This window comes from Burkholderia sp. AU33803 (assembly GCF_002223095.1).
GTDB lineage: Bacteria > Pseudomonadota > Gammaproteobacteria > Burkholderiales > Burkholderiaceae > Burkholderia.
In genome coordinates this window covers 1-113,752 of sequence record NZ_NKFJ01000008.1, presented here as the reverse complement: position 1 = coordinate 113,752, position 113,752 = coordinate 1, and the positions used below count along the sequence as shown (strand labels likewise).

Genomic DNA, 113,752 nt, shown 5'->3' with positions numbered 1-113,752 from the left:
AATCCGTTGCAGTCGTCGACGCTCGATGCGGTCGCCGCGCGGATCGGCGCGACGCCGATGCAGACCGCGCTCGCGTGGCTGCTGCGCCGCGCGCCGAACATCCTGCTGATTCCGGGCACGTCGTCGGTCGCGCATCTGCGCGAGAATCTGGCGGCCGGTGCGCTAACGTTGCCGGAGGACGCGGTGCGACAGCTCGATGGGGTCGCGGCGGCCGGCGGTTGAGGGTGCGTGTCGGCGGTCTTTCCGACGCGATGAGGTTCGCGCCGTTGCCACCGGGAATCGCGAGACCGACGCGCATGCGCGCCGGCTCTCGGAGAGCGCGTATTCGTGAGAAGGAGATCGGTGGCGGTGCCGCCCGGCTGTCCGAACGTGTGTGCAACGCGAGCCTGGAGGCGGCGCGCGGTCGGGCGACACCATCGACCGGCGGATGACCGCTTCAGCGAGCCTGCCCGAGCTGCTCGTCGATCGACCGCGTGAGCGGCGACTGCACGTCGCCGGTGTGCTTCGTCTGCACGGGTTCGATCAGCACGATCCAGCATTCTTCGTCAGCGACCGGATTGTGCAGCGTGCCGCGCGTCACCACGTGCATCGAGCCGGCCGGCAAGTCGACGACGCGGCCGCCTTCGTACTCAATCTTCAGATGCCCGCGCACGACGAAGAACAACTCGTCTTCATGCGCATGGTCGTGCCACACGAGCTGGCCGCGTACCTTTGCGACCTTCACGTACTGATCGTTGATCTGCGCGACGACCTTCGGCGACCAGTAGTCGGATACATCGGCGAACGCAGCTTCGAGGTCGAACGATTCGGCAAACGGAACGGCGGGGAGGGGCATCTCGTCTCCAGATCCAGGGGTACGCATGCGGTATCGAGACTGGCGCGAGGCCGGTCGTCGACAGGTAGGGAAAGCCGATTATAGGGACGCCGCCGCGACGCTGCACGACGGCGCCGCGCCGCCCTCAATGGGCCAGCGCGACCGCGAAGTCGCGGTACGTGCGCAGCGGGCGACCGAGGATCGCGGTCAGCCGCTCGACGTCGCCGGCCTGGGGCACCATGCCGTCGCTCACGTAGCGTTCGGCCATCAGCCGCATCTCGTATGCCATCCATTTCGGGATGAAGCCGGCCAGGTTGTTCTCGAACGCGGCCGGATCGTCGCCGCCGTACGCGACCGGCCGGCCCAGAATCTCCGACCAGATCGACGCCAGCTGCGGGCCCGTCAGCGTGTCGGGGCCGACCAGGTTGAGCGTCTCGACCGGCAACTTGCCCGGCGCGTCGTTGCGGCGGATCAGTTCGATCGCGGCAACTTCCGCGATGTCGCGCACGTCGACCATCGCGACGCCCTTGCTGCCGATCGGCATCGGATACACGCCGTGACCGACGATCACGTCCTTGACCATCCGTTCGTTTTCCATGAAATACGCAGGCCGCAGGATCGTCGCGCCGAAACCCATCTGCTCGATCATCCGCTCGGCGCCGGACTTCACCGCGAAGTGCGGCACGTTCACGAAGCGGTCGGCGTGCATGACCGACAGATAGACGAGGCGCTCGATTCCCGCCTCGCGCGCCAGATTCAGCGCGATCAGCGCCTGCGTGAACTCGTCGCCCGCGACGCCGTTGAGCAGGAACAGCGTGCGCACGCCGGCGAATGCGGTGCGCAGCGCGTCGAGATCGAGCATGTCGCCCTGGACGACGCTCACCGCGGCCGGGAAATCGGCCTTCGACGGATCGCGCACGAGCACGCGCACGTCGGCGCCGCGCTCGACAAGCTGATGGACGACGTGGCGGCCGACACGGCCGGTCGCACCGGTAACGAGAATGGTCATGATGTTCACTCCTGGGGTAACGGTTGAGTTGACTGCCCAGGTAAGTTAAGTGATCCACATATGATCCGGAAGATGTGATAAATAGACTCGGTGTCTCAATGGTGGAACACATGGACCTGCTCGCTCTCGCCGATTTCAATCTGGTCGCCCGTCACGGCAGCTTTGGCGAGGCCGCGCGCGCGGCCGGCCGCCCGAAGGCAACGCTGTCGCGCCGCGTGACCGAACTGGAGAACAGCCTCGCACTGCGTCTGTTCGAACGCGGCGCGCGCGGCGTGACGCTCACGCAGGAAGGGCGTGCGCTGTACGAGCGCACGGGCGCGCTGCTCGCGGAGCTGGCCGACAGCGCGTCGGCGATCGCGTCGGGCAGCGAACGCCCGCGCGGCCGGCTGCGCATCAGCGCGCCGATGCTGTTTTCCCAGCTCGCGATCGGCAAGCTCGTGGCGACGTTCGTGGCGAAGTATCCGGACGTGCGCCCGGACGTGACGACGGAAGATCGCCCCGTCGACATGATCGACGAAGGTTACGATCTCGTGATCCGCGTGAACCCGGACCCGGACGAACGGCTGATCGGGCGCGTGCTGCTGCGCGACCGGCTGGTCGTCGTGGCGGCGCCCGCTCTGGCGCGGCCGGCCGGCAACGCGGCCGTACCGGCCGTCGTCCGAGGCGTGGACGACGGGCGCGCGGCCTGGGACGTCACCGGCCCGGGCGGCAGCTCGCGCATAGCGTTCGAGCCCGTCGCACGGCTGTCGTCGCTGCCCATCGTGCGCGATACGGTCAGGCTCGGCCTCGGCGCCGCATGCCTGCCGGTGTCGCTCGTGAGCCGCGATCTAGTCGCCGGCACGCTCGTCAGCTGGGGCGACGTGCCGGGGCCGGAAATCGCGTTGTGGGCGCTCTATCCGTCGAGGCGACTGTTGAGCGCACGCGTCTCCGCGTTTCTCGATCATCTGAAGGACGCGTTTCCGGCCGGCACGCCGGAGGATCTCGCCGCGTACATCGAACCGGCGCGCTGAACCGGTGCCGCTCGCGATCCGATTGCCGCGACGATGCGGGCGCTACGTCCGGTCGCGATTGCGTGCGCGGGTCGCGCCGGTGATCACCGCGATGCCGAACAGAATGACGGCGACGATCTCGATGATGTGCTGCGATACGTGCAGCGTCATCAATCCCCACGCGACGCCGGCGATGAAAATGATCCAGCCGAGCAGGTAGATGAGCAGGGTCATCGCTGTTCTCCTTGTGGTTCGGGGTTCATCGGGCAAGCTGCCGCCGCGCGGCAGGCCGTTTCATCCGGCCGCTGCCGCACGCGCATGCAGACCGAGGCGTTCCATCAGACGCTGCGCGTCGAACGGCGCCTTCGTTTTCGCGTCGTTGTCGAAGTAGCAGTACACGTCGCGCGTTCGCGTGCGCGGCGGCGACAGGTCCGGCGCCGCGAGATGCGCATTGCGGGGCTGTTCGCCGCGGCTCCACGATTCGATTCTGCGCGCCCACTGTTCGAGCGCGGCGTCCGAATATTCGCCTGAGTACTTCGTTTTCGTGCCGTGCAGGCGCATATAGACGAAGTCGGCGCTGAGATCTTCCAGCTGCGGCCACGGTTCGGTCGAATCAGAAACGACGAGCGCGACCTTGTGGCGGCGCAGCAGCTTCACGAATGCGGGATCGACGAAGCTCGCGTGGCGCACTTCGATCGCATGACGCAACGCGCGCGTTTCATCGACATGCACATAGGGTGTCCTGACCCGGCGATCGTGCTGCTTCGCGAGTGCGCGCGCGGCTTCGGTATCGTGCGGCAGCAGGATCAGAAAGTGGGCGATGTGCTCGGGGTCGAAGCGCAGCGACGGCGGAAATTGCCACAGGATGGGCCCGAGTTTGTCCTTCAGCGCGAGCAGTCCCTGAGCGAAGAAATTTGCACAGGCGACGGTGGCCGAGTCATCGCGAAAGCGCAGCATGTGCGTCAGATAGCGCGCCCCTTTCACGCTGAATGTAAAACCGGGCGGCGTTTCGTCGTACCAGTGCTGCCAGCTGCCCAGCGATTGCAGGCTGTAATGCGTGCCGTTGATTTCAATCGTCTGCATACGATTGGACGCGTATTGAAGCTCGTCGGCCTGCTTCAATCCCTTCGGATAGAACGTGCCGCGCCAGCCCTCGTAGCGCCAGCCCGATATGCCGATGTGGATGTCGCCTGAAGTGCTCGTCACGTCGCTCCTCGCCGGGTCGATCGAACCGTGACGTGGGGAGCAATGCCCGTGCCTGCGCGCGGGACGCGTTTTGCTTGCGGCGGGCGGCCTCGGCGGCTACGACGGCCCGTGGATGGTCGGCGTGCTCAAGGACGCGACACATTCGTATGCACCGGGCATGCTCGCGACGTCGGTGTCGCTCGCGCTGGCCGCGCTGTTGACGTGGGGCCTGGCGGTTTATACGCGACATGGTTCGTCCGGAGGGGCGAGTGGCGCGTAACCCGTATGCGGACGAGGCAAGCATGCACCGGCCTTGAATCGAGGGTGTTGCCGTTCTTTCCTGATGCTGGCGTTGACCAATAACCCTGCAAACATCAATTGAGCGGTAAGCTTTTCGCGTCAGCGTTTCCGCAGGATTTACTGCGATACTGTCCGCATTGACGCTTGGCGCACGCCCGAAGCGGACATTTGAACTTAGCTACTACAACGCATGTCGTAGCCATTTCAAGATGTCGGGGCGCCAGCCAGATAGAAATGTCGTGTTTTAAGGTTGGTTGGCTGCGTCTCTTTCCTCGTTTTGAGCGTTACGCAGTGTCGAAGGTCGGCGCCTGAACGGGCAGGGCGCTCACGTTCGTTTCTCCAGCTTTTGCAGACCGACGGCCAGGTTTGTTTGGCGGCTTTGCGGTTTGCCGACGGTGCGCCAGATCCACGATCACATGCTCGACGTCGGCCTGCGTGATCTCGCGTTGCTTCTTCTTGCCCGGTTCAGCCTCGTTTCGATTGGTCCGCGTCGCGTCGCCACGATGCGTTCGAGACGGGGCTTTACCGATTCGACTGTTATCGCGTTGCGCCTGGATCGTCTGCGCAACCTGGAGCACGTGACTCAGGCGCTTGTGTTCGACAACAGCAGCTTGATCGATCTCGGCCAGCCGGTCGTACTGTCTGCAAGGCAACACTCGACCCTCTGTTCGGAGTTCGATGCGCCCGTCCGGGTACTCCCACACCTCGATCGTTCGACCGATCAGCTTCCGATTCTCCGGCGTATCGTCCAGCAAATACATCACTCGGTCGTACTGCACCGTGAGAGATTTCGTGACTTTCCGCGGCTCGCGCCACGTCATCACCAAGTCGAGATTCTCTTCGGCGCGCAGCGATCGGTGTGCATTGAAGTCGCTCTTCGGCGGCTTTGCGAAGCGTGTGTTGTAGGCGGCCATGAAGGAGGGCGCGTAAGCGTTGGCGTCGGCCACCGTGTTGATCCCACGCAGCCGCATCTCTTTGACCAAGCGATCCTGCAACGTCAGATGTGCTCGCTCGACTCGCCCCTTGGCCGGACTGCTGTTTGCGCAAAACGTATCGATGTTCAGCTCGTACATCGCGCGGCCAAAGTGCGTCACCCGATTGCCAGCCTTGCCCGGCGTTGTATTGCGGAACACGCTGTACTTGTCGCTATAGAACGCCCCCGGTTTGCCGTGGCACTCGATATACGCTCGCGTCGCCTCGAAGTAGCTGAAGGTCGATTCGGTCTGCGTGAAGTGCAGCATCATCAACCGGCTCGTCGCATCGTCGACGTATACCAGCAGCGTGCACGCCGGCGCCCGTTCCTCGAACCACCGATGGTCGCTACCATCGATCTGGATCAGTTCACCCAGGCACGCCCGGCGCGCGCGTGGCTGATAGACCTTCGGCGGTCGTTGCCGGCGTGGCACCCACAAACCAGCTTCCGTCATCAGCCGCCGTACCGTTTCCTTGGCGAGCTGGATGCCGTGGCATTCCCGAAGCTTCTCGCACGCTAGTGTCGGCCCGAAATCGGCGTAGCGATCCCGGATGATCGTCAGGGCCCGCTGGGCCAACTCCGCATCCAGCCGCCGGTTGCCAGGACCGCCACGCTTGCGCGAGGTCAGGCCCACCGCGCCAGACTCCCGGTATCGAATCACCAGCCGTTCGATCTGCCGGACCGTCAGGCCCAGGCGTTCGGCCGCGCGGCCAGGCTTCACGCCCAAATCCACTACGGCCTGGATTACCTTCAGACGGTCGAGTTCTCTCATGTTCAATGTCACCAGTGCTGTTCGGTGCATCGCCGGCTCCATGATCTGACGTGGAGCCGGCAAGCTTACCGAGGTCCAAACGCGACATTTCTAAATGGCTAGAACACGACATTTCTAAAAAGCTACTACAACGCAAAAAATTGATCATAAGCATTATGTCAAATGAAGGATGCGAGGTCGCCACTCCCATCCGAAACATTGCTGCTCTCCACGACCTTCGGCACAATCGAAATCACTCGATCAAAATCACGGGGACAACCGGTTCGACCGGACCATCGACTCGTTGCATGCCGGCATCGCGATCTCGCAATACGCCCAAGGCCGCACTCAAGAAGTCCGCGCGCGTAATCGGCGATCGCGCGACGCATCGGTGCGAGTCAATATAGTTTCAAATATCTATCCAACCCACATCACCGAGTACAGGCGAATCGTCAACAAGTTGCTTCGATTCGACACGTACTCGCCTCAGTCAGCGATCTACTGATTTTCCTGGAGAAACGCCATGAAGTTAATCAAAAAGACCGATCAGCAGCCTGTCATATGATTCGATTTGCGTCGAATTTGTCGACAAGAATTTGCCAATAAATTCACGCTGTCGGTTCTTATACTCAACCCATTTCTCATCGTGCGAATCTATTGCCTGCCCGAGTTGCAGAGCGCCCTCCTCGACGTCCTGTGCGCTATAAAAATAGCCAAGTTCACGACAGAGGTGTGCATTATGAATCAATGCATACCCATTCCAGCACACATCAAAATAGAAGTAATTCAGTGCGAGCCCTGATTGATGGGATATTACGATGTCGGTGAATTCAGAAAGAAACTGCGGAGTGTTGTAATATCCGACAAAGCTGATTTTTGAATCTCTCACCAGGTCGAGGTGGTGCGCGATGCCAATAAATTCGGGGCTGTTTTTTGCAAGATGCTCCGTGTTCGTCGCGTGCACATAAGCTATCTTTTCGCCAAATTTCCGATAACCCAGTTCTGCAATCAGCAGCGGATAGAGGCAGAACTTCGTCACGTCGATATTCGGCTCCATGATGGAGAGACGCTTCGATTGCCCGGTTGGACGATACTCCCCGCGATGCGGAAGCGCTGCCGACCGCTCTTCGACGCACATCGGGTCCCAAACGAACGGGACTTCACGAACCGGCTGGCGCCGCAATACGCTGAAGTAGCTCGCGCTGGTATCGACAACTTGCGGGATGATCCACACCTGGTCATAACGTTGGTTGATGAATACCGTTTCCGCATGGCGTCGGCCAAAAATCATCGCCTGCATCATGTGCACGTATTCCGGCCCGCAGCAGTAGCTCACGACTTTTGTACCGCGTGCCTGCAGATACGCGGTTTGCTGCTGGTCGATTTGCCCCCCGAGTTCGATCAGCACATCCAGCGAGTCTTTCGCATCGTCGAACGAACGGATCGGATACTGCGTGGTATCCCACGGAAGTTCCGGTGTGATCTTGACGTTCGTGGTGTTGACGAGGGTGACCTGATGGCCAAGAGGCGAGTGTTGAAAGAGCTTCATCAGATACAAAGCGTTCTGCTTGATGCCGTTGACCCAGAGACTCTCTGCCGCGTGGTGAAGGCCAATTGTGATACCGATTCTGAGTGAGCGTGCCAAACTCATGGGAGGTTCTCCAGGGTGCCCATCCGATAAAGAGTTAGATCATAGCGCTGCACTCGTCTCGAGCTGTCAAGAACTGTCAAAATCCGGCATGCGGCTCGGCACGGTTGACCCTGCCTCGTTTTCACGTACGGCATCCCATACAGCGGCGCGCAGGGTTTCGTATTCGAGGAAGTGCGGTTGTCGGTTGACGTGTATGTGCTGTCGATTGAAATCGCCTCGGATCCAGTCGACGATGTCCGGGGGGCCTGAACGCGAAAATGCGCGCCTACCCGGGACATTTGTTAAATAGCTTGAGCGACCGCCAACGTACGAATGATTTGCCGTACTATCCGCCCGTCATCCTGGCTGATGTCGAATGCGGTCGACCGACCTTGGGCAACGGCCACGGTTTTTCAACTTCGGGAGCTCGAGCCGGGCGCCGATTTCATTTGAACGCCAGGACCGATCATGTTCCAGTCCCCCGGAGATTCATTCGTCAACGGTTCGTTGCTGGGCTTGTGCGTCGAGGTTCCGCTTGCCGCGATCGTGTCGCTGGCGATGCACGGCGTGGACTGGAACGGGCCGCGCATCGCGATGCTCATCGCCACGCCGGTGCTGGTCGCGTGCATCACCCTGCTGACGCGCCCCGTCGCATTCAGCACGGTATGGAAGCACAAGCGCTCGCCGTTCGTGCTCGACGACAATTTACGCGCATCGATTTACGGCCGGCTGTGCGGGATTGCGATCGGCGTCGTGTTCGGCATCATGGTCGCGACGACGTTCGCCTGACCCGGTCGACCGGATCTCGAGACGAGCCTCACTGCAGGCGTGATGCCGGGTTCGCGCGCGGTAAACAGCGCCTTCGAAAGCACGTGTTCACCCGCATCCCCCACTCACACGGCCGCCTTCTCATTGCCCCCGATCACGTCGCCGCGACCAGCGCGTTGAACGACGTATCCCACAGCGGCGCGACATTGGCCGGCCCATCCAGCACACCGATCCGCGCGAATACATCTGCGACCTGCTGATGCTGCGCCACCACGTCGGGCGTCACCGGCAGCAGTGCGTAGTCTTCGCTGCGCTGGTCGAACATCGCGACGAGATCGGCAACCGGCACGCGCGTCTCGCGGTTCTGCACGAGCGCATAGTCGCCGAAATGCGCGTTCGCCCATGCATACGCGCGTCGAAACCGCAGCAGCAGATCGCCCGTCGCCGCGCGACGACGCGCATCGTCGAGCGTGCGCGGGTTCGCATAGACCGGAAAGTTGCCCGACAGATAGCCCTTCCCCGTCCTCAGCACGCGCGCACCGTAGCGATTGCGCGCGAGCTGGCCGTTGTAGCCGTAGATCGCCCATGCGTCGATGTCGCCGCGATCGTATGCGGACAAGCCATCGGTTGGCGACAGGTTGATCGGCTGGATATCGTCGAAGCTCAGGCCGGCCTCCGCGAGCTGGCGATACAGGAAGTAGTGCGACGTCGTCGCACGCACGTACCCGACACGCTTGCCCTTCAGGTCCGCGATGCTGCGGATCGGCGTGTCCTTGCGCGCGAGCGTGACCTGGTTGTTCAGGTCTTCGCGCACGCGGGTGATGAGCCGCACGTTGGCCTTCTGTCGCGCGGCGAACACGGCCGGAATTTCGCTACCCGAACCGATGTCGAGCGCATCCGCGTTGAGCGCCTCGATGTGCAGCACGCCGTTGTTCAGCTCGCGCCAGTCGATCCGGTACGGTGTGTCGGCCAGCCCGGCCGCCTGCAACAGCGCGCGCCAGCCGCCCTTGTAGGTTGCGACGCGCAGCGTGGTGCCGGCGAAATCGGTGTTGACCGCGGGCGTGGCGAACGCGGCCTTCGCGGCCCATGGCGCCGCCGCCAACGCGGCACCGCCAAGCAGCAAACGGCGACGTGCCGCCGAAATTGACGACATCGGATGCTCCTGTCGGTCGATCAAACGGGAAGTGAAAAGCGCTGCGTCAATGCAGCACCGGAAATCCGTGGCGCTCGGCCAGCAGTTCGAGGATGCGGCGCGCGTCGGTGACGAAGCGCACTTCGCCGAGCGTCTGTGCGTCGTCCGGCGCCGGCTGGTCACGGCCGAGCACGAGGACCGGCAGCCCCTGGTGCGCATCGTCGAGCGCGTCGATCACCGCGTGCCGCGGCCGCTCGAAGCCGACACGTTTCACGTCGATTCGACTCGCGCGATCGGGCGCGCTCGCGAGCAGCCCCTCGATCGACAGTCCATGCGGGCAGACGAAGCGCTGGCCCGGATGCTTCGGATCGGCAAAGCCCGGTTCCAGCAGAAACAGCACATCGCGACTCATGACAGACAGCTCCCGTGTTCGTTGTTGAGCCGGGACGAATGCGCGTGGGCGCCCTTCCGTTCCCGGAGCATGCCGGCCCGAGGCCGGATGCCCGACTCTACCGGCATGCGTCGCATGGCCCTACCAACGTTTTGCGGAATCGATATGCGGCCGCGCGTAGCGCATCGGGCGTCCGCCGCCCAGCGGGCGTTGCGTAAAAACATCGCGCGCCGGGCCGCAGGTAGTGCGCACATCGAACGATTTCAGCGATCGATATGACGGCGCCCGCGTGTATCCGGTGCCCGACGTTCGCCGTTCGCGCGATACGTTCGCCGCAGCATGGGTGCCGGACGCGATCGCGGCGCACATGCAGGGCTTGCGGCAACGCATATTGCAAATCGGCCGCGCAGCGATTTGCAAACCACGGATCGACCGTTCGCCGGCACCGCCGTCATCAATAGGATCGTGATCCTCGCAGATGTACCCATAAAAAAGAGGATAGTCATGATCAAAAAATCGGTAGTCCTGGGTTTGGTTTCGATCGGTTCGGTCAGCGCGCATGCGCAGAGTTCGGTCACGTTGTACGGCGTCGTCGATGCCGGGTTCGCTTATACGAACAATCAGGGTGGCGCGAGCAACATCCAGCAGACGAGCGGCAAGCTGAGCGGCAGCCGCTGGGGCCTGAAAGGCGTGGAAGATCTCGGTGGCGGCGTGCAGGCGGTCTTCACGCTCGAAAGCGGGTTCCGGCCGAGCGACGGCGGGCTCGGCCAGGGCGGCCGCCTGTTCGGCCGCTCCGCATACGTGGGCCTCGCCAGCAAGGGGCTCGGCACGCTGACCTTCGGCCGCCAGTACGAGCCGATCACCGACCTCGTTGCGCAGTACTCGGGGTCCGGCTTCTGGTCGCCGGCCACGCACGTGGGCGACAACGACAACATGAACCAGAGCTTCCGGCTGAACAACGCAGTGAAGTTCCGCAGCGACACGATCGCCGGCTTCACGGCCGACCTGCTCTATGCGTTCAGCAACCAGGCCAACGGTGGCGCGGGCACCGGGTTCTCGAACAACAACGCGTGGGGCGCGTCGGCGAACTACGTGAACGGCCCGTTGTCGGTGGGCGCCGGCTATGTCCGCATCAATCATCCGAATTCGACGTCGAATACGAGCGGCGCGGTGGGCGGTGCGACCTCCACCACCGGCAACGACTACAGCGGCGGATTCTTCTACGGGCTGAACGGCGGCGTGCTGAAGCAGCAGATCGGCGTGGTCGGCGCGAACTACGCGCTTGGCCCGGCGACGCTGGGCTTCGCGTGGAGCCACACGCAGCTCGACTATCTCGACGGCTCGTCGCGCAAGTTCAACAACTACGACGCGAACGCGCGTTACCAGATCACGCCGGCCGCCACGCTGATCGGTGTCTACACGTTCACCGACGGGCGCGCGAGCGGCCTGCCGGGCACCGGCGGCCAGACGCTGAAGCCGCGCTGGCACCAGTTCACGCTCGGGTTCGACTATGCGTTGTCGAAGCGCACGGATATCTACCTGTCCGGCATCTACCAGCTCGCGGCCGGCGATGCGAGCACGGCAACGTCGGGCGGCTATCGCAAGATCGCGGCGATCTCGAACATCGGGAGTGCTTCGTCGACGAACCGCCAGGTCGCGTTCGTCAGCGGGCTGCGCGTGAAGTTCTGACGGCGCGCTTCGGGCGCATCGGGCGCGGTGCAGCGTGGTGCGATAAGCAAAGCGGGAATCGTTGTTTGTCGCACCGGTTTCGGTTGCCGAGAATGGGCGTTTCCCCGCGCGCTGCCCCGGCGCATGATACGCGTTCGACCATGACCGACTCCCGTTTCCCGCCCCATCCACCGCGCAGCGGCCGGCGCGCGGCACTGCGCCGGCTGGCCGGCGGCTGGGCGGCAGCGATGCTGCCTGCCGGCGGCGCGCTGGCGAGCCAGCCGCCCGCACCACTCTCTCCGCTCTCTCCGCTCGACGTGCCGCCCTGGACCCGCGGCCCGGGTGCGCCGCTACTGTCACCGCCCTACGGCATGCCGGGGCCGCACGAACGCGACGTGATCCGCCGCAGCGCCCGCACGCCGGCATTGCCCGGCTCGGGCTCGTCGATGACGCCGCTCGCCGACCTGTTCGGCGACATCACGCCGAACGGCCTCGTCTACGAGCGTCATCATGCGGGCGTGCCGGAGATCGATGCGCAGCGTCATCGCATCGTCGTGCACGGCCTCGTGCGCGAGCCGCGCGTGTTCACGATCGACGACCTGCTGCGCTTTCCGTCGGAGTCGCGGATTCATTTCCTCGAATGCTCGGGCAACACCGGCAGCGAATGGAACGGCCCGAGCGGGCTGCCCGTTCAGTTCACGCACGGGCTGCTGTCGTGCTGCGAATGGACGGGCGTCCGGCTGTCGACGCTGCTCGACGAAACCGGCATCGATCCGGACGCACGCTGGCTGCTCGCCGAAGGCGCCGACGGCGCGGCGATGACACGCAGCCTGCCGCTGGACCGGATCCTCGAGCGCGCGCTCGTCGTCTATGCGCAGAACGGCGAACGGCTGCGCCCCGAGAACGGCTATCCGGTACGGCTGATCGTGCCGGGATTCGAAGGCAACACGAACATCAAGTGGCTGCGGCGGCTGAAGCTGGTGCGCGCGCCGGAGATGACGCGCGAGGAAACGTCGAAATACACGAACCTGCTGCCTGACGGCTGCGCGCGCCAGTTCGTGTTCGAGATGGATGCGAAGTCGGTCATCACGCGGCCGTCGGCCGGCCATCGGCTCGCCGCGCACGGCTATTACCCGATCGGCGGCTACGCGTGGTCGGGACGCGGCCGGATTCGCGCGGTCGACGTCTCGGCCGACGGCGGCCGCACCTGGCGGCCCGCGCGGCTCGCGGGCGACGTGCGCGATCGCGCACTGACGCGCTTCGAAGCCGACTGGATCTGGAACGGCGAGCCCGCCGACCTGCAAAGCCGCGCCACCGACGACACCGGGTACGTGCAGCCGACCCGCGAGGCGCTCGTCGCCGTGCGCGGCGTCAATTCGCAGTACCACTACAACGGCATCCAGAACTGGCGCGTCGGCGCGGACGGCGAGGTGCGTAATGCGTAAACCGCTTGCCTGCCTGCTCGCCGCATCCCTGCTGGTTCCGAGCGCATTCGGCGCGGGCTACGGTCTCGGCCAGCCGGTCGACCGCGCGGCGCTCGCGGCGTGGGACATCGACGTCGCGCCCGACGGCAGCGGCCTGCCGCCCGGCTCGGGCACGGTCGCGCGCGGCGCTCACGTGTTCGCGGACAAATGCGCGATGTGCCACGGCGCCGGCGGCGAAGGCGGCGTCGGCGATCCGCTCGTCGGCGGCATCGGCTCGCTCGCGAGCGCCAAGCCGAAAAAGACGGTCGGCAGCTACTGGCCGTATGCGACGACGCTGTTCGACTACATCCGCCGCGCGATGCCGTACAACGCGCCGCAATCGTTGAGCGCGGACGAAGTCTATGCGGTCACCGCGTATGTGCTCCATCTGAACGGCATCGTGCCCGGCGATGCACGGCTCGACGCGCGCACGCTGCCACGCGTGCGGATGCCGAACCGCGACGGGTTCGTGCCCGATCCGAGGCCCGGCACGCTATGACGCGACTCGAACCGCCCGCACGCACATCGTGCATGACACCGGGGCGATTCGCCGCCGCACGTGCCGCGCGTGGTCGTCCAGGCCCTGTCCAACCCGCAAGGAAGCTTTCATGAGCGACACGTCCCTCGCCGCTCCGGTCGCGCCGTCGCCGTTCGTCGACGTCTGCTCGCCGGCGGATTTCCCCGACAGCCCGGTGTCGCGCGTCCTCGCGCAGCCGCTGATGCTCGGGCTGTTCCTGCCGATCCAGGCCGGCGGCTGGAGCGCGTCGACGCTGCCGCGCACGACCGACTGGACCTTCGACTACAACGCCGACCTGGTCGCGCGCGCGGAGGCACTCGGCTTCGATCTCGTGTTCGCGCTGTCGCAGTGGCTGCCGAAAGGCGGTTACGGCGGCGTGTTCGACGGCCACGCGCTCGACTCGTTCATGACGCTGGCCGCGCTGACCGCGCGTACCGAACGGATCATCCTCGTCGCGACGAGCCACGTGCTCTACGGGCCATGGCATCCACTGCATTTCGCGAAATTCACCGCGACGCTCGATCACATCTCGCGCGGGCGCTGGGGCATCAACGTCGTGACCGGCCACCGCGCAATCGAGCACGAGATGTTCGGCTGGAATAGGATCGAACACGACCGGCGCTATGAAATGGCCGCCGAATTTCTCGACGCGGTCCAACAGTTGTGGGCGCAACCGGACAATTTCAGCTACACGCCGGCGCTGTCGAGCTGGCGGCTGGGCGGCGCATTCGTGACGCCGAAGCCGCGCTACGGCCGCCCGCTGCTGATCAACGCGACGGGGTCCGACGCGGGCATCGACTTCGCGGCACGCTATTCGGACATCGTATTCGTCACGAGCCCGGCCGGCCCCGACGCCGAACGCGCAATCGACGCACTGCCCGCCCATACCGCGCGTGTGAAGGCGGCCGCCGCGGCCCGCGGCCGGGCGATCCGCACGCTGCTCAACCCGCTCGTGATCTGCCGCGAAACGGCGGCCGAAGCGCGCGCGTACCGCGACGCAATCGTCGCGCATGCGGATGAAGGCAGCTTTCATCGCTTCGACAGCGATGCGCATGCGTGGCGCGGCGGCTTCGACCAGCGCTCGCAGGCAGCCGCGCGCGCGATCGGCGGCAATATCTCGATCACGGGCTCGCCCGAGGAAGTCGCCGATACGATCGTGCGGCTGCATCGCGCGGGCATCGACGGCATCCAGCTGAGCTTCTACGACTTCAAGCCCGATCTCGACTTCTTCGGCGAGCGCGTGCTTCCGCTGCTGCGCGACGCTGGCTTGCGGCGCTGACGTCAGGCAGCCGTTTCGGTACGGGCGGTGGTGTCGTGGCGTACGGGCCGCCGCAGCCCCAGATGCTCGCGCAGCGTATGGCCCGCATAGTCGCGGCGAAACAGCCCGCGGCGGCGCAACTCGGGCAGCACCAGCGCGATGAAATCGTCGAGGCCGCCGGGCAACGTCGGCGCCATCACGTTGTAGCCGTCCGCGCCGTAACGCACGAAGCGCTCTTCGAGCTGGTCGACGATCTGTTCCGGCGTGCCGACGAGCTGCCAGTGGCCGCGCGCGCCGGCGACACGCAAATAGAGTTCGCGGATCGTCAGGTTTTCGCGGCGCGCGAGCTCGATCGTCAGTGCCTGCCGGCTCTTGCTGGCGTTCGTCTCCGGCAACGGCGGAATCGGACCGTCGAGCGGATACGCGGACAGGTCGAACCCGCCGGTGAGGCCGGAGACGAGTGCGAGCCCGACCGTCGGGTCGATCAACGACTGCAACGCGTCGAATTTCTCCTTCGCTTCGCTTTCGGTACGCCCCACCACCGGGAACACGCCCGGCATGATCTTCAGCGAATCGGGATCGCGGCCGAACGCCGCGAGCTGGCCCTTCACGTCCGCATAAAACGCGACCGCGTCGTCGAGCGTCTGCTGCGCGGTGAAGATCACCTCGGCCGTGCGCGCGGCCAGCCGCGTACCGGCTGGCGACGAACCGGCCTGCACGACGACCGGGTGCCCCTGCGGCGGTCGCGCGACATTCAAGGGCCCGCGCACCTGGAAGAAGCGGCCGCGATGGTCGAGCACGTGGCGCTTGCTGGGATCGAAGAAGCGGCCCGCTGCGCGATCGCGCACGAACGCATCGTCGTCCCAGCTATCCCAGAGGCCACGCACGACATCCGCGAACTCCTCCGCACGCGCATAGCGTTCGGCGTGATCGAAATGCGCGTCGCGATTGAAATTGCGCGCCTCGTGCTCACTCGACGACGTGACGAGGTTCCAGCCCGCTCGACCGCCGCTGATGTGGTCGAGCGAGGCGAACTTGCGTGCGATGTGGAACGGCTCGTTGAAACTCGTCGACGCGGTGCCGACGAGGCCGATCCGCTCGGTGACGGCCGCGAGCGCCGACAGCAGCGTCAGCGGCTCGAATTGTGCGATGTAGCTGTGCGCGGTGCGGCTCAGGAACTCGACGTCGTCGCCGCGCGTGCCCACGCCGTCGGCAAGGAACACGAGATCGAACTTCGCGGCCTCGGCCGCCTGGGCAAGCCGCACGTAGTGGCGAAAATCGACGCCCGCGTCGGCCTGCGAACCGGGGTGGCGCCATGCGGCGATGTGATGGCCGGTCGGGTACAGGAATGCGCCGAGATGCAGGTGTCCGGGGCGGGTCGTCATCGGGAAGGGTTTCCGAAAAGGAGGGCCGCGCGCGGCCAGGTCAGAACACGCGGCCTTCGGTCAGGTGTGTCGTCACGCCGTTCAGCTCGTAGTCGCCGATCACGCGCGCCTTGTGCAACAGCGGGTTGTGGCTGAAGATCGTGCGCAGGTTGCGCCAGTGCCGGTCGAGGTTGTGTTCGCGCGCCGTCGCCGATGCGCCGCCGACTTCGAACAGCCGCTCCGCCGCATGCAGCGCCAGCTTGCTGACGATGAGCTGCGTGCGTGCCGTGGCGAGCGCGCTGTCGAGCACCAGCGCATGCGCATCGGCGTCACCGGCTTCGATCGCGTCGGCGGAACGGTCGAGCGCCCGCGCGTTTTCACGGACGAGCGCATCGATTGCATGACTGTGGGCGGACAGCTCGCCGACGACCTGCTGGATGAAATGATCGTCGCGCGCGGTCGGCGCCGGGCTGTGCAGCACCGGGCGGCCGTGCGCGAGCACGTAGCGGCGCGCATCGGCAACCACGTTGCGCACGATGCCCGCACCCGTCGCGACGAGATGCAGCTGCCGCAGCGCGCCGCAATGGCGGCCGACGAGCGTCGAGCCGTCGCGTGCGGCCACTTCATCCGCGAACACCTGCACGTCGTTCAGCAGCAGGCTGCCGCTCGCGGTCATGCGCTGGCCCATGCCGTCCCAGTCGTCGAGTACCTGCACGCCATCCCGCGCGACCGGAATGATCACGGCGACCGCGTCACCGTGCTCGTTCTCCACGTTGATGCGCGCGAAATCGGCAAACGCGGTGCCGGTCGAATAGTATTTGCGGCCCGTCACGCGATAGTGATCGCCGTCCCGGCGCAACACCGTGGTGTTTTCGCCGGGCCGCGACGTGCCGCGCTCGGTCGACGCGCCGCCGAAGATCGCGCCGGCCAGCGCCCGCTCGAGCTGCACGTCGTTGAACGGTGTGCGCGGCGACAGCCGCAGCGTCTCGATCTGGTCGTAGTGGATCCGCAGCGCGTGCGCGAGATTCGAATCGGCGGCGGCCAGCGTCGCGATCGTGTCGAACAGGTCGACCAGCGTGCCGCCGAGGCCGCCGCGCTCCACCGGAATCCGCAGCACGCCCAGCGCCGAGCGGCGGAAGACCGCAAACCCCTCGAACGGCAGTTCGCGACGCGCCTCGCGTTGCGCGGCATCCTGCCCGATCGCGTTCGCGAGATCGGGTAGCGCGGCAAGCGCGTCGCGCAACGCGTCGCGCGGATCGACGGCATCACGGGCAGTCATTCGGCAGGTCCTTGTTCGGGAAGATCGGGCGCTGCGCAGCGCGATCGCGGCATGTGCGAACCGCCGCGTGCGCAGCACCGCAAAGTATAGGGACGCACCCGGCGCGCGTGAAAAGCCGATTTCAGCTTACGTTATGCAGGCGCCTGGAATTGCCGCGTGCGGTGACATCAGTGCTGGATGCCCCAGCGCCGTACGGTCACGCGTTCGAGCGTGTCGAACACGAGATTCTCGACGAGCAGGCCGATCACGATGACGGCCGCGAGGCCGGCGAACACGCGATCCGTATACAACTCGTTGCGGTTCTGGAAGATGTACCAGCCGAGGCCGCCCTGGCCCGCGCTCGCGCCGAATACCAGCTCGGCCGCGATCAGCGTTCGCCACGCAAATGCCCAGCCGACGCGCAGGCCCGACAGGATCGACGGCAGCGCGGCCGGCACGAGGATCAGCGCGATCTGGCGCAGGCCCGTGAGGCCGTAGTTGCGCCCCGCCATCTTCAGCGTGGCCGGCACGCCCGCGAAGCCCGTATACATGCTGAGCGCGAGCGGCCACAGCACCGCGTGCACGAGCACGAACAGCAGGCTGCCGGTGCCGAGCCCGAACCACAGCAGCGCGATCGGCAGCAACGCGATCGACGGCAGCGGATTGAACATCGACGTCAGCATCGCCAGCAGGTCGCGGCCGATGCGCGTCGATACCGCGAGCGATGTCAGCGCAAATGCAAAGAACACGCCCAGTGCGTAGCCGCGCAGCAACACGGACAGCGAGATGCCCGTCTTCACCAGCAGTTCGCCCGACTCGATGCCCTGCACGAACGCGGCCAGCGTCGCGCCGAAGGTCGGCACGAGAAGATCGTTCGCGACGATGCGCGCGACGATCTCCCATGCGGCAATCAGCACGAGTGCGATGACGCTGCGCCGAAACCATCCCGCCCCGGCGACGCGACGCCACAGCGGCGCCGGCACGGCACGTTCGGCGTCGGGCAGCGTGTCGAGCGTGCGTTCGTATTCGGCGCGCACGGGCGGCAGCGGCGGCAGGGCCGGATCGATCGTGCTCATGATGCGGCTTCCTCCGTCGTCGGGGCGTGGGTCGTGTCGGTATCGAACAGCAGGCGATGGATCCGCGCGACGTTGTCGCGGAAGTCGCCGGTGTCGACGTTGTCGAGCGAATGCTCGTGGCTGTTGAGCTCCGCACGCACGCGGCCCGGATGCGGCGACAGCAGCAGGATCCGGTTGCCGACGACGAGCGCTTCCTCGATCGAATGCGTGACGAACAGCAGCGTGAAACGGAATTCGTCCCACAGGCGCAGCAGTTCCTCCTGCATCTTGCGGCGCGTCAACGCATCGAGCGCGGCGAACGGCTCGTCCATCAGCAGCACGCGCGGCTGCATCGCCAGTGCGCGCGCGATCGCGACGCGCTGCTTCATGCCGCCCGACAGCGTGTGCGGGTAGGCTTCGGCGAACCCGCTCAACCCGACCTTGTCGAGATAATGCAGCGCGCGCGCCCGCGCTTCGGCGCGCGACAACCTTGCGGCGGCGCGCAACGGAAACGCGACGTTTTCGACGACCGTCTTCCACGGCGGCAACTGGTCGAATTCCTGGAACACCACGACGCGGTCAGGGCCCGGCCCGCGCACCGGCCGGCCGTCGAGCGCGATCGAACCCGATACGGGCTCGATGAAGCCGGCAATCGCCTTCAGCAGCGTCGACTTTCCGCATCCCGACGGGCCGAGCAGCACGAAGCGGTCGCTGCCGTACACGTCGAAGCTGACCTGGTGGGTCGCGCGCACGATCCGCGCGCCGCTGCGGTATTCGAGGTTCACGCGGTCGATGGCGAGCAGGCGTTCACTGTGCGCGCCGGCCTGCGCGGCATCCGGCGCGGGCCGGCCGGCGACTTGCGCGTCGGGCTCGGGGTGGCCGGGCGCCGCGCCGCCGCGTGTCGCATACGGCGGCAGCCAGGTTCGGGGAGAAGTGGCGTTCACGATCGAATCTCTTGCGGGGAAAGCATCAGCATGCGGCCAGCCCTTTCGCGGGCCAACCATCGATTGCCCATATCGAAACCGCACCGACGCATAAGCGTCGATCGCGGCGTCGAAGCGGCTCCGCTCAACTGCCGCCGGCCGTCGCCGGATCGTCGAAGAAATAGTCGCGCCACGACTTCGGTTCGTTGCGGATCGCACCGGTGCGGTGCATGAACTGCGCGAGCGCGAGCGTGTTCTGCGGCGCGGTCTTGAACTGCACTTGCGGATTGCGCAGGATCTTCAGCAGCAGCGCGCGATCGATCTTCGATGCGTTCACGCGGATATAGGTATCGGCCGCGCGCTCGGGATCGGCCGCGATCTGGCGCGCGGCTTCGGCCAGCGCGGCAACGAATGCGCGATAGGTCTTCGGGTTGTCGTCGCGGAATTTCTCGGTGGCATACAGCACCGTCGCGGAGCTCGGGCCGCCGAGCACGTCATAGGAATTCAGCACGATGTGCGCATTCGGGTTACCGGCGAGTTCCTGCTCCTGAAACGGCGGATTGCCGAAGTGGCCGGTAATCACGCTGCTGTTCGCCAGAATGGCCGCCGTTGCGTCCGGATGCGGAATCGCCTGCGTGAGCGCGTCGAGCTTGTCGAACTGCTTGTCGCCCCACTGCTTCGCGGCCGCGTATTGCAGCACGCGCGACTGCACCGACACACCGACCGCCGGCACCGCGATGCGGTCCTTCGTGCTCAGGTCGGCGATCGTCTTCACGTTCGGGTTGCTGCTGACGAGGTAGTACGGGAAATTGCCGAGCGACGCGACGCCCTTCACGTTCTGCCGGCCGCGCGTGCGGTCCCACACGGTCAGCAGCGGCCCGACGCCCGCGCCCGCGATGTCGACCGCGCCGGACAGCAGCGCGTCGTTCACGGCCGCGCCGCCCGACAGCCGGACCCAGTCGACCTTGATGTCGAGGCCGGCCTTGCGCCCTTCCTTTTCGATCAACTGCTGGTCGCGCGCGACGTTCAGCATCAGGTAGACGACGCCGAACTGCTCGGCGATGCGGATGCGGCCTTCCGCGTGTGCGGCTTGCGGGGCGAGTGCGCCGGCGAACGCGAGCGCTGCGGTCAGTGCGGCCGCCAGCGCGCGGCGCGCCGGCAAAAACGAAAACGGCATCGGAACTCCAGTCAGGATGGGGCGGATGATTGACGCGGCGGAACGCGGCTCAGAAAGGCGCGTCGCCTTCGATCGTCGTGCGGTACAGCTTGCGGCGCAGATGGTCGGGCGTGCCGGCGGCGAGATGCATCAGCGAACGGTTGTCCCAGAACACGAGATCGTGCTCGCGCCACTGGTGCCGGTACACATGCTCGGCACGCACGCTGTGGGCGAACAACTCGTCGAGCAGCGCGCGGCTTTCGTCGTCGGGCAGCCCGACGATGCGCGTCGTGAAATGCTCGCTGACGAACAGCGCCTTGCGGCCCGTTTCCGGATGCGTGCGCACGACCGGATGCACGACCGCGGCAACCTGCGCGATCTGCTCGGGCGACAGGTTCGGCCGCCACGGGCTGCGCGCCTGCAGCTCCGCATAGCGCGCGAGATACGTATGCTCGGCGCGCCGCCCTTCCACCGCGCGGCGCAGATGGGCCGGCAGCGTGTCCCACGCGAGATGCATGTTCGCGAACAGCGTGTCGCCGCCTTCGGCCGGCAGTTCCTGCGCGTGCAGGAGCGAGCCGAGGCTCGGCTTCTCCTTGTACGACAGGTCGGAGTGCCAGAAATGGCCCGCATCGCCGAGCCCGATCGGCTTGCCGTTCTCGACGACGTTCGACACGATCAGCACCTCCGGGTGGCCGGCGAGCGCGAACTGGTGCAGCACGTGGATCTGCAGCGGGCCGAAGCGGCGGCTGAACGCGATGTGCTCGTCCGGCGTGATGCGCTGGTCGCGAAACACCAGCACGTGATGGTCGAGATGCGCGCGATGAATGCGCGCGAAGTCGCCGGCGTCGAGCGGTTGCGACAGGTCGAGGCCGACCACTTCGGCACCGAGCGGCGCATCGAACGGCACGATGTCGAAATGCTGCGCCGCAACGCGCGGCCGCGACGCGGGCGGATGCCCGTCGGAAAGCGATGCGTCGTCGCGGATGGCGGTAGTCGTCACGGCACGGCCCCCTGATTCGGTCAAAACGCGAATCTACGAGTGCGTGCCGGACCGCGTCAACGAAGCGATTCCGATACGTTTATCTGCTGCGCTGATAAAGATCGCTGCTCCCGCATACGGCGTTGCAGCGGGCGGCGGTCTCTCGTGCGGAAACGGCCGGTCGCAGCGGCCGTCACGATTCTGTCGACGGGGCCGGTACATGCACGGCGCCTTCCGGATACCGGATGTCGATCAGCCCGCTCTTGTCGCGGATGCGTAGCGGCGGAACGGCTTCCACGCTCGCGCGGTCGATGCCTTCGCACACGGCCAGGTTCGTGTTGGTCCGGTAGTACACGCGCTGGTCGTCAACCGCGAAGGCCCAGTTCAGGAAGCGCAGGCTTCTGGGGTCGATTCCCGGCAGATTTCGATTTCAGTTCGATTGCCGCATTTCGGCACGTATTAATGGCGGTGGGTGTCTGAGGGCGTCCATTTGAATACATGACGCGCCCGGCGGACGCAATGCGGCGAACGCTCTAAATCGATGCGCCGTGAAAACGAGCTTTAACGAGCCAATCGGAAATTTTCGGGATCGTTTGCCGCTTCAGCTTTTGTGAAGCGTGATGACAAAATCAGATCGAGAACCGATCGATATTGGAAGCGTGTGCAGACCGTTGGTCAACGGTCTGCACTGAACGGATGTGCCGTCTATTGGAATATTGGGCGGCCCTCGGAACAAGCTGCTATTGAAACAAAATCCCGCGCCGCTGATAACTGACAACATTGACAGGGATTGTTCCAATTCGAGTGGCTACCGAGCCGACGACAGCACCGCCCATCTGGAAATCAGCGAATGATCCTTTACGCGTGACGCCATTTTGCCAATGTAGGCAGTTCGCGCTCGGTGACCGGATCATCCAGCCGGAGCCAGCTATAAAACGTGCCGTGCCATCCCGGAACCGGAAGCGGGGCCGTGCAGCGAATGTCCGCGAGGCCCGGCCGATAGGCCTGAAACGGCCAGAATAGCGGCATGATGCGGCGCGCTTCCATGTCCTGGCGCAATTCGGCCGGTCCGCCCGCGTCGGACACGATATCGCAGTGGAACGCCCAGTCCTCTTCGCTCCAGGCGAGAAATACACTGGGCGCGCCGGCGGCATCGAACATCAGCACCGCGTCCTGATTGGGGCGCCAGTAGTATTCGACGATGCCTTCCCGCGCGGCCAACTCATCGATCAGTTGGACGATGCGTGGATCCCGGTAGGTCGCCCCCGCTTCATGCAGGCTGATGTGCCCGCGGGCCGCGCAGCACTTGCGTTTCGCGTCGTCCAGCGCGGTTGCCAGCTTGCGGGCCATCTCGACGTCGGTTTTCTTCAGATAGCAATCGATCAGTCCCGCGTTGAACGCGGCCACCGCCGCGCGCTCGTCGGCGATGCCGGTGAGCAGGATTTTCGTGCAGTTCGCGTTGCGGATGGAGGTCAGGAACTGGATGCCGTCGACCTCCGGCATCGAATAGTCGACGACCACCGCGCCCACCGTCTCGAATCGGGCAGGATCGGCAAGCGCATCCTCGCCGATCGCATTCCCGCCGGTTTTCTCCGCGCCGAAATAGTCCGCAGCCGTGGGGGGCATCTCCGCGTCACGCGACGACACGAAGTCGAGCGCCGCCCGCGGGTGCGTAAAAAAGTGGTTCAGGCGTTCGTCCGGAAATGCGCCCCGCAGCGCCTGCAGGAAATCCGGATTGTCGTCGACAAATACCACGGACACGGGGTAAAGCACCGGCTGCCTGACGAAGGGTTGCATAAGAGTCTCGATAAATCAGCAGAAAAAGAGGCGGTATCGGGGGCGATTTGCCGCGAATGATTATTGCGGCAATTATCCGGCGAAAGTAGGACGCACATCAACTGCTCGTCATCCGCTCATTCGTCATATTACGAGCGCGCCGCTCGGCAGAATTGCACGGGGAGAATCGGGCCATTCCTTCTCGTTGAAGGAATGCGCCGCTACCGCCAGTAGCGATTCAAGGAGTTATTCATGTTGACGCGAGACGCGATTCTTCACGTCCTTTCCAACGAAACGGCCCATCTTTCCGAGAAAACCTTCCACCATGTGATGGACATTTACCTCAAGGATTCCAATGCCTTCATGAATACCTATTTCGCACGCTATTTCGAATGGCAGGGCGTGTGCCGTGAGCGCTGGTTTCACGAATGCATCCACGACAACCTGATGGGGGCCGGCGGCGCATTCGTGACGAAGCGTGCGCATCAGGAATACGTCCACGAGACGTTTCCGTTCCAGCGCGTCGATTGCTTTCTCAATACGTTCGAGGTTCGGCAATGCTCGGCCTATCTGCTGTTCCGCTTCTACGTGGACGGGCGGCAGGTGTCGCTGGGGTATCAGCAGATCGTGTTTGCCGGTTCGGACAAGCGGATCCGCCGGTTTCCGCCGGGCATCATCGAGCGGGTCAAGGCGTATGAGCTGATCCTGCCGTCCAGCGCGAACTGAATGTGAGACCGCCCTACCCGACGCGATAGCGCGGGGGGAGCGCCGGCGGACCGTTCAATGTCGGGTCCGCCGGCGCGCCGGGCTCCGGCAGCCGAATCGTGAACGTGGTCCGCACGCCGGGGACGGATTCGCACGTGATCGTGCCACCGAGCGCTTCACACGCGCGGCGGCAAAAGCTCAGGCCCATGCCGGCGCCGCGGCCGTGCGACTTGGTCGAGAAAAAGGCGTCGAAGATTTGAGGGAGCACATCGGGGGCGATGCCCGGCCCCGTATCGCTGAAACGCACGACGCAATAACCGTTGCTGCGATGCGCGTCGATCTCGATCTGCCCACGGCCGTTTGCGTGGATCGCGTACAGCGCGTTTTTCAGCAGATTGAAGATGACGAAGATCACGAGCGAGTCGGAGCCGAAAAACCGGATGTCCGTATCGATCGCGTCGACCGATACGCGGTCCCGCTCACCCGGACGGAACGGAAAGCGATCCACGGCGGCGTCGACACAGGCCCGTATCGGATAGGCCGCGAAGCTGTGGCGATCGAGTCGGTCCAGCGTAAAGGACGCCAGCGACATCTCGACCACCGTGCTGGTGGTGTCGACCTGGCGCCGGATCGACGACGCGAGCGTCGGTAGCCGCTCCAGTTGCCCGGGATACAAACCGTCGGCGCACAACCGGTGCTCCACCGCCAGCCGATAGCCGCGCACCAGCACCGGCAGGACCGAGCGCAGCTCGTCCGCGTGCAGGCCGATCGCCGCGAGCGGCGTGGCCACTTCGTGCGCGACCGTCGCGGCCAGCAGATAGGGGCCCATCAGCCCGTAGCGGACGATCGACGTCGCGAGTATCCCGAGACTGATCGCGATAAACAGCACCCCGACCGGATAGAAGTCGACGCCGTAGTTCACCGCATAGTCGGTCGCCGCGAGCGAGTAGAGGCCCAGGCTGACGAGGCATTGCGTGAGCAACTGCCGGACGTCTCGCGCCCGCCCCTGACGTCTCGCCTCGATCAGGAGCCAACCGCTGCGGCAGACCAGGAGTACCGTCTGCGCGACGTGCAACGGATGCAGCGGGCCCGCCTTGGGATACGGGCCAAAGAAATGCGGGCGGAATCCATCGACGACCGCATTGCTGGTGACCAGCAGCACGGCCAGCAGGACGCAGAGTCCGTAGGACGCGAATATGAACGGCCGCTCGTCCCGACGCGATACGACTTCCGTCACGAAATGATAGAAGGTCGTCGGCAGAAACAGGATGAACAGATAGCCGGCCTTGACCAACACGTTGGCGACGTCCGCGTCGGTCGTCTGGAACAGGAAGGCCCACGTTCCCTGCCAGACGAAGGTCGTCGCGCACATCAGGACGAACGGGACGGAGACCCGCGTGAGCCCCTTGGTCGCCAGCACGTAGAGGCCAAACCCGAGAAACAACGCGGATACGAACGCAGGCAAGATCGAGTACATATGCGTGAATCCAGCATGTTGACGGGTCGCGCACCACTGAACTGTCCTGGCCGGTGCCGTTCGCGAGAGTAGCACGCCGAGCCAGGCGTGCGAGCGCGGCGGGTTTGTCCACCGGGCTGCCGCGCATCACGACTGTTGCGCGCGCGGTGCCGAGTGCCGGGTAGCGTTGACCAGAATGAAATTGTCGCGGTTTGCGAAGCAAGGTTGTCACTTCGGCGTTCAATGTTGGCCGGAAGGTGCGAAGGCCTCGTGAGTTCATGCGGCTGCGCGTCGCGAATGCACGTTGTCACTGGCCGTGGTCTCGCGAAGCCCCGTATCGACTCCCCTGCGCTGCCGTTGCCGCGTGGGCAGCTTCTGTCGCGCGTCGTGCGAACCCTGATTTTGGGTCACGCATCCCCGTGGTCACGATAAGTTTTCTTATCACAATAGCGCCATTGAAGATCGGAACTCGCATTTGCGCAAACGCCCCGCATGCAACGGGGCGTTCGCGTTTCAGCGCCCGATCGGCAACCCGGTCGGCTCGATCCAGCCCAGCTTGTAAGCGATCAGCAGCGACAGGAACAGCGTGACCGACAGCCCGACGCGCGCTGCCAGCGACCATGCCATCCGCTTGGACTTGCCGCGATCGTGATTCATGAAATACAGCGCGAAGATCAGGCTCGCGATGATCATCGCGAATGCCACGGAAACCAGCAGAGTTTTCATTGGTGATGCCCTTGAAGATCGGAATCGGCCTGAATCAGTTCGGCCAGTTTGTGCCGCTCGTCGGCGAGCGCGCCGACGCCCGACGCCGGCCAGTCCAGCGCGACGCCGTTGCCCAGCGAATCGCGCACGAGCGCCTGGTAGCGCCGGTCGTTGATCCGGCCGTGGTCCATCGTCTCCGAGATCTCGCGCCGGAACGGCAGCGGGAAACTCGCGTACGCGCGCGACAGCGCCGCATATTGTCTCGCATCGATCTCTTTCGACGATGGTATGACAGTCCAGATCACCACAGCCACGATGGCCGTGAACGGGATCGCCGTATAGCGAAGAATGAACTTGATCGGGGTCATGAAACGGTGGGCAGAAGTGATCGCGAATGCGCGCGGCGCGCCCATACGGTAGCGAAACCGCAATCGGGCCGCAGTCAGGCCGCGCCGGACGACATTGTACTGAAAGCCCTATTCGACTAACAGAGTATGATAATGGCATTATCATGTTCGTCACATGATTCGAGAGACCCGGCACCGGTGCGCAGGCGGCGTGCCCGCCCTGCCGTCCGGTGCCGGTCGTCATGTCCATGCCCGCGACCCGCGGCGATTGAGCGAAGCCCCTGAGCCCCTATGCCAGCGCAGTACTTTCGAAACCTGACGGGAAAACACCGCAGCGCGACCGCGAACCGTCAGCTCGGGTTCTCGCTGGCGTTCGTCGCCGGCGCGGCCAATGCCGGCGGCTTCCTCGCGGTCAAGCAATACACGTCGCACATGAGCGGCATCGTGTCGGCGATCGCCGACCAGGCGGCGCTCGGCGACGTGCGGCTCGCGCTGGCCGGCATCAGCTCGCTGGGGTCGTTCCTGATCGGCGCCAGTTGCTCGGCGATCCTCGTCAACTGGGGCCGCCGTCGCGGCCTGCACAGCCAGTACATGCTGCCGCTGCTGGTCGAGGCCGCGCTGCTGCTCCTGTTCGGGCTGCTCGGCAGCCACCTCGCGCTGTGGGAAACCTTCTTCGTACCGGTGACCGTGACGCTGCTGTGCTTCATCATGGGGCTGCAGAATGCGACGATCACGAAACTGTCGGGCGCGGAGATCCGCACGACGCACATGACCGGCATCGTGACCGACCTCGGCATCGAGCTCGGGAAGCTGTTCTACTGGAACCGGTCGGCGGTCGACGTCGACGCGCATGCGGTCATCGCCAACCGCTCGAAACTGCGGATTCACGCGACGATGCTCGCGTCGTTCTTCATCGGCGGCCTGGCCGGCGCGATCGGCTTCAAGCATGTCGGCTACGTGTCGACCGTGCCGCTTGCCGCGGTGCTCGTCACGCTCGCGATCGTGCCGGTGATCGACGACCTGCTCGTATTGCTCCGGAGCAGGCGCTGAGCGCACCGGGAGCGCGCTTTCGGCGGCGGCGCCGAAGGCGGATCGATTATAATTTGATTAACATACCGACCACCCTCGCCTCGCAATGGAAACGAAAACCGCCCGCCTGACCGTCCTGATCGACCCCGCGAAAAAGGAAGCCTTCGAGATGCTCTGCGCGGAGCAGGATCTCACGCCGTCGCAAGTCGTGCGGCAACTGATCCGCGAGTATCTCGACCGCCACGGCGTGACGTACAAGACCAAGAGCGCGCTCGGCAAGCGCGTGAAGTAACGGCCGGCCGGACAGGCCGCGCCTGCCTGCAGGCTACGCGCCGATCTCCCATCGCCCGTGCGGCTGCGCACGCATTACCAGCCGCTGCGGGTCGACGCTCTCCCCGGCCTTCATCCGCCTCGCCGTGGCCGCCAGCTTGAGTTCGCCGGCCCGCGCACACGCAAGGGCGCGTTCGAGCAGGATCCGCAGCGACGGCAGCCGGCTGCCCCCCTTCCATGCGAACGCGATGAAGTTGTTGTCGTCGCCGCACGGCGCCAGCGTGTACGACGCGCCGAATACGGCGCGCAACTGCTCGAGATGCTCGGGCAGCGCGGGATCGTCGTCCATGAAGTTGATTGCCAGCACGCCGTTTTCGCTCAGGCGCGCGTGACAGGCGGCGAGGAACGCGGCGCCCGTACAGCGGCCCCGCATGCCGTCGGCGACGAACGCGTCGTGCAGGATCACGTCCGTCCGGACATCCGCCCTTGCCAGATGATCCGCGCCGTCGGCGCACACCACCGTGAACCGGCCGTCATCAGCGGGAATCCTGAAAACGTCACGCAGCGCGATCACGTCCGGGTTGATCTCGACCGCGTCGATCGTCGCGCCGGGCAGGTGCCGGTAGCAGTACTTCGCCAGCGAACCGCCTCCGAGCCCGAGCATGCAGATGTGCGCGGGCTCGGGCTGTAGCAGCAGAAAGCCCATCATCACGCGCGTATAGCCGAGCTCGAGCCGGCCCGGATCCCGGAGCGACATGAAGCTCTGCGTGCCGAAATGGTCGAAGTGCAGTGAAAGCGCGTGCTGCGTCTCCAGCACGAACGGCCGGCCGTCGTTCAGCGGCGTCGCCAGGAACCTGACGAACGCGTCGTAGGAAATTCGATCCTCGGCCATGAACGGGCTGTCGATTGCTGACGGTCGATGGGAGCGCGCGCGCTCAGACTTTCTTCAGGTAGCAGGCCTTCAGCATGAAGCCACCCATGTCGGTCTTGCAGTCGACCTCGTGATCGCCGCCGACGAGCCGGATGCTCTTGACCTTGGTACCCATCTTAAGCGTGATCGACGAGCCCTTCACGCGCAAATCCTTGATCAGCACGACCGAGTCGCCATCCGACAGCACGTTGCCGTTGGCGTCCTTGACGACGTCGCCCGCCGGTTCGTCGCCCGTTTCGGCGCCGGCGCCGGCCGACCATTCATGGCCGCAGTCCGCGCATACGGTCAGCGTGCCGTCCGGGTAAGTGTTTTCCATCGCGCATTGCGGGCAGGCGGGGGCGGCGTTCATTGCAGCTTCCATTCAGGGGGAGTTGAGTCGTCGATAAAAAGGCCGGACACGCTGGCAGCGTCGCCCGGCCCGCCTGAAGGCACGCGCCGACGGGTCGGCGAGCCGCCTCCGGCGCACACGACATTATAATGCAATACACATATCTTGGTATCTGTATTATAATCAGCGTTTTCGCGCCGTTCGCCGGACTTGCCGCCAGTTTCACCGAGAATGCCGGCACATGAATGCAGGATGCACATGCCCCGGCGGCGCTGCCGGCTTACCGGCGTCATGCGGAAAAGCGCGTTTCTCCCGTGCCTGGCGCACCGCCGGCCCGGCGCCGCACACCGATCCCGACGTTCCGTCCAGAGGCTCTCCGACATCGTGGCAACCGTTGTGTACGTTGAAATCGGCCCCGCGTGGAACCGCAACCGCGGCTACGCCGCACGAGCAGCAGCCGTCGACGCGGCGCGCGGCTTCGAAAGCGACATCCTGCTGATCGCGAACGGGATCAGCAGCGACGCGAAGGACAGCGCCGCCGTCGCGGCGCTGCAGGTGCACGGCGGCACGTCCGCCCAGGTGCTGGCCACCGGCCCCGACGAGGAGGCGGCGCTGCAGGCGCTGCTGCCCGTGCTGCAGGCGAGCTGAGCGGCGCGTCACCCGATGTCACGGCACCCCGCCCACCCCGAATCCCCTTTTCACGAGGAAGCGATGAGCGACAACTTCACGCCCAACACCCCGAACCTGTCGGCCTCCGCCATCTGGGCGCTCGAGCGTCTCGCCGACGTCCGCTACGGGCGCGATGCGCCGGCGCTCGGCTGGTCGATCGCGAGCGAACTCGTCAGCGCGGGCTTCGTCAGCCATCCCGCACACGGCCGCTCGGGCGCGTCGATCACGGCCGAAGGTCGGACCTTCCTGAAGAACCGGAAGTAGACCGCCGGCGGCCGCGAATCAGCTTGATCCCTCCGGGCATCATGTCGAGTGCCGGATGCACATCGGACGGGAGGCGCACCGCATGAAAGCGCGGTTATCGCGCGGAAAGACGATGGAATGGCGCCCGCTTCCCGTACGGCGTCGTCGATGCGGCGGCATCACCTCCGGCCGCCCGCACCGCAGCCCGTCCGTGCCAGGGTTTTGCTATCATTCCGGCTCCCTGTCTTGCCGAATTGGCCATGCCCGCTCGCAGCGGGCCGCCGTCGCCTGCCGTCAATCGCACGTCGTCGCTCGCCGAGGAACATCGCCGGCCGATCTGCCTGCCGGTGCGTGAACGGGACCCAACCAGCGCGGCATCGACATGCCGACGGCCTGACCGTCCCATGCTCCTCCTGTCCGGAAGCCACGATGCTGCCCGTCTCCTCCCCGCCCGTTCTCGACACGCCGCGTCTCATCCTCGAAGGCCATCCGCTCGGCGACTTCGAAGCGCTCGCCACGATGTGGGCCGAGCCGCAGGTCGTCGAACACATCTTCAACGGCAAGCCGTCCGCGCCGCGCGATTCGTGGATGCGCATGCTCGCGTATCGCGGGCTGTGGCCGCTGCTCGGCTATGGGTACTGGGCGATTCGCGAGAAGGCGTCGGGCCGCTATGTCGGCGATCTCGGCTTCGCCGATTTCCACCGGGTCATCGAGCCGTCGATTCGCGGCGTGCCGGAAGCCGGCTGGGCCCTTGCGACGTGGGCGCACGGCAAGGGTTACGCGACCGAGGCGCTCTCGGCCGCACTGGCATGGCTCGACGGGCAGAACCGGTTCGAGCGCAGCGTGTGCCTGATCGCGCCGACCAACGTCGCGTCGATCCGCGTGGCGGAAAAGGCGGGTTATGGTGAGCCGGTGCCGATCCGGTTCAACGACACCGACTCATTGCTGTTTTCGCGCGCGCGCCGCTAGGCTGCCGGCGCACGAGTGACGTGGGCGTGCCGTCTGGACGGCACCGGCGCGCCCTCGCCGCTCACTCCACGACCGGTTCGTACAGGGTCGTAAAGAGCCCGTGGTCCATCGGCCAGCAGTTGCCGCGATCATCGCGCAAGATCCAGTCACCCGACTTCACCGAACGCCAGCCTTCCGGTGTGGCGATCGCACGCCCGCCTTCACGGGTTTCCACCCGATCATGGTCGCCATCAGCAAACCATTGTGTTGCATCGACATAACTGACGCGTTTTCGAAATCGCATACCGCCACCGAAATGTTGAGACCTGACCGGCACGTTCGAGGACCTGTCCGTGTCAATGCGTGTACGGCGCGAAGCGCCGTGAAATGGATGAGCGCCACGAATGGGATCGGGCGGCCATGACATCCGCCTCGGGCGATGGCGGCCGGGGCGCCAGCCGGGTGTCGTGCAACGCCTCCCGGCCCGCCGCGACGCGTGCCTCCAGCGTTTCCCGTGCGGTGATCGAGATCCGGATATCGATCTCCCGCATTCTCCCGATCGCCGCGTGAACCTCGTCGGGTTGATCGGGTGACAGCGCCAGCAAGAACGCCGAACGTGTTTCTGCGGCCCGGACGGCCTCGCTCCAGTCGGCGTCGGCGACCGCGACTTCGATCGCGTTCGTGAGTGAATCGAGGCTCCGGATGATTTGAAGCGGTGTCATTTCGCATTCCTGTCAGAACATCGTTCCGGCCAGACGTTTGCCGCCGGAAAGGCGGGTGACGTCGACATCGATTCGCGCGCGTCGAGCACCGGCAGTGCCGTGCCGAACGGACGCACCGGGCGAGCAATGGCACGCTGTCGGTCACCGCCACCGCGTTGGCATTCCCTTCGACGGCCGGCCGGAAGCCGGCGTGCGTGATGCTCGCCACCGAGTCGCCACGATTGTAAGGACCTGTCCGTTGCCCGTTTCGTAATATTTTGTAATGATATGTCGAGCAATCTTTACCGGCTGGCGGCCCGCGCGGGGGCGCTTTCCATGCGCCATTTTTCCGCAAACGTTTTCGCGCGAACGACACCGCGCCTGCGGTCCTTGCCGGTGATGAACCGGATCCCGCGCCTGACCTTATCGCCCAACCATCGCCCCGTTCCGCGACGACACGCTTCCCCCCCTTCGCCCTTTTGCGTGGCTGCATGGGCGGGGTGATGCGCGTGCGGACCGGGCGGCCGAGCGATGCAGATTTCGCCACATTCCACCGGATTGTTCGGACGTATCATGCGCGTCTCTTCAGCCCCCCCATGGTCGGACTGGGCTTGAACGCTCGCCACTTTCCCGTTTCATCCCCTCGTTTAGCGATGCCCATCCGAATCCTGCTCGTCGAAGACGACGTTCAATTGTCCTCACTGATCGCAGACTATCTGCGCACGCATCAGTACGAGGTGGACCGCCTGTTCGACGGCACCGACGCCGTCGCCACGATCGTCGCGCGTCACCCCGACCTGGTGCTGCTCGACATCAACCTGCCGGGCAAGGACGGCTTCGAAATTTGTCGCGAGGCACGCATGCAGTACGACGGCATCGTCATCATGATGACGGCCCGTGACGAACAGTTCGACGAATTGCTCGGCCTGGAATTCGGCGCGGACGACTTCCTCCGCAAGCCGGTCGAGCCGCGCATCCTGCTCGCGCGGATCAAGGCCCACCTGCGACGGGTGCGCATGCGCCCGGACGACGTCGAGCCGGCATCGCCGCATCGTTTCGAGTTCGGCAAGTTTTCGATCGACCGGGCCGATCGCAAGGTTCGTCTTCCCGACGGTAGCGCACCCCGCCTGACGTCGACCGAGTTCGACCTGCTGTGGGCGCTCGTCTGCCGCGCCGGCGAGGTGGTCAGCCGAAAGGACCTGACGCTGCTGCTGCGCGGCATCGAGTTCGACGGCTTCGACCGGTCGATCGACGGCCGCATTTCGAAGCTGCGCCGCAAGCTGCGTGACGACCTGACGGAACCGAAGCGAATCAAGACGATTCGCAGCAAGGGCTATCAGTTCAGCAAGCACGCGTGGGACTGACACGCTGCGCTCAGGTGCCCGTCGTCTTCTCGCCGCGCGCGGTGACGGGCGTCTCGGGGGCGCGCGCGAGCCCCTGCGCGAACACCTTCAACCCTTCGAGCAACGGCGTCAGCGCGTCCCACAGCGCTTCGTCGTGCAGCAGCCGGTACGCGCCGCGCACGCCGGGTGCGACATGCTCGTGCTGCGCCGGCTGCCACGCGCCGACGTGATGCAGCGCGTCGGCGGCCGCGAACACGGCCTTGCCGAACTGTTCTGGCGGAATGCGCGACAGCGCCGTCAACAGCGCCGCGAGATTCTGCATGCCGCTCTGCATGCCCGGCTTGTCGAGCGCGTCGACGAACGTGTCGGCCAGCCGCGCGTTCGCGCTGACGACCTCGGTCGCCAAATGCAGGAATCCATGCTGGTGCAGGCTGCCGAGCAAATGTTCGAGCGCATCGTGCGCGCTGGGCGCCGGTTGCGGCGGTGTCGTATCGGGGGACTGGCGTTCGGTCATCGGCTTTCTCCGGTTGGGACGCCACGCGGCCGCCGCGACGGCGGCCACGCGCGCCGATTGCATGCGCGGGTTTCATCGGCGAGCCATGCGACCCGCGTGTCGAGCGGCCGGGCCGGTACGCAATGACCGGCCGCCGCCCTACCGCATGTTTCCCGTATGGCCCAGCGAATAGCGGCCCGGCTGCGGCCACACCGTCAGGCCGTGCGGCTCCATGCCGACGGGAATCTGCCGGACCGCGCCGCTCGTGGTGTCGATCGCGTAGACGACGTCATCGAAACGGCCCGACAGCCACAGCGTGGTGCCGTCCGCGCTGACGTTGCCCATGTCGGGGCTGCCGCCGCCGGGAATCGGCCAGGTCGCGACCACCTGGCGGCTCGCGAAATCGAGCACCGATACGCTGCCCTTGCCGTGGCGCGGCCCATGGACGCGATTGGAGCCGCGATTCGCGATATAGAGCTTCGTGCCGTCGCGGCTCGGGTACAGGCCGTGCGTCCCGACGCCGGTCGGGATGAAGCCGATCTTCGTGAAGGCGTCGCCATCGACGACGTATACCCCGTCGGCCATCATGTCGGCGACGTAGAACACCTTGCCGTCGGGCGACACGCGAATGTCCTGCGGCATTCCTTTCCGGTCGAGCTCGAGATAGCCGACCACCTTGCGGTTCACGAAATCGATCTTGGCCAGCTTGCCGCCGAACTCGCACGTGAAGAGCGCATACCGGCCGTCGATCGAAAAGTCGGCATGGTTGATGCCCTTGCATTGCGGCACATCGAGGCTCGATTTCAGCGCCATCGTCTTCGGGTCGCGGAAGTCGAGCCGCGCATGTGCCTCGGCCACCACGATCGCATCGTGGCCGTCCGGCGTGAAATACATGTTGTACGGATCGTCGACGTTCACTGGCTGGCCGGGCTTGCCCGTCTTCGGGTCGATCGGCGTCAGGCTGCCGTCGGTTCGCCCTTCCGCATTGTTCGCGACCCACAGCGTCTGCAGGTCCCAGGCCGGCACGACGTGCTGTGGGCTACGGCCAACGGCGAACCGGGCGACGACCTGGTCCGTGGCCGGGTCGATCACGTAGACGTCGTTCGATCTCAGGTTCGGCACGTAGATGCGCGGCAACGCGCCCGCTACCGCCGCGCTCATGCGGCCGGCCTGCGCCTCGCTGTACAGGTTGTCGGGATGGACGACGGGCGGTATGCCGGGTACGGTCGCGACGGCGGCCGCCGCGATCGCTCCGCGGGCACCGACGGCCAGCGCCGCCACGATGACGGCCGCGGGACGGGAGAAGCGAAGATGACGGCGAAAGCGCGGTTGCATGACGATGTCCCGGTTCGATTGAAGGGAACGACGACCAAGGTGGCGCGACGGCGCGGCTGCGTCAGCGGCCGGCGATGTCCTTTCTGATCGCGTCGACGGTGCGCGACACGATGGCGTCGGTGCCCAGCCGGCCGAGTTCGACACTCGCGTGACGCGGATCGCCGCCGTAGACGCCGTCGACGGCACCGGGCTTCGCGGCGTTGCGCAGCTTGTCGACCCTGACCATGCGCGGCTCGACCGCCAGCAGCAGCGCCGTATCGGCCAGCCCCGCATGCGTGCCGACATCCGCGGCCGGCACGCCGTGCTCGCGCAGGATCTGGTCATAGCCGTCGGAACTGGTGCCGTAGTACGCGGCCGGCACGAACGCGCGCGCTCCCGTGCCGGCCCACGACTTGTTGAGCCGCGCGACGGATTGCTTGATGTCGTTCTGGTAGCCGCCGTGGTCGCCGAGGAACACGATGTTCGTGAAGCCATGGACGCGGAAGCTGTTGGCCGCGGATTCGAGGGTCTTTTCGAAGACGTCGTCGGGCACGGTGATCGTGCCCGGGAAGCGCATGTGCGACGTCGGCGGCGCATAGCCGCCCTCGGGCACATAGGCGATGACGGGCGCGACGATCGCGTTGCCGAGGCCTTCCGCGATCCGCCCGGACAGCACCTTGACCCGCGCGTTGTGCTTGCCGAGCGCGACGTACGGGCCGCTTTGCTCGGTCCCGCCGATCGGAATCAGGATCGTGGTCTTGCCGGCCCGGATGCTGTCGCGCAGTTCGGTCCAGGTCATGTCTTCGAGTTGCACCGTGCCCGGCGCCTGGGCTAGCACGGCTTGCGCGACGGTGACAGCGAGGGCGGCGAGGATGGCGCGTGGCAGGCATTTCATCGCGGATTCCCGACGGTAGGAAAGAAACGACGCGGCGTTCCCTCGCACCATAAACGAACTCGCATGACTTGTCGCTGACCGACGCATGACGCTTCACGCCGCCGGTCGAGAGAAAGGTTTTCGTCAGGATGCCGTCTTGCGTCGTGACGCCTGTCACTCCCGGTCAGCCCGCGACGAGCCGATTCGCTGCGCGGATCCCGGCACCTCGCGCCCGCGCCGCGTCAACGCCCATCACGCCGGCAACACGGCCACCGCCTTGATCTCGACGATATAGCCGGGCGCGCCGCCCAGCATGTGCGCACCGACCGCCGTCCACGCCGGCTTCGGGTGCGCGGCAAGGTAACGGTCGCGCACCTGCATGAACAACGGCAGGTCGCGCATGTCGGTATGGAAAGTCGTCAGGTCGACCACGTCGTTGAACGAAGCGCCGGCCGCCTCCAGCACCTGCTTCAGGTTCTCGAACGCCTGCACGATCTGCGCTTCACGGCCTTCGACGAGCCGCATCGCCGCATCGCGGCCGATCTGGCCGGATACGTACAGCGTATCGCCGACCATCAGGCCCGGCGCATAGCCGATTTTCTCGTACACCGCTTCCATTCCCGCCGGAACGATGGCTTTGCGATCATGCATGGGAGTCTCCGTGGCCGACGCCGTCGCGCCGGCCGGTGAATATGTTGTCAATGAACACACGTTGAGCACGTGCAAGCAGCGTCACGCCACGCCGCTCAACCCGTATCGCCGCCCGCGACCGGCAGCACCGTGCCGGTGATGTAGCTCGCCTCGTCGGACGCGAGAAACAGGATCGGCGCGATCTGCTCGTCGAGGCTGCCGTAGCGCTTGAAGAACGTCGATTCCGTGACCTGGCGCACGGCCTCGCCCATCCATGCCTGTTCCTGCTCGCTGTCGCCGGCCGCGTTGCGCGGCACGCGGCGCGGCGGCGCGCTGGTGCCGCCCGGTGCGGTCGCCACGACCCGGATGTTGCGCTCGGCGTACTCCATCGCGAGCGCCGCCGTCAGCGCATTGACGCCGCCTTTCGCCGCCGAGTACGGCACGCGGCGGATGCCGCGCGTCGCGTTCGACGAGATGTTGACGATCGTGCCGCCGCCGCGCGCGAGCAGGTGCGGCAGCACCGCGTGGCACGTATAGAGCGTCGGCATCAGCGAACGGCGGATTTCCGCATCGATCTGCGCGGGCTCGAATTCGGCGAACGGGCGCATGCGAATCGCGCCGCCGACGCCGTTGATCAGGATGTCGATGCCGCCGAACGTCTGCGCGGCGTGCGCGATCGCCGCGTGCGCACCGTCGTACGTTTCGAGATCGGCGACGAAGCCGGCCGTCTCGCCACCGGTCGCTTCGGCCGCGACGTCGGCGACGAAATCCGCGCGATCGACGAACAGCACCCTGCCGCCTTCGGCCGCCGCGCGCAGCGCGACGCCGCGGCCGATGCCCTGCGCGGCGCCCGTGACGACGATGACCTTGCCAGAGAATCGTTGCATGATCACGCCGCCTTTGCCGTGACGTTGGGGGTGAATTTCTCGTAGTGGAAGCTGTTCGGCTTCACGCCTTCGTCGTCGAAATACTGGCGCACCGCGTCGACCATCGGCGGCGGCCCGCACAGATACACGTCGACGTCGCCGTCGTTCAGCGCATCGGCCGGGATGTGCTGCGTGACCCAGCCCTTGCGCGGATGGCTCGACGCCGCATCCGCGACGACCGTCGCGAAGCTGAAGTTCGGCAGTTTCGCCGCGTAGGCTTCGATCGCGTCGACCAGCACGAGGTCGAGATCGCGCGTCACGCCGTAGATCAAGTGCACCTTCTGTTGCGACCCGGTGCGCGCGAGCGCCTCGAGCATCGACAGGAACGGCGCGAGCCCCGTGCCGCCCGCGAGGAACAGCAGCGGCCGCTGCACGTCGCGCAGGTAGAAGCTGCCGAGCGGCCCGTGCAGTTCCAGCGTGTCGCCGGGCTGAGCCGATTCGAGCCACGTGCTCATCACGCCGCCGGGAATCTTCTTGATCAGGAAGCTGACCTTCGCATCGGCCGGCGCCGACGAGAACGAGTACGACCGGTGCTGCCCGCTCGCGGGCACGTCGATGTTCACGTACTGGCCCGGCAGGAACACGGGCGCGGCCGCGCCGACGTCGAGTTCGAGCACGACGGCCGCGTCGTTGTGCTGCTCGACCTTCGTCACCGTGGCGGCGAAGCTGCTCTGGCCGGTCTTGCATGCGACCGACGACGTCGGCACCGCGATCACGCAATCGCTTTGCGGCACCATCTGGCACGTCAGCACGAGGCCGCCGCCCTTTTCGTCCTCGGTGAGCGCGTCGTCGATGTAGTCGTCGCCGAGGTCGTAGCGGCCGCTTTCGGCGCGGCACTTGCAGGTGCCGCACACGCCGTCGGAGCAATCCATCGGCAGGTTGATCTTCGCGCGGAAGGCCGCGTCGAGTACCTTCTCGCCGGCCTTGCAGTCGATGAAGCGGGTTACCCCGTCCTCGAAGTTCAGTGCAATCTTGTAGCTGGACATGGCGTCGCCTCCACTTCCTTGTCTTTGATGACGAAACAACGGGCGTCAGACGTGATAGACGTCGAGCACCTGCCGGATGTAGTCGTTCTTCAGCACGATCTTCTTGTACGAGATCAGCAGTTCATCGCCCACCTGGCGCAACGTGACGAACATCGTGCCGAAGAAGTGATCGGTCACGCGGTAGCGGTGGTTCAGCGTGTGAAAGTTGTAACGCACGTCCACCTCGCCGTCGCGTTCGGCCAGCACCTCGACGTTCGTCACGTTGTGGCTGGTGCGCGGCTCGGGCGTCGATGCGCCGCTGCGCTCGGTCTTGATCCGGAACACGCGATCCTCGAGGCCGCCGCGATCCGGGTAGTACATCAGCGAGATCTGGCTCTGGTGATCGTCGGTCGGCCGATCGTCGTCGTCCCATGCGGGCATCCAGTACGTGACGTCCTCCGTGTAGCACGTCAGCCATTCGTCCCACTGGCGATCGTCCAGCAGGCGCGCTTCGCGATACAGCGCCGCGCAAATGATCCGGTAATCGAAGCTCATGCTGCCACCTCCCCGCGTTCCTTCTTCAGCGCATCGCGCATCACGTGCACCCAGTGTTCGTGCTGGCACACGAACAGCCCTTCGTCCTCGCTGCGCTCGCCGGAAATGCGCGGGTTCAGCCCCATCTTCTTCGCGTTCTCGTCGGGCCCGTCGACCCACAGCGGCGCACCGCGCGACAGGTCGTTCCACATCGCCGTGATACCCGCGTAACCGGCCTGGCATGCGCGGAATTCCTCGAGATCGTCGGCGGTGCCCATGCCCGTGACGTTGAAAAAATCCTCGTACTGGCGGATCCGCACCGTGCGATCGGTCTCGCTCTCGCCCTTCGGCGCGAAGCAGAAGATCGTGACCTCGGTCCTGTCGACGCCGAGCGGCCGCACCACGCGGATCTGCGTGCTGAACTGGTCCATCAGGAACACGTTCGGGTACACGCACAGGTTGCGGGTCTGGTTGACGATGAAGTCGGCCTGCACGTCGCCGACGCGCGCCTTGATCTCGTCACGGTGCTGGTACACCGGCCGCACTTCCGGGTTCATCGTCTGCGTCCACAGCAGGATGTGGCCGTTGTCGAAGCCGTACACGCCCGCGACCGACTTGCTCCAGCTGTTCGCATCGACGGCCTTGGTGCCGTCCTCCTTGCGGCGGCCCATCGTCGCCGCGTAGTTCCAGTGCACGGTGCTGACGTGGTAGCCGTCGCAGCCGTTCTCCATCTGCATCTTCCAGTTGCCTTCGTAGATGTAGGACGAGTTGCCGCGCAGCACTTCGAGCCCGTTCGGCGCCTGGTCGACGATCTGGTCGATGATCACGCGCGCTTCGCCGAGATACTCTTCCAGCGGCAGCACGTCGGCGCTGAGGCTGCCGAACAGGAAGCCGCGATAATTCGCGAAGCGTGCGACTTTCTTCAGGTCGTGCGAGCCGTTCGTGTTGAACTGCACCGGATACTCGGTCGTCTTCTCGTCCTTCACCTTCAGCAGCTTGCCGGTGTTCGAGAAGGTCCAGCCGTGGAACGGGCACGTGAAGCTGCCCTTGTTGCCGTGCTTGCGGCGGCACAGCATCGCGCCCTTGTGGGCACAGGCGTTGATCACCGCGTGCAACTCGCCGGTCTTGTCGCGCGTGATCACGATCGGCTGGCGGCCGATCCACGTCGTGTAGTAGTCGTTGTTGGCCGGGATCTGGCTTTCGTGCGCCAGGTACACCCAGTTGCGCTCGAAGATGTACTTCATCTCGAGCTCGTACAGCTCGGCGTTCGTGAAGATGTCGCGGCGGCAGCGGAATACGCCGGCTTCCTTGTCGTCCTGCACGGCGGTGGCGAGCAGGTGATCCAGGTCGGTGGCTTGGTCGATCGTGGCGGACATGTTGGCTCCTCCCATGCGCGTGCCGCGTCCTGCAAGCACGCTCGCATCGGTAATCGGTTGAATCTCGCGGAAACCCGGCCGGCGGCGGCGTATCGGCGCCGCGCCGGCGGGCGGTGGGCGGTTACGCCGTCGCGGCTGCGCGCGGCCGGTGGACGATCTGGTTGTCCTTGCCCTGCACCCGTGGCGTCAGCACGAAGTTGAATTCGATGTCCTGGTACGCATCGGCCTTCATGCCGAGCGCCGTGCCGCCGGTCTTGTCGACCACGGGCGGGATCAGTTCCTCGCGTGTCGCATACGCGAAGTCATCCCAGATCAGCGGATCGCCTTCGATGTTGAACTGCGTCGTCAGCTTGCGGTGGTCGGGGCTGTCGACGAAGAAGTGCACGTGCGCCGGGCGGTTGCCGTGGCGGCCGAGGCTGTTCAGCAGCTGCTGCGTCGCGCCCTGCGGCGGGCAACCGTAGCCGACCGGCATCAGCGTGCGGAATTCGTACTTGCCGTCGGCGCCCGTTCTTACCGCGCCGCGCAGGTTGAACTCGCTCTGCTTGCCGGTCGGGTCGAAGTGCGAATAGAAGCCGTGCGAGTTCGCGTGCCAGCATTCGACCAGCGCGCCCGCGACCGGCTTGCCGTCGAGGCCGGTGACCGTGCCGTGGATCACGAGCGGGCCCGCGCCGTCGTCTTCGTCGAGGTCGATCTTCGACACGCCGTCGCGCACCGGTGCGCCCGCCACATACAGCGGCCCTTCGATCGTGCGCGGCGTGCCGCCGTCGAGGCCGGCCGCCTGGTCGGCGGCGTCCATCCGGATGTCGAGATACTTCTCGAGGCCGAGGCCGGCCGCGAGCAGCGCCGCTTCGCCGTCCTGGCCGAGCTTGTTCAGGTAGTTGACGCCGGCCCACACCTCGTCGGGCGTGATGTCGAGATCGTCGATCGCCTTGAACAGGTCGCCGAGCAGCCGCAGCACGACCTGCTGCGTGCGCGCGTTGCCGCCGTTCGTGCCGTTCGCGCCCGCGTTCGACGCGGCCTTCAGCAGATCCTGCACTTCCCGGGACTCGAAAACTTTGACGCTCATGATGGTGTCTCCACGTGTATTGGGGGGAATGACGGCCGTTGCCTGGCTCGGGTTATCTATCGCGCGACTTTCGTCAGCCCGTCGCGGGTGAAACGCCTGACCTTGTCCTCGTCGAGTTCGATGCCGAGGCCGGGGCCGTCCGGCACGGTCAGTTCGAAGTCGCTGTAATCGAGCGGCTGCGTCAGGATCTCTTCGGTGATCAGCAGCGGCCCGAACAGTTCGGTGCCCCACTGCAGGTTCGCGACACTCGCGAACAGGTGCGCCGACGCCACCGTGCTGAACGCGCCTTCGAGCATCGTGCCGCCGTACAGCTCGATGCCGGCCGCATCCGCGATCGCGGCGACGCGCTGCGCGGCGAACAGGCCGCCGCTTTGCTCGATCTTGATCGCGAACACGTCGGCGCCGTGATGCTTCGCGATCTCGAACGCGCTGTCGGGGCCTTGCAGGATTTCATCGGCCATCAGCGCGACGGGGAAGCGGCGCATCAGGCGCGCCAGCGCCGCGGCCGAGGCCACCGGCTGCTCGACCAGTTCGCAACCGGCATCGGCCAGCGCCGGAATCGCGCGCGCGGCCTGCGTTTCGCTCCACGCCATGTTCACGTCGACGCGCACCGACGCGCGATCGCCGACGGCCCGCTTGATCTCGGCCACGTGGCGGATATCCGTCTCCGGCGACTTCGCGCCGATCTTCAGCTTGAACACGTTGTGGCGGCGCAGGTCGAGCATCCGCTCGGCTTCGGCGATGTCGGTGGCCGTGTCGCCCGATGCGAGCGTCCAGGCGACCGGCAGGCGATCGCGGCGGCGGCCGCCGAGCAGCTCGCTCACCGGCACGCCGAGCCGCTTGCCATGCGCGTCGAGCAGCGCGGTCTCGAGTGCGCTCTTCGCGAAGTGGTTGACCTTCGCGAGCTTGCCGAGGAACGCCATCAGCGTCTGGATGCGCGTCGCGTCCCGGCCGATGATCGCCGGGGCGAGATACGTGTCGATCGCCAGCTTCATCGCCTCGGGGCTTTCCGGGCCGTAGGCCATGCCGGCAATCGTCGTGCCTTCGCCGAGGCCCGTCACGCCATCGCTGCAGCACACCTTCACGAGCATCAGCGTCTGGCCATGCATCGTGGCCACCGACAGCTTGTGCGGGCGGATCGTCGGCAGGTCGACGAGGCGGGTTTCGATGCGTTCGATGGTGACGGAGGACATGGGGCACGCCGTGGAGGTGAAGTTCTTGAGGCGATTTATACGTCTCGGCCAGATCGAGCGTCCAATACTTTTAGGCGGTCATTTCAATACCTGACAGGTATTGAAATTCGGGGATATTCAGTCGATTTAGCTTGTCACCATACCCTCAATGACAGGCAAGATCGCCGGGAAGCCGCGCTGGATCGAGGGGAGCGGCCACCCGGGAGGCGGACGGCCGGAGACGGGAAAGGCATTGGCCGCCACGCGTGCGGCGACGCAAAAAAGCGGCTTCGGTGGCCCGCTGTCAGGGTTTTCCTGATGCCTCGCTCGGGGGGCTCGTGGGGCGAGTTTTTCGATATGCGCGGTTGGCGGCGGGCTTCGCGGGCGTGGGTTCGAGCGGTTGTCGGGTCAAGACGCTGCGGCGCCGGCGGGATTCACGTCAGCGGTGCTTGCGCATCGGGTCGGGCGTGCGAAGGGCTCGGCGTCAGCGTAGCCTGCCTCGCGCGCATGCGGGCCGGCTCCGGCACTTCAACCGCCGCACCGCCCCCAGGTGCGGCGGCATCGCATCACGACTCCCCATCGACACCCGCGTATCCACCCAACCTGCCCTTGACTCCGAATCCATCGTCAGGCAACGGCAGCCGCCCGAGCACCCGCTCGACCTCCAGCGCGACCGCGATGAGTTCGCGATCGGTGCCGGCCGCCCCGTCCAGCGCGAGGCCGACCGGCAGCCCCGCCGCCGTCAGGCCGGCCGGGACGGTCATGCCCGGTACGCCGGCATTGCTGCCCGGCTCGGTATTCCGGATGTAAGTCGCGAACACCGACGCAGGCTCGCCGTTGAGCATCATCGCGTCGCCCGCCGGAATCGGGCACGCGGTCGCGATCGTGGTCGGAAACACCAGCGCGTCGGCGCCGCTGTCGGCGAGGCACTGCCGATACGCGGCACGCGAGCGCGTACGCCGGTCGAGCGCGGTGCGGTACGCCGCTTCGCCGATCCCGTCGGGGCCAGTGATATGGCGGGCGATCTTCGCGACATCCGGGCTCCCCACGTTCGCGACGATGTCGTCGACCGACAGGTCATAGCCGTTCTCGACCAGATACGCGTGCATCGACGACCGGAATTCGTACAGGGCAATGACGGCCGGCTCGTCGTCGAAGAACCCCGGATAGTCGTTCAGGTCGATATCGACGCACTCGAAGCCCGCCTGCGCCAGTTTCGCCATCGCGGCATTCGCCACCCTTTCGACATCTTGAGCGAGGCCGCGCCAGAACGTCGTGCGCGGAACCGCCAGGCGCACCGGGCGCGTCGCACTGCGGATCGGCAGCGACGCGCTCGCATGGGTGCCGGTGCCGGACAGAATCGCGTCGAGCAGCGCGATGTCCTCGACCGACCGCGCGATCGGGCCGACGGTGTCGCGCGTGCGCGAAATCGGCGCGACGCCGCCCGACGGGTAGCGCCCCACCGTCGGGCGAAGGCCGACGGCACCGCACAGCGCCGCCGGAATCCGCACCGAGCCGCCGGTGTCCGTCCCGAGCGCGGCGGGCACCACGCCCGCGCCGACCAGCGCGCCCGAGCCGCTGCTGCTGCCGCCCGGAATCCGGTTGAAGTCGTACGGGTTGCGTACCGCGCCGGTCACGCGGTTGTTGCCCGACACGCCGAACGCCAGCTCGTGCAGGTTGGCCTTGCCCGCGATCAGCGCCCCTTGCGCGAGCAGCCGCGCGACGACCGGCGCATGCTGCGGCGGCACGCGGTTGTGCAGCGCCAGCGTGCCGTTGCCGGTCGGCAGGCACGCGGTGTCGATGTTGTCCTTGATCGCGATCGGCAGGCCCAGCAGCGCGTGCGGGGTGGCCGACGTCGCGAGGTCGCGGTCGCAGCGGGCCGCTTCGGCGAGCAGTCGTGCTTCGTCGACGCACGTAAAGCCGTTCAGGTAGCGCCAGCGGGCGTGCCGCTCGATCATGGCGTACGCGTATTCGACGCAGGAAAACTCACGGCGCAGGATCGCATGCCGGGATTCGGTGAGCGTCAGGGTTCCCAGGGTGGGCATCGTCGTCGTTCCTCGTAACGGGGATCGTCACAAGGTAGGGCGCGCCGATTTTGACGCCCATCATCACAATGGATGACCCCGACCGACGGCCGCGCGCGACGGGTTACGCCAGCGCGGCCGCCAGGCTCGCGCGGTTGGCGACGCCCTTCTTCGCCATCACGCGCCGCAGATGCGTGCGGACCGTCGGCACCCCGATACCGAGCGTGCGCGCGACGTCCTTGTCGGTGTAACCGGCGGCAACCAGCCGCGCGACGTCGCTCTCTCGCCCGGTCAGCCCCGCGCACGCATGGCGCCGCCGCAGCAGCGCGCGCCGGAAAAACGGCTCGATGCCGTTCAGCAGCAGCTTGTCGCGTTCGGTGAAGTCCGGCCGCCATTGCGCTCGCCAGATGCGCAGGTCGCCCACATGCGTCGCGCCGTCGAACGCGTAGACGTTGATGCCGTGATGCATCCCGTCGCGGCACAGGAAATCGGTGTAGAACTCGGTCTGCTCGAGCTCGCGCCGGCTCACCACTTCGTCGACGCAGGTCGCCACGCGGCGCGCGCGCAGTGGCGGCGTGACCGGATCGATATGCTGGAACCACGCTTCGTAGCGGGCGATCTGCGACGGATCGACGTTGTACGCGAACCCGTTGCGCCACAGGCCGGTGTGTTCGTCGCAATCGAACGATGCGGCGAAATCGGCGCGGAGCAGCTGCGTGATCGCGGGCAGCACGACCGTCCTTACGTCGACGACCGGCCCCAGTTCTTCCAGGCGGGCGACGATGTCGCCGAACAGCCGGAGTTCCTCCGGTGTGATATCGGATGCGGAAAGGTTCATGACGGACGGTTCCTCGGCAAGCCGGTGGAGAACATCTGCATCGAGCGCTGCGATGGGCGCTTTCGCGGCGAAGGCCCGAACGGGCGCCGGTTTGTCGCGATGCGCCATGTTACCCGGCGGATCGACGTACTGCGTATCGCGTATCGACTGCGGCGCCGAGCGGGCTCATGGTTCGCGCGGCACTCCGACACCTGAGCGGCTCGCCAAGGCGCACGAGGCAAAACGGCCGGTTTCCCGAGGCGAACCACGCCCGGCCCGTTGCGGCGCGACGGGCCGCAGCGTCATTACGCAGGCGTGACGCCCCGCTCAGCGGCCGGCACCCGCCCCCACCGCCTGCCATTGCGCGGCCACGCCGGCGGAATCCCGGACCTTGAACGCGGAGCCGTCCTTGACGTGGACCCAGCCGAGCGTGCGCTCGGCGAGCGGCTTGTCGTGATCGTCCGTCGCGATCTTGACGATCGCCTGCGCACGCACATGGACGAGACCGTCCGGATAGTCGGACGACGGATTCGCGAGCGTCACCGTCACGAACGGCCCGAGATCCTGCAGCAGTTGAGCGGCCGGCGGATTGTCGGCCATCAGCAACGAACCGCCCTTCACGCGGTCGTCGACGCGAATGGCCGTGCCGCCCGGCCGCCGTTGCGCCGCGGTCGGCTGCGACATCCACAGCACGTGATCCGGGTTGAGATAGACCACATCGGGGTCGCCCATCGCGTCGCGGGTTTCAATCCGGGGTATCGGCATGCAGAGTCTCCAGTCGAATAGCGGGCACCGATGCCGGTGCGTCGGCATCCATGATGATGCCGCAATATGTCGGCTTGCCGCGTGCATGGCGGCGAATGACGCGACCACGCCAGGCCGGATGGGGGCGCGCCGAGCACGTTACTGGCACGTTACGGTTTCCCCGGTGCGCCGACGTCGTCGAGCGGCGGTTGAAACCGCTTCACGCCAACGCGACCCGCAGCCCCGCCTACCCCCGCCGCGTCGCATCCGCGAGCTTCGCCACCAGCTCGTCGTACACGACCCGGATGCGCCGGGGCATCGGCCCGCGCCGCGGCCGATAGACGTGCAGCTTCCACGGCTCGGGCTCGAGGCCGGGCAGCAGCCGCACGAGGCGCCCCTTGTCGACGTACGGCCGGACGAGGTATTCCGAGCACTGCCCCAGCCCCACCCCCGCACAGATGGCCTCGATCTCCACCTCGGTATCGTCGGTCAGATATGCCGGCGACGACGGGACGAACTGCTGCTCCCCCCGAAACATCCACGGCCACGCGCGGCCGCTCGCGCGATCGATCAGGCACGTGACCGGCATCGATTCGAGTTCCTTGCGATTTTTGGGCTCGCCCAGCCGCCGGATCAGCGACGGCGCGCCGACGATCCACATCGGCAACGGCCCGACCATCCGCGCGACGAAGCGGTTGTCGCCGATCGCCCCGACGCGCACGCCGATGTCGATCTGCTCGTCGACCACCGGCGACGGCACGTCCGATAGCCGCAAGTCGGGCACGAGCCCCGGATACCGCTGCATGAGATCGCTCAGGATCGGTTGCACGTAACGACGCCCCATGCCCGACGGCGCCGTGATTCGCACGACGCCCACCGGCTCGTCGGCCTGACCCGTCGCGGGGCCGAACAGCCCGTCGACGGCAGCCAGCGCCGTCTGCGCGTCACGCGCGAACGCCTGCCCGAACGCGGTGATCCGGATGCTCCGGGTCGTCCGGTGAAACAGCGTTTCGCCGAGCATCTCCTCCAGTTCGCGCACCGCGCGCGTCACGACCTGCGGCGACACGCCCAGGCGCGCCGCCGCCTCGCGGAACGTGGGCGCCGCGGCGGCTGCGGCAAAGATCTTCAGGATGTCGAGTCGGTTGAGCATGGAGAACCCTCGTGGCACGCGCATGCGGCAGCGCCTTTCATTCCCGAAACGGGAATTCTGAATGCGCCATTGTTCCATTTTTTTACGACCGGCGAGCGACCACAATGCTCATCAAGCGTGCATCGCAACCGATTCAACTCAGCCCCATGCGCCGCTTTCATCCCTCACTCTGGAGAATCTCATCATGTACGCAAGCACGAAACCGGGCCAACTCGACGGCCGCATCGCCGTGGTAACGGGCGCCAGCTCCGGCATCGGCCGCGCGTCCGCGATCGAACTCGCGCGTCGCGGCGCCAAGGTCGTCGTCTCCGCACGGCGCAAGCCCGAGCTCGATCGACTGGTCGACGAAATCGTGACCGCCGGCGGCGACGCCAAAGCCTTCGTCGCGGACGTCGCGAACGAAGACGATCTGCGCAAGCTGTTCGATTTCACGGTAGCGACCTACGGACGTATCGACATCGCGTTCAACAACGCCGGCACGGAAGGCGTGTTCGCGCCGCTGCTCGAGCAGGATGCCGAGCGGTTCGACAAGGTGTTCGAACCGAACGTGCGCGGGGTATTCAACTCGATGAAGTACGCCGCTGAAATCATGCTGCGGCAGGGGTCGGGCAGCATCATCAACAACGCGTCGATGGGCGGGCTGATCGGCTTCGAGAATGCGTCGGTCTATATCGCGAGCAAGCACGCGGTGATCGGGATGACGAAGACCGCGTCGATCGAATGGTTCAAACGCGGCGTGCGCGTGAACGCGCTGTGTCCGGGGCTGATCGAAACGCCGTTCCATCATCGCGGCATCTGGCCGTCGGACGAGGCGCAACAGGCGTTCGCCGCATCGACGCCGGCAGGACGCTGGGGCTCCGCCGAGGAGATGGCGACGATCGTCGCGTTCCTCGCGTCGGACGACTCCAGCTACGTGTCAGGGCATGCGCTCGTGGCCGACGGCGGTTATTCGGTGGCATGACGGGCAACGCGCGAGGCCGGGCCGTGGCGGCGTGCGTCACATGCCGCACGCTGCCACCCGGCGTCGGCTAGGCCACCGCCTGCCTCGCGTGCAGCCGCAGTGCCAGCCACGCGATCCCGACCGCCACCGCGCCGACCACGCCGCCGAACGTGCCGATCCACGGCAGTCCGAAGTCGCCTGCGATATGGTTGCCGATCAGCGCGCCCGCGCCGATGCCGACGTTGTACAGCCCGGAGAAGATCGATACCGCGAGGTCGGTTCCCTCCGGCGCCAGCTTCAGCACCCATGCCTGCATCGCCAGCCCGAAGCAGACGATCGCCCCGCCCCAGACCAGCGTATGCACGGACAGCGTGACGATGTTCAACGCGCACGGGAACAGGATCAGCAGGCACCCGGCCAGCGCGACGATCGACCCGAGCAGGAAATCGTCCGGCCGGTGCGGATAGAGGCGGTTGAAGCAGATCGCGGCCGGTATGCCGGCGACGCCGAACAGGATCAACACATACGTAATCCGGCTGCTGCTCGCGTGGTTCACGCTCTGGACGAACGGCTCGATGTACGTGTAAGACGTGAAATGCGCGGACACGACGAGCACGGTAATCGCGTACAGCGCCACCAGCGCGGGCTTGCGCAGGAACACGCCGATGCTGCTGAGCGACCCGGCGCCCTGGCTCGGCGATACCGGCAACGTCGCACGCAGCAGCACCAGCGCGACGGCCGCCGCGCCGGCGATGATCAGGAACGTGACGCGCCAGCCGAACGTCTCGCCGACCACGCGCCCGAGTGGTATGCCGGCCACCATCGCGATCGCCGTGCCCATCGCCAGCAGGCTGAGCGCACGGCTTTTCCGGTCGCTCGGCGCGAGCCGCACGGCCAGCGGCACGGAAATCGACCAGAACACCGCATGCGCGCACGCGATGCCCAGCCGGCCGACCATCAGCACCGCAAAATTCCATGCGACACCGGTCACGACGTGGCTCGCGATGAACCCCAGCAACGCCCACGTGAGCAGCTTGCGACGCTCGACATGGCGCGTGGCCAGTGTCAGCGGCAACGACACGACGGCCACGGCCCACGCATAGATGGTCAGCATCAGGCCGACGTCGGTCGGCTGCATGTGCAGGCTGTCGCCGATCGCGCTGAGCAGCGCGACGGGCACGAATTCGGTGGTATTGAAGATGAAGGCGGTGAGTGCCAGGGTCAGGACACCCCACCACGAATGCTTGGAACTGACGGCGTCCGGTGTAGCCATACCTGGAATCGGCGAGACGAGGGTTGGGGGCGCGCGGCGCGGAGAGCCCGGCCCGGCGATCGCCGCGATTGTACCAGCGGCACATGACACGGCGCGGGGTGGCGTGGCGTCGCGTCGGTGGGCCGCGGGACATGGTCACGACACGGCCGTGCGCCGATAATGTGTCGATACGCTTCTCACGACCCGTTTGCACGCGCCCCTTTCGATCCAGGAGGTACACATGCGCATTGAAACGTCTTTTCTGTTCGATCTCGACGGCACGCTCGTCGACAGCGTCTACCAGCACGTCCTCGCGTGGAAGGAAGCGCTCGATGCGGAAGGCATCGAATTGTCGGTGTGGCGCATCCATCGCAAGATCGGCATGAGCGGCGGCCTGTTCCTGAATCAGCTGCTGCGCGAGACGTCGGGCGACCTCGACGCCGAGCGCGTCGAGCGGCTGGCGCGCCTCCATGCGGCCGCGTACCAGCGGCTGCGCGCGCAGGTCCGGCCGCTGCCGGGTGCGCGCGAGCTGCTGGCCGCGCTGTCGGCGGCGGGCATTCGCTGGGCGATCGCGACCAGCGGGCGGATGGAGACGGCCGCCATCAACCTGGAGGCGCTCGGCGTCGATCCGGCGAAGCAGGTGGTGGTGACGCGCGACCAGGTCAAGTACGCGAAGCCCGACCCCGACCTGTTCCTGACGGCTGCCGCGCAACTGAACGTGCCGATCGAACACACGGTCGTGGTCGGCGACAGCATCTGGGACATGCTCGCCGCCGCCCGCTGCCGCTCGCTCGGCGTCGGGCTGCTGTCGGGCGGATACGGCAGCGATGAACTCGAACGCGCGGGCGCGCTGCGCGTGTACGACGATCCGGCCGATCTGCTGTGGCATCTCGACGAGATAGCGGCCCGGCCCTGAAACGCGTGCTTCGCCGACGGCGCCTGCACCGGCGCGCCGTCGGTTTCGTCAGGTCGCGAACGACCACCGGCCGCGCCTGCGCGGAACCGGCTCGCGGCCGCCGCGCGGCTCAATCGTCGTCAACGCGCTTGTCGATCAGATAACGGCCCCGCTCGACGCCCGCGAGCAGCGCTTCGTTCTCGGTCGTCCAGGTGGGGCCATCGGCCGCCGCCGACGCGCCCAGCTCGATGCGCTCGCCGCCCACATACACCTGCACCTCGTCACGCCACGCGCCGCTGTCGTTGCGCCGCGCCCACACGCGTATCTCGTGCCCGCGATACGGGTCCCGAATCTGTGCGTCCTGTTGATTTTGCACGGTGGCCTCCTTGTACCTATCTGCGATGGCGATGCAAATAATACGCGCCGCATGCGCGCCGTGCGCCCCGTCGGCCCCATACGCACGCGCCGTGCCCGACACCCGCCCGCTGGCACGCGGTTTGCGCGCCGGTCGCGCACCGAACCGCCGCGGCATGCCGCGCGAGCCCGCGAAGCGGTTCCTCCAGCAACCGGACGACGATCCGCGCACCGACGCCTTCCCCGGCTCCGCTCCCGCGACCCGGCTCGCGGATCGAACGTCCCGACCCTTCGCGAAGGAGCCTCGTGTGAATCAAACGACCGATCTGCTCTCCTATCTCGTGACGAGCCAACTGGCCGCGCGCATGCGGTCCGGTGCATGGCTCACGACCGGTCAGCTCGTCGACGTGCAGCGGATGTGGCTCGCGTGCCATCGCGCCGAATGCGGATGGCTTGCGCGGATCAGGATCGCGGACGCGTCCGTGACGATCGCGCAAGGGATCTACGACATCGCGATCGCGAACCGCGATCCCGACAGCGGCGAACGGGTGCGGCTCGACGCCGACTCACCGGAACTGAACGCGCTGCGCGAACGTTGCGACGCGCTGCTGCAGCGGATCGACGGCAGCCGGGACGTCGACGCATGGTGATCGTGCGGGCCGCGCGGCGCCCGTGACGGGCACGCCGCTTGCGCGGTGAGCCCGTTTTGATCCGACGGAGCCGGCCCATGCGAACCGACGCACTCGACGGAAACGATCTCGACTACTGGTGTGCACGCGCGCTGTGCGCCGACGACGAAGACACGCTGCGTTTCACCGCCGTCACGCCGCATCTGGTCGTGACAGCCGCGTGCGACGCACTCAGGCGGCTCGACACGTGTTTCATGCCGTCGGCGTCGTGGTCCGATGCGGGCGCGGTGCTCGACCGTGTCGACGATCTGCGAATCGCACGGCACAGCGACGACGTCGAATGCGACGCGACCTTCGTCGACGTCCCGTCCACCTGCGGCGCACACGGGCGCAATGCGCGCGTGGCGCTGCTGCGGGCGTTCGTGCGCGCACGCTTTGGCGATGAAATCGATGCACCGCCGCCGTTCCCGCACCGGATCGAACACGGTGCGGTGGTGCGCTGCGATCCCGGCGTGCCGCTTCCCGACGCCGATGACGATCGCGCCACGGGCGACAGCACGGATATCCGCTCGGTGCCGCGCATGTAAGTGCATGCAGGTACCCAGCGTTCATGTAAAAACGACAGTCCCCGCCCCCGCGAGCCCCCACCCGCCCTTGTCCCACGGGAAACCACCCGGCAGGCACGGGTGTTGCGGCGAACCACCGTCATTGACTGCCGCCCCTACGCCCGCGCCATGGACTCCACGCCGCCCTTTTCTCCGCACCTCTACTTCTGCGATGCCCGCCTCGTCGGGCCGCTCGACGCATGGCCGCAGACGTTCGCGCATGTCGCCGGCATGGGCTTCGATCATGTGCTCGTCGGCGCGTTCTGGGCCGCGAGCGTCGCCGGTTTTCCGCGCCACGTGGCGGATTTCCGGCGTCCGTCCCAAGCGTTCGCGACACGCGCGAGCGCGCTCGAAACCTTCTCGCGCCTCGCCCAGCTCGCACACGGCCACGGGCTGCGCGTGCTGCTCGAAGTCGTGCCGGATCGGGTCGCGCGCGAGAACCCGCTGCGTGCCGAGCATCCGGACTGGTACGTCGAGCGCATGCACGACGACGCGCTGATCGATCCGCGCGGCACCGCGCACGCGCTGGATGTCGCCCACGCGAACCTCGGCGATGAAGCCGCGCGCGACGCGCTGTCCGCGTGGTGGTGCAAGCACCTCGCCGCGTTCGCCGATGCGGGCGCGGCCGGCTTCCTGATCGACGCGCCGCATCATCTGCCGGCCGCCTGGTGGCCCGGCTGGCGCGCGGCGCTGCGCCGTACGCGCCCGGACGCCGCGGTGCTCGCCGGCGTGCCCGGCCATGCGCGCGACGCGCTGGCGCAGCTCGAAGGCGCCGGGTTCGACGCGGTGTTTTCATCGGTGCGCTGGTGGGATCTGCGCGCGCCGTGGTTCGTCGACGAACACCGGCTGCTGCGGCGGATCGGCTCGCCGATCGCGTTTCCCGACGCGTTCGACGGCCCGCGCCTTGCCGACGACTGGCCCGACGCGTCGGATGACACCCTCGCCCGCGCCTATCGCCGCGCGCTGTGGACCGCTGCCGCCGTGGGCACCGGCTGGCTCATGCCGATGGGCTTCGAGCGCGGCGTCACGGTGCCGCTGATGGCGCGCGACGCCGATGCGGCGCGCTACCGCGCCGCGTTCGAGCGTGCACGCTTCGACCTGTCGGGCGCGATCGCCGACGCGAACGCATGGCGCCGCGCCACGCCCGTGGCGGCCGCGCGCGGCGAAATCGTGCAGTTGAGCGCGCCCGGCGCACCGGCGACCGCGTTGCTGCGCGGCACCGGGCCGTCGCTCGAGCACGACGAAGCGGCACTGCTGATCGCGTTGAATCCCGATCTCGACGCAGCGGTGACAGTCGACCCCGCGACGATCCTGCCCGGCGTGCCGGGCGGATTCACGCGCGTCGCCACGCACGACGGCACGCACACCCACTCGCCGGCCGCGCTCGAACCGTTCACGCTCGACCCGGGCGCGTACGCGCTGCTGCATGCGTGGCAAGCGCCGCCCGTCACGACGCGCCGCGACGCCGCGCACGAGCGCGGCGCGCTGTCCGCGGCGATCGCGGCCGACCGGATCGCGATCGAGCGCGTCGAGCCGTCGGTCGACGGCGGCCGCTTCGCGGTCAAGCGCGTGATCGGCGAGACGCTCGTCGTCCACGCGTCGATCTTCACCGACGGGCACGCGCATCTCGCGGCCGCGCTGCAGTGGCGTGCCGCCGGCGACGACGACTGGCGCGAAATCCCGTTCGAACCCGAACCGAACGACCGCTGGCACGCCCGCGTCGTGCTCGACCGGCTCGGCCGCCATGAATTTCGCGTGATTGCCTGGCGTGACGACTGGGCGTCGCTCGTCCACGATGTCGCGAAGAAACACGCGGCCGGCCAGGACGTGACGCTCGAACTGCGCGAAGCGCAGCTGCTGCTCGCGACCGCGCTCAAGCTCGCCGATCCGCTCGATGCACGCGCGCGCGCGCAGATGAAACGACTCGTCGCCGAGTTCAAGGACGCATCGGCCGACGTGCGGCTCGCGCAGCTCAGCGCGGCGCCGCTCGCCGACGCGTTCGCGGCGCTGCGCTACCGCCCGTTCGTCACGCACGACACGACGACCTTCCCGGTCGACGTCGAGCGCCGCGCAGCGCGCTTCTCCAGCTGGTACGAGATGTTTCCGCGCTCGGCGAGCGACGACCCGCACCGGCACGGCACGTTCGACGACGTGATCGCGCACCTGCCGCGCATCCGCGACATGGGTTTCGACGTGCTGTATTTCCCGCCGATCCACCCGATCGGCACGACCGCGCGCAAGGGCCGCAACAACAGCCTGACGGCCGGCCCCGACGACGTCGGCAGCCCGTACGCGATCGGCTCGCCGGACGGCGGACACACGGCCGTGCATCCGCAGCTCGGCACGCTCGACTCGTTCCGCGCGCTGGTCGATGCCGCGCGCGGCCACGGGCTCGAGATCGCGCTCGATTTCGCGATCCAGTGCTCGCCCGACCATCCGTGGCTCGCCGCGCATCCGGGCTGGTTCGCGTGGCGGCCCGACGGCTCGCTGCGCTTCGCGGAAAATCCGCCGAAGCGCTACCAGGACATCGTGAACCCCGATTTCTACGCGACGGACGCGCTGCCCGACCTGTGGCTCGCGCTGCGCGACGCGGTGCTGTTCTGGGTCGACGCAGGCGTGCGGATCTTCCGCGTCGACAATCCGCACACGAAGCCGCTGCCGTTCTGGGCATGGATGATCGACGACGTGCGCGGCCGGCACCCGGACGTGGTGTTCCTGTCCGAAGCGTTCACACGGCCGGGGATGATGGTCCGGCTCGCGAAGGTCGGCTTCTCGCAGTCGTACACGTACTTCACGTGGCGCGAGTCGAAGCGCGAATTCATCGACTACCTGACCGAGCTGACGACCGGCCCGGTGCGCGAGTTCTTCCGGCCGAACTTCTTCGTCAACACGCCCGACATCAACCCGCGCCACCTGCAGAACGCGCCGCGCACGCAGTTCGTGATCCGCGCGGCGCTCGCGGCGACGCTGGCCGGCGCGTGGGGCATGTACTCGGGCTTCGAGCTCGGCGAATCGGCGCCGCTGCCCGACAGCGAGGAATACGCGGACGCGGAGAAGTACGAGCTGCGGGCGCGCGACTGGAGCACGGCCGCGCATATCGGCGCCGAGGTCGCGCGGCTGAACCGCGCGCGGCGTGCCCACCCAGCGCTGCAGACCCATCTCGGCCTCACGTTCCTCGACGCGGACAACGACTCAGTGCTCGTGTTCATGAAGGCGACGCCGGCATTCGACAGCGTGGTGGTCGTCGCGATCAGCACCGATCCGTGGCATCCGCAGGTCGCGAATTTCACGCTCGATGCGTCGCTGTGGCGCGGCCTGGGGCTCGTCGACGGCGAACCGCTCGACGCGCTCGAACAGGACGCCACGCATGCGGAAACCTGGCGCGGGCATCGCCAGTACGTCTCGCTCGATCCGCATGTGCGCCCGTATGCAATCTGGCGGCTCACGCCGTCTCCAGGCGCCGCGCGGGCGGCGGCGCACGAACCGGGCGACGCCCGGCCCTCCTCGGGAGCCCATGGATGATGAAACGCGAAGATTCCCTCGACGACGTGCGCCGCGCGCAATTCCCGTCGCTCGCGCCCGCCGGCACCCCGCGCCGGCGGCGCGCACGCCGCCGCGCGCCGGCGCTCTGCGCGGACGATCCGCTGTGGTACAAGGACGCGATCATCTACCAGGTGCACGTGAAGTCGTTCTACGACTCGAACAACGACGGCATCGGCGATTTCCCCGGCCTGATCGCGAAGCTCGACTACATCGCCGAACTCGGCGTCGACACGATCTGGCTGCTGCCGTTCTACCCGTCGCCGCGCCGCGACGACGGCTACGACATCGCCGACTACCGTGGCGTGCATCCCGACTACGGCACGCTGGCCGACGTGCGGCGCTTCATCCGCGAAGCACATGCGCGCGGCATTCGCGTGATCACCGAGCTGGTGATCAACCACACGTCGGACCAGCATCCGTGGTTCCAGCGCGCGCGCCGCGCGAAGCCCGGTTCCACGCATCGCGACTACTACATGTGGTCGGACACCGACACGAAATACGCGGGCACGCGGATCATCTTCCTCGATACGGAAACGTCGAACTGGGCGCACGACCCGATCGCCGGCCAGTACTACTGGCACCGCTTCTATTCGCACCAGCCGGACCTGAACTTCGACAACCCGGCCGTCGTGCGCGAGGTGATACAGGTGATGCGCTTCTGGCTCGACCTCGGCATCGACGGGCTGCGGCTCGACGCGGTGCCGTATCTCGTCGCGCGGGAAGGCACCAGCAACGAGAACCTGCCCGAGACGCACGCGATCCTGAAGCGGATCCGCGCGACGATCGACGCCGAGTATCCGAACCGGATGCTGCTCGCCGAGGCGAACCAGTGGCCGGAGGACGTGCAGGAATATTTCGGCAACGAGGACGAATGCCACATGGCGTTCCATTTCCCGCTGATGCCGCGCATCTACATGTCGATCGCGAGCGAGGACCGCTTCCCGATCGTCGACATCATGCGGCAGACGCCGGAACTCGCGCCGAGCAACCAGTGGGCCGTGTTCCTGCGCAACCACGACGAGCTGACGCTCGAGATGGTGACCGACTCCGAGCGCGACCTGCTGTGGCAGACCTATGCGAGCGACCGGCGCGCGCGGCTGAATCTCGGCATCCGGCGCCGGCTCGCGCCGCTGATGGAACGCGACCGGCGCCGCATCGAGCTAATCAACTCGCTGCTGCTGTCGATGCCGGGCACGCCGGTGATCTACTACGGCGACGAGCTCGGGATGGGCGACAACATCCACCTCGGCGACCGCGACGGCGTGCGCACGCCGATGCAGTGGTCGTCGGACCGCAACGGCGGCTTCTCGCGCGCCGACCCCGAACAGCTCGTGCTGCCGCCGGTGATGGGCGCGCTGTACGGCTACGACGCGGTCAACGTCGAGGCGCAGACGCGCGACCCGCATTCGCTGCTGAACTGGACGCGCCGCATCCTGTCGACGCGCCGCGCGTCGCAGGCGTTCGGGCGCGGCACGATCCGCTTCCTGCGCCCGGAGAACCGCAAGGTGCTCGCGTACCTGCGCGAGCTGGACGGCCACGATCCGGTGCTGTGCGTCGCGAACCTGTCGCGGGCGTCGCAGGCCGTCGAGCTCGACCTGTCCGAATTCGCGGGCCGCGTGCCGATCGAGATGACGTCCGATTCGCCGTTTCCGCCGATCGGGCAGCTCACGTACCTGCTGACCTTTCCACCGTACGGGTTCCTGTGGTTCGTGCTCGCCGAGCACGGCCGCGAACCGTCGTGGCGGCAGCCGCACGCGGAGCCGCTGCCCGAATACGTGACGCTCGTGATGCGGCGCGGCGATACGCGGCCGAACGTCGAACAGCTGCACGTGCTCGCGCACGATGCCCTGCCGTCGTGGCTCGCGCGGCGGCGCTGGTTCGCGTCGAAGGACCGCGCGATCGGCACGGCCCGGCTGAACGTCGTCACGCCGGTGCCGGGCGAACCGTTCCAGTATGCGGAGGCCTGGGTCGAATCCGGTGAGACGGGCCATGTCGAACGCTACGTCGTGCCGCTCGCGGCCGCGTGGGGCGGTGAAACCTCGCAGCCGCTGTTCACGCAGCTGGCGCTGGCGCGCGTGCGGCGCGGCCATTCGGTCGGCTACCTGACCGACGCGTTCGCGCTGCCGGCATTCGCGCACGGGATGCTGCGCAAGCTGCGCGACGGCGCGACGGTGCCAACCGCCGACGGCGGCCGGCTCGCGTTCCTGCCGGAAGACGCGCTCGCCGCGCTCGATCCCGGCGACGACGCCGAAGTGCGCTGGCTCGCGGCCGAGCAGAGCAACAGCTCGCTCGTGATCGGCGACGCGATCGTGCTGAAGCTGGTGCGCAAGGTCGCGCACGGCGTGCATCCGGAAGCGGAAATGAGCCGGCACCTGACGCGGATCGGCTACCCGAACACCGCGCCGCTCGCGGGCGAAGTCGTGCACGTCGACCCCGACGGCACGCCGCACACGGTCGCGATCCTGCAGCGCTACGTCGACAACCAGGGCGACGCATGGACGCGCTCGTTCGACTTCCTGCGGCGCGCGGTGGACGAGCTCGCGCTGCCGGCCGCCGACGAAGAGGAACACGACGACACGAACGAGGAACCTGAGGCACTGCTCGGCTATGCGGCGTTCGCGGGGATCATCGGCACGCGGCTCGGCCAGCTGCACGTCGCGCTCGCGCAGCCGTCCGACGATCCCGCGTTCGCGCCGGAGCCCGCGACGCCCGGCCATGTCGACGGCTGGTGCGCGGACGCGATCGCGTCGTTCGAGCACGCGCTCGACGTGCTGCAGACGCGGCTCGAGGCGCTCGATCCTGCGATGCGCACGGCGGCCGACACGCTGCTCGCGTCGCGCGACGCGGCCGTGCGCGTGCTCGGCGAACTCGTGCCGCGCACGCTCGACGCGCAGTGCATGCGGATCCACGGCGATTTCCATCTGGGCCAGGTGCTCGACGTGCAGGGCGACGCGCTGCTGATCGACTTCGAGGGCGAGCCGGCGCGCCCGCTCGAACACCGCCGCGCGAAATCGCATCCGCTGCGCGACGTGGCCGGCCTGCTGCGTTCGCTGTCGTACGTGAGCGCGACCGCGCAATTCGCGATCGAGAAGGCGCCGCCGCAGGCGGCCGGCCGCAAGCGCGCACTGTTCGACCGCTTCGGGCAGGCCGCCGCCGACCGCTTCGTCGACTGCTATCGCACGGCCGCCGAGCAGGCGCCCGCGCGTTTCGTCGACCCGCGCTACGCCGATCGCCTGCTCGCGCTGTTCCTGATCGACAAGGCGTCGTACGAACTGTGCTACGAAGCCGCGAACCGGCCCGACTGGCTGAGCGTGCCGGTCGGCGGGCTGGCCGCGCTGGTCGAACGGCTGCTCGATGACGGCGGCGCATCCGACGACGGAGGCACACGATGACTGACACGCTGTTCGAACGATCCGACATCGAGGCGCTGCTCGCCGGCCGTCATCCCGATCCGTTCGCGTGCCTCGGCCCGCACGGGCAGGCCGGCGAGGTCGTCGTGCGCGCGCTGCTGCCCGGCGCGACAAGCGTGCATGCGCTGTCGCCGGAAGGCGCCGAACTCGGCACGCTCGAATGCGTCGATCGCGCCGGCTGCTTCGCGGGAACGATCCCGCGCAACGGCGGCGCGCCCCACTACCTGCTCGCGATCGACTGGCCCAACGCGCGGCAGGTGATCGACGATGCGTATGCGTTCGGCACGCTGCTCGACGACGCCGTGCTCGCCCGCTTCTCCGCCGGCGACCCGGCCGCCGTGCTCGACTGCCTTGGCGCCGTGCCCGCGCGCATCGATGACACCGACGGCGTGCGCTTCGCGGTCTGGGCGCCGAACGCGCAGCGCGTGTCGGTGGTGGGCGACTTCAACGGCTGGGACGGCCGCCGCCATCCGATGCGGCTGCGCCGGCCGTCGGGCGTGTGGGAGCTGTTCGTGCCGGGCATCGGCGCGGGCGAATGCTACAAGTACGAGGTGCGCGCGGCCGACGGGCGCGTGCTGCCGCACAAGGCCGACCCCTGCGCGCGCGCGACCGAGGCGCCGCCGCGCACGGCGTCGGTCGTCGCCGACGTCGCGGCGCTCGACGCGTTCGCATGGCACGACGACGGCTGGATGCACGCGCGGCCGCACACCGACCGCTACCGCGTGCCGTGGTCGATCTACGAGGTGCATGCGGAATCGTGGCTACGCGTGCCCGAGGAGATGAACCGCAGCGCGACCTGGGACGAACTCGCCGAGCGGCTGATTCCGTACGTGAAGGGCATGGGCTTCACGCACGTCGAGTTCATGCCGATCGCCGAATACCCGTTCGGCGGCTCGTGGGGCTACCAGCCGCTCGCGCAGTTCGCGCCGTCCGCGCGCTTCGGGCCGGTCGACGGTTTCGCGCGCTTCGTCGACCGCGCACATGCGGCCGGCATCGGCGTGCTGGTCGACTGGGTGCCCGCGCACTTCCCCGACGATCCGCACGGCCTCGCGCAGTTCGACGGCACCGCGCTGTACGAGCACGCCGACCCGCGCGAAGGGCTGCATCCCGACTGGCACACCTGCGTGTTCAACGTCGGGCGCAGCGAAGTCGGCGCCTTCCTCGTCGCATCGGCGCTCGCGTGGGCGCGCCGGTATCACGTCGACGGCATCCGCGTCGACGCGGTCGCGTCGATGCTGTACCGCGACTATTCGCGCGCGGAAGGCGAATGGGTGCCGAACGTGCACGGCGGCCGCGAGAACCTCGAATCGGTCGCGTTCCTGCGCATGCTGAACGACACGCTGCACGGTGCGGCCGCGCCGGCCGGCGTCGTCACCATCGCGGAGGAATCGACCGCCTGGCCGGGCGTCACCGCACCGACCGGCGACGGCGGGCTCGGCTTCGACTTCAAGTGGAACATGGGCTGGATGCACGACACGCTCGCGTATCTGCGCGAGGATCCGGTACATCGCCGCTATCACCACGACCGGATGACGTTCGGGCTCGTGTACGCGTTCTCCGAACGCTTCGTGCTGCCGCTGTCGCACGACGAGGTCGTGCACGGCAAGGGCTCACTCGTCGCGAAGATGCCGGGCGACGCATGGCAGCGGCTCGCGACGCTGCGTGCGTACTTCGGCTTCATGTGGGCGCACCCCGGCAAGAAGCTGCTGTTCATGGGCAGCGAATTCGCGCAATGGGCCGAGTTCGCCCACGACGCGACGCCGCACTGGGACCTGCTCGATGCGCCCGCGCATCGCGGCGTGCAGCGGCTCGTGCGCGACCTGAACCGCACCTACGCGGCCGAGCCGGCGCTGCATGCGCTCGACTGCCACGCGGCCGGCTTCTCCTGGCTGATCGGCGACGACCGCGACAACAGCGTGTTCGCGTTCGCGCGCCGCGACGACGCGGGGCATCTCGTCGTCGCGGTCTGCAACTTCACGCCCGTGCCACGCGCCGGGTATCGCATCGGGCTGCCCGCGCCCGGCCACTGGCGCGAACTGATGAACACCGATGCCGCGCCGTACGGCGGCACCAACGCCGGCAACGACGGCGCCGTGTGGGCCGAAGCCGTGCCCTCGCATGGCGAAGCGTGGTCGGCCACCCTGCGCCTGCCGCCGCTCGCGACGCTGTGGCTGCGCCCCATCTGAATGCTTGCGCCCTCGACACGGAGATCCCCCGCATGCCGACTGCCCTGCCCACCCGTCTCGAATCCGGCCGCAGCTACCCGCTCGGCGCGACCTGGGACGGCCTCGGAACCAACTTCGCGGTGTTTTCCGCGCACGCACACCGCATCCAGCTGTGCGTGTTCGATCCGACCGGCCGCAAGGAGCTGGCGCGCCTCGACCTGCCCGAATGCACCGACGAGATCTGGCACGGCTACCTGCCCAACGCGCATCCGGGCACCGTGTACGGGTTTCGCGCGGACGGCCCGTACCAGCCGCAGCACGGCCATCGCTTCAACCCGACCAAGCTGCTGCTCGACCCGTACGCGCGCAAGCTGGTCGGCCAGTTCCGCTGGTCGGACGCGCTGTTCGGCTATCGCCTGCATTCGAACCGCGCGGACCTGTCGATGGACCGGCGCGACTCGGCGCCCGCGATGCCGAAGTGCGTGGTGGTCGACGAGGCGTTCGACTGGAGCACCGACCGGCGCCCGCGCGTGTCGTGGCGCAACACGGTGATCTACGAGACCCACGTGCGCGGCGCGTCGATGCGGCGTGCCGGGTTGCGCCCGCCCGAGCGCGGCACGTTCTCGGCGTTCGCGCATCCGGCGTTCATCGATCACCTGCTGTCGATCGGCGTGACGACGGTCGAGCTGCTGCCCGTCCACGCGTTCCTGCAGCAGCGCGCGCTCGTGAACCGCGGGCTGCGCAACTACTGGGGCTACGACACGGCCGCGTTCTTCGCGCCGGAGCCCGCGTATCTCGCGACGCGCCGGCTCGACGAGATGCGCATCGCGATCCGCCAGCTGCATGCGGCCGGCATCGAGGTCGTGCTGGACGTCGTCTACAACCATACGTGCGAGGGCAACGAGCTCGGCCCGACGCTGTCGTGGCGCGGCCTCGACAACGCGAGCTACTACCGGCTGATGCCGGACAACCGCCGCTATCATGTCGACGAGACCGGCTGCGGCAACACGCTGAACCTGTCGCATCCGCGTGTCGTGCAGATGGTGATGGATTCGCTGCGCTACTGGGCCACCGCGTTCAACATCGACGGCTTCCGCTTCGACCTCGGCGTGACGCTCGGCCGCGAGGAACACGGCTTCGATCCCGGCGCGGGGTTCTTCGACGCGCTGCGGCAGGATCCGGTGCTCGCGCAGCGCAAGCTGATCACCGAGCCGTGGGATCTCGGCCCCGGCGGCTACCAGCTCGGCCGTCACCCGCCCGGTTTCGCCGAATGGAACGACCGCTTCCGCGACACGGTGCGGCGCTTCTGGCGCGGCGACCCGGGCCAGCGGCCCGAGCTCGCCGCGCGCCTCGCGGGCTCGGCCGACCTGTTCAACCACCAGCGGCGCCATACGTGGGCGTCGGTCAATTTCATCACCGCGCACGACGGCTTCACGCTCGCCGATCTCGCGTCGTATTCGGCGAAACACAACGAAGCCAACGGCGAGGACAACCGCGACGGCCGCGACGACAACTGCAGCGCGAACTGGGGCGTCGAAGGGCCGACCGACGACGCGGCGATCCGTGACGTACGCGCCCGCGTCGCGCGCTCGATGCTCGCGACGCTGTTCACCGCGCTCGGTACGCCGATGCTGGTGGCCGGCGACGAGTTCGGCCGCACGCAGCACGGCAACAACAACGCGTACTGCCAGGACAACGAGCTGTCGTGGCTCGACTGGGATCAGGCGCGCGGCGACGAAGCGGTGACGCTGATGCGCTTCGTGTCGCGGCTTGCCGCACTGCGGCGCATGTACCCGGTGATGTCCACGCCGCGCTATCCGTCGGGCGACCGCGAAGCGGCGCCGGGCATGGCGGAGATCGGCTGGTTCGACGAGCACGGCGACCCGATGACCGTGCCCGCGTGGCAGGACCACGAGCGCCGTGCGCTGACGATGCGGCGCGTCGGCACGGGCCGCACCGGGCGCACCGAGGCGCTGCTCGTGATGCTGAACGCGTCGTCCGAGACGGTCGTGTTCGCGCCGCCCGCGCCGGCGCTCGACTATCGCGTGCTGGTCGACACGGCCACGCCCGACGCCGGCCCGCGCTCGTGGCCGGCCGACGGCCTCGACGTCGCCGCGCACGCGGCCGCGATCGCGGTGGCCGCCGTGCCGACCGACCTGTCTCCGGGAGACCCGACATGAGATCACGCCCCGCCCGTCCATCGGGTTCGCATGCGTTCGACACGTCGTTCGGCGCGACCTGCATCGAGCCCGACCGCACGCGCTTCCGGCTGTGGGCGCCCGCGAGCCGCACGGCCGCCGTCGAAATCGAAGGCGAAAACCGGCCCGCCATCCCGATGACCGCGGTGGGCGACGGCTGGTTCGAGGCCGTCGTGCCGTGCGGCCCCGGAACGCTGTATCGCTACCGGCTCGACGGCGATCTCGCGGTGCCCGATCCCGCGTCGCGCTTTCAGCCCGGCGGCGTGGACGGCCCGAGCCAGGTCGTCGATCCGGCTGCGTACCGCTGGCGCCACGACACGTGGCGCGGCCGCCCGTGGCACGAGACGGTGCTGTACGAGCTGCACATCGGCGCATGCGGCGGCCACGCGAGCGTCGAGCGGCGGCTGCCGGAGATCGCCGCGCTCGGCGTGACCGCGATCGAGCTGATGCCCGTCAACACGTTTCCCGGCGCGCGCAACTGGGGTTACGACGGCGTGCTGCCGTTCGCGCCCGATCCGTCGTACGGACGGCCCGAGGAACTGAAGGCGCTGATCGATGCCGCGCACGGGCTCGGGCTGCAGGTGTTGCTCGACGTCGTCTACAACCACTTCGGCCCGCAAGGCAACCTGCTGCCGCGCTACGCGCCTGCATTCTTCCGCGCGGACCGGCAGACCGCGTGGGGGCCGGCAATCGACTTTTCGCGCGAACAGACGAGCGCGTTCTTCATCGAGAACGCGCTGTACTGGCTCGACGAATTCCGTTTCGACGGGCTGCGCATCGATGCCGCGCACGCGATCGACGACGACGCGTGGCTGCGCGAACTCGCGCGCCGCGTGCGCGCGTACGCGGGCGACACGCGCCATGTGCATCTCGTGCTCGAGAACGAGCGCAACGCGGCGAGCCTGCTCGGGCCCGGCGGTTTCGACGCGCAATGGAACGACGATTTCCACAACAGCGCGCACGTGCTGCTGACCGGCGAGCGCGACGGCTACTACCGCGCGTACGCCGACGCGCCGCTGCGCCATCTGGCGCGCACGCTCGGCGAAGGCTTCGCGTACCAGGGCGAACCGTCGCCGCTGCACGACGGCGCCCCGCGCGGCGAACCGAGCGCGCACCTGCCGCCGACCGCGTTCGTCGCGTTCCTGCAGAACCACGACCAGGTCGGCAACCGCGCATTCGGCGAACGGCTGCGCACGCTCGCGAACGAAGACGCGGTGCGCGCGGCGACCGCGCTGCTGCTGCTTGCGCCGTCGATCCCGCTGCTGTTCATGGGCGAGGAAGACGGCAGCACGCAGCCGTTCCAGTTCTTCACCGACTATCGCGGCGCGCTCGCCGACGCGGTGCGCGAGGGCCGGCGCCGCGAATTCGCGGCCTTTCCGGCGTTCACCGATGCCGCGCATCGCGACGCGATTCCCGATCCGAACGACATCGCGACGTTCGTGCGTTCGACGCTGCACGGCAGCAGCGACGAAACCACGCCCGACACCGACGCTTGGCGGCGCTTCTACCGCAGCGCACTGACGGTGCGTGCGGCGCTCGTGACGCCGAACCTGCCCGGCGCGCACGCACTCGGCGTCGACCTGCTCGCCGGCGACGGCGACCCGCAGGCGCTCGCCGCGCGCTGGCGCCTCGGCGACGGCAGCACGCTGACGATCGCGTTGAACCTCGGCGCGCACGATGCGGTGCTGCCCGCGCTGCCGGTCGGCAAGATCGTGTTCGAGACGCCGCCACGTGCACGCGACCGGTTGCGCGACCTGCGGCTGCCGCCCCGCGCGTGCATCGTGTGGCGCGACGGCGAGGTCAACCACGATGCGCGGCAGTACCGCATGAATGGGCAGGGACGATCATGACTTCCGACGTGTCGATCGACGAACTCGCGCGCGCGGCCGGCCTGGAAACCGACTGGACCGATGCGGGCGGCGTCGCGCGGCGGGTGGACGACGCAGCGCTCGTCGCGCTCGTCGACGCGCTCGGCTGGCCGTGCGGCACAGCGGCCCAGCGAGTGGAAAGCGCCGCCGCGCTCGCCGACGCGAACGCGGCGCCACCGCGCATCGTCACCGGCGACGCCGGCCTGCCGCTGTCCCTGCCGGCCGCGATCGCCCCGCCCGGCGCGCGCTTCCGGATCACGTTCGAAGCAGGCGGGCATGTGGACAGCCGTGTGGGCGGCGAAGGCGAACACGGCACGCTGCCGCCGCTCGCGATCCCCGGCTATCACGCGCTCGACGTCGGCGACCAGCGCATCGGACTCACGATCGCGCCGCCGCGCCCCCAACCGGTCGACCCGCGCGCGACGGATGCGGGCGGCCGCTGGGGCATCGCGGCGCAGCTCTACAGCCTGCGCCGCGCCGGCGACGACGGCGCGGGCGACTACACCGCGCTCGCGCGGCTGGCCGCGCATGCGGCACGGCACGGTGCGCAGGCGGTGGCGATCAGCCCGACGCACGCCGGCTTTCCGGCGCTGCCCACGCATGACAGCCCGTATTCGCCGTCGTCTCGGCGCTGGCACAACGTCGCGTATCTCGACTGCGACGCGGTGCCGGGCGCCGCAGCCGTGCAGCACGCAACCGGCGCCGCGGCCGACGCGCCGCTGATCGACTGGCCGCACGTGCTGCCGCTGAAACTGCGGCGGCTGCGGGCGTGCTTCGACGCGTGGCGCGCCGGCGACGACCCGTCGCGTGACGCATTCCAGCGGTTTCGCGCCGCGGGCGGGGCGGCGCTCGATGCGCATGCGCGCTTCGACGCGTTGCAGGCGTTCTGCTTCGAGCACGGGGCGGGCGTCGACTGGCGGAAATGGCCGGCGCCGTGGCGCGAACCGGGATCGGCGGAAGTCGAGGCGTTCGCGCACGCCCATGCCGACACGGTCGCGTTCCACACGTACCTGCAATGGTGCGCGTCGCGCGCGCTCGGCGACGCGCAGCACGCGGCACGCGGCGCGGGCATGGCCACCGGGCTGATCGCCGATCTCGCGGTCGGCTCCGACCGCGCGGGCAGCGACGCGTGGGCGCACGGCGCGACGCTGCTGCGCGGCGTGTCGCTCGGGGCGCCGCCCGACCTGTTCAATGCGGCCGGCCAGGCGTGGGGCGTGACGACCTGGACGCCCGCCGCGCTGCGTGCGCAAGGCTTCGTGCCGTTCGTCGAGCTGTTGCGCGCGGCGTTCGCGCATGCGGGCGGCATCCGCATCGATCACGTGCTCGGCTTCGCGCGGATGTGGATCGTGCCGGACGGCGGCTCGCCGCGCGACGGCGCCTACCTGCGCTATCCGGTCGACGATCTCGTGCGGCTCGTCGCGCTCGAGGCGGCCCGTCATCGCGCACTCGCGATCGGCGAGGATCTCGGCACGGTGCCGGCCGGCTTCCGCGAACGGCTCGGCGCGCAGGGCATCGCCGGGATGCGCGTGCTGTGGTTCGAGCGCGACGCCGACGGCACGTTCCGGCCGCCGTCGGCATGGGATCGCGACGCGATCGCGATGACGTCGACGCACGACCTGCCGACCGTGGCCGGCTGGTGGCGCGGGGTCGATCTGGCCTGGCGGCGGATCGCGGCCGAGGCGGCGCAGCAGTCCGACGACGGGGAGGCGCGCAACGCGGCGGCGCGTGCCCGGGCGGACGAGACGAGCGAGCACGAGCAGGACGACACCGTGCCCCGCGCGGCCCCCTCGGCCAACGCCACGCCGCCCGCGGAAGCCGGCCCGACCGCCCCGCCGCCCGCCGTCGATCCCGACGTCGTCGCCGCACATGCCGCGCGCGCCGCCGAACGCGCGGCGCTGTGGCGCGCGTTGCAGGAAGCAGGCTGCGCACCGGCCGGCACCGCCGCCCCGCAGGCCGACGCGCCGCCGGTCGCCGGGATACTCGCGTACGTCGCGCGCAGCCCGTCGCCGCTCGCGATCCTGCCGCTCGAGGACCTGCTTGCGCTGGATACCCAGCCGAACCTGCCGGGGCCGCCCTGCGGGCACCCGAACTGGCGGCAGCGCCTGCCGCGCGCGATCGACACGCTGTTCGACGCCGACGTGCGCGAGCGCATCGCGGCCGTGGTGCGCGCACGCGGTTCGCGGGAGCCCGGCCCATGACGCCACGCGCGACGCTGCGACTTCAGCTGCATGCGGGCTTCACGTTCGACGACGCAGCCGCGCACGCCGGCTATTTCGCGCGGCTCGGCGTGAGCCACCTGTACCTGTCGCCGATCGCGACGGCCGAACCCGGTTCGCGGCACGGCTACGACACCGTCGATTACGGCACGCTCAACCCCGAGCTCGGCGGCGAAGCCGGTTTCGTCCGGCTCGTCGATGCGCTGCGCGCGCACGGGCTGGGCGTGATCGTCGACATCGTGCCGAACCACATGGGCGTGGGCGGTTCGTCGAACGGCTGGTGGAACGACGTGCTCGAATGGGGCCCCGCGAGCCCGTACGCGCACCATTTCGACATCGACTGGCATCCGCCCGACGCGACGCTCGACGGCAAGGTGCTGCTGCCCTGTCTCGGCACGCCGTACGGTGAAGCGCTCGCGGCCGGCGACATCACGCTCGACGCCGATCCGGCCACCGGGCGCTTCTTCGTGTCGTGCCCCGGGCGACGCCTGCCGGTGGCCGCCGCCACCTATGCGGAGCTCCTGCGCATCGCGAACCGTGCGGACCTGAACGCGCTCGCCGAACGCTTCGACGCCGCGCCGCCGCGCGACAGTACGCGACTGGCCGCCGCACATGCGGCGCTGCGCGATCACGCGGCCGCGCACGGCCCGCATGCGCTCGACGCGGTGCTGCGCGGCGCCGATCCGCGCCGCGCGCGCTCCCGCGCCTGCCTGCACCGGCTGCTCGAACGCCAGCACTACCGGCTCGCGTGGTGGCGCACGGCCGCCGACGAGCTGAACTGGCGGCGCTTCTTCGACATCGCGACGCTCGCGGCCGTCCGCGTCGACGACGATGCGGTGTTCGATGCCGTCCATGCGCTGCCGCTGCGGCTGCATGCGGCCGGCTACATCGACGGCCTGCGCGCCGATCACGTCGACGGCCTCGCCGATCCGCGCGCGTATGGCCGGCGGCTGCATCAGCGGCTTGCCGCGCAACGCGACGCGCGGCCGTACATCGTCGTCGAGAAGATCCTCGCGCCCGGCGAGACGCTGCGCGACGACTGGGCCGTCGACGGCACGACCGGCTACGATTTCATGAACGACGTCGGCGCGCTGCTGCACGATCCGGCCGGCGCCGCGCCGCTCGCCGCGCACTGGGCCGACGTGTCGGTTTCGTCGCGCACGTTCGCGCAGGAAGCGCTCGACGGCAAGCGGCGCGTGCTGATGCGCCAGCTCGCCGTCGAGCATGCGCGCGCCGCGCGGGCGTTGCACCGCGTGGCGAGGGCGGCGCCCGCGACGCGCGACGTCAGCCGGATCGCGATTCGACGCGTACTGGGGGAACTCGCGGTGCAGTTGCCCGTGTACAGGATGTATCCCGTGCAGGACGAAGAACCCGCCGACGCCGATCGTCGCGTGCTCGCGCAGGCGTACGAACGGGCGGTCGAGGCCGTCGATCCTGCCGACCGGTTCGCACTCGATCACGTCGCTACCTGGCTCGGGTGGCCGGTCGTACGCGTGCCGCGCGCGGACGCCGCCGCGCTGCACGCGGCGCGCGTCGCGTTCGCGCAGCTCACCGCGCCGCTGGCCGCGAAGGGTGTCGAGGATACGGCCCACTATCGTTACGGCCGGCTTCTGTCGCGCAACGAAGTCGGCGCCGACGCGGGCGACTTCAGCCTGTCGCGCGGCGCGTTCCATGCGCGCAACCGGCGCCGCGCGCGCACCGTGCCGCACGGGCTCGTCGCCACCGCCACGCACGACCACAAGCGCGGCGAGGATGCGCGTGCGCGGCTGGCCGTGCTCAGCGAAATGCCCGACGCGTGGCGCGCGGTGTCGCTCGACTGGTCCGCGCTCAACCGGCCGCATCGCGGCGGCGCGCATCGCGACCTCGCATGGGCGCCGGGGCCGGCCGCCGAGGCGATGCTGTACCAGACGCTCGTCGGCTGCTGGCCGCCCGAACTCACGCCCGACGACGCCGCGGGGCGCGCGGCGCTCACCGAACGCGTCGTGCAGTGGCAGACGAAAGCGCTGCGCGAGGCGAAGCTTCACACCGACTGGCTCGCGCCCGATCTACGCTACGAGCGCGCCTGCGAAGCGTTCGTCCGCGCGATCCTGAAGCCGCGCGGCCCGGGCGACTTCGCCCATCGGCTGCATGCGTTCGTCGCGCGGATCGCGCCGGCCGGCGTCGTCAACAGCCTGACGCAGGCCGTGCTGCGGATGGCGTCGCCCGGCGTGCCCGACCTGTATCAAGGCTCCGAATCATGGGACCACTCGCTCGTCGATCCGGACAACCGCCGCGACGTGCCGTTCGCGGCGCTCGCGGCCGAGCGCGTCGACGCGCCGGTCGCGTCGTATCTGGCGACGTGGCCCGATGCGCGCGTGAAGCGGGCGCTGGTCGAGCGCATGCTGGGGCTGCGCGCGCGATGGCCGGCGACGTTCGCGGATGGCGCGTACGTACCGCTGCGCGTACGCGGCCCGCTCGGGCGTCATGCGGTCGCGTTCGCGCGGTGCAGCGACGAGGCCACCGTGGTGGTGGTCGCGACACGGCTTGCGGGCCGATTGCTCGGTGAAGCGCCGGGATTGCCGCGCGTGGAACCCGCGCAATGGGGCGATACGGCGGTCGTGCTGCCGCGCGATATCGACGGGCCGTGGGTGGACGGGCTGGATGCGGGGGATGCGATCGACGTGCCGGGAGGGTTGATCAAGCTCGGTGACTGGCTGGCCGCGCTACCGGTTGCCGTGCTGGTGGCTGCGCGTCCAACGAGCGAATCGTGATCGTCCAGCGCACGCGCGTTTCCGGCGGATGAAATTCCGGGAAGTCATGGCGTTTGCCTTTAGTCACGAGCATCGCGTATTTGCTCGTACCCCAGTTGCCAGGGGGAAAATCAAATTTGTGCAAGACAGCCTGCGTGTAATCGTTTTTGTACATCCAAAATCGATTTACGCCAGAAACGAGCTTCCATAATCGGTTTTGCGCATTGGCTGGGGCGAAGGAGATGCCCGTCTTGCAGCAGCCGTGTATCTGGCCCGCGATCGTTGATCGATACCGCCCTGAACGACCGGCCGGACAGTAAAGCAAGCCTCACGACAACACGCCCGCCGGCAACGCGCAGCTTTCCGCTACACCGGAAACGCCGCATCCGCCCGTCACGCGTCGGTGACGTCGGGCTCGCGCGCGTCGTTGCGTTGCACGCACTGCACGACCGACAACCCGTCGGCGGTCAACGCGGGCCGGCGCTCGCCGGACGCGTCGTCGTGCTGCATCACGATCAGTTGCTGTTCAACCAGCGCGAAGACATCCTCGCGGTCGATCTGGATCTGCTCCGGTGCGCGATGCACCAGCAGCAGCGTGGCGAATTCATGTGCGGTCAGCATGCTCGTTCCCCGTTGGCGGCTGCGCGAGATGCGCGCCGGCGATCAGCCATGCATGCAGGGACCGTGCCGGGTGGCGTGCCGCCCCCGTCATCCGTGCCGCCTGCGCGCGGCGCGATGTGGCACCACACGGCGGCCCCTGAGCGGTGCAAAGTTTTCAACGGCGTGTAATGCGGGAGGAAAACCGGCAGGAGGGAAACCGGCGCAGCACACGCCGGGAACGTCAACCGGGTCAGGATCGCCGGGACCGGAACAGGCCCGCTCGCGCACGACCGGCCGGCGCACGGAAATAGCCGCTGTGCAGCACCACGCCGCCATTGCCGTTACCGCTGCCGTCGCTGTTGCTGTCGCCCAGCACGTCGGCGCAGGCGGCTTCGATCCGCGCGCGGCCCTGTTGGGGTATCAACAAGGTAAGCGCAATTTCCTATCATAAGCATTGAAGTTATGAAATTGCCGGCACTTATTCCAAAAGCGCCATAAGGGATTGGTTCCCACCTACCGCTTGAGATCCGGCGAACGAAATGCCTGATCGAACTGCCGAGCTCGCTGCACCTCGTCGCTATGCAGATAGGTCGACGTCGTCGAAATCGACGAGTGACGGAGGTTGTCCCGCACCATGATCAGCTCGGCGCCACGCGCGAGCGCGTGCGACGCGTGCGTGTGACGCATCCAATGCGGGCTCGCGCGCCGCAGCTTCTCAGCGGTCGCCGGCCGTTCGTTCTGGATCGTGTCGGCCACCAGCACGAAGAATCGGCGCAGCACGCGCCAGAGCCGCGTGCTTTCAATGTGGGCGCGATCCTCCTCGAGGCTTGCGACGAGCGGCGTCGCCGGGTTCCAACGCGTCGGCGTGACCGGCAGTCCGCGCTGCACGAGAGACTGATCGAGCGCGGTGCGGGCGAGCGGCGGCAACGCCACCTTGCCGAGCTTGCCGCCCTTGCCGAGCACGTGCAGCCAGTGATCGCCGTGCTCGTCGCGGCGGATATCGCCGAGCGTCGCACCGACCAGTTCGCTCGCGCGCAGACCGGTCGCGTACCCGAAGTCCAGCAGAAATCGCAGGCGCTGGGCGGCTGCTTCGCTCCAGCCGTACGACCACTCGAGGCCGTCGGCCAGCGTGCGGATCAACAACCACTCGCCTTCGGAGAAGCCACGGGACACGTCCAGCCCCGCACGCTGGACTTGGCTCTTGATCTTGACGCCGGCAAACGGATTCGCGAGCACGTAGCGCTGCTCGACCAGCCAGCGAAACAGCGCCGACAGGACGTTCAGTGCGTATGCCGCCGAGCGTGCGGACAGCGGACCGGTGAAGGGCCGCCATTCGACGCTTTGCCGCGGCCGCGATGGCCCGACCCAGCGTTCGCGCGGTGTCGGCCGCCGCAGAAAACTCCGGTAGGCGATTGCATCGTCAGTGGTGAGCGACGACAGTGCGCAGCTGCGCTCGACGATCGCCCACAGGATCAGGCGCTCGGCCTCTTTCCGGTAAGCGCGCTGGGTGGCGGCCGATTCGTGCAGCGACAGCCAGGATTTAACCGCCTCATAGTCGTTCGAAGCCTTCAGCAGGCAGGCGCTTTGCGGCGCACGGAACTGGCCGCGCGAACCGTCGACCTCGTGTGGCACGCGCAGCTGTTCCCACGTCACGATGCTGCTCGACGGCGCTGCGACGATCAATGCTCGCGCCCGTTCGGTCAGCGCCGGATGCGCGGCGAAGAACGCCTCGATGCGACGCGCGCCGGCGACGCCGAGTCCGGCGATCGCCGACCACCAGCGACGTCGCCGCGGAATCCGCACGGTCAGGTCGGTCAGCGTCCAGATGCCGTGGGCATGTAGAGCCCCGGCAATGCGTGCGGGCAGCCACAGGTTGACGTGATCGGCGATCATCGGCACGGGCTCCGGCAGATTGCGCAGCATCTCGATTGTGCCGGCTACCCGATCCGCCGATGCTTTCGTTGGGCGATCGACGAAGACGCCTGCCAGATCTCCGCGATGGCGCGCCTGCGCGAACGCGACGAGCCGCCGACGAATCCGGCCGAGCACGCCGCGCGAGGACGTTCCGGCTGCTCTTCGGTCGCCCAGATAGCGGGCGACAGCTGCCCTAGCGTCCAGGCCGGCGTACCAGCTGCGCAATGCCGCGAGTTCGGCTTCGTCGGGAAAGCCACGTTCGGTTTTGTCGATGGGGAGGGTGTCGCACGTTTTCATGACTACCAGTTTAGAACAAATTCGATGACGGACTGATAATGTGCGTTATCTGGCCATATGTGATGAAAACCTTCCTTGTACCTTTCGATGGCGTGATCGTCGTTGCACATCTCCATGCCCAGACCTCGAAATTGCGGACCGGGCGTCGGGGTCCGGGGAGCAATGGAACAGGGAAGTCAGTTAAGCCCGGTGAACGTGCTGGGGGGCCCTCAAGATTCGATTTTTTCGTATGCCAGGCGGCGAGGCGCTCTAGCTTCCGAATGTCGCTGAACGAGGTAGAAACCGCCCTTCGAAACACTATCGCGGTGCCAGCGGTCCGAACCAATAGGACGCGGCACGCCTCCATCCGTCAGGATGTCGCTGCCGGTAGTGCACGCACCATCGGGCCCATAAGCGGAGCGGCCACTTTCGCAACTTCGTCGGGTGTGCCCGCCCGTTTCACCGGGCAACCGTCAAATATCCGTCGACAGCCGGCGCCACGTAGTCCCGATAGTTCAACGTCGGATAAGCGGTGTCGTGGATACGGTTCATTGATCCAGGTCAAGGACCCGGCCAGCTGGAAGGCATGGTATTCGGCTGAGTCCGAGCTGCCAGGCAGATTTAACGATCTGGTTCCGCGCGACGTCGGCCATTGCCCGGATCGCAGGATCGCGATAGGACTATCTCGGATATCGCTCGCACTGCTGGCATGATCCGGATAGGCTTACCGTTACCGTGCATTTTGTCCAGCACCGTCGCTCGGGAAATAAAGAGTAAAGGTGGTACGAACGCCATCGCTCACAACATCAACCTTTCCGTGATGCAATTCCATGATCGACTTGACGATGGCTAATCCCAGCCCTGCGTTTTTCGCGGCACCATGTCTCGATGCGTCGGCGCGGTAGAAGCGCTCGAAGATTTTGTCGAGCTGTTCGACCGGGATGGCTGGCCCCTGGTTTGTTACGCTGACGACGGAGTATTTCTGAGTCGCCGACACGGCCAGCTCAATGGTCGAGCCTGGTCTCGCATGGTCGAGCGCATTCGATGTCAAGTTGCTGACTGCTCGTCTGAACAAGGTTGCGTCGGCGAAAACGGGTGCGTTCCCTTTCACGTCGATGTGGACCCCGGCGTCTTCAGCAAGACCCTGAAAGTACGACGCCAGCCTGCGCAGTTCGTTACCCGCGTCCAGTTCGACCGCCTTGAGATGCAGTTGGGCATTGTCCGTTCGCGCGAGGAACAGCATGTTCTCAATCATTCGCTGCAGGCGCTCGCATTCCTCGATGTTCGAATCGATGAGTGCCTCGTATTCGTCGGCCGTCCTCGCGCGCGACAGCGTGATTTGCGATGAGCTGATGATGTTCGCCAGCGGCGTGCGCATGTCGTGTGCGAGATCCGATGAGAATTGCGAAAGGCGCACGAATGCGCGCTCGAGACGGTCCAGCATGCGATTGACAGAGACGGCCAGCTCTCGAAGCTCGACAGGTCCACCACGAATATCGAGGCGCTCGTTCAGATTGTGAGCCTCGATGGTCGACGTCTGGCGGCCAATGCTTTTGACGGGACAAAGTCCGCGACGGGCAACGGCGTAGCCGAGCGCACCGACGAGGATGGCACCGACGGCTACGGCAAACCAGATATCTACCCGATAGCTTTCGAGCAGCGATTGCCGGTCGGCTGCCGTTCGAACCAGTGACACGTGTACGAGTTCACCGGAAGGCAGCCTCTCATCAGCAACGATGCACCGGGAAAGTCCGATACCCTCTGGCGAGCAGGCGTACGGCTTGCCGATGGGGTGGGTCTCTGTGACGAGACCCTTCAATGTTCTGCCAGGTTTGTCGGTGTGTTCGACCAACGGCTCATTTTGTCCGTCGTAGATGCCGAGATACACCCCCGGATGGGACAGCAACACCTCATGAAAGCCCGCAGGGTTTGCTCGAACCACGCTCGTCGAACCGCTCAGGCGAACCAACTGCAGGAACTGGCTCAGCTTGCCGCTGATTTCGATGTCATCGCGTCGTTGCAACTCAGCGGAGAGCGACCTGTAGAGATAGGCTCCGGTCAGTGCGAACACCAGACCGGCAGCGAGGGCAAACGCGAGCGTCAATCGCCTGAGCAGCGAATACGACGCGCGAGCGTCGGTCCGGACCGTCACGAGCGGTCCTCGAGCACGTAGCCCATGCCACGAATTGTATGGATGAGCTTCTTGTCGAACGAGTTGTCGATTTTTGCCCGCAAGCGCTTGACGGCCGCATCGACCACGTTCGTGTCGCTATCGAAATTCATGTCCCAAATCTGGGAGGTGATGAATGTCCGTGTGAGCACCTCGCCTTCGCGTTCGGCAAGGAGCTGCAACAGCGCGAACTCCTGTGCGGTCAGGTCGATTCGGGTGTCGCCACGCCGCACCCGCCGTTTGATGAGGTCAACCTCGAGGTCGGCAATGAGCAGCATGTCCCGCGCATTCCGTGGTGAACGCCGCAGTAGTGACCGGATGCGGGCGAGGAACTCGGCATACGCAAAGGGTTTAGGCAGATAGTCGTCGGCACCCAGCTCAAGGCCGGCCACCTTGTCCTCGACTGCCTCCCGGGCAGTCAACAGCAGCACGGGTGTTTGTTTCTGCTCCCGCAGGCGCTTGAGCACCTCGAAACCATCTAGTTCCGGCAGCATGACGTCGAGCACGATGAGGTCGAAGTTCTCGTGCAGCGCGAGAAACAGGCCGTCCTTTCCGTTTTCGGCGACGTCGACCGTGTAGCTCGCTTCCATCAACCCCTTGCGGAGATATGACGCCATTTTCGGTTCGTCTTCGACTATGAGTATCCGCATGGCTATGTCGTATGGCTGTCGGGGAATGCGCGCGGTCAATGTGCTGCTTGGAGCATACGGCGGCCCGGATGAGTGAAAAATGACGGCTACATGACAGATTTTTCATGAAACGCCCCAAGCGTACCGCATCGGCACCTCGTGCCAACGACTGCCGGAGCGTTCGGCACGCCCCAATCCGGGACCGCCAATGAAATTTTGGTCATTTTGTGGTCACGCCGTCGTCACCCATCCGACGATAAGCTGAACTCGAATGTCGTGACCGCGTAGCGAAACAGCGATCGGTTACACCCTGACACGTTCTCGAACTTACAGCCTTTATCACTGCGTGCTAGACTCCGCTCCCATGTCGTATTGGCGCAAACTTTTCATCGTTGTGTTGCTGGCACTGAGCCTTCCGGTTCAGTCGTTCGCGGCTATCTCGATGAAATGTGTTGCCGCGCATGCAGACGCGGGAGAAGGGGCAACCCAGCATGCGGAGCAGGCCGCGTCAGAGCACCACCATGAAATGCATGGCGTGGCGTTCGCTGACGACGACCATCCCCATCATTACCACGGTAACGCCCACCACGCGCATTCGTGCTCGACATGCGCATCCTGCTGCTTCGGTACAGGACTGCCAGCCGTACCGGTCGTTGCCGTATCCACGGACGCTACCCGCGTCGCCATTCCCCTGCCGTCTTCCGCCGGTGTCGTGTCGTTCCTGACCGACGGCATCGAACGCCCTCCTCGCTGCCTTCTCGTCTAGTTCTCCATCGCGGTCAATGACCTGCGATGTGCCATCCGTACTGGCGGTTCTGCGTGGACCCGCCAGGTGACTCACGACGAGAAAACGTATGCGATTGATCACTGCAGCGCTACTGAGCGCGGCGGCTACTTTGCCGGCGCTTGTGCACGCCACGACAACAATTCCCGACCCGACCGACGCAGCGGCCTCCGTGCCGGCGGTGACCGTCCCGTCTGCCCTCGAGGGATATCGCCCCTATAGCGACGCGGATAACCCGACCTGGCAGCAACTGAATCAGGCTGTCCAGGGCAAACCGTCTATGGGCGGCATGAAGCACGGTGGCACGCCGAGCCAGCCGGCCAACAACAACCATTCGAACCACTCGTTGCACGGGGAACCCGCCAAATGATGCGACGATTCGTTTCTACTCGAATGGGGGCGGGAGTCGCCGTCTTGGTGTTTCTCGCCGGGTGTACGACGTTCTCCAAGGACGGCGGGTTCAATACGGTGTCGTCGACTGCCAGGGAACGGCTCGGCAAGGACGCCGTCATCGTCAAGACGGACGCCGACCGCGACGCTGCGGCGAAACGAACGCAGGAACTGCTCTCGAAGCCGCTCAGCATGGACGACGCTGTCCAGGTTGCGTTGCTGAACAACCGCGGTCTTCAGGTTTCCTATGCCGAACTGGGGCTGTCGGAAGCCGACCTGGTACAGGCTGGTCGCCTCCCGAATCCGGGATTCACGTTCAGCCGGACGCGCGCGGGCAACGGCGACCTGAACATCGGCCGCACGTTCTCGGCGAACGTTCTCAGCATCCTGACGTTGCCGTTCGCTGCGCATATCGAAGGGCGCCGCTTCGAGCAAACGAAGCTCGAAACCGCCGACGCCATGCTCAAGATAGCGGCCGAGGCGCGCCGCGCGTATGTCAACGCGGTAGCCGCCGAGCAGGCGGCCAAGTACGCGGAACAGGTGAAAGACTCGGCGGATGCCGGCGCGGAATTGGCTTCGCGCATGCGTCAGGCCGGGAACTTCAGCAAGCTCGATTACGCCCGTGAGCAGGCGTTCTATGCGGACGCGGTGGCGCAGTCAGCCAAGACGCACCAGCAAGCCGTGGTCGCACGCGAAAAGCTGACGCGAATCATGGGGCTGTGGGGCGCGGGTACGCAATACACACTCCCGGACCGTCTGCCCGACCTGCCGAAGCAAAGGCCCGACCTCAACGACCTGGAAAGCTATGCGATGCAGAACCGCCTCGACATCCAGGCGGCGAAGCTGCAGACCCAAAGCGTTGCGTCTTCTATGGGGCTCAGCAAGGCCACGCGGTTCATCAACGCGCTCGACGTCGGTTACCAGAACAACTACGAGACCGACAAGGGTCACGAGCACGGCTACGAAATCAGCGTCGAGATTCCGATTTTCGATTTCGGAAGCGCCAAGGTCGCCCGGGCCGAAGCGACTTACATGCGTTCGGCGAACCAGCTTGCCCAGACGGCGATTGATGCACGTTCCGAAGTGCGCGAATCGTACTCGGCCTACGTCACCAGCTACGACGTTGCGAAGCACTATCGCGACGAGGTCGTGCCCATTCGCAAGACCATCTCGGACGAACTTCTGCTTCGGTACAACGGCATGCTCGCCAGCGTCTTTGAGTTGCTCGCCGATTCGCGGGAGCAGGTCGGCGCAGTCAACAGCTACATCGATGCATTGAAGGACTACTGGCTGGCGGAAACGGACCTCCAACAGGCGGTTGGTGGCCGTCTGCCGCAGGCCGGCGACAAGCAGGATTCGAAAGAGCCGGCGCCGCAACGACCGGTAGTCATGAGCGCTCCCAACAGCACGCAGCCCGCGCTTCAATCGACGTCAGCTCCCGCGGCGCAATCGGCGCCGGCAATGGATTCGGAAGGTAAATAACATGGTGTCCCGTCGACAATTTCTCAACGGCTCGGGTGCAGCGCTGGTGGGCGCGGCCCTGGTCAGCAAGGCTGGTGCCGCGTCGTTGCCCGAAGCGCCGACCATGGCGAAAGCCACCACGCAACCCCCTCTCGTGCCGCCGAACGGCCGCCCGTATACGCCGGTCACGACGCTGAACGGCTGGACGCTGCCGTGGCGGATGAAAAACGGATGGAAGGAATTCCACCTGACGGCCGAACCGGTCGTACGCGAGATGGCGCCTGGCATGAAGGCGAATCTTTGGGGTTACAACGGGCAATCGCCCGGCCCGACCATCGAGGCCGTCGAGGGCGACAAGGTTCGCATCTTTGTGACGAACAGGCTGCCCGAGCACACCGCCGTTCACTGGCACGGGATGTTGTTGCCGAACGGCATGGATGGCGTCGGCGGCCTTACTCAACCGCACATCCCGCCCGGCAAGACCTTCGTCTACGAGTTCCAGCTCGAGAAGCACGGCACGTTCATGTATCACCCGCATGCCGACGAGATGGTACAGATGGCGATGGGGATGATGGGGCTGTTCATCGTGCACCCGAAAGACCGCAGCGTGATGCCGGTCGACCGTGACTTCGTGTTTCTGCTGGCGGCCTACGACATCGACCCTGGCAGCTACACGCCGCGCGTCAACGAGATGACGGACTTCAACATGTGGACGTTCAATTCGCGCGTGTTTCCGGGCATCGACCCGCTGCCGGTACGCGCGGGCGACCGCGTGCGCATCCGCTTCGGCAATTTGACGATGACGAACCATCCGATTCACCTGCATGGCTACCACTTCGAAGTGACGGGCACGGATGGCGGCTGGATTCCGCCGTCGGCCCGTTGGCCGGAAGTTACGGCCGATGTGGCGGTCGGGCAGATGCGCGCCATCGAATTCACCGCGAATCGTCCCGGTGACTGGGCATTCCATTGTCACAAGTCGCACCACACGATGAACGCGATGGGACACCAGGTACCCAATCTCATCGGCGTCCCGCAGAAAGACCTCGCGAAGCGCATCAACAAGCTGGTGCCGGACTACATGGCGATGGGTAGCACGGGCGGTGCGATGGGCGAGATGGAGATGCCGTTGCCCGACAACACCTTGCCGATGATGACGGGCACGGGACCGTTCGGGCCGCTGGAAATGGGCGGCATGTTCACGGTCGTGAAGGTGCGTGAGGGGCTCGGCCGAAACGATTACCGCGACCCGGGTTGGTTCAAGCACCCGAAGGGAACCGTAGCTTACGAATACACCGGCGAACTGCCGGACAGCTGAACAACATAACAAGGTCGGGCGTGACCCGGCCATCCGCTTCATCAACTCAACTCTGGAGAAATGCACGATGAAAAAAGCACTTGTTTCGATTGCGATGGGCTGTGCACTGGTTGTTTCCGCTGGTGCGTATGCAGCAGGCGACATGAGCAACATGGACATGAGCGGTGGCGCCAAGCAAAGCGAGGACGCGAAAAACAGCATGTCGCACGGCGAAATCAAGAAAGTTGACGCCGCCAACGGCAAGCTGACCATCAAGCACGGTCCGCTTGAAAACCTTGGCATGGAAGCCATGACGATGGTCTTCAAGGTCAAGGACCCGGCGATGCTTTCGCAGGTCAAGGTCGGCGACAAGATTGATTTCGTGGCCGAGGAAGTGAACGGCGCACTTACCGTGACGAAGCTGCAGAAGCAGTGAGGACATCCGGCGGGGTGCGGCTGTTCTGCGGCCCCGCCTTGACCATTCGAGACGAGCAAGAACATGAAGACTTTCACATTCAGCCGGTTTGCTGGCCTCGCCGCGGCCAGCGCTATCGCACTCGCACCCGCCGCGGCGTTTGCGCACGGCAAACTGGAAAGCGCAGCACCCCCATCAGGCAGTACGGTCGATGTAGCGCCGGACGTTTTGCGTCTGACCTTCAACGAAGACCTCGAGCCGACATTCAGTTCGGTGAAGGTATCCGACGCGAGCGGCACCGCCGTCACGAAGGAAAAGGCAAAGGTCGACGGAGCTAATCCGCGTGTCATGACAGTCGCGGTGCCGAAGCTGGCTTCGGGTACGTACACGGTTCAGTGGGCCGTGATGACAGCCGACGCACACAAGACCAAGGGCACCTACACGTTCAAGGTGAAGTGATGAACGAAGGGTTCCTCGGCATCCTGCGACTCGTGTCGGTGGCCATTCAGAACGTCGGTTTCGCCGTCGTCGTCGGTGCGCTGCTCAGTGGCCAATGGCTTGCGCGTGGCGAGTCGACCTGGCAGGAGCGGGTCGGCCGGCGGCTTATCGTCACGCTTCGACTAGCGTCCATCGTCTCGTTGCTGGCGAGCACGCTCTCGTTCTGGGCGCATTGCGCACTGATGAGCGACTCAACGCTATCGGAGGCCGGGCCGGCCGTGTGGTCGATGCTTGCGGGAACCGGTTTTGGACATGCGTGGTTGGTTGGCGCGTTTCTTACGCTCGGTATTGCCGTACTGTCATTCGTGAGGTCAGGAAACGAAGCCCGCTTCCCGTTCGCGATATGGGTGGCGTTGGCTGGCGTCGCGCTTGCGCGCAGTAACGGTGGGCATCCTGTCGATGCGGGACTGTTCAGTCTGCCTGTCTGGGCGGATTGGCTGCATCTGCTTGCCATTAGTGCGTGGGTCGGGCTTGTACTGGTGACGACCTATGTCGTGATGCCGCGCCTGCTCGATGCGCCTGGGAATGAACGACTCACCAGCGCGTCGTTCGTGCAGTCGCTGTCCGACACATCGACCTATGCATTGATTGTTCTGTTCAGCACCGGCGCGTACAACGGTTGGAGAGGAGTCAATGTTCCTGCCAATCTGTTGGGGTCGACTTACGGGCAAGTGCTCATGCTCAAACTTGCGCTCGTACTGGTTGCCGCGGCACTCGGCGGACACAATCGTTTCTTCGAGATGCCGACGCTTCTGTCGACGCTGAAAAATCCGTCGAAGGCCGTGCCGAGCGGGCCGCTTCGCCGATTTGGCATGGTGCTGCATGTGGAGTCTCTCGTACTGGTCGGCGTGCTGATGGTGGCCGCCGTGCTCGTCTCGAGTCCGCTGCCAGGCACAACGTAATCGACACGCCGTCATCGTCCGTCCACGCGGGTGGTTCGCCCACGCAGATTCGTTGTTCTCGTGCGGCGACCATCCCTTGCAAGCCCGGCTGATTGGCCGGGCTCTTTTTTTGTACGCGGGTTTCGCGTCTTCGAGTGGTGCGATCGGAGATGAACGCCGCGTGACCAAAAGATCATTTTCACGTCACGGCTCAATCAGAGCCACCTCTCCAGAATGTGTCTCATTGGAGTCGCATATGGAGGCTCCACGTTTCGCAACGGAGAGAAAACATGAATATTCGAATTGTCGCTGCCATGGTTGTCGCCGCATCTGCTGCCACGTCCGCTTTCGCCGATAGCGGCCACGACTATCCCAACGTCGCTCAAAACAGCAATCCCGTATCGAACACTGCCGCTGTCTCGCCGGCTCCGACCGTGAGCCAATCCGGGAACCCTGCTTCGCAGGGCAAGACCCGGGAGCAGGTCCGGCAGGAACTGATTCAGGCCTATCACGATGGCCTGTTGCCAATCAGGAAGCATGACTACCCGCCGAGCGCAGCAACCATCGCCCGCAACAAGGAGCTCCATAAGCTTTCCGAATCGAAATGGGCAGCCCAGCATTGACGAATTCCACACTCTGTCGAGACGGGTAGCGCGGAGCCTTGTTGCTGTTCGCCGCCTCTTACCCTTTGACGTGCCTGACGCGGATGTGTCGAGATCGCCTGTCTTTGGGAGCCCAACGTGAATCCATTCGGTCGCGTGGCAGGTTTTACTACGGTGACTTTTGCTGCATTACTCGTCTTGTCTGGCTGTACGAGTCTGGTGCCCCGGACTTCGGAAGCCCCCGGCGATGAGTCGACGAGGCAGGGGGCCATCAGGTTGCCAACGTCGTATCCCTGCCAAAACCTTCACGTCAAACCACCGAACTGTCCTCCGCGATGACGTAAATCCGCGTCCGTTCAGCGGTCCGGCCGTTCCAAAAACAAAGAGGCATGCCCGTGTAGCCCGACCGACTGTCAAACGTAACGCACTTCGGTGATCATGCCGGACTTCATGTGATAGAGATTGTGACAATGCATCAGCCACCGGCCTGCATTGTTGGCATCGAACGCCAGGGTGACCTTTGCCATCGGCGGGACATGCACCGTGTCACGCAGCGCCCCGGAGAACGTTTTGCCATTGAGCGCGACGATCTGAAAGTGGTGCCCGTGCAGATGCATCGGATGGGCCATCATCGTGGTGTTCTGGAACGTAATAGCCACCCGCTGTCCGCTGCGGATTTTCACCGTGTCGCGATTGTCCCAGCCCTTGTGGTTGATTCCCCACGTATACGGCTGCATCGAACCGGTCAGCATCAGCACAGAATGCGAATCGACGGGACGGTCTGCCAGCGGCCTGAGCGCAGACAACCGCAGTTCCTGATCGAAGCTCACCGGTCCAGCGGCGGCTGTCGCCCCCGCGACCTTGCCCACGTTGACGCCTTTAGAGGCGAGAATAATCCCCGTCTGTTGTCTGGCTCCTTCCCGTACGGCGAGAATCGGCCACGCTCCGGTCCCGTTGGGCAGGTCAACGAGAATATCGATCCGCTGAGCCATCGCTAAACCAAAGCGGCTGCCTGTCAGCGGCTGGACGGCGTTGCCGTCGACCGCCGCGACCGTACCTCGCAACGAGCCGAGGTCAACGTGGAAGTTGGTGGATGAGGCGCCGTTGATAATCCGCAAGCGCACTCTTCCGCCTTGCTCGACCCGGATGACTTCCGGGTCGTCGAGCGTGCGGTCGTTGGCGAGATAGGCATCGAAATCGACATCGTTAAGGTCCATCTTCATGCCGGGCATTTGATCCGGCATGCTACTGCCGCCCATGCCACCCATGCCACCCATGCCACCCATGCCACCCATGTCAGACATGCCGTGCATACCGCCCATCCCACCCATGCCGTGGGGCTGCGCGCCCGACTTTTGACCGGTCATGGCTCCCTTGGAATCTGCGTTGCCCTTCTGCAGCTCTGAGAACACTTCGGCGGGATCGCGGAACAGGAAATCCTCCAGAAAGATCGCCACCTCCTGGCGGTCAGCCCGTACATCGTCGGCCGTGCGCACAACCAGTGGAGCGGCCAGCAGTTTCTGATGCTGGAAACCATGATGTGAGTGCATCCAGTAGGTGCCGGGGCGCGCGGCAAAATCATAGGCGCGCCGCTCCCCTGGTTGAAGCGCCGGCACGCCGAACTGGGTCACGCCGTCCTGATCGGACGGGGGCGTCTGTCCGTGCCAGTGGACAATGGTGGGTTCGTGCAGGCGGTTGTCCAGTTCCACGGCAAAGCGCTCGCCCGGTTCGAGGAACAGGCCGCGCGTGCCGTCCGGCTGATGCAACCCGTACACCGTCGCAGCACGGCCGTTGACCTCGATCGAACGGGTATCGACAATAAGGCGACGCGAAGTGCCGCTCACATTTCCATTCGCGACTTCTTTTGAACCGCTTGAGGGCCATTCTGCGCATCCGGTTAGCACGGCCGAGGCGGCGGCAGCGGACGTCAGCAGGAATTGACGGCGAGATAGTGACATGGGGCGCCCCTGGTTTCATGGGTTACGATCATGACGGCAGCGCTCAATGCCGCCGGTTTCTTCTGCGAAAAGTCAGATTTTCACGTTCCGCAACCGTAGCGCGTTGGTGATAACCGATGCCGAACTCAGGCTCATGGCCAGTGCGGCGATCATCGGGGACAGCAATAATCCGGTGAACGGATACAGTACCCCTGCCGCCAGAGGCACACCCAGGGCGTTGTACACAAACGCGAAGCCGAGGTTCTGCTTCATGTTCCCGATTGTCGCCTCGGACAACTCCCGGGCTCGCGCGATGCCGCGCAGGTCTCCTTTGACGAGGGTCACCTGTGCGCTGCTCATCGCTACATCGGTGCCGGTGCCCATCGCGACGCCCACGTCCGCCTTGGCAAGCGCGGGCGCATCGTTGATACCGTCACCGGCCATGGCTACAACCTTGCCTTCCTGCTGGAATTTCGTCACCAGCGCCAGCTTGTCGGCTGGTTTGACCTCGCCATGGAATTCACCGATGCCGAGCTTCGTCGCGACAGCCCTGGCGGTCACGACACCGTCGCCCGTCGCCATCACCACGCGGATACCGTCTTCCTTGAGCCGGGCCAGTGCCTCGGGTGTCGTTGCCTTCACCGGGTCCGAAACCGCGAGCAGGCCGGCCAGCATTCCATCAACCGCCAGATACATGACGCTGGCGCCCTGCGCACGCAGCGTGTCCGAATTTTCCGTGAGCGTCCCAACGTCGATGCCGTCGGCCTGCATGAGGGTGGTGTTGCCCAGCGCGAGATTGCGGCTGCCGACCAGTCCTCGCACGCCAATCCCGGTGCTCGACTCGAAGTGCTCCACCTTCTCGAACGCGAGCCGCCGTTCACGGGCCGCATCCACGATGGTCGCAGCGAGCGGGTGTTCGCTACCCTGGTCAAGACTGGCCGCGAGCCGGAGAACATCCTCTTCCGCATATCCATTCACGCCGATTGCGCGTTCGAAGGCAGGGCGACCTTCGGTCAAGGTGCCTGTCTTGTCGACGATCAGCGTGTTGACCTTCCGGAAGTTCTCAATCGCAGCCGCATCCCGAAAAAGCACACCGTTCGACGCGCCTTTGCCACTCGCGACCATGATGGACATGGGAGTCGCCAGCCCAAGCGCACAGGGACAGGCGATGATGAGCACCGCCACGGCATTGATAAGCCCGTAGACCCAACTGGGCTCGGGTCCGAAAAAGCCCCAGGCGACGAACGTCAGGATGGCGACGCCGACCACCGCGACGACGAAAACTCCCGCGACCTTGTCAGCCATGCGCTGCATGGGTGCCCTGGAACGCTGCGCCTGCGCGACCATCTGGACGATTTGTGCCAGCATGGTCTGGGAGCCGACCTTCTCCGATTTGATGATGAGGCTTCCGGAGGTATTCATGGTCGCGCCGATGACGTGGTCACCCACCCGCTTGCTGACGGGAATAGGTTCGCCCGTAATCATGGACTCATCGAGCGCGCTGGAACCCTCCGTCACAACGCCGTCGACCGGAACCTTCTCGCCTGGTCTTACGCGAAGGAGGTCGCCGACATGGACGTGAGCCAGTGGAACGTCCTCTTCTGTGCCGTCGGCGTTGATACGCCGCGCGGTCTTCGGCGCCAGTCCCAGCAGTGCCTTGATGGCAGCGGACGTCTGCGACCGAGCCTTCAGTTCGAGCAGTTGCCCGACGAGCGTCAACGAAATAATGACGGCCGCGGCCTCAAAATACACGCTCACACGACCATGTGCGGCAAATGCCTCCGGGAAGACTCCTGGAACGACTGTCGCGATGACGCTATAGACATAGGCCGTCCCCGTACCAAGTCCGATGAGCGTCCACATGTTCGGGCTGCGATTGATGAACGAGCGGGTGCAACGTTCGAAGAACGGCAAGCCCGCCCACACGACGACCGGAGTCGAGAGAGCCAGTTCGACCCAGCTCTGTGTGGACGCTTCCATCCAGCCCAGCCGGTGGCCGAACATGGCCAGGACGAACACCACGGCCGTCAGCGGCAGCGTCCACCAGAACCTGCGTCGAAAATCCGTCAGCTCGGGATTCTCTTCGTCCTCGAGACTGGGCAACAAGGGCTCAAGGGCCATACCGCACTTCGGGCAGTTGCCAGGATGGTCCTGGCGAATTTCCGGATGCATCGGGCAGGTGTATATCGAGCCCTCCGGCGCAGCCTCAACCGACGTGCTGGTCGACGGTTTGACATATCGCAACGGGTCCGCCCGAAACTTCTTCTGACATGACGCACTGCAGAAGAAATACGGATGTCCATCGTGCTCGCTGCGAAATGGCGAATCCGCCGTGACAGACATGCCGCACACCGGGTCCCTGAGCGCGCCGTCGGGACCTTCGGACATTTCACCGTGGCCATGTCCGTGGTGCGCCGCGTGATTGCCATCGGCATCCCCGCTGGCCTGACCTTGCGCGGCGTGCGCAGCATGGTCTTGGTGGCCGCCCGCGCCGTGGCTCGCGTTCAGGTGTTCGGGAGAAGTTTCGCCGTCGTTACGCTGTCCGCTCATTTTCCGTGCTCCGCGTTGTCTTTCACACTGTGCACAAATTGCGTCGCCTGTCGTGCCGTCCATTGGTAACGCTGGCCGCTATGGTCTGTTGCGGGGACGCCGACCGGCCAGCTTGCTCGTTCCACGAGTGCAGGGGAACGCGCGGCCGCCGGTGTGATTATCCGCCCCTGAGCCAGGCTGGTCCCGAGAAACGGGATAGTCGAAGGCTTCGTGGCCTGACCTTCAGATGTGTAAGCTCATGCGAGCGCGGCGGGACTATATCCGGCCTCCTGTATCGCCGAAAGAAATTCACCCGCCTCGCGTGACGACTCGATGCGCACGATCCTGGTTTCCAGGTCGACGGTCACGTGTGCCGCCGTATCGACTTCCTTGACCGCTTTCGTTACGACGCCCGCGCAGTGCCCGCAGGTCATATCCTTGATGGTCAGTTCCATTTTCCAACTCCGTTCCGTTGAATCATTTCAGTTACAACCTTTCGCTGCGGGGCAGGTCAAGGGGGCGTCAATGCGCCGCGCCAGCCAGTTTCTCCAGAATCGGACAGTCAGGGCGTGAGTCCCCTTTGCAGTGGGCTGCCAGATGCCGGAGCGTATCCCGCATTTCCACCAGTTCCTGAATGCGTAGATTCAGGTTGGCAATATGCTCATTCGCGAGCCGTTTGACCTCGCCGCTGGACCGGCTGCGGTCTTCCCAAAGGGCCAGCAGCACCGCAATCTGCTTCGTGGAAAAACCAAGATGTCGGGCCTGCCGGACGAAGCGCAGCACCTGGACATCCCTGGGCGTGTACACACGATAGTTCGCCCCTGTCCGGGTGGCAGCCCGAATCAGGCCTGTTTCCTCATAGTGACGAATCATCTTGGTCGACATGCCCGACGACTTCGCAACCTCGCCGATATTCATCGTTTTCCCCTCTTGACCTGCCCCCGGTTTTAGTCCGGACTGCAGTTAGAGTCCGAGGTTAAAAACTGTTGCTTTGCATCGTGCGCCCGGGCGAACTGCACGGGTGTCAGATAACCGAGCGAACTATGAGGCCGCTCGGTGTTGTACTCGATACGCCATTCCTCAATCAGCCGCTTGGCGTGGCGCATTGACACGAACCAGTGCTCGTTCAGGCATTCATCTCGGAACCGCCCGTTGAAGCTCTCGATATAGGCATTTTCCACCGGCTTGCCAGGCCGAATGAACGACAGCGTGACACCGGCTTCGTAGGCCCATGCATCCAGCACCTTACCAGCGAACTCCGGCCCGTTGTCGACCGTGATGGATGCGGGTAAGCCTCGCATCTCCTTGAGCCGCTCGAGCACTTGCTGCACTCGTAAGCCCGGCAGCGAAGTATCGACCTCGATGGCCAAGCACTCGCGCGTGTAGTCGTCGACCACGTTCAGGCATCGAAACCGCCGACCATAGGCCAGCCCGTCAGAAACGAAGTCCATCGACCAGCTCTGATTCGGGCCTGTTGGTAACGGCAGCGGCGTGCGCTCGACAGCCGCAATACGCTTGCGTCGCCGCTTGCGCACGCTCAGTCCCGCCTTGCTGTACAGGCGCCAGATGCGCTTGTGGTTGGCGAAGCAACCATCCCGCTGCAACAGCACGTGAATCCGGCGATAACCGTAGCGGCGCTTCTGCGCGGCGATGGCCATCATCCGGCCAGTCAGCGCTTCGTCGTCAACTCGGCGGCGTGATTCGTAGTGGAACAGCGAGCGCGAAATCCCTACCAGCCCGCAGGCCCGGGTAACCCCCATGGCGCGTTCGGTCATCAATATCCGGACCGCTTCGCGCTTGGCCTGCGGGCTTGCTACTTTCGAGCCAGCAGGTCCTTCAGCGCGGCGTTGTCGAGCATTGATTCGGCCAACAGGCGCTTGAGCTTGTTGTTCTCCTGCTCCAGTTCCTTCAGGCGCTGCGCATCGGAGACCGTCATCCCGCCGAACTTCGCTTTCCAGTTGTAGTAGGTCGCTTCCGAGATGCCGTACTTGCGGCACAACTCCGCCGGCTTCAAGCCAGCTTCGGCTTCCTTCAAGATGCCGATGATTTGTTCTTCAGTGAATCGCTTTTTCATTGCCGTTCCTCTCTGGAACGGACTCTACACCGTCACCGTACTAAACGCGGGGGGCAGGTCACTCTCGAAACGGCCATTCGAACCGCACTGACTATTCTTGACCTTCCCACGTTGGGAAGGTCAAGTGGTTTCGATTCAAGGGGTAATCGTTCGATTCGTGGTGCGGCACGGAAAGAGGCCGAACGGCTGATCCTGTGGGCCATCGTCAAACGGGCCGGGCGCTGTCGTCTGAGATTGATAATCATTGAGAGGCCTCCTGGCCGCCCGAAGGAGGCGGCGGCTAGGGTCTACTAGTTGAACTGCGACGGTCAACAGGACCCTTGAGGAGGCTGAAATGAACTATAGCGGCATCGATCTTCGTTCGTAAGCGAAATTAAGCGCACCTAGAATCGGAAGCTGAACGAGCGCAGGCTTGCGTCCGCAACTACAACTTGCGGGCGCTGCGTCTCTCAAAATGCAGAGCCAGTAACGTAGGACCAGGACGTTTGCTCAGCGGGCGCCTTCAGTCGCCGCCCGCACTCGCAGAAAGCGTTCTACCGGTACGACGGCAACGACGCCATCACCACTAGATTCCTCGTTGGCGACCGTCATGATTTCCTCGATCAGCGCGTCGACGTTCTCGGCGACTGTGAAGATTTCGATCTTGATGTGCTCAGTCGTCCAGTCGTTGGCAAAGAGATTGGGATGTGCACCGAATCCCCTTGCATGGGTCACCGTCATGCCGTGGATGTGTAGCGCGCCCAACTGCCGCTCGAGCATCTTGAGTACATTGGGGCGCAGTATCGCGATCACGCATTTCAGTTCCATCGCATCCTCCGTTTCTAATATGAGTCATCACTCCTATCCCTTGGACGCCCACTTCGCATCGACGGCCGCCTGAATCTTCGCTGCGTCCTGGATACCCGATTGCGTCATCCGGTAGGCGATTTCAGCGGTCCCCTGGCAAACCGGACACGACACAGCCATCCGGTCCTCGAAGCATTGAAGATTCGAACGGTGCTCGCCACGGTTCTCGCATCCACACCAGCAGTAGAGCTTGTTGAGCGTCGCGGGAATCCTGGTCGCTACCCAGTACGCGTGCCGCACGGCGTTGTCCGAGAATTGCGCCGGATTCAGTACGTGCGAGGCGTCGAATACTCCTGATGGAACGATGCGCAACCCGTCTGGTCGCAGCATGCCAACTCGCCAGCCGGGTATCTGTTGGATCGCATTTGTTGACTCGATGGCAACTCCCGTGGGGCCGGCAACCCAATGGACAAATGACGGCCCCCACACCAACGCCGTCGGCATCGCAATAATCAGGGCCAGCAGAGACAGCAGATGCCACCCCGACTTGCTGCCAAGGCTAGAGTGCTTGCTGACGATGCTGCCGGCCTGAGGTCGTATGTGTCGTTTCACTTTCAATCTCCCAGATTCCCGGTCAGAATCCCGGATGCTGATACATGGTGCCTCCACAAGACAGCATCCCGTGCATCATTCCGGTGTGCATTGCCCACATCGCACCTGTACCCAGCACCGCTAACAGGCCGATGACCGCGAGCAAGCCGATGATAAAATTGACGATTAGTTTCCCGTTGAACATATGCTCTCCGTGAAGCGAACCGGACCAGAACGATGGGCGCTCCCACCGCACCGGTCCGAAGTTCCCGCAGAAATCGACGGACTCAGTGTTTGGCTTCGTCCGTTACCCGAGCGCGCGTGGCGGGACCGCCAGTGTGAGAACGCACGCCACGCATCATGAACATCATCGATAGCGGGCAGATGAATACACTGGCGATAACAGCGAGCGTTGCAAGCGTGCCTCTGAGAGGAGGAAATGCCCAGTAACCGAGGGCGATGACGGCGACCAGTGCGAGCGCAACGGCCGCCATGGTTTTCCAGTTGCATTTCATGTGAAGTCCTTGTCAGGCTGTATCCAATGTGAGTAACGTGGTCGGGCTTGCGGTCACTTCGACGGTGGCGTAACCGCCTGGTCGGAATACTTCATCATGATGTCGCTCATGGCCCGCATCATCTCGGCGTGCATTCGCATCGCGGTCTTCGGGTCCAGACCGGCGCTTCCACCCATCATCGGGCAGCCGCCCATCATTCCGCCCATCATCATCGCGCCGTGACCGTGCTCACGGTCCTGCATCGCCGGACTGGAAGAAGAGCCAGTGGCAGCGAGGCCCACTGCGCTCGCAGCGAGCAATAGCGTGGAAACAACAGCCAATCGTGCATGTCTTGCGTTCATGTGTATCTCCATCTTTCGTTCGTAGAATCGAATCGAGCATGTGACGCTTCGCGGATGGTCACGCGGGCCGCGAGCGAACTCGAGCCGCGGTACGGAACCGCTGGGCAAGCGCCGACGGAGGAGAGTTACAACGAACGCGGGGGCGGTGCTGGCAGCTCAGGAATGAACTGCTCGGAAAGGATCCGGGTGATGGCCCGATAATCAGGTGTCGATGGGGCAATGCCGACGGTATGCGACATCGGTATGGCCGGCATCCCGCACACGGAGCTTCCCATGCCCGCGTGGCAAGCAGATGGATGAGCGCTGGTACCGACGTGCATCGTGCCGGATGTGCATCCTGTCGCTTCGATAGCGCCTGCTGCCTTCATGGGATGCTGTACGGCAGGCATCGACGACATTTCTGGACATAACGCGGCCTGGGCGGGGTAACCGAGCATCGGCAACCACGCGATCAGGAAGCAGGCGACGAGTTTGACCCAGAGATTCATGATTTTCAGTATAGGCGCCGATGAGTCCTGCTGCGGCCGCCGACAGCTGCGTTATTGCGCCACATCACTCGACTGCAAGCGTTTCAGATGGGCCAGGAATGCGTCCGCCCCAATAAATCCGACCAGTTGCGCATCAGGCTGCTCCCGACCAGTTTTGTCGAAGAAAATCAGGGCCGGAGGGCCAAACAGACCGAACCGCCGCAGCATCGCCGTGTCGGCCTCGGTATTTTTCGTCACGTCGATGCGTAGCAACTTCCAGTGCGTAAACTCGTCCATCACACGTGCATCAGTGAACGTGAAGCGCTCGAGTTCCTTGCAGGTGATGCACCAGTCCGCGTAGAAGTCCACCATGACAGGTGTTCCTCGTGCGAGCTTGAGCGCCTCGTCCAGCTTGGCGTTCGAGGTGATCGTGTCGAATCGCGCTGCCGAACTTGCGCCACCTCCCGCTGACGCCGACATCCGCGTCAAACCGCCCAGTGGCATCAGCATGTCGAAATTGCCCGATGCGACGCCAACAAACTCGGCGATACCTGCGACCAGCAGCAACACACCGAGCGCTTTGCCGACTCGGGCAATCCCCGTCGCGCCGGCCGGTAAAGGGTCGATCGCACGTAGCATCATTCCGCAAGCAGTCAGCAGCAATGCGACCAGTGACATCAGCAGCCAGACAGGCAGCAGTGAATAGACGAACCACAGCGCTGCGGCCAGCAGCATGACACCGAGTGTGTTCTGGACCGCGACCATCCAGTGTCCCGACTTGGGTAGCAGGCGCGTTCCGAACGTGCCGACAAGCAGCAGCGGAATGCCGATCCCGATACCCATCAAATACAGCGCCAGCGTACCGCCTGCGATGTCATGACTGTTGGCGATGTAGACCAGTGCGCCTGCCAGTGCCGGTGTGGAACACGGCCCGACAATCAGCGCGGACAACATGCCCATCACGAACACCGGCCCAACACGGCCTCCGGGCAAGCGTCTGCTCCATCCCGCAAACCGCGTCTGCCAGCCCGTCGGCAGTTGCAACCTGAACACGCCGAACATACCGAGCGCGAGGATGAGCATGAGCGCGCCGAACGTGGCCAGTAACCAGGGTTTCTGCGTCACCGCCACAAGTGGAATGCCAACGACTGCCGCAATGGTTCCAGCCGCCGCGTATGTCATCGCCAGTCCTTGTACATAGGCGAACGACAGCGAAACCCCGCGCCATACCGGCAACCGCTCACGGGTACCGTTAATGACCGCCGTGACGATAGGGATGAGCGGATACATGCACACGGTGCCCGCCATCAGCAGACCAGCCACCAGAAAGCCTAGCAATTCGGCGATGCCGATCCCATTGGCAGGACGCAGCGGTAGACCCGGTACGGCGGACTGCCGGCTTTTCTCGACGACAGGGAAGTCCGCTGCATTCGCACTCCCAACGAGCGCTGCGAGCGTCACAGCACCGTCCGCAGCGATCCGAAAGCGGCGCGTCTGCGGCGGATAGCAGACCCCCACGTCGGCACATCCTTGCGATGTAACTGTCAGCATGGCGCTCGACGTGATCGCAGCGGACAACGGAAGACGAATCCGGACGGGCTGGTGATAGACCTGGACCACGCCGAACGTCGGGTCGTTCTTCGACTCGGAGGGCGGCATCGAATCCGGTTTTACCAGTGTGCCGTCAACCGCAAAGCTGATTCGGTCGCGATACAGGTAATACCCGGGCTTCGTCTTGAAGTCGAGCACGACCTCCATCGGGCTCGCGAGGCTGACGGTCAACGGAAATGCCTGCTCAGGCGCAAGCAGTTCGGATTCGTTGACTGCGTAAGCCGAAAAGGATGCGGGTCCGAGCAACAGGACAAGGGCGAAGCGAAGTATGCGACTCAATATGTCCGCTGTTTGGTAGTCAGACTGATACGCGTTGGATGATGTCGTTCGCATGGTGGTCTCCTCGCCCGAACTCCTGGCTGCCGGCGCGCGGACAGAAGCCTGCGTGCCAGCCATCAACGCTTCGTCACAAGCGCTTTTCGAGTTTTACGATGGTCAGGGTGCCGTTGACTTCTTCGACGCGCACCTTGACCTTGTCGCCTTCCTTGATCTGCTTGACCATCGCGGCATCCTTCGCCTTGAACGCCATCGTCATCGGCGGCATGCCGACGTTTTCCAGCGCGCCGTGCTTCAGCGTGACCATGCCTGTCGCCACGTCGACTTTCTTGACCTCTGCGTCGGTGAGCGCATTGTTCGACGACACTTTCATCGCGGAAGCCCTGGTCGACATATCCATGCCGGCCATGTCGTTGCCGGCAAATGCGGGCGTGGCGAAAGTGGCTGCAAGGGCAGCGGACATAACAAACAGTTTCTTCATTGGATCTCTCCAGTTTGGTTGACTGGCACGTTCGTGCCGGAAGGGTTTGTGTGGGGAAAATGGACAGCGCTGGCCTGTCGTGCGCGACGACGCTGCAACAGGAACCACGCTGCGGGAATCACGAACATCGACAGAAGTGGCGCGGTCACCATGCCGCCGACCATCGGCGCGGCGATACGCTGCATGACCTCCGACCCTGCACCGTGCCCGACCATGATCGGAATGAGGCCGGCGAGCACGACGGCCACCGTCATTGCCTTCGGCCGTACGCGCAGCACGGCGCCTTCGCGAATCGCGTCGAACAGCAACGCCTCGGTGAGCAGCTCGCCATCTTCCAGCCGGCGATTGAGCGCACCTTTCAGGTACAGCAGCATGACCACCCCAAACTCGGCAGCGACGCCCGCAAGCGCGATGAATCCGACCGATGTCGCGACCGACACCGCGTGGCCGAGTATCCAGATGAGCCAGAAGCCGCCGACCAGCGCGAACGGCACGGTCGACATCAGCAGCAGCGCATCGGCGGCGGAGTTGAAGGTCAGGAACAACAGCACGAAGATGACAACCAGCGTCACCGGAATGACGGTCCGGAGCCTGGCCGCCGCGCGCTCCAGGTACTCGAACTGGCCCGACCACGCAATCGAGTAGCCGGGTGGCAACTGGACCTGCCGAGCCACGACCTGCTGCATTGCCTTCACGGCGGATTGGAGATCCGTGTTGCGGATATCGACGTAGACGTACCCGGAGAGCCGAGCATTCTCGCTGCGAATCATCGGCGGGCCGTCGGCGATCGTGATGTGGGCGACGTCGCCGAGCTGGATTTGCGCGCCGCGATCCGTGACGATTGGCAGTTGCCGCAGCTTCTCAAGCGAATCGCGGAATTCGCGCGGGTAGCGGATATTGATGGGGAAGCGCTCGCGGCCGGCAATCACCTCGCCAACGTTCTCACCGCCCACTGCCGACGACACGACCGACTGGATATCGGCCACCGACAGTCCGTAGCGTGCTGCGGCGAGCCGGTCGATGTCCACGTCGATATAGCGCCCGCCGTTGAGCCGTTCCGCGAGTGCGGACGTCACACCAGGGACACCTTTGACGGCCGTTTCAACCTGCGTCGCGATACGGTCGATCTGCGTCAGGTCCGGCCCGGAAATCTTGACGCCCACCGGCGTCTTGATGCCGGTCGACAACATGTCGAGGCGATTGCGGATCGGCGGCACCCATACGTTCGAAAGACCGGGCACCTTGACCGTCCGGTCCAGCTCATCGACCAGCTTTTCCGGCGTCATGCCCGGCCGCCACTGGCTGCGCGGCTTGAACTGGATGGTGGTCTCGAACATCTCGAGCGGTGCCGGGTCTGTGGCCGTATCCGCCCGGCCCGACTTGCCGAACACTGTCGCGACCTCGGGCACGGTCTTGATGAGCCGGTCGGTTTGCTGCAGCAGCTCGCTCGCTTTCTCGGCGGAAATGCCCGGAAGAGCGGTCGGCATATACAGCAAATCGCCCTCGTCGAGCGGCGGCATGAATTCGCCGCCAAGACGCGAAATCGGCAGAATCGTCAGCACCAGCGCGACAACTGCGAGACCAATCGCCGCCCACGGCCAGCGCAGCGTCGCCTCAAGCAATGGACGATACAGCCAGATCAGCACGCGATTGATGGGATTCGCGTTCTCATGCGGAATACGGCCGCGGATCAGGTAACCCATCAGGACAGGCACGAGCGTGACCGACAAACCTGCTGCCGCCGCGATCGTGTAGGTCTTCGTGAACGCCAGCGGAGAGAACAGCTTGCCCTCCTGGCCTTCCAGCGAGAACACCGGAATGAACGACAGCGTGATGATGAGAAGCGAGAAGAACAATGCCGGCCCGACCTCAGTTGCCGAAGCTGCGATGAGTTCCCAGCGCTGCGCGGCGGTCATCCGTGTCTCGGGGAACGCATGCTCGAACGCTTCCAGGTGCTTGTGCGCGTTCTCGATCATCACGATGGCCGCATCGATCATCGCGCCGATCGCGATCGCGATACCACCGAGCGACATCAGGTTCGCGTTGACGCCCTGATACCGCATCACGATGAACGCGGCCAGCACGCCGAGCGGCAACGACAGAATGGCGACGAACGCGCTGCGCAGGTGAAACAGGAACACCGCACAGACGAGCCCAACGATGATGAACTCCTCGATGAGCTTGTCCTTCAGGTTGTCCACCGCGCGTTCGATGAGTTGCGAGCGGTCGTAAGTCGTGACGACTTCGACGCCGGGTGGCAGCGAGCGCTTCAGGTCGGCGAGCTTCGCCTTCACCGCGTCAATGGTCTTCAGCGCATTTTTTCCCGAGCGCATCACGATGACGCCGCCGGCGACTTCGCCCTGACCGTTCAGCTCCGCGATGCCGCGACGCATCTCGGGGCCGATCTGGATGCGTGCGACGTCGCCCAGCAGCACCGGCGTGCCCGCGTCGTTGGTGCGCAATACGACATTCCGGAAGTCGTCGAGCGAGCGCAGATAGCCCGACGAGCGCACCATGTACTCCGATTCGGCCAGCTCGACGACCGAGCCGCCGGATGCCTGGTTTGCCTTGCCGAGCGCATCGGTCACCGCGGCTTGCGTGATGCCGTAAGCGCGCAGCTTGTCCGGGTCGAGCACGACCTGGTACTGGCGCACCATGCCGCCGATGCTGGCGACCTCGGAGACGTCCGGCACTGCTTTCAGCTCGAACTTCAGGAACCAGTCGTTCAGCGCGCGCAGCTGTCCGAGGTCGTGCTGTCCGGTCTTGTCGACCAGCGCGTACTCGTACACCCATCCCACGCCGGTCGCGTCCGGCCCGAGCGAGACGGTCGCGCCCTGCGGCAGGCGGCTTTGCACCTGATTCAGGTATTCGAGCACGCGCGAACGTGCCCAGTACTGGTCGGTCTTGTCGTCGAACAGCACGTAGACAAACGCATCGCCGAACGACGAGTACGCGCGAATGGTCTTTGCGCCCGGCACGCCGAGCAGCGTCGTCGTGAGCGGGTAGGTGACCTGGTCCTCGATAACCTGCGGCGCCTTGCCCGGATACGATGCCTTGATGATGACCTGTGTATCGGACAGGTCGGGCAGTGCGTCGAGCGGCGTCTCGGCGACCGAGTAGAGGCCCCAACCGGTCATGAGTACAGTCGCGAGCAGCACCAGGAAACGGTTGTGGATGGACCATCGGATGAGCCGGGCAATCATTGCACGCCTCCGACCGGTTCGACCTTCGTCAACTGGTAGCCCTCATCCGACTGCTTGAAGACGAAGTGCACCGTCTGTCCGGCCTTGACGTCGGGGAAGGCATCGGGAGCGGGCTTGTTGAACGCCATCGTCATCGCGCCCCAGCCGAGCGCCGGCACGGGTTGATGGGAGAACGTGATGTCCGCAGCGGTCACTTTTTCGACCTTGCCGGTGGTCTCGTACGTTTGTGCTGCGACGGCGGGTGCGGACGCCGGTGCGCTTGCGCTTGCCCCCGTGCTGCCCTCCAGCCTCGGCAGAACGGACTTCAGGCTCGCTTCGGAATCGATCAGGAACTGGCCGGACGCGACAACGGTGTCGCCGTCGTTCAGGCCGCTCAGCACCTCGGTTTCGTTGCCAATGTCATTGCCCACGGTAACCGTCGCCGGCTGAAGGCGCCCGTCGCCGTTCTTTACGATGACGACCGAGCGCTTGCCCGTTGTGATCACGGCTTCGGAGGGCACCAGCAGTCGCGAGACAGCCTTCTGGCCGGCAACGCGCACGCGCATCAGCATGCCCGGCGTCAGCTTGAATCCGGCGTTGTCGATTTCCAGACGCGCCTGGAGCGTGCGGCTGGTGGTGCTGATGCCCGGCAGGATTTCGCGGATGCGACCGTTGAAGTGTTGTGTCGGGTCGCCTGCGAACGTCGCATCGACGGTCATACCGGGTTGTACGCCCAGCGCGAGCGCCTCGGGAATCTCGACGATGAGCCACAGCTTCGACAGGCCGGCAATCTTCGCGAGTGTCTGGCCGGGCGCGACCATCGCGCCGTCGCGGACGTTCAGTTCGCTGACGACACCGGACTCGGGCGACGTCAGCAAGACGTGCGTCTGGGCCTTGCCGGTTCGGTCAAGGCTCGCGATGATTCCATCAGGAATCGACAAGGCGCGCATCCGCGCTCGCGACGCTTCGAGCAAAGTGGCGTCCATGCCGCCGCGCTTGAGTGCGAGATATTCCTCCTGCGGCGCGAGCCATTCCGGGACGAACAGCGATGCGACTGGTGCGCCTTTTGCGATGCGTTGCATCGGCGCGTTCGCATAGAGCCGGTCGATGTAGCCGGTGACGCGCGACTGCACGACATCCGAGTGCGATTCATCGAACTGCGTCGTGCCGATGGCATCGAATCCGCCGGTCGTTTCCTGCCGACGCACGGTCGCATAGCGAATGCCAAGATTCTGCTCAAGCCCCGGGTCGATCTTGATGCCTGAAGAGCTCTCGCCTTCATCCGCGTAGACAGGCTCAAGTTGCATGTCCATGAATGGCGATTTACCCGGCTTGTCGAAATGCTGGTTCGGCACCATCGGGTCGTGCCAGTACAGCACCTTCCGCCCGGTCTTCGGGTCGATCTTGCCGCCCGGCGAGGCGGCGCCAGTCGAGGCAACTGCGGTGCCGGTCGCCGCGTGACGCGTTCCCGCGAAATAGCCCGCGCCGAGCAGCGCCGCGCCGGCAAATACCGTCAACACCGCGCGTGCCAAAGGTTTCCTGTTCATGCTGTTCTCCGTCATTGCGCGGCGGCCATCGTCGGTGGCACGACTTGATATTCGAGCTGCGCCCAGGTCTGCGACACCTCTCGTTTGAGGTCGAGCACCTGCAACTGCGCTTCCAGTTGGGCACGGCGGGCAGCGAACGTGTCCGCGAGCGAGCCGCTACCAGCGCGATAGGCAGCATTCGCGAGTTGCACGCGCTGGTCCGCGGCGGGCAGCAACGACTGGCTCAGATTGGCGATGCGCTCGCGCCCGCTCGCCAGGGTCGCGGATTGTGCGCGGATGTCGGCTTGCACCTGTCGCAGCGCGTCTTCGTACATCAGCCGCGCCTTCGTGGCGAGTTCGGCTTTCTCGGCGACGTCGCGGTCCTGGTTGTTTTTCCGGTTCAACGGCAATGGAATGGTGACGCCGACGGACACCATATTCGAGTACGCACCGCCGCGTTGCTGGTACGCGACCTCCCATGTCCAGTTCGGGCTGCGCTCGCTGTCGGCGACTGCCGTATCGGCATCAGCGACCGCGATGTCATCCGCGGCGGCGACGAGCGTCGGCTGCGACAGACGCAGTTCGTCAGGTGGGAGCGACGACACGAACGACTCGGGCGCCGGCGGTTCACCGGTCACATCGGAGACGGGAACGGCCGTCCAGCGTGACAACCCAATAAGCGCGGTCTGATAAGTCTGTTGCGCCTTGAGCACCTGGTCCTGAGTCTGCGCGAGCATCACCTGCGCCTGTACCACGTCGGCGGTGCTTGCCTTGGCGCCGCGATACGACGCCTTCGTCGCCTCCAGCTCGTGGTGCATGTGGTCGCGGAGCGCCTGCTGCAGCGCCAGCGCCTGTTTCGCATACACGGCGTTCAGCCAGGCTGTGGAAGTTTGCTGGCGAACGTTGGCGAGTTGCACCAGATAGTCGGCGCGCTCGCGCCCGACCACCTCATCGGCCAACGCGGAACGCAGCTGCCGCTTCTCGCCAGATACCCACTCCTGTTCGATGCCGATGCGGCGCATCGTCATGAAGTCCTGGCCGATGGTGAAGCGTTGCGGACCGTTGACCGGCAGGTTATCGATGCCGGCCTTGAGCATCGGGTCCGGCAGTTGTCCGGCCTTGACGGCCGCCTCGGAGCTGGCGCGGACGGACGACTGCGCGGCCTGCATCGATGCAGAGCGATCGGTCGCCGACTGTAGCGCGGCGTCCAGCGTGAAAGGCGCCTGCTGGGCGTGAACGACGCCCGCGACGAGAAGCGCGGCAAAAAGCGTGTGCACGCGCCAAGGTACACGCCGGCGCAGCGGCGTGCCGAAAATGAATGGCATGTTCTAACCCCAAAGGCGAAATCCCATAGGGATTCCGCGTCCGGCATACGACGAACCTCACCGCAACTGCGGTGAACCTGTCAGCGAGGGATTAGACGAGACGCGGCGGTCGCCATAACCCGTTCGGGTCACGGACCGGAAGAGACTGGGTGTAATGGAAGATGACAGGCGTGCCGACCGCAGCCGGGCGGCCGATTTCAGCCCTGGCGGCCGGGTGATAGAGGCTGCCGAACTGGCATTGGGCGGTTACTTTGCAAAACATGCCCTTGACCTTGGCCTTGTCGACGGATGCGGGCTTCATCGAATCGCAGCCCGGCATGTCAGCGGATACGCTGGCGTCCGCATCCATGGACATGGTTTGCTGCATCGGACATTCACCGGTCAAGCCACTGGCTGCCAGCCCACTGATGGGCAGCACCGCGCAGAGCAGCAACAGGATGACGGTCCGGAGCAGTTTCATGGCGGAAATTATAGCCTGCAGCCTGGCGCGATCGCGGTGGATAATTGCACTACTTTTTGTCGGACCACGATCTGAACCAGACGGGCAGCTTGCAATGCGAACGCCAATGGCGACTGCGGGGTGCGGAGGAGACCAATCAGGAAGTAGCTGATTTCATTATGCAACTCAGTCGGCGGATGCGGGCTTCGATGCGTGCTCGCACTCGAATGTCGCGAAGGTCGGTCAACCAGCGTTCGAATACGGCGGTCTTGATGAGTTCGATCATGTGTCAACTATGGCTGACACTTTTCGACCGTGTCAACTATGACTGACAATGATCGGGCCACCACATACTGTCTCGATCGGTGGGCGGGCGCCTTCAACCCTCGCCAAACCCGTCGTCCGGGTGCAGCGCTTCGAGCGGTTCGAGCATCGTCCTCACCCGCGTGAGTTCCATCACAAATTCGTCAATCAGATCAAGCGCGCCCAGCACCTGCTCGGGCAAGGTACCTTCGCGGCGCGACGGAACCGACGGTGCGCCATTCAATACTGAGTGCGCCATGCTGTGGATCTCAAGCAGATCGTCGCGTAGCCCCTCGGGATCATGAAGCTGGATGCGTATGCGATCGACAATATCGACGGCGGCCAGCAGGCGGGTGGTATCGTAGCTCGATTCGAGCCGCTCGAGCGCGGCGGTGTCGATATCGCCGAAATAGGTCGTCGTGATGGCCGGGCGTGCAGTCATGGTCGGGGTGCATAGGTACGGGCAGCATGGCCGAACAGCGGATCCTTGATCCAGGCTTCCGGCCGACGGTCCAGGTGCAGTTTATAGTGGCCGAAGCGGCGGATGTTGTGGGTCGGGTACGGGCTCAGAAACTCGATGTCTTCGGCGCGCACTTTCTCGCTGTTAGCCGCCATCTCGCGCAGCGCCTGCATCATGTCCACCGTGTTCTGCAAGATCACGGCCGATGCGACCAGGTCATTGTAGCGTAGCCGTTTCTGCTGTTCCTCCGGCTCGTTCTCGGCGATCACGTCACCGCCGAACGACAGCCATTTGGAGAAGCCGTTGTAAGACTCGATCTTGTTCGTGTTCGCGGTGACCTCCTGCCGCAATTCGAGGCTGCCGATCCACTCGAGCAGAAACACCGTGCGAACAACGTTGCCGAGCTCGCGCGCGGCCAGGTACAGCCGGTTCTTGCGGCTTTCGGAGCCGAGCCGGCGCAGCAGCAGCGGCGACGAGATCGTGCCTGCCTGAATCGACAGCGCGACCTGCATCAGCTCCTGCCAGTGCTGCTCGATCAGCACCCAGTCGATGGTCGCCTTGAACAGCTTGTCGACGTGCTTGTATTTGGCCTTGCTGTCTGGGCGGTACAGGACGAGATCCTTCCAGTTGCGAATCCGCGGCATCAGGTTGATGCCGAGCAGGTACGTGAACGCAAAAACGGCGGCCGACTGCCCCTGCGTGTCGGCATGGACCGTATCGGCCTTGATCGACAGGCCCGCTTTCAGCAGGCCCTCGATCACATAGATCGCCTCCCAGACGCCCGGCGGAATGAAGTGCTGGAACACCGCGATATAGTTGTCGGCAACGTGCCGGTACGCGACCGCGCCCATTTTTCGGTAGCGGAAGTGATAGCCGGCCAGCAGGTTGTTGTCGTAGAAGTCGTACTGCGTGCCGTCGGCCGCCACCGTCTTGCCATCGCCCCAGTGTTTTGGCAGGTCCAGCCGCAGGTACAGTTCGATCAGCTCGCGCTGTGCAGTCTCGAGCTTGTCCAGGCTCACGTGCCGACGGTTGACGAACGACAGCATGTGCGCGGTGACATCCGAGTCGAGATGGCGGGCCGCCTGGGTCGGGCCGAGATTGCAGCCCATCGCGAAAATCGTGAGCAGGTAGCGCTCGGCCGCCTTGCGAATCTGGGGATCGCTCCCGGACAGCGGCCCGAAGTGCCGCGTGAAATGCGTCCAGTGTTCGATGTTCGCGAGGATGTCCAGCATGTTTCGCGTCGGCAGGCGGGCGTTCAGCCGCTCCTGCAATGCGATCGCGCTCGCCGGGATCTCTTTCGCGACGGTTTTGCGCAGGATAGGTTCGCCGTGACGATCGATCACGACGTGCTCGCGCTTGCGCGGCAATTCGTCGTCGAGCTTGTGGGAAGCGTCGGTCAGCCATTGACGCAGGTGGCACACGAAGTCACTGCTGGTCGTGGGCATGCCGAGCTTGTCGCAATAGTCTGGCAACTGCTGCTCGCATTGCCGCCATGGCAGGAGGTGATCGCGATAGTCGGCGTAGGCGTCGGAGCCGGACACGCACAGATCGCCGACCCGTAGCTCTTCGGCCATGTACGAGAACACGCAGAGTTCGAGATACCGTCGATTGGTCGGCAATCCGTCGCCGTGGGTGCGACGTGCGAGCTTGCGCCACCGTGGCGCCGCAAAGCCCAGGTCAACATCAGCATCGATCCACTCGCGATGCCGCGACTCGTTTTCCAGCACGACGTCGAGCGCATCGAGCAGCGTGCGGACCGGGCTGGTCGAATCCCATTCGAGCGTACGGGCGACACGCATCATGACCGAACGGTGGGCCTTGAAGTGCTTCCAGAGCAGCGGCAGATAGTTGCGGCCGCTGAACGCGCGGATCGCCGCACAACTCTCGCGCAACGGCTCGAGATCGCCTTTCGGCGCAAGCAGCTTCCTGACCGCTCGGGCGATGGCCGTCTCGTCGGATTCATCGGCGAGAATGTCGACCACACCGTCCAGCAAGCCGACGAGATCCTCGACCTGATCACGCTGTTTTCGCTGAATGGCGTCCAGTTCGTCGCTCGCGCGCTTGTGGATCGCGCCCATGCGCCGGACGAACATGTCGGCGAGATCGTCGCGGGCGCGCACGCGCATACGGTTGAGCAGCGCGACGATCAGCGTGTAGCGCTTCTCGGGCGAAGTGTCGTTCCTGAGCGCCGACGCGTCGAGCGCCATCGCCTGATTGGCGAGCGAGCGCAACTTTGAGGCTGGAATCCCGGCGACGGCCAGTGAGAAATCGCCGAGCTCGTCGAGCCAGGAGACCTGCTCAATCAGCAGGTCCAGATGCTGGCGCGATGGGCGTTTCGCGTGACGCTTGATCCGGTTGTAGGCAGTCTGCCGGCTTGACAGATCACGCGCGAGCAACCGGTCGAGCGCGAGTTTCTGCTCATCGGTCAGGCGTCGCGTGACGCGCTTGAAGAGCCGGGACTGCGCCCGCGCGTGAATCTGTTCGGTCAGCCGATCGAGCGTCGAGAACGCCGGCAGTTCGATATCGCGCGCGATGAGTTCGTCGATCGTCGCGTTGATGATGTCGACCGGTTGGTCCATCGTCAGCGACGCCGTGTGCGCCGCCCGTGTCGCGATCGCGTTGGCGTCGGTGCCGTAATACGGCTTCACGTCCAGGTAGGTGCGAACCGCCGCGTAATGCCGGAACAGCGTTGGGGAGGTCTCTGTGTCGTAGCCGAACTGTACGGAGTCGCCGATATCCGCGGCTGCCCGAATATGCTCGACAACGGCGGCCGGAATGGTGTCGGCCGGCGGGAAATAGTGCAGTTGCTGAAAGACCTTCAGCAGCACCAGCAGGCCCAGTCGAGGTCGCTCACCGCGTGTTGAGCGGCGCGCCCATTCGAGCTCGTCGGGCAGTGGGGTGTAACAGGCTTGCAGTTCCCGGGGTGCCAGAACCTCGGGAAAGCGCGGGTACGCGGTACGTTCGAGGGTAGCCATTGCGGATCGTCCGGATCGCAGAGGGCCGCTTAGATTAGCGCAATAAAAATCTGGCGTTACTGCGCAAAATAGTAATAAGCAAGGCGGAGTTCATAACTACAAGGCTTATGATAGGAATTCGCGCTTACCTTGTCCATGCCCCTGTTCGAACGCATCGCGCAAGTCGGCCTCCAGCGCGGAGCGTGCGCCGAAATGATCTTCCAGCGCTTCGACCGTGATCGCGCAGGTTTGCGGTTCGCCATCGACATCGACGACGAAACGCAACTGCAGCGCCGCACCGTCGAATACGGGCGGCTCGTCGACCAGCGTCACGCGGCGGGCGGAATCGGCGGCCATGGTGTCAGGCGCCCCGCGCCGAAACGCGATCGATCGGTGCGATTCCGACCGCGAGAATGGCTATCTGGCAATGCCCTAATCTTCCGCTCATGAGCCCCTCCGTCCGCGTGGTGGCACGTGTCGTGCCATGCCAGTCCCGCAGCAAGCGACGTGCCTGCCGCCCCGTTCGCGCGCGAGTCGAGTATCGAAAACCGATCCGCACGGCTACTGCAGACGGCTCGCCGCGTCGAGCATTGCATCGGTCAACTCGACCGTCAGCGTCACGTGTTCGTCGGGCAGGCGCTCGAGCAGGTCATCCACCGTGGCGTGCAGGATCGCGTGCACGCGCATCCGCGTGCTTTCGTCGAGATCCGCATAGCGCTCCATCGTGTCGCAGTCGAGCACGAGCATGACCGAATGCCGCGCGGTCTCGGGCGGCGGATCGGCCGCCTCCGCCCACGCCGCCTGAAACGTGATCCTGCCCGTCGCGACGTCGACATGGACCGTCGTATCGAGATCGTCGGCGTCGATCGTGTCGCCATCGGCATCGGCGTCGATCTCGTCGTTTTCCAGCCAGATCCGGGAATGCGATTGCATGATGTCCTCCTGCGTGATGGCGTGATGGCGGGATGGCATGTCCTGTCTGTCGTTTGCAGCAACCCCCGTGCCGCGGCCGGCACGGGTTCGTCGGACGGATCACGCGCGCGGCGCGGCACGCGGTTTGCGTACCCCACCCCGTCACGACGCCCCTGTCACCTTCAATGGAGCCCATGGAATGCCTTCCGCTACCGCTACCCGCGCGCATGGCAAGCACCTCACACGACGCCCGGGCCGCGCCCGCGGCACCGATCCGCACCACCGCAAGCGCTGGTCCGCCGACGTCATGCAAAAAAGCGATGCGCTCGACCTCGAGCCGGACATCTTCAAGTCCGACGACCCGGCCGCGATCGCCGCGTCGCTGAAGCATTCGGCCGAACACAGCCGCCGCCGCAAGGCGTCGCCGTTCCAGTCGGCGATGTCGATGCTGAACTTCTACGTGAACCGCGCGGGCCGCAACCTGCCGAAAACGCGCCGCGCCACGCTCGAACGCGCGAAACGGAAGCTGCGCGAAGCGTTCGGCCGCAAGCCCTGACGGCGCGCGACCACCTGATCGGCCTGCTACCGCACACATGCACGAGACGCTCTGGTACGTAATCGTCGGCGCGGTGCTGATGGGCATGGGCGTCGCGACGTCCGCGTTGCGCCACCTGCCCGTCAGCACCGCGATGATCTATCTCGTGCTCGGCGTCGCGCTCGGCCCGGCCGGCGCCGGCCTGCTCGATCTCGACCTCGAACGCGATGCACGGCTGCTGCGTGAAATCGTCGAGATCGCGCTGCTCGTCTCGCTGTTCGCGATCGGGTTGCGGCTGCGCGTGCCGCTCACCGACCGGCTGTGGCGCGTGCCGTGCCGCCTCGGCCTGTTCGCGATGGGCCTCACCGTGCCGCTGCTGGCCGCGTGCGCGATGCTCGCACTCGGGCTCGACTGGGGCCCCGCGCTGCTGCTCGCGGCGATCCTCTCGCCGACCGACCCGGTGCTCGCGCACGACGTGCAGGTGCACGACCCGGGCGATCGCGATCTTGTGCGCTTCGCGCTGTCGGGCGAAGGCGGCCTGAACGACGGGATCGCGCTGCCGTTCGCGCTGGCCGGGCTCGCGCTGTGCGGCTCGCCGGGCACGACGCACGGGCTGCCGCCGCTGTCGGGCGCGTTCGCGCTCACCGCGCTGTGGGGCATCGCCGGCGCGGCCGCGATCGGCGGCGGCCTCGGCTGGATCACGACGAAAACGATCGGCTGGCTGCGCACGCGCCACGCCCAGGCGCTCGGCCTCGAAGGCTTCTTCGCGCTCGCGCTGATCGTGCTGTCGTTCGGCGCCGCACAGTTCGCGCATGCATTCGGGTTCATCGCGACGTTCGCGGCCGGGGTCGCGATGCGCCGGGTCGAGCACCGCGCGAGCGGCGACCGCGCGCCGCGCGACGTGATCGGCCAGATCGATTCGGCCGACGTCGTCGCCACCGAGAAGCATCCGGAAAAAGCGCACGCGTTCATGGCCGAATCGGTGCTCGGCTTCACGATCGAACTCGAACGGATCGCCGAAGCCATCGTGATGACGATGATCGGCAGCGTGCTCATGACGCTGCCGGGCCCGCTGCTGACGTGGGGCGCGGCCTCGCTGGCCGTCGTGCTGTTCGTCGCCGTGCGCCCGCTCGCGGTGCTGGTCACGCTCACCGGCTCACACGCGACGCATGCGCAGCGACGGCTGATGGCGTGGTTCGGCATCCGCGGAATCGGCTCGTTCTACTACCTGCTGTTCGCGCTCGAACATGGGCCCGCCGCCGCGGTGCGCCCGCTCGCGGCCCCCGTGCTGGCCGTCGTGTCGGCATCGGTGATCGCGCACGGGATCACCGCGACACCGCTGATGAACTGGTATCACCGGCTGCAGCATCGGCGCTGACGCGAGCATGACGATGCGCGCGGCCGCGCAATCGGGCCGCCACGCGGGTGATGGCGCCGCAGGGGTGTGAGGGAAGCATCGACATGCGCTCGCCGCGTTCGGTGCTGCGGCGGCCACGCGGATCGCCGCGTCGTCACCCCGCGAGCGGCAGCGGCGTCAGGGCGCGCGCAGCGCAGCGTCGAGTTCGGCGCGCGTCACGTCGAGCGCGACGTTGCATTCGATCGCCGCCTCCTCGACGCGCGGTTTGCGCTCGTCCACCGCGCGTCGCGCGCGGTCGCACAGAACCGTCCGCACGCGCAGCCGGTCGTCCGCGCCGAGCGACGCATAGCGCGTGATCACGTCCGGCTCGAATCGCAGGTCGACCGTGCAGCGCCATTCGCGCGCGTCCTCGTCGGACGGCACGCGCACCCACGACACCTGGATCGTCAACCGCCCCGACGCGTCGTCCGACTGCACGACGACGGTCGATTCCGACGGAAAACCGTTCGCGAGCGCATGCTCGAGTTCCGCGATGCGCTGCGACCGGCCGGGTGTGCCGCTCATCGTCGGACGACGCCCAGCAGCAGCGTGACGAGGAAGATCACGACGAAGATGTAGAACAGGATCTTCGCGATCTCGGCCGCACCGGCAGCAATACCGCCGAAGCCGAACACGGCCGCGACGATCGCGATGATGAAGAAAATGACGGCGTATCGCAGCATGGATACCTCCTGAATGGCAGCAGTGGTCAATACACGTCGTCGCCGGTCACGCATCGTGCTTATGCTCCGGTTTGCCGCGTCTCGGCTTGGACGCCATTTTTTCACGTTCCCGTTCGCTCATCGACCAGGCGATCGGCTTCGCCGGCGGCATGAGATCCCGCATTTTCGTGTTGCCGCATCGGGCCGACAGCACGGCACGCGCCGCGCCCTGCCGGGCACGGGACGTTGCCGGCATGGTTACGCGCCGGTCGTGGGTGCACGGGTCGACGCGACGGTCGGCACGTGCACGCCACAGGCTCGTCCGGGCCGCCGTCATGCGGCGTCGCGGCGGCGCAGGTCGGCCGGCGGAATCTTCATCGCCTGGCGATACTTCGTCACCGTGCGACGCGCGAGCAGGATGCCGCGGCCCGCGAGGTTCTGCGCGAGCGTGACGTCGGACAGCGGATCGGTGTGCCGCTCGGCCGCGATCATGTCGCGGATCAGCACCTTCGCGGCCGCCGCCGAGCACACGCCCTTGCCGGCCGCCTCGAGCTTGCGCGGGAAGAAGTGCTTGAACTCGAACGTGCCGTGCGGCGTGGCCATGTACTTGTTGCCCGTCGCACGCGACACGGTCGATTCGTGCAGGTCGAGTTCCTCGGCGATGTCGCGCAGCACGAGCGGCTTCATCGCGATCTCGCCGTAGCGGAAGAAATCGCGCTGCCGCGCGACGATGCATTCGCCGACGCGCTGGATCGTCTCGAAGCGCTTCTGCACGTTGCGGATCAGCCAGCGCGCTTCCTGCAATTGCTGGCCGAGCGGTGAATCGCGTTCGCCGCTCGACTGCGCGAACAGCGTCGCATAGCGTTCATGCAGCCGCGCACGCGGCAGCACGGCCGGGTTGATCGTCACGATCCACTCGTCGCGCACCTGGCGCACGATCACGTCGGGCACCACGTAGTCGCCGCGCGTGCTGCCGTAATGATTGCCGGGGCGCGGGTCGAGCCCGCGCACCAGCGCGCAGGCCGCCTGCAGCGTCGGCGCGTCGCAGCCGAGCCGCCGCTGGATCTCGGCCGTCTCGCGGCGTGCCAGACGCTCGAGATGCTCGCGCGCGATCGCTTTCGCTTCCGCGAGCGCCGGCGTGCCGGCCGGAATCGCGTCGAGTTGCAGCACGAGACACTCGGACAGCGAGCGCGCGGCCAGGCCCGGGCGGTCGAGCATCTGCACGAGCCGCAGCGCGACCGCGAGATCCTGCTCGGAGAGCAGCAGCGCGGGGTCGGCCGCCACCAGCAGTTCGCCCAGTTCCTGGCGCAGGTAGCCGTCGTCGTCGAGCGCGTCGATCACGAGGCGCGCGGCTTCACGGTCACGCCGGTTCAACGGATAGAGCCGCAACGCATCGTGCAACTGCTGATTCAGCGACGGCTCCGCGGCCAGCCATTCGCCGGGCGACTGGCCACCCGCATCGTCGCCGTGGTGGCTCGTGCCGCGCGGCGCGGGCGCGGCCGTCAACGACACTTCGGACGCCTCGGGCACTTCGGGCGCGTCGCCGTCCTGCCGACGAGCGTCGTCGGGCTCGGGTGCCGCTTCGGGCGCGGCGGCTTCGGCCGGCTGCCCGGTTGCGTCGGCGGCAGCCTCCTCGTCTGCCTGGCCATCCTCGAGGAACGGATTCTGATCGAGCGCCTGCCGCAACTCCTGTTGAAATTCGAGCGAGGACAACTGCAGCAACCGCAGCGACTGCTGAAGCCTCGGCGTAAGTGCCAGATGCTGTCGCATCTGCAGCGCAAGCGAGACGGACATCGAAGGTTCTCCTGACGTTTCACGGGTTTCGTTTCGTATTCGGTCAGGAATAACGCAGCTTCCATGCCAGGCGGCCCGGTCGCACCGCGTCGCGGGTCACGCGGGTCCGTACCCCGTCTTGCAGGCCGTCGGAGCCGCTTTTTTACAAGCTGTCGGCAAGTTTTGGGCACGTGTTTCGCGCACCGTCCCGCCACGCGCCGGCTGCAGCAAGTATCAGTACTGCGTCGGCGGCGGCGTGCCCGGCAGCGGCGGGTCGCCCGGCGTGCCGTTCGGGCCCGGTGGCGGCACGTCGGCCGGGTCGCCGCCGGTCGCGCCCGGCGGCAACGTGTTGCCCGGCGACGGCCGCGGCTCGTAGCGCGTATTGGCATCGGGCATCGTCGTGCCCGGCGACGGCGGGTGGGCGCCGGGCGGCGCGGGCGGCGCGCCTCGCGCGCCGTAGGGAGCAGGTTGCGTGCAGGCAGCCAGCGCGCACGCGGTGGCCAGCAGGCATGCGCCGGTGCGGATCGTGCGGATCGGTTTCATCGAACACCTCCTGACATCCGCGGCAGCCGCGGAATCGGTTGGGCAGGCCCCGGGCAGTCCGCAATCCACGTGCCGTCCGTTCACGCGTCAAGCACGCCGTCCCGCGGTGCGCCGGGCGTTCGGACCCGCCGTCGTTCGCTGCGCTGCGTGCCTGCGCGCCGCTATGCGTCGTACGCGGCCATCACGAGCCACAGCTCGCGGCCGTCGTCGCGCACGCGTGCCGCGAGCGCATACGGGTCGGCGGGCTCGCACGCACGCTGCAGCGCGAATCTCGCCGGCTCGGTCGCGGCGAACGTCTCGTCTCCGAGCGGCCGCACGTCGGCCTTGCCCTCGAACATCCGGCGATCGGGCCGGTAGATCAGCGGTTCGCGCTTCCATTCCTTGAAATGGCTCTTCACCGAATCGAACCCGCCGCCGCAAACGTTGAGTTCGTAGCGCACGCCCTCTCGCCGTTTTGGAATCGTCATCGTGCCTCCGTGTGATGGGCGCGCGGCCGGCACGGGTCGCGCCGCGCGTGGTCGTCGTCATCTTCGTCGTGTTCCCCGTCGATGCGGCAAGTCGCGTGCCGCGTGCCAACCCCGGGCATGGTCGTTGCGGAAACGTTCGCATCATCGAGGACGATTCGCTGGACGAGATCCAGCATGACATGGCGCGATGCGCAACTGCGCCGCCTGCCGGTCGTCGATCACGACGAGCGGCGGGTCGGCATGCTGTCGCTCGCGGACATCGCGGCGCGCTCGGCCGGCCCGGCGCGCGACGACGTCGCGAACACGCTCGAAGGCGTGTCGCAGCCGAAGCGGAAGTGATGGCGCGTCGCAGGCCGCGCGCGATGCAGCGTGCCGGCCTCCGGCCAAGGCCGGCCGCGCGTCACCCACCCGGGCCGTCGCAACCGGGCAGCGACGGACGGCCGCCGCGTCAGCCGTCCTGTTTCGTCACGCGCACGATCTTGTCCGCCAGTTCGCGCACGTCGACCGGCTTGCACAGATAGCCGTCGAAGCCGGCCTCGAGCGCGCGGCGTTCGTCGGCCAGGCCCGCATGCGCGGTCACGGCGAGCACCCGCATGCCGGGCGGTCCGCCGTCGTTCATGCCGGCGCGCCGCAATGCGTCGAGCAGCCAGAAGCCGTCGCCGTCGGGCATCGCGAGATCGGACAGCACGACGGTCGGCCGCAGGTCGGCGGCCACCGCGAGCGCTTCCAGCCCCGTCGACGCGATCGCGACGGCCGCGCCGAACGTCGTCAGCGCGGCCGTCAGGCTCTCGCGCGTCGTCGGATCGTCGTCGACGATCAGGATGCGCTGCGTATCGAGCGTCAACGGGGCACGATGGACGTCCACGGGCGCACTCCCCCACGCCATCGCGCCGGCCGGCTGCCAGCCGGCCGGCAACGTCACCGTAAATGTCGCGCCGCGATTGCGGCCCGCGCTCTCGACCGTCACGCCGCCGCCGTGCAGTTCGGCGATATGCCGCACGATCGACAGGCCGAGGCCCAGCCCGCGCCGCGACGACGCCGGCGAATCCTCCGCGCGGCGGAACATGTCGAACACGTACGGCAGGAACGCCGGCACGATGCCCTGCCCCGTGTCGCTCACGGTCAGCACCACGCGCGCGTCGACGCGGGCGAGCCCGACCGTCACGCTGCCGCCGGACGGCGTGAACTTAAGCGCGTTCGACACGAGGTTCGACAGCATCTGCCGCAAGCGCTCGGCATCGCCCGACACCACGCAGGTCGACGCCGCACAGTCGAATTCGAGCACGATGCCGGCCGACGATGCGGCCGTCTGGAACGCGCCGACCGAATCGGAGAACAGCCGCACGACGTCCACCGGCATCGCGTCGAGCTGCAGCTTGCCGGTCGCGAGCGACGACGCGTCGAGGATGTCGCCGACCATCCGCGTGAGCGAGCGCGCGCTGCGGTCGATCGCGTCGACCGCCTGCTGCTGCAGCGCGCTGTCGCCCGAATTGCGCAGCACCTCGACCCAGCCGTAGATCACGTTCAGCGGCGTGCGCAGCTCGTGCGACACCGTCGCGAGCAGTTCGTCCTTCAGCCGGTTCGACGTATCGGCCTGGTCGCGCGCATCGCGTGCGCCCTGCAGCGACCGCTGCGCGCGCAGGTCGCGGCGGCGCTGCGCGCCGGCTTCGCGCAGCGTCAGCGACAACGCGACGGACGCACGCACGTCGCCGCGTACCGGGCCCGCCGACACGGTCGCACGGAAACGCCGGCCGTCGCGCCGCACGCACAGCAGGTCGATCGGCCCGACCGCCGCGTGCATGTCGTCGAACGACTGGACGAGCGGCTTGCGCTTCAGCCAGCGCATCGCCACCAGCGATTCGAACGTGCGCCCATGCGCATCGCTTTCGTCGTAGCCGAACATGCGTTGCGCGGCCGGGTTCCAGCTGACGATGCGGCCGTCGCCATCGATGCCGACGATCGCGTCGGGCGACGCATCGACGACGGCCCGCTGCAACCGCGACGCATCGACCCGCGAACGGTCCGCGCCCGCGTCGCGCAGCAGCAGCACGGCGCCGTCGACGTTACCGTCCGCATCGCCGAGCGGCGCGGCCACCTCGACGATCGGCACCGGCTCGCTCCCGTCCGCGTGCAGCCAGTGGCGATCCGACGCGACACCCTCGCCGCCGAGCGCGAGATCGAGCGGGGTCGATTGAACGCGCCGGCCGTCGCGATCGACGATCCGCAGCACGTCGCGCGCGGCGCGGCCGATCGCATCGTCCGGCCGGCAGCCGACGAGCGCGGCCGCGGCGGCGTTGAGGTAGGTGAGCCGCCCGTTCGTATCGGTGGCGATCACGCCATGCGGCAACGCCTGCAGCACGGCGTCGAGCCGCCGGCGCGCGGCCGCTTCACGTCGTAGCGCCGCATCGCTCGTGAAGCGCGCCTGGCGCAGCATCGACGCGACCGCGCAGACGAGCGCGCAGATCAGCACGAAGGTGCCGAGCCGCACGAGCCGGTCGGGCAGCGGCTGCGTATAGGCCGCGGGATCCGAGAGGAACAGCGTCCACACGAGCAGGCCGCTGACGACCGTCGAGGCCATCCCGAACAGGAACGACGTCGCCCACGCGGCGCCCGCGAGCAGCGGATAGTAGAGGACCAGCGGCAGGTTCACGCCGCCGAAGCGGATCGCGAGCGCCTGCAGCACGGTGGCGATCGCAACCAGCATGACGGCCGTGACGTAGTTGCCGGCGCGGGTCCGCGAAATATCGATCATCGATCACGCTCCTGCTGACGGGTCGGTCGCGGCGACATCAGGATTCCGGCTTGTCCACTTCGTTTTCGAGCTGCGCGAGCCGGTTGTAGATCATCTTCAGGCTGACGTCGAGCACTTCGGCCGCCTGCGCCTTCACGCCCCCGCATTGCGCGATCGTGCCGAGGATCAGTCGCCGGTCGGCTTCCTCGAGCGACGTGCCGAAAGGTACGGTCACACGATCCTCGTGCGAATCGGCCAGGTTCGACAGTTCGTCCATGATCGGCGGCGGCAGCGTATCGATCACGTCCGCGTCGCAGAAGATGCTCGCCCGCTGCACGAAGTTGCGCAGCTCGCGCACGTTGCCGGGCCACGCGTAGGTCTTCAGCGCATCGCGCGCGGCCGGCGCGAAGCGCAGGTTCCGGCCGCTGTCGGCGTTGAACTGCTGCAGGAATGCATCGGCGAGCATCGGGATGTCGTCGCCGCGTTCGCGCAGCGACGGCAGCGGAATCGGGAACACGTTGATCCGGTGGAACAGGTCGGGCCGCAGCTTGCCGTCGGCCATCGCGGCCTCCGGGTCGCGGTTGGTCGCCGCGACGATGCGCACGTCCACGTCGATCTCGCGCGTCGAGCCGAGCCGCGTGAGGCGCCCCGTCTCGAGCACGCGCAGCAGCTTGACCTGCGACTCGAGCGGCATCTCGGTGATCTCGTCGAGAAACAGCGTGCCGCCGTCCGCCCGTTCGAAGAAGCCCTTGTGCTGGCGCTCCGCGCCCGTGAAGCTGCCGCGGTCGTGGCCGAACATCTCGCTTTCGACGAGGTTCGCGGCGATCGCGCCGCAGTTCACCGCGAGGAACGGGCCGCGGCGGCGCAAGCTCAAGTCGTGCACCGTCTGCGCGGCCAGCTCCTTGCCGGTGCCCGATTCGCCCGTCAGCAGCACCGATGCCTCGGTGCGCGCCACGCGGCCGATCGCGTCGTAGACGGCCTGCATCGCGGGCGAGCTGCCGAGCATGCGGCCGAAGCGGCCGAGGCGCTGCAGTTCCGAACGCAGTTCGGCAATCTCTTCATGCAACGCGGTGGTGCGCGGCACGCGCGCGAAGAT

108 protein-coding genes and 2 pseudogenes (1 of these 110 cut by a window edge) are annotated in these 113,752 nt (G+C 66.1%); 36 read left to right on the top strand and 74 right to left on the bottom strand.

The features are described 5' to 3' along the window. Positions 1-222, top strand: the 3' end of a protein-coding gene (locus tag CFB41_RS32065; protein ID WP_089459356.1) for an aldo/keto reductase family oxidoreductase. It extends 654 nt beyond the left edge of the window; 222 of the gene's 876 nt are visible here — the last part of the coding sequence; its start codon lies beyond the left edge, outside the window; its stop codon occupies positions 220-222. Between the two features lie 214 nt (positions 223-436). Here CFB41_RS32065 and CFB41_RS32060 read toward each other — a convergent pair whose 3' ends face one another. Together CFB41_RS32060 and CFB41_RS32055 are read right to left on the bottom strand one after the other, a co-directional pair. Next, positions 437-835: a cupin domain-containing protein gene (locus CFB41_RS32060; protein WP_071336112.1), complete on the bottom strand. Its 399-nt coding sequence runs from the start codon at positions 833-835 to the stop codon at positions 437-439. Positions 836-959: 124 nt separating this feature from the next. Next, positions 960-1,823: an SDR family oxidoreductase gene (locus CFB41_RS32055; protein WP_089459732.1), complete on the bottom strand. Its 864-nt coding sequence runs from the start codon at positions 1,821-1,823 to the stop codon at positions 960-962. Between the two features lie 110 nt (positions 1,824-1,933). Here CFB41_RS32055 and CFB41_RS32050 point away from each other — a divergent pair, with 110 nt between their 5' ends. Continuing rightward, a complete protein-coding gene (locus CFB41_RS32050) occupies positions 1,934-2,833 on the top strand; it encodes a LysR family transcriptional regulator (protein WP_089444547.1) in 900 nt (299 codons plus the stop codon). Between the two features lie 42 nt (positions 2,834-2,875). On the opposite strand, the gene CFB41_RS38385 is transcribed toward CFB41_RS32050, so the two are convergent. Both CFB41_RS38385 and CFB41_RS32045 read right to left on the bottom strand, forming a co-directional pair. After that, positions 2,876-3,046 (bottom strand): hypothetical protein, encoded by a 171-nt coding sequence (locus tag CFB41_RS38385; protein WP_162999306.1) that lies wholly within the window; start codon positions 3,044-3,046, stop codon positions 2,876-2,878. A 60-nt stretch (positions 3,047-3,106) separates the two neighbouring features. Further along, positions 3,107-4,018, bottom strand: coding sequence for a DUF72 domain-containing protein (locus tag CFB41_RS32045; protein ID WP_089459355.1), 912 nt, complete (start codon positions 4,016-4,018; stop codon positions 3,107-3,109). Between the two features lie 70 nt (positions 4,019-4,088). Here CFB41_RS32045 and CFB41_RS32040 point away from each other — a divergent pair, with 70 nt between their 5' ends. Further along, on the top strand, positions 4,089-4,277 hold the full coding sequence (locus tag CFB41_RS32040; protein WP_089459354.1) for a hypothetical protein: 189 nt from the start codon (positions 4,089-4,091) through the stop codon (positions 4,275-4,277). A gap of 304 nt (positions 4,278-4,581) precedes the next feature. Here CFB41_RS32040 and CFB41_RS32035 read toward each other — a convergent pair whose 3' ends face one another. Together CFB41_RS32035 and CFB41_RS32030 are read right to left on the bottom strand one after the other, a co-directional pair. Then, entirely contained in the window at positions 4,582-6,072 is a 1,491-nt protein-coding gene (locus CFB41_RS32035) for an ISNCY family transposase (RefSeq protein ID WP_089456609.1), read from the bottom strand. A gap of 478 nt (positions 6,073-6,550) precedes the next feature. Beyond that, on the bottom strand, positions 6,551-7,672 hold the full coding sequence (locus CFB41_RS32030; protein ID WP_089459353.1) for a DUF2827 domain-containing protein: 1,122 nt from the start codon (positions 7,670-7,672) through the stop codon (positions 6,551-6,553). Between the two features lie 447 nt (positions 7,673-8,119). Between CFB41_RS32030 and CFB41_RS32025 the strand changes: the two genes are divergently transcribed. Continuing rightward, positions 8,120-8,440, top strand: a complete 321-nt coding sequence (locus CFB41_RS32025) for a hypothetical protein (RefSeq protein ID WP_089444203.1) — start codon at positions 8,120-8,122, stop codon at positions 8,438-8,440. Between the two features lie 133 nt (positions 8,441-8,573). Here the strand turns inward: CFB41_RS32025 and CFB41_RS32020 are convergent, their stop codons facing one another. The 3 genes from CFB41_RS32020 to CFB41_RS38380 all read right to left on the bottom strand — a co-directional run bounded on the left by CFB41_RS32020 (position 8,574) and on the right by CFB41_RS38380 (position 10,503). Continuing rightward, complete coding sequence (locus CFB41_RS32020; protein WP_089459731.1) at positions 8,574-9,572, bottom strand: ABC transporter substrate-binding protein; 999 nt, start codon at positions 9,570-9,572, stop codon at positions 8,574-8,576. Positions 9,573-9,618: 46 nt separating this feature from the next. Further along, positions 9,619-9,963: a DUF3088 domain-containing protein gene (locus CFB41_RS32015; RefSeq protein WP_089459352.1), complete on the bottom strand. Its 345-nt coding sequence runs from the start codon at positions 9,961-9,963 to the stop codon at positions 9,619-9,621. Between the two features lie 120 nt (positions 9,964-10,083). After that, positions 10,084-10,503, bottom strand: coding sequence for a hypothetical protein (locus tag CFB41_RS38380; protein WP_179250256.1), 420 nt, complete (start codon positions 10,501-10,503; stop codon positions 10,084-10,086). Between CFB41_RS38380 and CFB41_RS32005 the strand changes: the two genes are divergently transcribed. The 4 genes from CFB41_RS32005 (at position 10,447) to CFB41_RS31990 (ending at position 14,869) form a co-directional block, all read left to right on the top strand. Continuing rightward, positions 10,447-11,631, top strand: a complete 1,185-nt coding sequence (locus CFB41_RS32005; RefSeq protein ID WP_089459350.1) for a porin — start codon at positions 10,447-10,449, stop codon at positions 11,629-11,631. The genes CFB41_RS38380 and CFB41_RS32005 overlap by 57 nt on opposite strands. A gap of 140 nt (positions 11,632-11,771) precedes the next feature. Then, entirely contained in the window at positions 11,772-13,055 is a 1,284-nt protein-coding gene (gene soxC / locus CFB41_RS32000; RefSeq protein WP_089459349.1) for a sulfite dehydrogenase, read from the top strand. Further along, the gene (locus CFB41_RS31995) at positions 13,048-13,572 is read left to right on the top strand and encodes a c-type cytochrome (RefSeq protein WP_089459348.1); all 525 of its coding nucleotides are present in this window, start codon (positions 13,048-13,050) and stop codon (positions 13,570-13,572) included. Before soxC ends, CFB41_RS31995 begins: the two co-directional genes overlap by 8 nt. A 109-nt stretch (positions 13,573-13,681) precedes the next feature. Next, positions 13,682-14,869, top strand: a complete 1,188-nt coding sequence (locus CFB41_RS31990) for an LLM class flavin-dependent oxidoreductase (RefSeq protein ID WP_089459347.1) — start codon at positions 13,682-13,684, stop codon at positions 14,867-14,869. Between the two features lie 2 nt (positions 14,870-14,871). On the opposite strand, the gene CFB41_RS31985 is transcribed toward CFB41_RS31990, so the two are convergent. The 8 genes from CFB41_RS31985 to CFB41_RS31955 all read right to left on the bottom strand — a co-directional run bounded on the left by CFB41_RS31985 (position 14,872) and on the right by CFB41_RS31955 (position 23,380). Continuing rightward, positions 14,872-16,233 (bottom strand): LLM class flavin-dependent oxidoreductase, encoded by a 1,362-nt coding sequence (locus CFB41_RS31985; protein WP_089459346.1) that lies wholly within the window; start codon positions 16,231-16,233, stop codon positions 14,872-14,874. A 40-nt stretch (positions 16,234-16,273) separates the two neighbouring features. Then, the gene (locus CFB41_RS31980) at positions 16,274-17,491 is read right to left on the bottom strand and encodes an acyl-CoA dehydrogenase family protein (protein ID WP_089459345.1); all 1,218 of its coding nucleotides are present in this window, start codon (positions 17,489-17,491) and stop codon (positions 16,274-16,276) included. Between the two features lie 167 nt (positions 17,492-17,658). Further along, complete coding sequence (locus CFB41_RS31975) at positions 17,659-18,546, bottom strand: ABC transporter permease (protein ID WP_089429657.1); 888 nt, start codon at positions 18,544-18,546, stop codon at positions 17,659-17,661. Continuing rightward, on the bottom strand, positions 18,543-19,529 hold the full coding sequence (locus CFB41_RS31970; RefSeq protein ID WP_089459344.1) for an ABC transporter ATP-binding protein: 987 nt from the start codon (positions 19,527-19,529) through the stop codon (positions 18,543-18,545). Before CFB41_RS31970 ends, CFB41_RS31975 begins: the two co-directional genes overlap by 4 nt. A gap of 64 nt (positions 19,530-19,593) precedes the next feature. Then, positions 19,594-20,625 (bottom strand): ABC transporter substrate-binding protein, encoded by a 1,032-nt coding sequence (locus CFB41_RS31965; RefSeq protein ID WP_089459343.1) that lies wholly within the window; start codon positions 20,623-20,625, stop codon positions 19,594-19,596. 49 nt (positions 20,626-20,674) lie between these two features. Then, positions 20,675-21,604 (bottom strand): TauD/TfdA family dioxygenase, encoded by a 930-nt coding sequence (locus tag CFB41_RS31960; RefSeq protein ID WP_089459342.1) that lies wholly within the window; start codon positions 21,602-21,604, stop codon positions 20,675-20,677. Between the two features lie 172 nt (positions 21,605-21,776). Further along, a complete protein-coding gene (locus CFB41_RS38375) occupies positions 21,777-21,938 on the bottom strand; it encodes a hypothetical protein (RefSeq protein ID WP_179250260.1) in 162 nt (53 codons plus the stop codon). Positions 21,939-22,441: 503 nt separating this feature from the next. Next, complete coding sequence (locus CFB41_RS31955; RefSeq protein ID WP_089459341.1) at positions 22,442-23,380, bottom strand: response regulator; 939 nt, start codon at positions 23,378-23,380, stop codon at positions 22,442-22,444. A 231-nt stretch (positions 23,381-23,611) separates the two neighbouring features. Between CFB41_RS31955 and CFB41_RS31950 the strand changes: the two genes are divergently transcribed. Further along, complete coding sequence (locus CFB41_RS31950) at positions 23,612-24,085, top strand: thioesterase family protein (protein ID WP_089459340.1); 474 nt, start codon at positions 23,612-23,614, stop codon at positions 24,083-24,085. A 13-nt stretch (positions 24,086-24,098) separates the two neighbouring features. On the opposite strand, the gene CFB41_RS31945 is transcribed toward CFB41_RS31950, so the two are convergent. From CFB41_RS31945 to CFB41_RS31935, 3 genes are all read right to left on the bottom strand, one after another. Continuing rightward, complete coding sequence (locus CFB41_RS31945; protein ID WP_089459339.1) at positions 24,099-25,541, bottom strand: sensor histidine kinase; 1,443 nt, start codon at positions 25,539-25,541, stop codon at positions 24,099-24,101. 492 nt (positions 25,542-26,033) lie between these two features. Beyond that, positions 26,034-26,246 (bottom strand): twin transmembrane helix small protein, encoded by a 213-nt coding sequence (locus CFB41_RS31940; RefSeq protein ID WP_006489184.1) that lies wholly within the window; start codon positions 26,244-26,246, stop codon positions 26,034-26,036. After that, positions 26,243-26,593 carry a hypothetical protein gene (locus CFB41_RS31935; RefSeq protein WP_089444220.1) on the bottom strand — a complete coding sequence of 117 codons (351 nt, stop codon included), beginning with the start codon at positions 26,591-26,593 and terminating at the stop codon, positions 26,243-26,245. The genes CFB41_RS31940 and CFB41_RS31935 overlap by 4 nt, the downstream gene beginning before the upstream one ends. A gap of 270 nt (positions 26,594-26,863) precedes the next feature. On the opposite strand from CFB41_RS31935, the gene CFB41_RS31930 reads away from it, so the two are divergent. Together CFB41_RS31930 and CFB41_RS31925 are read left to right on the top strand one after the other, a co-directional pair. Next, the gene (locus tag CFB41_RS31930) at positions 26,864-27,622 is read left to right on the top strand and encodes a YoaK family protein (protein WP_089444189.1); all 759 of its coding nucleotides are present in this window, start codon (positions 26,864-26,866) and stop codon (positions 27,620-27,622) included. A gap of 85 nt (positions 27,623-27,707) precedes the next feature. Beyond that, positions 27,708-27,893 carry a ribbon-helix-helix protein, CopG family gene (locus tag CFB41_RS31925; RefSeq protein WP_021158209.1) on the top strand — a complete coding sequence of 62 codons (186 nt, stop codon included), beginning with the start codon at positions 27,708-27,710 and terminating at the stop codon, positions 27,891-27,893. Positions 27,894-27,926: 33 nt separating this feature from the next. Here the strand turns inward: CFB41_RS31925 and CFB41_RS31920 are convergent, their stop codons facing one another. Further along, positions 27,927-28,763, bottom strand: coding sequence for a spermidine synthase (locus CFB41_RS31920; protein ID WP_089444188.1), 837 nt, complete (start codon positions 28,761-28,763; stop codon positions 27,927-27,929). A 43-nt stretch (positions 28,764-28,806) separates the two neighbouring features. After that, positions 28,807-29,151 (bottom strand): zinc ribbon domain-containing protein YjdM, encoded by a 345-nt coding sequence (locus CFB41_RS31915; RefSeq protein ID WP_021158207.1) that lies wholly within the window; start codon positions 29,149-29,151, stop codon positions 28,807-28,809. A 363-nt stretch (positions 29,152-29,514) separates the two neighbouring features. Here CFB41_RS31915 and CFB41_RS31910 point away from each other — a divergent pair, with 363 nt between their 5' ends. From CFB41_RS31910 to CFB41_RS31900, 3 genes are all read left to right on the top strand, one after another. After that, positions 29,515-29,778: an HPr family phosphocarrier protein gene (locus CFB41_RS31910; protein ID WP_179250258.1), complete on the top strand. Its 264-nt coding sequence runs from the start codon at positions 29,515-29,517 to the stop codon at positions 29,776-29,778. Between the two features lie 63 nt (positions 29,779-29,841). Continuing rightward, positions 29,842-30,063 (top strand): hypothetical protein, encoded by a 222-nt coding sequence (locus CFB41_RS31905; RefSeq protein WP_089444187.1) that lies wholly within the window; start codon positions 29,842-29,844, stop codon positions 30,061-30,063. A 408-nt stretch (positions 30,064-30,471) separates the two neighbouring features. Next, positions 30,472-31,011 (top strand): GNAT family N-acetyltransferase, encoded by a 540-nt coding sequence (locus CFB41_RS31900; protein WP_089459337.1) that lies wholly within the window; start codon positions 30,472-30,474, stop codon positions 31,009-31,011. 61 nt (positions 31,012-31,072) lie between these two features. Here CFB41_RS31900 and CFB41_RS31895 read toward each other — a convergent pair whose 3' ends face one another. Both CFB41_RS31895 and CFB41_RS31890 read right to left on the bottom strand, forming a co-directional pair. Continuing rightward, positions 31,073-31,294, bottom strand: coding sequence for a hypothetical protein (locus tag CFB41_RS31895; protein WP_089459336.1), 222 nt, complete (start codon positions 31,292-31,294; stop codon positions 31,073-31,075). A gap of 52 nt (positions 31,295-31,346) precedes the next feature. Then, positions 31,347-31,712, bottom strand: coding sequence for a hypothetical protein (locus CFB41_RS31890; protein ID WP_256941321.1), 366 nt, complete (start codon positions 31,710-31,712; stop codon positions 31,347-31,349). Between the two features lie 632 nt (positions 31,713-32,344). Between CFB41_RS31890 and CFB41_RS31885 the strand changes: the two genes are divergently transcribed. Continuing rightward, positions 32,345-33,055 (top strand): response regulator, encoded by a 711-nt coding sequence (locus tag CFB41_RS31885; protein ID WP_089459335.1) that lies wholly within the window; start codon positions 32,345-32,347, stop codon positions 33,053-33,055. A gap of 10 nt (positions 33,056-33,065) precedes the next feature. Here the strand turns inward: CFB41_RS31885 and CFB41_RS31880 are convergent, their stop codons facing one another. The 14 genes from CFB41_RS31880 to CFB41_RS31815 all read right to left on the bottom strand — a co-directional run bounded on the left by CFB41_RS31880 (position 33,066) and on the right by CFB41_RS31815 (position 47,119). Beyond that, positions 33,066-33,548: a DUF1641 domain-containing protein gene (locus CFB41_RS31880; RefSeq protein ID WP_089444218.1), complete on the bottom strand. Its 483-nt coding sequence runs from the start codon at positions 33,546-33,548 to the stop codon at positions 33,066-33,068. A 138-nt stretch (positions 33,549-33,686) separates the two neighbouring features. Next, positions 33,687-34,862: a YncE family protein gene (locus CFB41_RS31875; RefSeq protein ID WP_089459334.1), complete on the bottom strand. Its 1,176-nt coding sequence runs from the start codon at positions 34,860-34,862 to the stop codon at positions 33,687-33,689. A 61-nt stretch (positions 34,863-34,923) separates the two neighbouring features. After that, positions 34,924-35,736 (bottom strand): creatininase family protein, encoded by an 813-nt coding sequence (locus CFB41_RS31870; RefSeq protein WP_089459333.1) that lies wholly within the window; start codon positions 35,734-35,736, stop codon positions 34,924-34,926. A gap of 231 nt (positions 35,737-35,967) precedes the next feature. Further along, positions 35,968-36,366 carry a RidA family protein gene (locus tag CFB41_RS31865; protein ID WP_089459332.1) on the bottom strand — a complete coding sequence of 133 codons (399 nt, stop codon included), beginning with the start codon at positions 36,364-36,366 and terminating at the stop codon, positions 35,968-35,970. 95 nt (positions 36,367-36,461) lie between these two features. After that, positions 36,462-37,232, bottom strand: coding sequence for a benzoate diol dehydrogenase BenD (gene benD / locus CFB41_RS31860; RefSeq protein ID WP_089459331.1), 771 nt, complete (start codon positions 37,230-37,232; stop codon positions 36,462-36,464). Between the two features lie 2 nt (positions 37,233-37,234). Continuing rightward, positions 37,235-38,257: a benzoate 1,2-dioxygenase electron transfer component BenC gene (gene benC, locus CFB41_RS31855; protein WP_089459330.1), complete on the bottom strand. Its 1,023-nt coding sequence runs from the start codon at positions 38,255-38,257 to the stop codon at positions 37,235-37,237. A 45-nt stretch (positions 38,258-38,302) separates the two neighbouring features. Further along, on the bottom strand, positions 38,303-38,791 hold the full coding sequence (benB, locus tag CFB41_RS31850) for a benzoate 1,2-dioxygenase small subunit (RefSeq protein WP_089444178.1): 489 nt from the start codon (positions 38,789-38,791) through the stop codon (positions 38,303-38,305). Continuing rightward, positions 38,788-40,146, bottom strand: a complete 1,359-nt coding sequence (locus CFB41_RS31845) for a Rieske 2Fe-2S domain-containing protein (RefSeq protein WP_089459329.1) — start codon at positions 40,144-40,146, stop codon at positions 38,788-38,790. The genes benB and CFB41_RS31845 overlap by 4 nt, the downstream gene beginning before the upstream one ends. 121 nt (positions 40,147-40,267) lie before the next feature. Then, on the bottom strand, positions 40,268-41,212 hold the full coding sequence (gene catA / locus CFB41_RS31840) for a catechol 1,2-dioxygenase (RefSeq protein ID WP_089444176.1): 945 nt from the start codon (positions 41,210-41,212) through the stop codon (positions 40,268-40,270). 56 nt (positions 41,213-41,268) lie between these two features. Beyond that, positions 41,269-42,405, bottom strand: a complete 1,137-nt coding sequence (locus CFB41_RS31835; protein WP_089459328.1) for a muconate/chloromuconate family cycloisomerase — start codon at positions 42,403-42,405, stop codon at positions 41,269-41,271. 545 nt (positions 42,406-42,950) lie between these two features. Then, positions 42,951-44,429, bottom strand: a complete 1,479-nt coding sequence (gene iaaH / locus CFB41_RS31830; protein ID WP_089459327.1) for an indoleacetamide hydrolase — start codon at positions 44,427-44,429, stop codon at positions 42,951-42,953. A gap of 103 nt (positions 44,430-44,532) precedes the next feature. Next, entirely contained in the window at positions 44,533-45,246 is a 714-nt protein-coding gene (locus CFB41_RS31825; RefSeq protein WP_089459730.1) for a helix-turn-helix transcriptional regulator, read from the bottom strand. 306 nt (positions 45,247-45,552) lie between these two features. Continuing rightward, a complete protein-coding gene (locus tag CFB41_RS31820; RefSeq protein ID WP_144029979.1) occupies positions 45,553-45,990 on the bottom strand; it encodes a hypothetical protein in 438 nt (145 codons plus the stop codon). A 226-nt stretch (positions 45,991-46,216) separates the two neighbouring features. Continuing rightward, positions 46,217-47,119: a LysR family transcriptional regulator gene (locus CFB41_RS31815; RefSeq protein WP_089459325.1), complete on the bottom strand. Its 903-nt coding sequence runs from the start codon at positions 47,117-47,119 to the stop codon at positions 46,217-46,219. Positions 47,120-47,303: 184 nt separating this feature from the next. On the opposite strand from CFB41_RS31815, the gene CFB41_RS31810 reads away from it, so the two are divergent. Continuing rightward, entirely contained in the window at positions 47,304-48,080 is a 777-nt protein-coding gene (locus CFB41_RS31810) for an SDR family NAD(P)-dependent oxidoreductase (RefSeq protein ID WP_089459324.1), read from the top strand. A gap of 67 nt (positions 48,081-48,147) precedes the next feature. On the opposite strand, the gene CFB41_RS31805 is transcribed toward CFB41_RS31810, so the two are convergent. After that, positions 48,148-49,332 (bottom strand): sugar transporter, encoded by a 1,185-nt coding sequence (locus tag CFB41_RS31805; RefSeq protein WP_089459323.1) that lies wholly within the window; start codon positions 49,330-49,332, stop codon positions 48,148-48,150. A gap of 220 nt (positions 49,333-49,552) precedes the next feature. Here CFB41_RS31805 and CFB41_RS31800 point away from each other — a divergent pair, with 220 nt between their 5' ends. Further along, the gene (locus tag CFB41_RS31800; protein WP_089459322.1) at positions 49,553-50,227 is read left to right on the top strand and encodes an HAD family hydrolase; all 675 of its coding nucleotides are present in this window, start codon (positions 49,553-49,555) and stop codon (positions 50,225-50,227) included. A gap of 109 nt (positions 50,228-50,336) precedes the next feature. Here the strand turns inward: CFB41_RS31800 and CFB41_RS31795 are convergent, their stop codons facing one another. Beyond that, on the bottom strand, positions 50,337-50,582 hold the full coding sequence (locus tag CFB41_RS31795; protein WP_089444216.1) for a DUF6566 family protein: 246 nt from the start codon (positions 50,580-50,582) through the stop codon (positions 50,337-50,339). A gap of 343 nt (positions 50,583-50,925) precedes the next feature. Here CFB41_RS31795 and CFB41_RS31790 point away from each other — a divergent pair, with 343 nt between their 5' ends. The 9 genes from CFB41_RS31790 (at position 50,926) to treY (ending at position 69,944) form a co-directional block, all read left to right on the top strand. Then, positions 50,926-51,210 carry a hypothetical protein gene (locus CFB41_RS31790; RefSeq protein WP_089444215.1) on the top strand — a complete coding sequence of 95 codons (285 nt, stop codon included), beginning with the start codon at positions 50,926-50,928 and terminating at the stop codon, positions 51,208-51,210. 77 nt (positions 51,211-51,287) lie between these two features. After that, positions 51,288-51,776, top strand: coding sequence for a phage protein NinX family protein (locus tag CFB41_RS31785; protein ID WP_089459321.1), 489 nt, complete (start codon positions 51,288-51,290; stop codon positions 51,774-51,776). Between the two features lie 147 nt (positions 51,777-51,923). Beyond that, on the top strand, positions 51,924-55,316 hold the full coding sequence (locus tag CFB41_RS31780; protein WP_089459320.1) for a maltotransferase domain-containing protein: 3,393 nt from the start codon (positions 51,924-51,926) through the stop codon (positions 55,314-55,316). Further along, positions 55,316-58,729, top strand: coding sequence for a maltose alpha-D-glucosyltransferase (treS, locus tag CFB41_RS31775; protein ID WP_089459729.1), 3,414 nt, complete (start codon positions 55,316-55,318; stop codon positions 58,727-58,729). The genes CFB41_RS31780 and treS overlap by 1 nt, the downstream gene beginning before the upstream one ends. Further along, positions 58,726-60,933, top strand: coding sequence for a 1,4-alpha-glucan branching protein GlgB (gene glgB, locus CFB41_RS31770; RefSeq protein ID WP_089444165.1), 2,208 nt, complete (start codon positions 58,726-58,728; stop codon positions 60,931-60,933). The genes treS and glgB overlap by 4 nt, the downstream gene beginning before the upstream one ends. A 32-nt stretch (positions 60,934-60,965) precedes the next feature. Beyond that, entirely contained in the window at positions 60,966-63,092 is a 2,127-nt protein-coding gene (gene glgX, locus CFB41_RS31765) for a glycogen debranching protein GlgX (protein WP_089459319.1), read from the top strand. Next, positions 63,089-64,960: a malto-oligosyltrehalose trehalohydrolase gene (gene treZ, locus CFB41_RS31760; protein ID WP_089459318.1), complete on the top strand. Its 1,872-nt coding sequence runs from the start codon at positions 63,089-63,091 to the stop codon at positions 64,958-64,960. Before glgX ends, treZ begins: the two co-directional genes overlap by 4 nt. Further along, the gene (gene malQ, locus CFB41_RS31755) at positions 64,957-67,176 is read left to right on the top strand and encodes a 4-alpha-glucanotransferase (protein ID WP_089459317.1); all 2,220 of its coding nucleotides are present in this window, start codon (positions 64,957-64,959) and stop codon (positions 67,174-67,176) included. The genes treZ and malQ overlap by 4 nt, the downstream gene beginning before the upstream one ends. After that, the gene (gene treY, locus CFB41_RS31750) at positions 67,173-69,944 is read left to right on the top strand and encodes a malto-oligosyltrehalose synthase (protein ID WP_089459316.1); all 2,772 of its coding nucleotides are present in this window, start codon (positions 67,173-67,175) and stop codon (positions 69,942-69,944) included. The genes malQ and treY overlap by 4 nt, the downstream gene beginning before the upstream one ends. Before the next feature lie 372 nt (positions 69,945-70,316). On the opposite strand, the gene CFB41_RS31745 is transcribed toward treY, so the two are convergent. The 5 genes from CFB41_RS31745 to CFB41_RS31725 form a co-directional block, all read right to left on the bottom strand. After that, positions 70,317-70,544 carry a hypothetical protein gene (locus tag CFB41_RS31745; protein WP_089459315.1) on the bottom strand — a complete coding sequence of 76 codons (228 nt, stop codon included), beginning with the start codon at positions 70,542-70,544 and terminating at the stop codon, positions 70,317-70,319. 229 nt (positions 70,545-70,773) lie between these two features. Beyond that, a complete protein-coding gene (locus tag CFB41_RS38370) occupies positions 70,774-70,950 on the bottom strand; it encodes a hypothetical protein (RefSeq protein ID WP_179250254.1) in 177 nt (58 codons plus the stop codon). 86 nt (positions 70,951-71,036) lie between these two features. Beyond that, positions 71,037-72,734, bottom strand: a complete 1,698-nt coding sequence (locus CFB41_RS31740) for a phage integrase family protein (protein ID WP_021161050.1) — start codon at positions 72,732-72,734, stop codon at positions 71,037-71,039. A gap of 709 nt (positions 72,735-73,443) precedes the next feature. Further along, a complete protein-coding gene (locus tag CFB41_RS31730) occupies positions 73,444-74,865 on the bottom strand; it encodes a heavy metal sensor histidine kinase (protein ID WP_009692901.1) in 1,422 nt (473 codons plus the stop codon). Then, entirely contained in the window at positions 74,862-75,533 is a 672-nt protein-coding gene (locus CFB41_RS31725) for a heavy metal response regulator transcription factor (protein ID WP_060082467.1), read from the bottom strand. The genes CFB41_RS31730 and CFB41_RS31725 overlap by 4 nt, the downstream gene beginning before the upstream one ends. Positions 75,534-76,366: 833 nt before the next feature. On the opposite strand from CFB41_RS31725, the gene CFB41_RS31715 reads away from it, so the two are divergent. The 7 genes from CFB41_RS31715 to CFB41_RS31685 all read left to right on the top strand — a co-directional run bounded on the left by CFB41_RS31715 (position 76,367) and on the right by CFB41_RS31685 (position 81,861). Continuing rightward, positions 76,367-76,666, top strand: coding sequence for a hypothetical protein (locus CFB41_RS31715; protein ID WP_009692898.1), 300 nt, complete (start codon positions 76,367-76,369; stop codon positions 76,664-76,666). Continuing rightward, positions 76,663-78,168 (top strand): TolC family protein, encoded by a 1,506-nt coding sequence (locus tag CFB41_RS31710; protein WP_069302011.1) that lies wholly within the window; start codon positions 76,663-76,665, stop codon positions 78,166-78,168. The genes CFB41_RS31715 and CFB41_RS31710 overlap by 4 nt, the downstream gene beginning before the upstream one ends. A gap of 1 nt (position 78,169) precedes the next feature. After that, entirely contained in the window at positions 78,170-79,465 is a 1,296-nt protein-coding gene (locus CFB41_RS31705; RefSeq protein ID WP_060096542.1) for a copper oxidase, read from the top strand. A 67-nt stretch (positions 79,466-79,532) separates the two neighbouring features. Beyond that, complete coding sequence (locus tag CFB41_RS31700) at positions 79,533-79,880, top strand: copper-binding protein (RefSeq protein WP_009693496.1); 348 nt, start codon at positions 79,533-79,535, stop codon at positions 79,878-79,880. Positions 79,881-79,943: 63 nt separating this feature from the next. Then, positions 79,944-80,318 (top strand): copper homeostasis periplasmic binding protein CopC, encoded by a 375-nt coding sequence (gene copC, locus CFB41_RS31695; RefSeq protein ID WP_009693495.1) that lies wholly within the window; start codon positions 79,944-79,946, stop codon positions 80,316-80,318. Then, positions 80,318-81,259 (top strand): copper resistance D family protein, encoded by a 942-nt coding sequence (locus CFB41_RS31690; RefSeq protein WP_060096539.1) that lies wholly within the window; start codon positions 80,318-80,320, stop codon positions 81,257-81,259. Before copC ends, CFB41_RS31690 begins: the two co-directional genes overlap by 1 nt. Positions 81,260-81,528: 269 nt before the next feature. Further along, positions 81,529-81,861 (top strand): DUF4148 domain-containing protein, encoded by a 333-nt coding sequence (locus CFB41_RS31685; protein ID WP_069302012.1) that lies wholly within the window; start codon positions 81,529-81,531, stop codon positions 81,859-81,861. A gap of 392 nt (positions 81,862-82,253) precedes the next feature. Here the strand turns inward: CFB41_RS31685 and CFB41_RS31680 are convergent, their stop codons facing one another. The 21 genes and pseudogenes from CFB41_RS31680 to CFB41_RS31575 form a co-directional block, all read right to left on the bottom strand. Further along, positions 82,254-83,798 (bottom strand): multicopper oxidase family protein, encoded by a 1,545-nt coding sequence (locus CFB41_RS31680; RefSeq protein WP_060096533.1) that lies wholly within the window; start codon positions 83,796-83,798, stop codon positions 82,254-82,256. Positions 83,799-83,870: 72 nt separating this feature from the next. Beyond that, positions 83,871-86,165, bottom strand: coding sequence for a heavy metal translocating P-type ATPase (locus CFB41_RS31675; RefSeq protein WP_089454681.1), 2,295 nt, complete (start codon positions 86,163-86,165; stop codon positions 83,871-83,873). A gap of 398 nt (positions 86,166-86,563) precedes the next feature. After that, positions 86,564-86,761 (bottom strand): heavy-metal-associated domain-containing protein, encoded by a 198-nt coding sequence (locus CFB41_RS31665; protein ID WP_009687815.1) that lies wholly within the window; start codon positions 86,759-86,761, stop codon positions 86,564-86,566. A 67-nt stretch (positions 86,762-86,828) separates the two neighbouring features. After that, positions 86,829-87,224 (bottom strand): Cu(I)-responsive transcriptional regulator, encoded by a 396-nt coding sequence (gene cueR / locus CFB41_RS31660; RefSeq protein WP_009687816.1) that lies wholly within the window; start codon positions 87,222-87,224, stop codon positions 86,829-86,831. Between the two features lie 29 nt (positions 87,225-87,253). Next, positions 87,254-88,380, bottom strand: a protein-coding gene (locus CFB41_RS31655) for an IS3 family transposase (protein WP_089456894.1) whose coding sequence is annotated in 2 segments (ribosomal slippage) — positions 87,254-88,140 and positions 88,140-88,380 — 1,128 coding nt in all. Because the reading frame shifts where the segments join, the coding sequence is not laid out codon by codon here. 489 nt (positions 88,381-88,869) lie between these two features. Further along, positions 88,870-89,187, bottom strand: coding sequence for a P-II family nitrogen regulator (locus tag CFB41_RS31650; RefSeq protein ID WP_009687817.1), 318 nt, complete (start codon positions 89,185-89,187; stop codon positions 88,870-88,872). Positions 89,188-89,220: 33 nt separating this feature from the next. After that, positions 89,221-89,778, bottom strand: coding sequence for a PCYCGC motif-containing (lipo)protein (locus tag CFB41_RS31645; RefSeq protein WP_042973472.1), 558 nt, complete (start codon positions 89,776-89,778; stop codon positions 89,221-89,223). 22 nt (positions 89,779-89,800) lie between these two features. Continuing rightward, entirely contained in the window at positions 89,801-89,962 is a 162-nt protein-coding gene (locus CFB41_RS38365; RefSeq protein WP_009687857.1) for a hypothetical protein, read from the bottom strand. An 82-nt stretch (positions 89,963-90,044) separates the two neighbouring features. Further along, positions 90,045-90,272 (bottom strand): DUF2933 domain-containing protein, encoded by a 228-nt coding sequence (locus CFB41_RS31640; RefSeq protein ID WP_043292957.1) that lies wholly within the window; start codon positions 90,270-90,272, stop codon positions 90,045-90,047. 53 nt (positions 90,273-90,325) lie between these two features. After that, positions 90,326-90,613 carry a hypothetical protein gene (locus CFB41_RS31635; protein WP_021157491.1) on the bottom strand — a complete coding sequence of 96 codons (288 nt, stop codon included), beginning with the start codon at positions 90,611-90,613 and terminating at the stop codon, positions 90,326-90,328. Positions 90,614-90,738: 125 nt separating this feature from the next. Next, positions 90,739-91,101: a hypothetical protein gene (locus CFB41_RS31630; protein WP_011875596.1), complete on the bottom strand. Its 363-nt coding sequence runs from the start codon at positions 91,099-91,101 to the stop codon at positions 90,739-90,741. 51 nt (positions 91,102-91,152) lie between these two features. Next, positions 91,153-93,024 carry a protein-disulfide reductase DsbD gene (gene dsbD / locus CFB41_RS31625; RefSeq protein ID WP_042973489.1) on the bottom strand — a complete coding sequence of 624 codons (1,872 nt, stop codon included), beginning with the start codon at positions 93,022-93,024 and terminating at the stop codon, positions 91,153-91,155. A gap of 73 nt (positions 93,025-93,097) precedes the next feature. Then, complete coding sequence (locus CFB41_RS31620; protein WP_011875594.1) at positions 93,098-93,448, bottom strand: copper-binding protein; 351 nt, start codon at positions 93,446-93,448, stop codon at positions 93,098-93,100. Further along, positions 93,445-96,651: an efflux RND transporter permease subunit gene (locus CFB41_RS31615; RefSeq protein WP_021157489.1), complete on the bottom strand. Its 3,207-nt coding sequence runs from the start codon at positions 96,649-96,651 to the stop codon at positions 93,445-93,447. Before CFB41_RS31615 ends, CFB41_RS31620 begins: the two co-directional genes overlap by 4 nt. Continuing rightward, positions 96,648-98,177 carry an efflux RND transporter periplasmic adaptor subunit gene (locus tag CFB41_RS31610; RefSeq protein WP_011875592.1) on the bottom strand — a complete coding sequence of 510 codons (1,530 nt, stop codon included), beginning with the start codon at positions 98,175-98,177 and terminating at the stop codon, positions 96,648-96,650. Before CFB41_RS31610 ends, CFB41_RS31615 begins: the two co-directional genes overlap by 4 nt. A gap of 11 nt (positions 98,178-98,188) precedes the next feature. After that, complete coding sequence (locus CFB41_RS31605) at positions 98,189-99,481, bottom strand: TolC family protein (protein ID WP_060096529.1); 1,293 nt, start codon at positions 99,479-99,481, stop codon at positions 98,189-98,191. Between the two features lie 91 nt (positions 99,482-99,572). Further along, positions 99,573-99,941, bottom strand: a complete 369-nt coding sequence (locus tag CFB41_RS31600) for a hypothetical protein (protein WP_011875590.1) — start codon at positions 99,939-99,941, stop codon at positions 99,573-99,575. 358 nt (positions 99,942-100,299) lie between these two features. Continuing rightward, positions 100,300-100,665: a Tn3 family transposase post-transcriptional regulator TnpC gene (gene tnpC / locus CFB41_RS31590; RefSeq protein ID WP_009693043.1), complete on the bottom strand. Its 366-nt coding sequence runs from the start codon at positions 100,663-100,665 to the stop codon at positions 100,300-100,302. Next, on the bottom strand, positions 100,662-103,658 hold the full coding sequence (locus tag CFB41_RS31585) for a Tn3 family transposase (RefSeq protein WP_011875589.1): 2,997 nt from the start codon (positions 103,656-103,658) through the stop codon (positions 100,662-100,664). Before CFB41_RS31585 ends, tnpC begins: the two co-directional genes overlap by 4 nt. Before the next feature lie 129 nt (positions 103,659-103,787). Beyond that, a pseudogene (locus CFB41_RS31580) lies at positions 103,788-103,994 on the bottom strand (DUF1488 family protein); the annotation flags it as partial. 204 nt (positions 103,995-104,198) lie between these two features. Continuing rightward, positions 104,199-104,570, bottom strand: coding sequence for a DUF3022 domain-containing protein (locus CFB41_RS31575; protein WP_089459313.1), 372 nt, complete (start codon positions 104,568-104,570; stop codon positions 104,199-104,201). 178 nt (positions 104,571-104,748) lie between these two features. On the opposite strand from CFB41_RS31575, the gene CFB41_RS31570 reads away from it, so the two are divergent. Both CFB41_RS31570 and CFB41_RS31565 read left to right on the top strand, forming a co-directional pair. Further along, complete coding sequence (locus CFB41_RS31570; RefSeq protein ID WP_089444157.1) at positions 104,749-105,105, top strand: DUF3175 domain-containing protein; 357 nt, start codon at positions 104,749-104,751, stop codon at positions 105,103-105,105. Positions 105,106-105,142: 37 nt separating this feature from the next. Then, positions 105,143-106,462, top strand: coding sequence for a sodium:proton antiporter (locus CFB41_RS31565; RefSeq protein ID WP_089459312.1), 1,320 nt, complete (start codon positions 105,143-105,145; stop codon positions 106,460-106,462). Between the two features lie 156 nt (positions 106,463-106,618). Here the strand turns inward: CFB41_RS31565 and CFB41_RS31560 are convergent, their stop codons facing one another. The 6 genes from CFB41_RS31560 to CFB41_RS31535 all read right to left on the bottom strand — a co-directional run bounded on the left by CFB41_RS31560 (position 106,619) and on the right by CFB41_RS31535 (position 109,925). Beyond that, on the bottom strand, positions 106,619-107,005 hold the full coding sequence (locus CFB41_RS31560; protein WP_089459311.1) for a DUF3022 domain-containing protein: 387 nt from the start codon (positions 107,003-107,005) through the stop codon (positions 106,619-106,621). Further along, a complete protein-coding gene (locus tag CFB41_RS31555; RefSeq protein ID WP_011349711.1) occupies positions 107,002-107,163 on the bottom strand; it encodes a DUF1328 domain-containing protein in 162 nt (53 codons plus the stop codon). The genes CFB41_RS31560 and CFB41_RS31555 overlap by 4 nt, the downstream gene beginning before the upstream one ends. Before the next feature lie 46 nt (positions 107,164-107,209). Beyond that, complete coding sequence (locus CFB41_RS31550) at positions 107,210-107,398, bottom strand: DUF3008 family protein (protein WP_089459728.1); 189 nt, start codon at positions 107,396-107,398, stop codon at positions 107,210-107,212. 77 nt (positions 107,399-107,475) lie between these two features. Next, a complete protein-coding gene (locus tag CFB41_RS31545) occupies positions 107,476-108,936 on the bottom strand; it encodes an RNA polymerase factor sigma-54 (RefSeq protein ID WP_089459310.1) in 1,461 nt (486 codons plus the stop codon). A 213-nt stretch (positions 108,937-109,149) separates the two neighbouring features. Further along, positions 109,150-109,458 (bottom strand): hypothetical protein, encoded by a 309-nt coding sequence (locus CFB41_RS31540; protein WP_089459309.1) that lies wholly within the window; start codon positions 109,456-109,458, stop codon positions 109,150-109,152. Between the two features lie 161 nt (positions 109,459-109,619). After that, positions 109,620-109,925: a hypothetical protein gene (locus CFB41_RS31535; protein ID WP_089459308.1), complete on the bottom strand. Its 306-nt coding sequence runs from the start codon at positions 109,923-109,925 to the stop codon at positions 109,620-109,622. 146 nt (positions 109,926-110,071) lie between these two features. Between CFB41_RS31535 and CFB41_RS31530 the strand changes: the two are divergent. Beyond that, positions 110,072-110,264, top strand: a pseudogene (locus tag CFB41_RS31530) (CBS domain-containing protein); the annotation flags it as partial. 109 nt (positions 110,265-110,373) lie between these two features. On the opposite strand, the gene CFB41_RS31525 reads toward CFB41_RS31530, so the two are convergent. Next, the gene (locus CFB41_RS31525) at positions 110,374-112,677 is read right to left on the bottom strand and encodes an ATP-binding protein (protein ID WP_089459307.1); all 2,304 of its coding nucleotides are present in this window, start codon (positions 112,675-112,677) and stop codon (positions 110,374-110,376) included. A gap of 37 nt (positions 112,678-112,714) precedes the next feature. Beyond that, a partial coding sequence (locus tag CFB41_RS31520; RefSeq protein ID WP_089459306.1) for a sigma-54-dependent Fis family transcriptional regulator occupies positions 112,715-113,752 on the bottom strand: 1,038 nt, incomplete at its 5' end.

Coding starts and splice junctions, on each gene's coding strand:
- CFB41_RS32060 (WP_071336112.1), bottom strand. CDS start 835: ATGCCCCTCCCCGCCGTTCCGTTTGCCGAATCGTTCGACCTCGAAGCT.
- CFB41_RS32055 (WP_089459732.1), bottom strand. CDS start 1,823: ATGACCATTCTCGTTACCGGTGCGACCGGCCGTGTCGGCCGCCACGTC.
- CFB41_RS32050 (WP_089444547.1), top strand. CDS start 1,934: ATGGACCTGCTCGCTCTCGCCGATTTCAATCTGGTCGCCCGTCACGGC.
- CFB41_RS38385 (WP_162999306.1), bottom strand. CDS start 3,046: ATGACCCTGCTCATCTACCTGCTCGGCTGGATCATTTTCATCGCCGGC.
- CFB41_RS32035 (WP_089456609.1), bottom strand. CDS start 6,072: ATGCACCGAACAGCACTGGTGACATTGAACATGAGAGAACTCGACCGT.
- CFB41_RS32030 (WP_089459353.1), bottom strand. CDS start 7,672: ATGAGTTTGGCACGCTCACTCAGAATCGGTATCACAATTGGCCTTCAC.
- CFB41_RS32025 (WP_089444203.1), top strand. CDS start 8,120: ATGTTCCAGTCCCCCGGAGATTCATTCGTCAACGGTTCGTTGCTGGGC.
- CFB41_RS32020 (WP_089459731.1), bottom strand. CDS start 9,572: ATGTCGTCAATTTCGGCGGCACGTCGCCGTTTGCTGCTTGGCGGTGCC.
- CFB41_RS32015 (WP_089459352.1), bottom strand. CDS start 9,963: ATGAGTCGCGATGTGCTGTTTCTGCTGGAACCGGGCTTTGCCGATCCG.
- CFB41_RS32005 (WP_089459350.1), top strand. CDS start 10,447: ATGATCAAAAAATCGGTAGTCCTGGGTTTGGTTTCGATCGGTTCGGTC.
- CFB41_RS38380 (WP_179250256.1), bottom strand. CDS start 10,503: ATGCGCGCTGACCGAACCGATCGAAACCAAACCCAGGACTACCGATTT.
- soxC (WP_089459349.1), top strand. CDS start 11,772: ATGACCGACTCCCGTTTCCCGCCCCATCCACCGCGCAGCGGCCGGCGC.
- CFB41_RS31995 (WP_089459348.1), top strand. CDS start 13,048: ATGCGTAAACCGCTTGCCTGCCTGCTCGCCGCATCCCTGCTGGTTCCG.
- CFB41_RS31990 (WP_089459347.1), top strand. CDS start 13,682: ATGAGCGACACGTCCCTCGCCGCTCCGGTCGCGCCGTCGCCGTTCGTC.
- CFB41_RS31985 (WP_089459346.1), bottom strand. CDS start 16,233: ATGACGACCCGCCCCGGACACCTGCATCTCGGCGCATTCCTGTACCCG.
- CFB41_RS31980 (WP_089459345.1), bottom strand. CDS start 17,491: ATGACTGCCCGTGATGCCGTCGATCCGCGCGACGCGTTGCGCGACGCG.
- CFB41_RS31975 (WP_089429657.1), bottom strand. CDS start 18,546: ATGAGCACGATCGATCCGGCCCTGCCGCCGCTGCCGCCCGTGCGCGCC.
- CFB41_RS31970 (WP_089459344.1), bottom strand. CDS start 19,529: ATGGTTGGCCCGCGAAAGGGCTGGCCGCATGCTGATGCTTTCCCCGCA.
- CFB41_RS31965 (WP_089459343.1), bottom strand. CDS start 20,625: ATGCCGTTTTCGTTTTTGCCGGCGCGCCGCGCGCTGGCGGCCGCACTG.
- CFB41_RS31955 (WP_089459341.1), bottom strand. CDS start 23,380: ATGCAACCCTTCGTCAGGCAGCCGGTGCTTTACCCCGTGTCCGTGGTA.
- CFB41_RS31950 (WP_089459340.1), top strand. CDS start 23,612: ATGTTGACGCGAGACGCGATTCTTCACGTCCTTTCCAACGAAACGGCC.
- CFB41_RS31945 (WP_089459339.1), bottom strand. CDS start 25,541: ATGTACTCGATCTTGCCTGCGTTCGTATCCGCGTTGTTTCTCGGGTTT.
- CFB41_RS31940 (WP_006489184.1), bottom strand. CDS start 26,246: ATGAAAACTCTGCTGGTTTCCGTGGCATTCGCGATGATCATCGCGAGC.
- CFB41_RS31935 (WP_089444220.1), bottom strand. CDS start 26,593: ATGACCCCGATCAAGTTCATTCTTCGCTATACGGCGATCCCGTTCACG.
- CFB41_RS31930 (WP_089444189.1), top strand. CDS start 26,864: ATGCCAGCGCAGTACTTTCGAAACCTGACGGGAAAACACCGCAGCGCG.
- CFB41_RS31925 (WP_021158209.1), top strand. CDS start 27,708: ATGGAAACGAAAACCGCCCGCCTGACCGTCCTGATCGACCCCGCGAAA.
- CFB41_RS31920 (WP_089444188.1), bottom strand. CDS start 28,763: ATGGCCGAGGATCGAATTTCCTACGACGCGTTCGTCAGGTTCCTGGCG.
- CFB41_RS31915 (WP_021158207.1), bottom strand. CDS start 29,151: ATGAACGCCGCCCCCGCCTGCCCGCAATGCGCGATGGAAAACACTTAC.
- CFB41_RS31905 (WP_089444187.1), top strand. CDS start 29,842: ATGAGCGACAACTTCACGCCCAACACCCCGAACCTGTCGGCCTCCGCC.
- CFB41_RS31900 (WP_089459337.1), top strand. CDS start 30,472: ATGCTGCCCGTCTCCTCCCCGCCCGTTCTCGACACGCCGCGTCTCATC.
- CFB41_RS31895 (WP_089459336.1), bottom strand. CDS start 31,294: ATGCGATTTCGAAAACGCGTCAGTTATGTCGATGCAACACAATGGTTT.
- CFB41_RS31890 (WP_256941321.1), bottom strand. CDS start 31,712: ATGACACCGCTTCAAATCATCCGGAGCCTCGATTCACTCACGAACGCG.
- CFB41_RS31885 (WP_089459335.1), top strand. CDS start 32,345: ATGCCCATCCGAATCCTGCTCGTCGAAGACGACGTTCAATTGTCCTCA.
- CFB41_RS31880 (WP_089444218.1), bottom strand. CDS start 33,548: ATGACCGAACGCCAGTCCCCCGATACGACACCGCCGCAACCGGCGCCC.
- CFB41_RS31875 (WP_089459334.1), bottom strand. CDS start 34,862: ATGCAACCGCGCTTTCGCCGTCATCTTCGCTTCTCCCGTCCCGCGGCC.
- CFB41_RS31870 (WP_089459333.1), bottom strand. CDS start 35,736: ATGAAATGCCTGCCACGCGCCATCCTCGCCGCCCTCGCTGTCACCGTC.
- CFB41_RS31865 (WP_089459332.1), bottom strand. CDS start 36,366: ATGCATGATCGCAAAGCCATCGTTCCGGCGGGAATGGAAGCGGTGTAC.
- benD (WP_089459331.1), bottom strand. CDS start 37,232: ATGCAACGATTCTCTGGCAAGGTCATCGTCGTCACGGGCGCCGCGCAG.
- benC (WP_089459330.1), bottom strand. CDS start 38,257: ATGTCCAGCTACAAGATTGCACTGAACTTCGAGGACGGGGTAACCCGC.
- benB (WP_089444178.1), bottom strand. CDS start 38,791: ATGAGCTTCGATTACCGGATCATTTGCGCGGCGCTGTATCGCGAAGCG.
- CFB41_RS31845 (WP_089459329.1), bottom strand. CDS start 40,146: ATGTCCGCCACGATCGACCAAGCCACCGACCTGGATCACCTGCTCGCC.
- catA (WP_089444176.1), bottom strand. CDS start 41,212: ATGAGCGTCAAAGTTTTCGAGTCCCGGGAAGTGCAGGATCTGCTGAAG.
- CFB41_RS31835 (WP_089459328.1), bottom strand. CDS start 42,405: ATGTCCTCCGTCACCATCGAACGCATCGAAACCCGCCTCGTCGACCTG.
- iaaH (WP_089459327.1), bottom strand. CDS start 44,429: ATGCCCACCCTGGGAACCCTGACGCTCACCGAATCCCGGCATGCGATC.
- CFB41_RS31825 (WP_089459730.1), bottom strand. CDS start 45,246: ATGAACCTTTCCGCATCCGATATCACACCGGAGGAACTCCGGCTGTTC.
- CFB41_RS31820 (WP_144029979.1), bottom strand. CDS start 45,990: ATGCCGATACCCCGGATTGAAACCCGCGACGCGATGGGCGACCCCGAT.
- CFB41_RS31815 (WP_089459325.1), bottom strand. CDS start 47,119: ATGCTCAACCGACTCGACATCCTGAAGATCTTTGCCGCAGCCGCCGCG.
- CFB41_RS31810 (WP_089459324.1), top strand. CDS start 47,304: ATGTACGCAAGCACGAAACCGGGCCAACTCGACGGCCGCATCGCCGTG.
- CFB41_RS31805 (WP_089459323.1), bottom strand. CDS start 49,332: ATGGCTACACCGGACGCCGTCAGTTCCAAGCATTCGTGGTGGGGTGTC.
- CFB41_RS31800 (WP_089459322.1), top strand. CDS start 49,553: ATGCGCATTGAAACGTCTTTTCTGTTCGATCTCGACGGCACGCTCGTC.
- CFB41_RS31790 (WP_089444215.1), top strand. CDS start 50,926: ATGCGGTCCGGTGCATGGCTCACGACCGGTCAGCTCGTCGACGTGCAG.
- CFB41_RS31785 (WP_089459321.1), top strand. CDS start 51,288: ATGCGAACCGACGCACTCGACGGAAACGATCTCGACTACTGGTGTGCA.
- CFB41_RS31780 (WP_089459320.1), top strand. CDS start 51,924: ATGGACTCCACGCCGCCCTTTTCTCCGCACCTCTACTTCTGCGATGCC.
- treS (WP_089459729.1), top strand. CDS start 55,316: ATGAAACGCGAAGATTCCCTCGACGACGTGCGCCGCGCGCAATTCCCG.
- glgB (WP_089444165.1), top strand. CDS start 58,726: ATGACTGACACGCTGTTCGAACGATCCGACATCGAGGCGCTGCTCGCC.
- glgX (WP_089459319.1), top strand. CDS start 60,966: ATGCCGACTGCCCTGCCCACCCGTCTCGAATCCGGCCGCAGCTACCCG.
- treZ (WP_089459318.1), top strand. CDS start 63,089: ATGAGATCACGCCCCGCCCGTCCATCGGGTTCGCATGCGTTCGACACG.
- malQ (WP_089459317.1), top strand. CDS start 64,957: ATGACTTCCGACGTGTCGATCGACGAACTCGCGCGCGCGGCCGGCCTG.
- treY (WP_089459316.1), top strand. CDS start 67,173: ATGACGCCACGCGCGACGCTGCGACTTCAGCTGCATGCGGGCTTCACG.
- CFB41_RS31745 (WP_089459315.1), bottom strand. CDS start 70,544: ATGCTGACCGCACATGAATTCGCCACGCTGCTGCTGGTGCATCGCGCA.
- CFB41_RS31740 (WP_021161050.1), bottom strand. CDS start 72,734: ATGAAAACGTGCGACACCCTCCCCATCGACAAAACCGAACGTGGCTTT.
- CFB41_RS31725 (WP_060082467.1), bottom strand. CDS start 75,533: ATGCGGATACTCATAGTCGAAGACGAACCGAAAATGGCGTCATATCTC.
- CFB41_RS31715 (WP_009692898.1), top strand. CDS start 76,367: ATGCGATTGATCACTGCAGCGCTACTGAGCGCGGCGGCTACTTTGCCG.
- CFB41_RS31710 (WP_069302011.1), top strand. CDS start 76,663: ATGATGCGACGATTCGTTTCTACTCGAATGGGGGCGGGAGTCGCCGTC.
- CFB41_RS31705 (WP_060096542.1), top strand. CDS start 78,170: ATGGTGTCCCGTCGACAATTTCTCAACGGCTCGGGTGCAGCGCTGGTG.
- CFB41_RS31700 (WP_009693496.1), top strand. CDS start 79,533: ATGAAAAAAGCACTTGTTTCGATTGCGATGGGCTGTGCACTGGTTGTT.
- copC (WP_009693495.1), top strand. CDS start 79,944: ATGAAGACTTTCACATTCAGCCGGTTTGCTGGCCTCGCCGCGGCCAGC.
- CFB41_RS31690 (WP_060096539.1), top strand. CDS start 80,318: ATGAACGAAGGGTTCCTCGGCATCCTGCGACTCGTGTCGGTGGCCATT.
- CFB41_RS31685 (WP_069302012.1), top strand. CDS start 81,529: ATGAATATTCGAATTGTCGCTGCCATGGTTGTCGCCGCATCTGCTGCC.
- CFB41_RS31680 (WP_060096533.1), bottom strand. CDS start 83,798: ATGTCACTATCTCGCCGTCAATTCCTGCTGACGTCCGCTGCCGCCGCC.
- CFB41_RS31675 (WP_089454681.1), bottom strand. CDS start 86,165: ATGTCCGAAGGTCCCGACGGCGCGCTCAGGGACCCGGTGTGCGGCATG.
- CFB41_RS31665 (WP_009687815.1), bottom strand. CDS start 86,761: ATGGAACTGACCATCAAGGATATGACCTGCGGGCACTGCGCGGGCGTC.
- cueR (WP_009687816.1), bottom strand. CDS start 87,224: ATGAATATCGGCGAGGTTGCGAAGTCGTCGGGCATGTCGACCAAGATG.
- CFB41_RS31650 (WP_009687817.1), bottom strand. CDS start 89,187: ATGGAACTGAAATGCGTGATCGCGATACTGCGCCCCAATGTACTCAAG.
- CFB41_RS38365 (WP_009687857.1), bottom strand. CDS start 89,962: ATGTTCAACGGGAAACTAATCGTCAATTTTATCATCGGCTTGCTCGCG.
- CFB41_RS31640 (WP_043292957.1), bottom strand. CDS start 90,272: ATGAAATGCAACTGGAAAACCATGGCGGCCGTTGCGCTCGCACTGGTC.
- CFB41_RS31635 (WP_021157491.1), bottom strand. CDS start 90,613: ATGAACGCAAGACATGCACGATTGGCTGTTGTTTCCACGCTATTGCTC.
- CFB41_RS31630 (WP_011875596.1), bottom strand. CDS start 91,101: ATGAATCTCTGGGTCAAACTCGTCGCCTGCTTCCTGATCGCGTGGTTG.
- dsbD (WP_042973489.1), bottom strand. CDS start 93,024: ATGCGAACGACATCATCCAACGCGTATCAGTCTGACTACCAAACAGCG.
- CFB41_RS31620 (WP_011875594.1), bottom strand. CDS start 93,448: ATGAAGAAACTGTTTGTTATGTCCGCTGCCCTTGCAGCCACTTTCGCC.
- CFB41_RS31615 (WP_021157489.1), bottom strand. CDS start 96,651: ATGATTGCCCGGCTCATCCGATGGTCCATCCACAACCGTTTCCTGGTG.
- CFB41_RS31610 (WP_011875592.1), bottom strand. CDS start 98,177: ATGAACAGGAAACCTTTGGCACGCGCGGTGTTGACGGTATTTGCCGGC.
- CFB41_RS31605 (WP_060096529.1), bottom strand. CDS start 99,481: ATGCCATTCATTTTCGGCACGCCGCTGCGCCGGCGTGTACCTTGGCGC.
- CFB41_RS31600 (WP_011875590.1), bottom strand. CDS start 99,941: ATGAAACTGCTCCGGACCGTCATCCTGTTGCTGCTCTGCGCGGTGCTG.
- tnpC (WP_009693043.1), bottom strand. CDS start 100,665: ATGACTGCACGCCCGGCCATCACGACGACCTATTTCGGCGATATCGAC.
- CFB41_RS31585 (WP_011875589.1), bottom strand. CDS start 103,658: ATGGCTACCCTCGAACGTACCGCGTACCCGCGCTTTCCCGAGGTTCTG.
- CFB41_RS31575 (WP_089459313.1), bottom strand. CDS start 104,570: ATGCAATCGCATTCCCGGATCTGGCTGGAAAACGACGAGATCGACGCC.
- CFB41_RS31570 (WP_089444157.1), top strand. CDS start 104,749: ATGCCTTCCGCTACCGCTACCCGCGCGCATGGCAAGCACCTCACACGA.
- CFB41_RS31565 (WP_089459312.1), top strand. CDS start 105,143: ATGCACGAGACGCTCTGGTACGTAATCGTCGGCGCGGTGCTGATGGGC.
- CFB41_RS31560 (WP_089459311.1), bottom strand. CDS start 107,005: ATGAGCGGCACACCCGGCCGGTCGCAGCGCATCGCGGAACTCGAGCAT.
- CFB41_RS31555 (WP_011349711.1), bottom strand. CDS start 107,163: ATGCTGCGATACGCCGTCATTTTCTTCATCATCGCGATCGTCGCGGCC.
- CFB41_RS31550 (WP_089459728.1), bottom strand. CDS start 107,398: ATGCCGGCAACGTCCCGTGCCCGGCAGGGCGCGGCGCGTGCCGTGCTG.
- CFB41_RS31545 (WP_089459310.1), bottom strand. CDS start 108,936: ATGTCCGTCTCGCTTGCGCTGCAGATGCGACAGCATCTGGCACTTACG.
- CFB41_RS31540 (WP_089459309.1), bottom strand. CDS start 109,458: ATGAAACCGATCCGCACGATCCGCACCGGCGCATGCCTGCTGGCCACC.
- CFB41_RS31535 (WP_089459308.1), bottom strand. CDS start 109,925: ATGACGATTCCAAAACGGCGAGAGGGCGTGCGCTACGAACTCAACGTT.
- CFB41_RS31525 (WP_089459307.1), bottom strand. CDS start 112,677: ATGATCGATATTTCGCGGACCCGCGCCGGCAACTACGTCACGGCCGTC.